Below are 88381 nucleotides of genomic sequence, written 5' to 3'. Positions count from 1 at the left end.
AGCGCCAGAAAAATAGCGTTTTGCGCCACACCCAAACGTTTTGCCCGCTCGTACTGATAAGCATCAGGATAATCGCGAATATCCTGCCGCAACACCTCAAGATCAATCTTGCGTTGGCGAAACCCTTGAGGTTTACGATGGATGTTCTTAACCCAACGCGTCACGCTCGCCACGCCAACTTCAAACCGGGCCGCCACCTCGGCTATCGTAAGTCCTTTTTTCTCTCTGACAGACAGAACTTTACGGCGGAAATCCAGTGAATATGCCATCTCTAAATTATCTGGTTGTGCTATATAAGGAAACATTTTTTGCGAACAACAACGTATTGTGATGAAATATAAATTTTTAGAGATGCCCTTATGTTAAAAATTAAAATTAGGCATCGTCAGAATTACTCGAATTTATTTTATTTAGTCAAAGGTACTACCTAAACAAGAAATGTCAACGTGATTCTGAGGAGCTTACTAAGGAGTGTATGATGCATACAGATTTAGAGCAACTAAAGTGAGACTGAAGTAATTCCATTTTCAAATCAAAAAATGACGCGAAGGTGAGCCGCAGATAGTACAAATAATACGGCAAGGTGAAGCCGACACAGTCAATTTTGATTTAGAAATGGAATAATTTGTTGGCAATCAACATATATGTCAAACCATCTATGTTGCTTTTAATCTTTTCTATGGATTTTTAGACTGGAAGCTATCATAAATGAGTAATACCGCTCCAACAAAAATTGCCGAGTCCGCAATATTAAATGCAGGCCAGTGATAGCTGCCAATGTAGAAATCAAGGAAATCAATGACGTGTCCCAATGTGATGCGATCCCATAAATTTCCAAGCGCACCGCCTAATACAAAACTTAAGCCAAGACAAAACAGCTTACTGGTTGCGTGTTTATGCAATAGAAAGATGATCACTATTGAAGTAATCAGTGCAATACTACTCAAGAGCCAGCGTTGCCAGCCGGAAGCATCGCTCAGAAAACTGAAGGCTGCGCCTGGGTTATAAGTGAGCGATAAATTAAAAAAAGAAGTCACCGGAATCGGTTGACCATAGAGCAACCTGGATTCCGCCCAGTACTTGGTGGCTAAATCCAGGGCTAACACGACAAATGCAATTGCCAGACTATAATAGAGTTTCATTGGATGAAAGTTATGATCAACGAGTAAGATTAAGGAAGTTATTCCAGCTCTAAATCAAACCTGCTTCGTCGTTTTCTCCTTGCGATATTATTGATAGTGTTGAGAGCTCGCCGTCGCGTCATGTATGAATGAGGAGAACTGGAATTAGGCATGACGTCGTTGCTCTCCTGACCCAAAAAGATTGGATAAGCACCGATCACACAAAGTAGGGTGATCCTTATTGTGACCGACATCTTGACGATAATGCCAACAGCGTTCACATTTCGCGTACGGGCTGGCTGTCACCGTAATATTTTCTTTCTCGTTGCTAGATGCTTGATTCAGTTGTACTTCAGAAGTGATCATGACGAAGCGTAAATCATTTCCAAGTGAGCTGAGTAGTGCAAAATCTTCTTCGGTTGCATGGATAATTACCATAGCGGCCAAGGATGAGCCGATCGTCCCTTGTGTCCGTGCTTCTTCCAGTTTTTTCTGCACTTGCGATCGTAGTAGCCGCAGCCGTTCCCAGCGCTGAAGGAGCCTGTCTGTTTCTGCTGGCGATTGCGAATATACGGGAAAGCTATGCCAACTCTGTAAAAACACGCTATCTCCCACTGAGGTTGCCAGCTGTTCCCAAACTTCTTCAGCAGTGAAACTTAAAATCGGAGCGAACAAGCGTACGAGGCTATGGGCAATATGATACAGCGTATTCTGCGCAGAGCGGCGTGGCACGCTCTTGACCGCGGTAGTATATAATCGGTCTTTTAGGATATCCAGATAAAATCCGCCTAAATCTTCTGAGCAGAAATTATGCAATGTATGTACGATCTGGTGAAACTCGTAACGCTGGTAGAGTGCGGCCAACTCGTTTTGTAAAGCCTCGGTATAGGCTAGCATATAATGATCAATTTCTAGCCAGTTTTCGATTGGTAAGCTATCTGTGGCCGAATCAAAATCAGCAAGATTAGCTAACAAAAAGCGCAAGGTGTTACGGATACGCCGATAGGTTTCAACGGTACGCTTAAGAATTTCATCGGAAATGAATAATTCCCCCGAGTAGTCGGCCGAAGCCACCCACAGGCGTAGAATATCCGCGCCTAGGGTATCTGCAATTTTTTGTGGCGCGATGACATTCCCCTTGGATTTGCTCATTTTGTGACCCTGACCATCCACGACGAAGCCGTGTGTCAGTAAAGCGTGATAAGGGGCACGGCCATCTATTGCACAGCCTGTCAGCAATGAGGACTGGAACCAACCGCGATGCTGATCTGAGCCCTCTAGATAAAGATCAGCCGGATGATTGAGCTGTGGATTATGTCTCAGTACCGTATCATGTGTGGTACCGGAATCAAACCATACATCCAGCGTATCACTCAATTTATGATAATCCTTGGCTTCATCACCTAATAACGTTGCGGCGTCAAGTTTAAACCATGCTCCAATGCCATGCTTTTCTACTTCCTGTGCGACGATTTCCAATAATTCAGGCGTGCGAGGATGCAAAGCATGCGTTTCTTTGTGTACGAAGAATGTCATGGGAACGCCCCAGTTCCGCTGACGTGAAATACACCAATCCGGGCGATTTCTGATCATTGCTTCCAGGCGTGCGCGACCCCACGCTGGAAAGAAAGTAGTTTCATCGACGGCTTTCTTGGCGAGTTCACGCAACGATGCTCCTGTTGAGGAAGAGCTCGTGCGTTGTGTTACATTCATGCCGATAAACCACTGCGGTGTTGAGCGAAAAATAATCGGTGTTTTGTGCCGCCAGCAATGTGGGTAGCTATGTTCTATTTTTTCACTATGCAGCAAATATTGGTTGGCTCTCAAAGCATCAATGATGACATCGTTGGCTTTCCAGACGAACAGACCGCCCACCAGTGGCGTCGTACTATTGAATTTGCCATCACCACCGACAGGGCTGTCGCTGGATAATCCATATTGCTGACCAATGAAGTAGTCATCCAGGCCATGCGCGGGCGCAGTATGAACTAAGCCCGTGCCAGCTTCCTGCGTGACATGTTTGCCACAAATGATGATTACAGTGCGCGCATCGAATGGATGGAGCAATGGTAGATGCTCCAGGTCACGTCCTTTGCAGGTAGCAAGCGTTTTACCTTCGAATTGATAGCGCGTTAAACATGTTTGCTTGAGCCCAGTCGCCAAAATCAAGAACCCGCGCGGTGTATCGATCAATTCATAATCAAAATCTGGATGCACGCAAATGGCTTGATTGGCAGGCAATGTCCAAGGAGTAGTGGTCCAAATGACAGCATAAGCTTTTTTATCGGGCGGTATCAATACGCCGAATGATTTAGCAAGCGGATGATTAGCCGCATCATTGCAAATGATTTCAAAGCCGACATCAATTGCAGGTGAAGTTTTATTTTCATAATCAACTTCTGCTTCGGCTAGCGCAGAGCCACAATCAATACACCAATTAACCGGCTTTTGTCCTTGATAGAGATAGCCATTTTCATAAATCTTACCGAGCGCTCGAATGATACCCGCCTCGGTATGGTAATTCATGGTGAGATAAGGATGCTCCCAATCTCCTAATACACCCAACCGAATGAAATCAACCTTTTGTCGTTCAACCTGCTCTTGAGCAAATGTACGGCAGAGTGCACGTATTTGATCAGGTAGAAGGTGTTTGCCATGCTTTTTTTCGATCTGGTGCTCAATGGGTAAGCCATGGCAATCCCAGCCAGGAACATAAGGTGCATCAAATCCTGCCAGTGTTTTGCTTTTAATAATGATGTCCTTGAGGACTTTGTTAACGGCATGGCCGATATGGATATCTCCATTGGCATAGGGTGGGCCATCGTGCAGAATAAATTTAGGGCGATCTTGACTAGCAGCGCGAATTTTCTGATAAAGCTGTTTCTCTTGCCAAGCTTTGAGTATATGTGGTTCCCGCTTGGCAAGATCACCACGCATCGGAAAAGGGGTATCGGGTAGATTGAGTGTTTTTTTGTAGTCAGTCATGGAGTGTTGATCTGGTTTTTTATTATGAAACGAGGTTTGCCTGCGTTAAAAAATAGTCTTTTGCATCCTCGACATCTCGTTCTATTTGTCTGGTGAGTGTATCTAAATCAGGATATTTTTCCTCATCTCTGAGTTTATGCAGGAAATGTACGCGTAAATGATAGCCATAAATCTCTTTATGAAAATCGAATAAATGAACTTCTAAAATGGGTTCACTCTTTGCGTGAGTAGTTGGTCGTATCCCCAGACTTGCTACACCACGCATCGTTGCGGAAAAAGGTGAGTTGGCTTCACTACTGATTTCAACGACGAAAATACCCATCAGAGGAGGGCGATTATGTTTTAACTGGATATTGGCTGTGGGAAATCCAATTTGCTTTCCCAATTTATCACCATTCACGACACGTCCGCTTATGCTGTAAGGACGTCCTAATAATTGTTTAGCAAGATCTAGATTGCCGCAAGACAATGCTTGCCGTATAGCGGTACTCGATACGTGTAAGCCATTCACACTAAAGTTGGGCATGATTTCCATTTCAAAACTGCCCGATCTTTGAGAAAATGTTTTTAGCATCTCAACATTTCCAGCACGTTGAGCACCGAAACGAAAATCTTCTCCGACCAGAAGCCAACGAACAGCGAGTTCCTGTTGAAGAATGCGTGTTATGAAAGCTTCTGCATCAATTTTTGCAAAATCATGGCTGAAACGGTAAATATGAACACGATCTATGCCTGATTCTGCTAAGAGTTCCAATTTTTCACGTAAGCTGGTAAGACGTGTCGGTGCTTGCTGCGGAGCAAGAAATTCACGCGGATGAGGCTCAAACGTCATAACACAAGCAACAGTGTTTAATTGATTAGCCACTTGTTTCAGACGTACAAGCATGGCTTGATGACCTAAATGCACCCCATCAAAATTACCTATGGTCAATGCTACCGGTGCTTCCGATCTAGGTGAAGCCCTTCGGCAAACTTGCATGATATGACGTTGATTAATGGAAAAGATGTCGTAGCGATTGCTTCAAACGAATAAGATTGTCTTATTTAATTAAATCAATGCGTTTCGGCAAAAAGCTCGGTAGGTTGTTGATCTGGAAAATTACTCATTTGATAACCGAGCCATAATCTGCCTGCAATAAAAGTAGCAACCGTATCTGCATGTTGCTTCAATAAGGGGTTGCCCAATTCAAGTGTAGTTTCTTTAAATAGCCGCAACCATTGTTTAAAGAGAGCTGCATTGAGTTCTGGAAGAGCAATATGTTTAGGCATAGGAGCGCCTCGGAAGCGGCTAGTACCGCGCAACTGCGCCGACCAGAAATTAGTCATTTGAACGAAATGCGCGTCCCAGTCAATCACGTGCTCTTCAAAAATTGGCCCAAGACCAGGATCTTTTCTCGCTTTCGCGTAAAAATTATGAACTAACCGTGAGACTTCTTCTTCAGTATAGAGATCCGGATGAGGTGTAGGTATGGAATGTGCTGTCATAATAATTATATTTTTGTAATTATATTTTTGATTAAAAATTATCTTGCAACAGTTCGAAACTAATTCTTTTAGTCTCGACGTATACTGTAATACATGTGATGATAAGTCTATAGTTTCTTTTTGAATTTTCCTGCTAGTTTATCGGTTACAGTATAGATTGTCTAATTAAGGGCTTAAGATTAGAACAACTAATCCAAAAGTATTTAAAGGAAAGTATCATGTGTTTTTCGCTGAAAATATCATTATGTGTAGAAAATGACTGTAACAGAATAATTATAACAAAATAGCATAAAGCAATTTCAAACGCTTTAACCCGAGAATTTTTTAATAAGGCAATCGAGATGAAGTTATTGCGAGGAAAGTCGTTATTGGATGATCCGGCTCAAAATAAATCAACCGCTTTTTCACGCGAAGAGCGGAATCAATTTGGCTTGCGAGGGTTACTACCTTATAAGGTAACGGATATCAAAACGCAACAGGAACGAGCGTTAGGTAATCTGCGACGGAAAAATAGCGATATTGAAAAATATATTTTTCTGAATAGCTTACTGGAGCGCAATCAACGATTATTTTACCGAACTATGATCGATCATCTCGATGAGATCATGCCTCTAGTTTACACTCCTACTGTAGGTGAGGCTTGTAAGCAATTTGCTCATATATACAGAAAGCCACAGGGTTTTTATATTACCCCGGAAGACCGCGGCGAGATTAGCTCGATACTTGATAACTGGTATGAAACGGATGTACGTATCATAGTAATCACTGATGGGGAGAGGGTATTGGGACTTGGCGATTTAGGCGCTAATGGTATGGGAATCTCGATAGGCAAGAGCGCTTTGTATGTCGCCTGCGGAGGTATTCATCCGACACAATGCTTGCCAGTGATGCTCGATGTTGGAACGAATAATCAAACATTACGGGAAGATTTGCTTTACTTGGGCTGCCCTCATCCACGATTGACAGAACATGCTTATTTGTCATTGATTGATGAGTTTGTCCAAGCCATTCAGACAAAATTTCCCAATGCTCTAATTCAATTCGAAGATTTTCAAAGTCAGAATGCTTTTGATCTTCTTGATCGTTATCGAAAACAGGTGCGCTGTTTTAATGATGATATTCAAGGTACCGCAGCCGTCACGCTTGCTGGTATTTATACTTCTTGCCAGATAACGCGCAAACGGTTTACTGATTTAAAAATTATGTTACTTGGGACAGGTTCAGCAGCGACCGGTATTGCTGAATTGATGATTCCAGCATTTTGTGCAGCCGGTCTTAGTGAAGAGTTTGCAAGATCAAGGATTTCGTTTGTGGACAGGCAAGGGTTAGTGGTATCAAGCCGTGAGCACTTTAAGCCACGCATCCGATCTTTTGCTCATGATCATGCTTCAGTAAATTTTCTGGAAGCGATCGAATGCATTCAGCCCGACGTTTTGATCGGAGCGACGGGTGTGGCTGGCGCATTTAATGAGGCGACTATCAGAAAGATGGCGCAATTCAATGAACGACCGGTCATCATTGCATTGTCTAATCCTACTTCTCACACAGAGTGCACGGCTGAAGAAGCCTATCGATGGACTGACGGGCGGGCTATCTTTGCCAGCGGTAGTCCATTCCCGGCTTTCAGATTGGGCGAGAAACTATTCAAACCAGCTCAGGGGAATAATGCTTATATCTTTCCAGGTGTTGGACTCGGTGTGATAGCTAGTAGAGCGCGGTTGATCACAGACAGTATGTTCTTGATTGCAGCCAGAGTGCTCGCAAATATGGTTTTACCAGAGGAGATTGAGGTGGGTGCGATTTATCCATCACTTAGCCGTATTCGTAGCGTTTCTCATGGTATTGCCGTAGCAATTTGCCAAGTAGCTCAGCAAGAAGGGCTTGCGGATGACGCTCTTCCTGAAGATCTAACGACATATGTTCGTGCTCTTATGTATGAACCTAATTATTGAATTTTTAGCTTATTCTGGAATTTTGAAGGCAGCAGTAGAACGAGCTGATCAGGCGTTTGATGATTAATCATTATGATTTAACGACTGTATAATAGTAGCACTACGCGATCTTAAAAGTATTCCAGTCCTGATCAAAAGTATTATGGAGTTGGGGATTTATTAATACAACCCATATTGTAAATCAGAGTAAGCTCATAACAAAAATTATTAGTTTGTTTTAATTGTTTGATTATCCTATATTTTATAGCGAATGTTAAATTTGGACTAAATTGCTTGAGTATTCCCCAAGTTTTCTCCAAATAAAAACCCCCATCGCTGGGGGTGCTAATAAATTAACGATCAGACTAATAAAGATGAGAGTATTATTTCAGATCGTCAATACTAGCGCCAAAGTTGATGTGGAACGCTGCGCCATCTATTACAAGCGCTGGAACTGATTTAACCCCGGCAGCTTCCGCTTCGCCGATTCGAGATTTATCAGTACCTAGATGCACAACTTCAACCTGATATTTTGAACGATCAATTGCATCGACCATAGCGTGTTCCGCTGCAACGCATACGGGGCAACCTGCATGATAAAAAATAGCTTTCGCTGCCATATATAGTAGACTCCTTTTATTATTAATCACTCCAATAGCTTTCGGATTCTAACATATAATTGATAATGCTCATTAAGATTGTTTTCCCATCTTAATTAGTTATACTATTTCTAAATCAAAACTCACTTTGTCGGCTTCACCTTGCCGTATTATTGATATTGTCTTCGGCTCGCCTTCACGCTAGTTTTGATTTGGAAATGGAATTAGAGGAGGATCGCCAATTAGTGGAATATTTTTTGCCGCAGGTGAAATAGCAGCATTAATAAGGCTGGTTGACGTAAGACTCATCCAAAAATTGGCCTGCTACTGGAATACGATGACCATTTGCATACATACACTGAATATAAGTAATATCATAACGCTCTTGACTGAGATTTCTAGAGGTTCGAGCTGCTTCGCTGCCAGTTAAACTCCCTGCCAGCAAGCCGCTGCCAGCACCTATTGCCGCCCCACGTCCACCTCCAATCGCTGCACCTGCAGCTGCACCAAGGGCGCTACCCACTGCTGCACTTTCCACTCCACTGGCAATAGAAGCTTGTCCGGTAGCCTGGCTGCCGTCTTGCTGGCTAGCATATTGTTTGCAAAGATGATCATCGCTACGGAATTGATCAAAACTTTTATCTGCACCTGGCAGAACCATAACGCTTGGACCATTAGGTATCTGCACGCATGCGATGCACAAAAGAGCTGGTAAAAGATAAATGAATCTTAAAATCTTTTGCATGGATAGCTCTTTAAATTATTCTTGAGGCTGAGGAGGAACTTTTATCCACCCGCCTGGGCATTTCTTGACATAAGGATAATAACCTGCTGGGTTTTCACAATAATGCCAGTAATTAGCTTCTGGAGATGGGGAAGGTTGCACAGTGCTTGGTTGTTGAATATAAACCGGGGGTGTTGTTGGAACAACGTAAATGGGAGGGTAATAAAATGGTGTATAACCTCCATAGTAAGAGCCGTAATAATAGGGTCTATAATAAGGTCTGTAATAATACGGAGAATAACCCCCATAACGTGGAGCTCCATAACCATAATAGTAAGGGTAGCCAAACGCTGGTGAACCGTAACCTAATCCTAATCCAAAACTATATCCATCAGAGTAGAAACCTTGTCCATAGTAATAACCATTGTATCCCCATGCCGCCTTATTCAATATCATTATCAAAAAAGCAGTCGTTAAGTATAGAAAGCCGGTTTTTCTCATGAAAATCTCCATTATTTCCCTATAAATAACTTAGCTCTACTCCAGTAAGCTATTTTTATTTTGATCAAAATTGGAGGGATTGGCTTCATTAAAGTTTCATGACATTGTAAAGACTAAAAAAAATGGCAAATATATTTGAAACTCAAAAGAATAGTATATTTCTGAGACTTTTGTTGATTTGAAAGTGATAATTAGAATGCGTAGTCAGAAGATTAATTTTTTTCAATGATCCGCCTGGGTTTGAAATACTAATCCCGCATGTTCGCGCATCTTGTGAAAGCTGATAGCAGGCCAATTCTCCTTCGCTACACTAATTTCCGCAGCGAATGAAGCAAGAAATGTTGGCGCATCGACCGCATCATAAGCAATTCGGTGTGCGTTTGAATCGATGAAGCGTTGCAGTTCCTGAGGATCATTAGCAGTAATCCAACGTGCTAATTGATATTTGGCAGTAGCAATGCGAGCATCTACCCCATATTCGTGCTGCAGCCTATGTGTCACGACCTCAAACTGCAAATTTCCCACCGCTCCTAGTAATAAGCTACTGCCTATGTGAGGGCGAAAAACCTGGATCGCGCCTTCTTCACCTAATTGTGTTAGGCCTAGTTTGAGCTGTTTGCTTCGCATTGGATCAGCAATTTCAACTGTCTGGAATATTTCGGGTGCAAAAAAAGGAAGGCCAGTGAAATGCAGTGTTTCTCCTTCAGTAAGGGTGTCGCCTAGTTGCAATGTGCCATGATTAGGAATACCGATAATATCACCAGCATACGCAACTTCAAGCAGTTCCCGTCGTTGCGATAAGAATGAAACGACTGTATTCGTACGTACTTCTTTGCCGCTCCGGACAATTTTGAGGTTCATGCCGCGTTTGAATTCTCCCGAGCAGATACGTACAAATGCAATGCGATCGCGATGCGCAGGATTCATGTTGGCCTGGATTTTGAAAACGACCCCAGAGAATTTAGGTTCCACGGGCGGAACTTCACGCTGAATGGATTTGCGTGATTTAGGGGGAGGGGCTAGTTCGATAAGTGCATCAAGAATTTCACGTACACCAAAATTATTGATTGCTGAACCGAAAAATACTGGTGTTTGCTTCCCGGCAAGGAAGGCATCACGATCGAATTCTGGAGATACACCACGAATCAAATCAATTTCCTGACGTGCTTCAATGAAGCTTTCACCAAAACGCTCAATCATCGCTTGATCATCTAGATTACTGATGATCATTTCATTTTCATTTTCAACGCGATCAGCGCCTGGGTGGAACACGCGCATGCAGTGATGTTGAAGGTCAAATACGCCATGAAATTGTTTACCCATTCCTATTGGCCAGGTAAAGGGGATCGTTGCCATATCGAGCGTGCGCTCGATTTCATCGATTAAATCAAGTGGATTACGAACTTCACGATCCATTTTATTAATGAAAGTGAGGATGGGTGTATTGCGCGCACGACATACCTCCAATAGGCGCAGGGTTTGTGCTTCCACACCATTAGCAGCATCAATGACCATTAAAGCAGCATCTACCGCGGTAAGCACACGATAGGTGTCTTCGGAGAAGTCTTGGTGCCCTGGGGTATCAAGCAAATTGATGACATGATCCCGATATTCCATTTGCATTACCGAGCTTGCGACCGAAATACCCCGTTGTTTTTCGATCTCCATCCAGTCAGAAGTTGCATAACGGCTTGCTTTACGAGCCTTGACACTACCCGCGATATGGATTGCTCCCGCAAACATAAGCAATTTCTCAGTTAATGTTGTCTTGCCTGCATCTGGGTGAGAAATAATAGCGAATGTGCGGCGTCGTTTTACTTCTTGATCGATCATTATTGAAAATCCTTAAATACTTTATTATTTGGTTAAGCTGAATTCTGATTCTGTGAATAAAGGTAGCAATGTGCACTATGGGTCTGGCTAAATGTACTTTTCTCCGGATAGATTTTCCGGCAAATTGGCATTACATAAGGACAACGAGGGTGAAAGTAGCAACCTGATGGTGTATTGGCAGGAGAAGGTAATTCTCCTTTCAGGTGAGTGCAATTAGGGCGCTTGGATGTTGCTTGGATCACTGGCACCGACGAGAGAAGCGCTTGTGTGTAAGGATGCTTAGGGGTATTCAGTACCTCATCCACATAACCTCTTTCTACAATTCTCCCCAGATACATGACGGCTACTTCATCAGCCAGGTATTCTACTACCGATATATTGTGCGTAATGAACAAATAAGCAAGACCTAAATTCTGCTGTAAAGTTCTGAGTAAATTTAGGATTTGTGCTTGTACGGAAACATCCAGAGCGCTCGTCGGTTCATCACAGATCAATAATTTAGGATTAACCGCCAAAGCACGAGCAATGGCTATCCGCTGTCGCTGACCGCCAGAAAATTCATGTGGATAACGCCATTTCGCTTCAGGTGGCAAACCCACGCGCTGGAGGAGTTCGTCTATCTTATTTTCTTTTTGATATGAGGATAGCTGTTGCTCAGGTTTTATTCTGTGAGGATGATCAGGAATCAATATATTCATCCCTTCTTCAAGAATATCAACAATGCGCATTTTGGGATTAAGAGATGAGTAGGGATCCTGAAAAATAATCTGAAATTCAGCTCGCTTCTTACGCAGCTGATTACGTGTTAATCTAGTAAGCTCAGATCCATTAAACTGCACACTTCCTTCTGTAATTGGAATGAGTAGGCAAATACCTTTGCCTACTGTAGTTTTGCCGCAGCCTGATTCGCCTACTAGCGCAAGCGTTTTCCCAGGAGTAATCGTAAGCGAAATACCATCGACAGCTTTAACATATCCAACAGTATGTTTTAATAGACCTTGGGAGATAGGGAAATGAATTTTGAGATTAGTGACGTTCAATAATGCTGAGTCCTGATGATGTGTTGGGTGATAAGCCTCAACGGATGAAGCTGTTTGTTTTTCCGTCAGATTAACTTGGTATTCAGATCTATTTTCTTTACTGAAGAGGTGACACTTAACCCGATGGCCAGGTATTATTTCGGTCCACTCGGGTACTGTCTGACGGCATAGTTCCCAAGCATGATCACAGCGTTCTGCAAAACGGCAGCCTTGAAATGCTTGTGACAGGAGAGGGACATTTCCGCTTATCACAGCGAGACCTTGATTGCGCTTGGTTCTTTTTGGTAAAGCGGCAAATAATTTCTGTGAATAAGGATGGGCAGGCTGCTGAAAAAAATCTTTACAGGTTGCAGTCTCGATAATTTCTCCCGCATACATAACGGCGATACGATGCGCTATTTCAGCAACAACGCCTAAGTCATGGGTTATCAGCAGGATCGCCATATGGGTGCGTTGCTGGAGATCGCGCATGAGATCAAGTACCTGGGCTTGAATCGTGACATCTAATGCAGTAGTAGGTTCATCTGCAATAAGTAGCTCAGGTTCACCAGCCAGTGCCATGGCGATCATCACGCGCTGTTTCATTCCACCAGAAAACTGAAATGGGAATTCAGTCATGCGGCGCGAGGCATCCGGGATGCCTACTTGTTGCAATAACTCCAGGATACGTTTTTGTGAGTTAGTGTGATGCAAATTAAAGTGTTGTTTCAATACTTCTTCAATCTGTGATGCAATGGTCATGACTGGATTCAGGCTGAGCATGGGTTCCTGGAAAATCATGCTGATGCGTTTACCCCGCACTTTCCGCATATCAGTTTCTGGTAAAAGCAGTAAATCGTTGCCGTCGAGCTTGATATGACCTTTCATAATTTCTGCTACTTCCGGTAACAGGCGCATGATGGAAAGAGCCGTCATGGATTTACCGCAACCGGATTCTCCCAGTAAGGCGAAAGTTTCGCCTTTAAAAATTTTTAATTCCAGCCCATCTACTGCATGTATGGGTGCTGAACCAGTATTTAGAATTGTTTTGAGTTTCGCAATTTCCAGCAGTGGCATCATGAGTGTACTTTGTTGTCTTTTGCTTCGGGAGGGATATCAGCAGAAGCTGGTCGGGATGGAGGCCGATTGGATTGCAACATTTTACCTAGTCGATGAGATGACCTGCTGGCTCTTTCTGATAATGTTTTAATGCGTGGATTAAATGCATTCTGAACTGCATCAGCAAAAAGGTTGATACTTAGCACGAGTACAAACATGAATCCAAATGCTGCGAGCAGTGTCCACCATACTATTGGTTCCCGCGCCATTTCTAGCCTGGCTGCATTGATCATGGTACCAAAGCTGATCATGGAAGGGTCAACGCCGACCCCTACATAGGAAAGTACAGCTTCTGCCAGCACTAGGCTACTGAAATCCATAACGATAGCGATCAAGACGATATGCATGACGTTGGGGAGAATATGCCGGCTGATAATCCGCCAATGTGAAACTGCAAATGCATGTGCGGCCTGAATGTATTCCATTTCACGCAATTTCAGGGTTTCTCCACGCAACAGCCGACACAAACCTGTCCAACTAGTGATCCCAAGTATGATGCAAAGAAATAATAAGCGTAGATCAGCGCGCGCTAAAATAGTATCAAACATTTCTGGGTGGGTTTCGACGTATACCTGCATCATCAAAACTGCGGCAGCAATGAGTAGAACACTGGGAATCGAGCTTAATGTCGTGTAGGTATACTGGATAATATCATCTACCCAACCACGGAAGTAACCGGCAGCAATCCCTAATAACAAAGCGAAAGGAAGCATGATGAGTGTGGTCAATGTGCCAATCACGAGCCCAGTGCGAATGCTCTTGAGCGATTGATACAGCACATCCTGTCCTACCTTGTCGGTACCCAGCACATGGTAATGGGTCGATAGGGCAACCACTATGCCTAGCAAAATGAGTACCAACCCAAGCGTAATCATGATGACATACCAGGGCGTTTCAGTAGCGCCACTCCAAATTTTGGAGTGCATTTGTAGAAAATTTATCTTATGCCACCTGGCCAATAGCATACCCAAGCTAATCACGATTAAACTCCAGGTCAATAATCCCCATGCCGCACCTCTGATTGATCGCTCAGTAATATCACTTATCCTCTGAACTTCCGGATCTTCTAGGTGCGCACCACCGAATGTCAGTCTGGTAAACTCCCGTGCTTGACTGCCATCAGGTAATTCCACGGTTTCTTTTGTATACAAATGGGCTGAAAGAGGCGCTGAATAAGTTTTTTCCACACGATTACGTAAGGGCGTCACAATGATATCAAAAAGACTCAATACTTCTACACTGTAGACCTTTTCACCCAAATTATCGCTGACTTTATCTAAAGCGGGGCGGAAATGGATCGTATCGAGCAGTCCGATCAGAATAAAAAAAAACAGAACAGTCAGGGCCGCCATACCACTTGCACTATGGGTTACCCGTCGCCATGGCGTTAGCAAGTGCGTGTGACGCTGCATGCGCCACCCAATAGCAATCACAGTAGCTGCGAGCGAATAAACTAGCGCATCAGTCCAAAGAATAACCGGGTCGAAGGGCATGATAATTTAAATTTGCTATGATTATCAAAAGTAATGGAATAAATATTGTAGTCCAATTTACTTGCAAGTTTTATATTACAGGCATAACTATTTCTACTAGAGGAAAGTTAGGTTAGAAGGCAGGAAATATTCGAGCTGATAAGATAGAGTCTTGTATAGATTTGCAAATTATTCAGAGAAGAGGAAATTGATTTTTAATTCAAACTTAATTTTAAAATATGAGCGATAGATTAATCATAGCGCAGTCGAGAAGCTCGACACTTGATCTTTTGCTTCCAATGGCTAATCGGCATGGTCTTATTGCTGGGGCGACTGGCACAGGTAAGACGGTGACTTTACAGGTTCTGGCAGAACAATTCTCCCGCGTAGGTATTCCTGTGTTCATGGCGGATATCAAAGGAGATCTATCAGGACTGAGTCAGCCTGGCGGAGGTAACATAAAAGTAGAAGCGCGAGCGAAGGAGCTCGGTTTAGCATCCATCGAATATGCTGACAATCCAGTGATTTATTGGGATGTTTTTGGTCAGAAAGGGCATCCCTTGCGCGCTACGATTTCAGATGTGGGACCTGTGCTACTTGCGCGCATACTTAACCTCAATGATACCCAAACTGGGGTATTAACAGCGGTCTTTAAAGTTGCGGATGATCAGGGTTGGTTATTACTCGATCTGAAGGATTTGCGTGCTATGTTGCAGTATGCTTCGCAGAATGCTCAAAAGCTTGTAGCTCAATATGGCAACATCTCAGCCGCATCTGTGGGTGCGATCCAGCGAGGATTATTGCAATTGGAGCATGAAGGAGGCGAGCATCTCTTTGGAGAGCCAATGCTGAATTTTGCAGACCTCTTGCAAACGAATGCAGATGGAAGAGGAGTGATCAATATTTTGTCAGCCGAGACTCTGCATAATACGCCACGTCTTTATGCCACTTTATTGCTCTGGCTGCTTTCAGAGTTATATGAGAATCTCCCTGAGGTGGGAGATTTGGATAAACCCAAGTTGGTATTTTTTTTCGATGAAGCCCATTTATTATTTAATGATGCGCCTAGAGTATTGTTAAACAAAATCGAGCAGGTGGTGCGATTAATTCGCTCGAAAGCAGTGGGTATTTATTTTGTTAGTCAGAATCCACTGGATATTCCTGATGTCATACTTGGGCAGCTTGGGAATCGTGTTCAGCATGCATTGCGGGCATTTACTCCTAAAGATCAAAAAGCGGTCAAATCGGCTGCACAAACATTCCGTCCGAACCCGCAAATCAATGTCGAAGCGGCAATTACAGAGCTGGCAGTAGGCGATGCCTTGATTTCTTTTTTGGATGAGAAAGGACGCCCTCAGCCAGTTGAAATAGGCAAAATTTTTCCACCCATGAGTCGTCTCGGCCCTGTAACGGATCAGGAGCGACAGAAAATAATTCGTACTTCAGGCATTTTTGGATACTATGAGGATGTTATTGATCGTGAGTCAGCCTATGAAATTCTGAAAGATCAAGCCGAAAAGAAAACTGGTAAAGAAATGCAGCCTGAAAGCGATCCTGGATTTGACTGGCGTGACATACTCGGCAAGAAAGAAGTTAGCAAACGTTCTGGACGCCAACCTCAGGGAATCATAGAATCGATAGCGAGAAGTGCTGCCCGAACCGTAGGTACTGAGATCGGTCGGCAGATCATGCGAGGAATACTTGGCTCTATACTGGGTAAGAACCGCCGCTGATTGCAAAATATGTCTTGTGTGATGGAGAACTTTTAAACGGATTAAGATCCCGGTAATATATTTTTCCGCTGTAATTGTTTTCTTAGAATAAAAAAGGGCATCTACCGATGCCCTTTTTGTTTTGCTATAGACTGGTTCAGAAGTCGTGGCGTAGACCTACTGAGTAAACATTACGGTCTGCATTTGTGGGAAGATTCTTGTCATCTACCCAGGCACGCTGATAACCACCAAACAGGCTGGAGCGTCTGCTCAGGCTATGAATGACACCTGCTGTAATGTTTTCCACATCTTTTGAGCCAGCTCCCCCACTAAGGCTGTAGGCATGAGCCATACCCCCTTGTGCGATAAGCATGGTATTGCCAATTGAATAATCGATACCTGCGAACCAGAGATAACCATCGCCATTGGCATTCATGGCGGAGTTACATTGCCCGCGGCCATCAAGGCTCAGTGAGCCGATAGCATTTCCGAAAGCAGCAGCGGTAGTACAGGTAGCAGCACCGCCTAACGGATTAGCATTGTTAACATATTCATATTGGCCTCGGATACGCAGATCGGCAAAAGAAATCAGTGCACCACCACGCCAGATTTCTTCGTCATTGAGTACGCCGCCTAAACTTTTCATTCGATTGCTGACATTGTCGCGTGAATAACCACCAAAGATGTCGAGACCGAGTGCATCGAACTGGTTACTATATTTACCTGCAACCTGGAAGTCCCATTCACCATCTTCACCACCGGAATTGGCACCGGCGAATGCTTGACCATTAGCGAGTGGATCAAGAGCGCCCGGAGTAAATCCTGGTGAGGTTGGATCCGATCTGGATGGATCCAATTTTCTGGCATCACCCGGCATCAACATGGCTGACATAGAGAAGCCTTCAACTACGGGCGAATCATAGCGTGCTGCACTGTTGACGAAGCTATTGTCACCTGATCCTAAACCATTTTGTGAGGCAACCATCAGACCACCGCTACCATTAGCATGGAGGCTGGTGTAGGCAAAAGGATCAATCGTATGACCGCCGGCAAAATCCTTGAAGGGTGATTGAACTCGACCAAATTTCACTTCACCCCACTGATTGCTGCCAAGACCGACCCATTGTTCACGAGCGCTATCAGATCTGCCGGAACCAGGGTTAAAAGAGAACTCTACGCGGCCCATTGCTCTGAAGCCCATTCCAAGATCTTCTGCTACTTGCAGACCCCAGCGTGATTGGGCTGCATCATCAAGTACGCCTGTTTGAGCGCCATTGCCCTTGGTATCAACTGTGGCATACTCAGCTTGCACTCGACCAAAAATGGTAACATGGGTGCCTTGTGCTGAGGCCATCAGTGGAGCTGCCAACGCACCAGCTACTCCCAGCGCAATTAGTTTCTTTTTCATGTGAGACTCTCCTTAAAAATTAAAAAGACGGGGATTGTCATGCTTAAAATCTATCAAACTTTGTTTTTATCTAACTTTTATTATCCAGACCTTCCGAACTGGAAAGGTTAGGTAAATTGTGCCCAACATAAATTAGGGGCGCAACAAAAAACAATTAAATTTTCGATTTTAAGCAACATTATGTTGCTTTTATGCAACATAGAAATTATTTTGTAAAATTGTTCTAAAAAATATTTAAAAACAACTTTATTTCCTCGTTTACTGCACCAAGTAGTACCATGATCCAATATAAAAATTAAACCATCAATCTAAGCAATAACAGTGAATTTTAAAAAACCTACAAGGGTTTCTTCATATTACAAGATGTATTTCTCTTCGATAAAATATATTCTTAACGTGAGTTCGACATAAGAATCATCACACTACAGCTGGGAGAGCTTGAGGCAGTCTGATATTAAGCGAGGGTTTCTTCTTACGGAACGTGTAAACCACCAGCCCGGCTATCAGATTAACAAAGAAGTTAAATGGGCTGCAATGGCGGGAATGTTCGATTTGCGAGATGTTTTTCAATGGGTCATTGACGGTTTCAATAATTGAGCGTTTACGTCACAGGAGTTTGTCAAACAGCGGCTGCGAGATATAGCCCCGATCACCAAAGAGTTTCCCAAACAAAGAGTGTGCCAAGTCCGATAGGAAATCACAATCGTGGACATTGCCCGAGGTGATTTTTTACTACCAGCCATCCTCCTTGGTTATTGATGACCAAATGCAGTTTGAACCCATAAAACCAACCCAAGTTGGTCTTTTCCGGGCAGCAAACTCTGCCATCACTTTATGCGACCCAATGCGGTGATTGTGGCATACGCTGATCTTGGTCGAATCAATGAAGTCGATTCCACTGCATTGCCCTAAGCGGCTAATCAGAAAGTAGCACAAGGGCGTCAGGCTATCTTGCAATAGCTCAACAAAGCGATGGTAGCTCACTCACCTTGGAAAATAAGACCGCTGATGTCTCAACACCTCACCCAAATAATAGTGCTAAAACGTCCGGTAACCGGACAGATGAAACCCCACCATGATTGCCATGACTTCACTTAGAAACAGCTCTCCTCGTCACCGGCGCCGTTTCAGCGATGACCCCGACAAGCGCTGATCCCAGCACGGCTCAAACTCTTTACAAAAGTCGTTAACCGTACAAAAAAACGCTATAGTATCTATCGGAACTTGCCTCCTATCATGATGAAATCCTTTTCCGAATAGCTTCATCATAAGGAATTCAGATTCCTTTTTACTGCTTTTCTTATCCCGAACTCACGTTACTCTTAGTAATCCCATATTCATGTATAGCCAATAAGTAGGTAGGGCTGGACTTTAGTTTCGATTATGCCATTTGTTTAAAGCTGAGAACCGTAGTTGAGCGCTTGAGTGAAGAGTTCATCTCATGACATATAGAGGTATTTTTTAAATTTTATTCATTCACCAGAAAGCAGAAAGTGAGGCCGTTACGAGGTGCATAAATGTTACTTTCTGAGTGCGAATACGACGTTGCTCTTCATTGCAAGGGGCGGCTCTGCAACTTTATCGAACCTTCTCTCGTATCTGGATCACCATACACTCCATCCCGGCCAATAGCAGTTTTTAGGATAATTTGTTTTTTTCCATGGTTTCATTAATCTTGCTTTTAGCAGCTTATTACGATCATTTCCAAAATTCTGAAAGTTTGGCAAAATAGAGTCGTGCGTAATGCAAGCTGAAGTGCTCGGTTTGTGTTTGAAAGAAAGGCGCAAATGAATAATTTGTTTTCCTTCTTATAGGGCGCGACAAGCAGTAGTTATTCTATTTTCAAATCAAAAATGACGCGAAGGTGAGCCACAGACAGTATAGATAATACGGTAAGGTGAAGCCGACAAAGTCGGTTTTGGTTTGGAAATGGAATAAGTAATCTTTTAAGTGCGAGGTATAGTAGATCATATGCACCTACCAGCAGATTACGCTCGGCGTTAGAGGTCTCCAATTGGAAGAGAGAAGAATTCAGATACGCTGCTCTCATCCTTCTTTTGCACAAAGTGACTACTTGAGTCTACATCAGTGCGATTAACGATGAAAAGATGACTGCGACCTCATTGCGCGTAAGTGCTGGAATCTGGTAGCACAACGACTTGCCTCTGCCTGTTGGCATTAATATCATACAATCATGTCCACTGGTAACATGGGTGATGATTTCAGCTTGTTGACCGCGGAAGTTACTATAGCTGAAAATTTCCTTAAGGATGGTAAGCGCACGAGACCTCACTTTGAAAAATTCCGCTAACTTAACCAAAATTGAATTAACCAAGTGATTTATGCGTAAATGCTATTGCCGGTTTTTGAAACGATCTATTTCACGCCGGTCACGTTTGGTGGGTCTGCCTTTGGTATAAAATTGTTGTGGCTGAATTTTAATTTGCTCAGCCAGCACTTCGCGTGCTTTACGGCTTGCATCTGTCTCCTGATAGAGTTGTTGCGCCTCTGATGCCGACCCTCGTTTATTGGATAATGCTAGTACTTTGATTTCGTATTGATAATGCGCAATCCGAATAGTGAGCATGTCACCTATTGCTACAGTCTTGGCTGGTTTGACCCGTGCACCATTAATGTGGACTTTCCCGCTTTCTATTGCCTCTGCCGCTAAAGAGCGCGTCTTAAAAAAGCGTGCAGCATACAGCCATTTATCAATGCGGAATTTTTCGACATCGCGTTGTGGCATCATTGTTTTGTTATATCAATCAATTGATTGATGATTATCTGAAAAGTACCTGCACAATAAGATCAGATTGAGCTTTAAGCCGGCATCTATCAAGTAGGAAATGGCTACAACCCAGGATATATACGATTGCGTTCGACGCTGTAGTTGCTATATATAGGTAGTCACTAGTACACCGCATCTAGGCAATAAAGTTCCAATAGTAGCAGTATTGTGAGTAAATTTTGTCAAAAAAAGCAAATGCAACCAATCCCGGCATGAAAATATCCACTCCAGATTGTTTGGATTTAATACACTGACACTTAACCATTTCACCATACCTGTTTTATTCAATTGCAGTTGCAAGGCTTAAGCCAGCACCAAACAACAAAAGCACCATAAGCATTTCTATTTGTACTTTCCCAATCCAGTAAAACTGCTGATTTTTCTTGCGCATGGCCTGATGGGATGATGAACATCAATACCGCTTTCCAACTGCAAATAATTAAGTTCTGGCCTTAGTTCTATGCTGATATGCCGTATAAATAGATACCCTAGTGAGCATAAATAAAGATAGGGTAGCAATCTTTGAATAGCAAGTGGTAAAGAAGGCAAAATTACAGGATTATTATATAATTAATAAATAATTTGAATTGCTGACCGAATGCTTGTGGCTTGCTGATTAAAAGTCTATGCTGGATTTTCCATTGCTAATATCCTGCATGATATAAATATTCCAGAATAATATTTATGAGTATGATTTTAAGCAGTAAACTTAATGACTATAGGGATCTGTTGTTTGTTACGTATCAAAAGTATAGTGTTTTTATTTCCAATTTCACGCTACATATACTTACACGATTTTTTTATAGCTTTACAAAACTATAATGCCTCTCTGGAGATTAAAATGGCGGTAGCTGATGTTTTAAAGAAAATTCAAGACCATGAAGTTAAATTTGTTGATCTACGTTTTACTGATACTAATGGCAAGGAACATCATGTAACCGTTCCTGCTCATGCTTTTACTGCAGACAAATTTGAGGATGGGCATGCATTTGATGGCTCTTCTATTGGGGGTTGGAAGGGAATTCATGCTTCGGATATGTTACTCATGCCTGATCCTGACACAGCTACGATGGATCCGTTTATGGATGAAGCGACTTTGTTCCTTGCCTGTGATGTGGTTGATCCTTCTGACGGGCAAGGTTATATCCGTGATCCCCGTTCATTAGCAAAGCGTGGTGAAGTCTACCTTAAATCTACAGGTATCGGTGATATTGCTTATTTTGGCCCAGAGCTCGAGTTTTTTATTTTTGATTCTGTACGTTGGCATACTAATATGGCAGGGTGTTTTCTGGAAATCGAATCAGAGGAAGCTGCCTGGAGTTCGAAGAAGAAATATGAAAATGGCAATATTGGACATCGACCTACCGTCAAAGGCGGATACTTTCCCGTTCCACCAGTTGATTCGCTCCATGATATTCGTTCTGCGATGTGTCTCGTTCTGGAAGAGATGGGCATCAGTGTTGAGGTTCATCATCATGAAGTTGCCAACGCTGGCCAATGTGAAATTGGTACCCGATTTAATAGTTTAGTCAAGCGTGCAGACTGGAATCAGATGCTCAAATACGTTGTGCACAATGTGGCCCATTCCTATGGTAAAACAGCTACATTTATGCCAAAACCTATCGTGGGTGATAATGGTTCTGGTATGCATGTTCATCAATCAATTTGGAAAGATGGAAAGAATTTGTTCTCTGGAAATGGTTATGCTGGAATGTCTGAAACAGCGCTATATTATATTGGTGGGGTTATCAAGCATGCAAAGGCACTGAATGCGATTACCAATCCAGGCACCAATTCGTACAAAAGACTCGTTGCTGGTTTTGAAGCGCCTGTTAATATTGCATATTCTGCTAGTAATCGTTCTGCTGCAGTGCGTATTCCTCATGCCAGCAATCCTAAGCAACGACGTATTGAAATCCGTTTTCCTGATCCAATCGCCAACCCCTATCTAGCATTTACCGCATTGTTGATGGCTGGGCTTGATGGTATTCAGAATAAAATTCATCCTGGCGATCCCATGGATAAAAATCTCTATGATCTTCCTCCCGAAGAAGCATCCAAAGTTCCGGGTACTTGTAATTCCTTAGAGGAGGCGCTGGACAATCTGGACAAGGACCGTGAATTTCTAACTCGAGGTGGTGTATTCTCCAATGATATGATTGATGCATACATTACATTAAAGATGGAAGAAGCGATGCTTTATCGGATTAATACGCATCCTGTTGAGTTCTCAATGTACTATAGTTTGTAATAAAAGTCGAATTTAAGGCGTTTATTAGTTTATTGCCTTAGCTTCTTTTGATTGAAAATTTAATTAATTTTATTTTTTTAGTCGGGAGATGGCTATGTGGCAAAAAAATTTTGCTATTGCTTCAGTGTTAGCAGCTTTATTCACTATTATGACTCATGCAGTAGCAGGTATTTATAAACTTGTAGATGAAAATGGTCATATAACCTATACCAATACACCAGTTAAAGGCGGACAGAAGCTCCAGACTAGCTCATCAGAGACCAGAGTAGTCGCCAAAGCTATGACAAAGGCGCCTTTGACTATAGGAGGTTTCCCAAAAGTAACGGATAGTCAGCAGAAAAAACGAGATATTAATCGTCGTCAAATTCTTGAGAGTGAATTGGCTTCAGAAACAAAACACTTGGTAGAGATACAGCAAGCTTTAAATGAAGCTATCAAAAATATGAGGTCAGCTGCGAATCATAATACCCAATTGTTGCCTGATACCGATGTTTCTGAAAATGAAAATATAAATAAGCTACGTAAACAAATTAGCTTACATGAAAGAAATATCATGGCACTACGAGCTGAGCTAGGAAATCGCTAACTATTGAGCGATCCTAGATGATTATTTCATGAAAATTGCAAACATATTATTAATGTTGCTTTCTACTTATAGCTTTCTGTGTATGGCTCAGTCAGGAATATACAAGCATGTAAATCAAGACGGTCATACCTTCTATTCTGATACTAAAATAAGGGATGCTAACGAGATTGATTTGCCCGAAATAATAGTATTACCAGCAGGTCGTCATGGACTAGCAAGTTTAGCTATAAAAAAAGGTGCGTCTTTGCCCGAGTCCAATAAAGCTATCGATAAAAAGAGCAATGAAGAGGTAAAACAAGCCTCTATGACTGAGACAGCTCATCGAAATTCTTCTGATAAAAATCTGAGCCAACTGAGTGATCAGGACCGGTTGTACCAAATCATTGAAGACATCGCTCTTTACGAAGAGAGTATCGAAGCGCTTGAAATTGAGCTTTATAATTTAAAACAAGAATTTTAAGAATCGTATAGATGGATAACGCTTAAAGATAGGGGCGACCTTTTTGGTATTGCTTCGTTTATTTTTGATTCGATAGTTTTCTATTTTGAAATGATACCAGATCAAAGTCTATGAAAGCGTTTGAACTCAAAATTCCACCCATCATCATAATGGCCCTTATAGCGCTCATTATGTGGTTCGTTGCAGTTCTTGTCCCTCAGTTAGGGCTAGTTATTCCTGGGTAAGTCATCCTTGGCCGCTGTTGCTGGTTTTACCGGCATTGCGTTAATTCTGGCAGGTGCTATAGCGTTCAGAGTAGCACAGGAACAACCGTTAATCCGTTGCAGCCGAGTAAAGCATCGTTGGTCATAACGAGGGGTGTCTACAAAATGGGCCGAAATCCAATGTATGTTGGTTTTTTTGCTGCTTACTTTTATTATGGGCGTTGTTACTGTCGAATATAGTTTCCTTTGCAGGCTTACCTATCTTTATTTATTAGCAGATGAATCGTTTTCAGACTATCCCGGAGGACAAGCGTTGATTGCTAAGTTTGAGACTGAATAGGTTGCTTTTGCGAAAAATGTGCACAGATGGCTATGAATTCTGCTCCTTATTATCTTCCTCCTTGTAATTTCATTTTCAAATCAAAATGAAAATGTGACCATTAAACGGTAATTTTTACTCATTACGGGAATTTGGCTGGCTCAATGGTTGTCAATATATTCTAGGTGTAATTGATAACATAAAGGGCATTCAGTACATTTTATTAAGATGCGGAAAGAATGGTGCAATCGGATGTTTGTTAATCCAGATTAGAACCACTCATTCATGGAGAAACCGATCATGGAGCAGTCAGCCGAATTAAAACTCGAATTACCTGATAATGTTATTGCGCTGATCCCCATGCGCAACGTGGTGTTATTTCCACATGTTCTCATGCCAATTGCTGTCGGGCGCGATAAGTCAATCGCCACAATCGAGTTTGCAATGCAGACAAATTCTCCGATCGGTATCGTATTACAACGAGATGCTTCAGTGGATAATCCTGGATTAAATGATCTATGTCTGGTTGGTACTATTGCTAAGATTGTACGACATATTTCTGCGGCAGATGGTACGCAGCATATTGTGTGTCAGGGAATAGAACGTTTCCAGATCGAGGAATTAATTGAGGACTATCCTTTTCTAGCTGCTCGAATTAGCCGTATCGAAGAAATTTCTCAACCATCTACTCAAACTGAAGCACTCGCTGTGCAACTGCGCGAGCGCGCAACTGAAATTTTGTCGTTTTTACCAGGAATCCCTGCAGAGCTTGGGCATGCTCTGCAGACGACTCGTGCGCCTGCACAACTTGCCGACATTATAGCCAGCTTGCTTGATACAGAAATCAGTGAAAAGCAAATGCTGCTCGAAACGATTGATATCGAAGAGCGATTACAAAAAGTGCTTAAACTTTTGTCACACCGGATTGAGGTATTAAGGTTATCGAGAGAAATTAGCGAGCGCACCAAGGAGCAAATGGAAGATCGCGAACGCAAGTTTTTATTGCGGGAGCAATTAAAAGCGATTCAGAAAGAATTGGGTGAAGATGGAGATCATGGCCAGGAAATTGCCCAACTCGATGAAGCTATCACAAAAGCGGGTATGCCTCCTGAGATCGAAGTGCAGACTCGCAAAGAGCTCAATCGGTTGCAGCGTATGCCAACTGCCTCAAGCGAATACTCAATGCTTCATACTTATCTGGAATGGATGACTGAGTTACCTTGGCGATTACCGGAAGGAGCCCCGATTGATCTCAATGTTGCTCGTGAAATTTTAGAAGCTGATCATTTTGGGTTGGATCGTGTCAAGCAACGTATAATCGAGTTTCTGGCAGTTCAAAAATTAAAACCGCACGGTCGAGCACCCATTCTTTGCTTTGTGGGCCCGCCTGGGGTGGGAAAAACTTCGCTCGGTCAAAGTATTGCCCGTGCTTTGCAGCGATCGTTCGTTCGAGTGTCGCTCGGAGGTATTCATGATGAAGCAGAAATGCGTGGTCATCGGCGTACTTATGTGGGAGCAATGCCAGGTAATATCGTGCAGGGCATACGTAAGGCAGGTACACGCAATTGTGTAATGATGCTCGATGAAATCGATAAGATGACAGTGAGCATACACGGAGATCCAGCGGCAGCACTGCTTGAAATCCTGGATCCAGAGCAAAACTCAACTTTCCGGGACAATTATCTTGGCGTTCCATTTGATTTAAGTCGCGTGATTTTTATTGCTACTGCCAATGTTATCGATCAGGTTTCTCCACCGGTACGTGACCGCATGGAGATTATTGATCTGCCCGGTTACACACGGGAGGAAAAGCTTCAAATCGCGTTACGCTATTTGTTACATCGCCAGCAAGAAGCCAATGGTTTGCACGCAGATCAATGTGAGCTGACAGTTGCAGCGCTGGATAGCCTCATTGCCAACTATACGCGCGAAGCAGGAGTACGCCAGCTCGAGCGTGAGATTGGCCGAATCATGCGTTATACTGCTTTGCGCATTGCAGAAGATGCGCAACTTCAAGTGCGGGTTGATGCATCTGATCTGGATACCATACTCGGGCCGGCTAAATATGAACATGAAACTGCTGCACGCACCAGTTTACCAGGCGTAGCTACTGGCTTGGCATGGACACCAGTAGGGGGGGATATCCTGTTTATTGAAGCTACGCGGGTGAGTGGGAGCGGGCGGCTAATTCTGACAGGGCAGCTTGGAGATGTCATGAAGGAAAGTGCCCAAGCAGCACTAACGCTGGTAAAAGCACGCGCTAATGAACTGAATATTCCTGTATCAATGTTTGAAGGGATTGATGTGCACTTACATGTCCCGGCAGGAGCTATTCCAAAGGATGGGCCGAGTGCGGGAGTAGCAATGTTTATTGCGCTTGCTTCATTGTTTACCAATCGACCGGTACATCATGAAGTTGCGATGACAGGTGAAATTAGCTTGCGTGGATTGGTGTTGCCCGTTGGGGGTATCAAGGAGAAGGTGCTTGCTGCACAAAGAGCAGGTTTGCAAACAGTACTCCTGCCGGTACGTAATCAGAAAGATTTGCGTGATGTGCCAGAAACAGCAAAATCAGCTATGCAGTATATTTATTTGGAAACAGTTGATGACGCGGTTCAGGCAGCATTATGTCAGCCGAACTATTCCACTGTGCCAGAATTTAAACTTGTTTGAACCTGAAGCTGATTCTAGTTTGAATGGAGGCAATTTATGCCTTGGACACATTACTCGTCAGTTATGTAAAATTTATCGTGGTCAGTTCGACTGAAAGCCATTGACATTGGCAATATTTAATGGCTTAAGCGAAGGAAGAGAGGCGTGCAATCCGTATTGCATTGCCAAAGCTAAGCAAAAATCGGATAAAACCTTAACTCAGAAAACACTTGATGAGTGGGTAAAAAATAGCTGCTTCTAATATTAATTCCATTTCTAAATCAAAAACTGATTTTGTCAGTTTCATCTTGCCATATTACTTATATTGTCTGAGGCTCGCCTTCGCGTCATTTTTGATTTAGAAATGGAATATGACCAATTGCTGCTCATTGGTCAGGTATCTTTGCCTATTTCGATTGCATCTTCTACTCTAACCGTCATTGACATCTCATTGCTTTAGCCGTTTATTTAGCTAACGGGAAAGGTATGCAAGAGTCTTTTGTTTTTAATGTTTGATTAAGATCAATGTTACGCATAATTATAAGGGGTACTATCTTAATCGTAGTTTAAAAAAACAATTTTAATTATTTGCTTACGTTAAAGGAATTTTACATGAGAGTTCAATTCATAGCTGCAATAATAACAGTATTGATGTTAGTTGGTTGTGGCAAGCCATCAGCACCAGAGACACCTGATCCTTCGACCTATGGGAAAACTATTCAGCCTTTCCATCAAATACCAGCAGATGCTCAGGAAGGTGGAGGTAAAGCCAGATCCACAGAAGAGAAATCAAATTACTAAAGATTCATGAGTGTTCTATAGTTTCAGGTTTTATGCAAGACTGAAGCTATAGAACACAGTTGCAGTCTTTCTTGACTATTGAAGCTAATTTCCTCGCATGAACATCTTATCAAGCTCTGCCAGACTAATTGCGAACCAAGTTGGTCTGCCATGATTGCATTGATCGGAGCGTTCGGTTGTTTCCATTTCGCGCAGCAGTGCATTCATTTCGGGGATTGTTAATTGTCGATTGGCACGGACAGAGCCATGGCAAGCCATGGTCGCTAAGAGTTGATTACGTCTACTGGTTAATATCTGACTGCCTCCAAACTCACGAATTTCAGCTAACACATCACGTGTGAGCTTGACTATGTCGGCATCTTTCAGCACTGCTGGTACTGCTCGTATAATTAACGAGGTGGGAGAAAGAATAGCTATTTCAAAACCTATCTCATTTAAAACAGCATAATTGTCTTCTACTGTGGCGACATCTAATTGATCAGCCTGAAAGGTAACTGGAATTAACAGTGGTTGCATGGATAATGAATGTTGATCAAGCGCTGATTTGAGTTTTTCATAAACCACGCGCTCGTGAGCAGCATGCATATCTACAATGATCAGACCGTGCTCATTTTGTGCCAGGATATAAACTCCGAGCAGTTGTCCTAATGCAAAGCCTAGCGGTGGAACTGGCTGCGTGGGCTGAATAGGTGGATTACCAAGATCCATTTTCAGCAAATCCGGTTTGTCACCGTATAAGGTTGGATAAAAAGCTAAGGGTTGTGCAACGCTTGTAAGGGGTAAATTTATTTGTCGTGAATAGCTTACTGGAAGACGTTCGGGGTTTTCGGTTACTTGGGTAACGATAGCAGAGGGTATTTGAGAATCCGCTTGACGGTGAGGTGAGGCCAATACTTTGTTGATACTGTGGAAAACAAATTGATGTATAGCGCGCGCATCACGGAAACGCACTTCTGCTTTGGTTGGATGCACATTAACGTCTACGTTTTGAGGATTGATTTGAAGATAAAGCACAAAAGCGGGATGCCGATCCAGATGGAGTACATCGCGATAGGCTTCACGTAAAGCATGAGAGATCAGCTTGTCTCTCACGTAGCGGCCGTTGACAAAAAAATATTGCAAGTCGCGAGCTGAACGCGAATAAGTTGGCAATGCAACCATGCCTTGCAAGCTGATATCATTTGCCTGCTCGGAAACCAGCACGGCACTTTGGCTAAATTCTTTTCCTAGAACAGCTGTAATACGCTGAAGGGTATCTACCGCATATAAGTGATTTCGTGTCTTATTATTGTGTTGTAAATTGAATGCAATATGGGCATGGGAAAGAGCGATACGCCGGAATACTTCTTCACAATGTGCAAATTCAGTGGTTTCAGTTTTCAGAAACTTACGACGTGCTGGCAAATTAAAAAAAAGATCACGCACTTCCAGAGTAGTGCCAACGCCACGCGCTGTTGGTTCCGGACAGGTAACTTGTCCTCCTTCAGCCTGGATATGCCAGGCATGTTTGTCGCCTGATTGATAACTCGTTAACAATAATCGAGAGACAGCTCCGATACTTGCGAGTGCTTCGCCACGAAAACCTAGGCTAGCTATTTTGTGTAAATCTTCCTGGGCGCTGATTTTACTTGTGGCATGGCGTGCTAACGCAAGAGGCATGTCAATTCCGGAAATTCCTTTTCCATTATCGGTGACGCGGATCAGGTTAAGGCCGCCTTGCATAATTTGGACAGTAATTTCTGTTGCACCAGCATCTATACTGTTTTCCAGTATTTCTTTTAATGCTGAGGCGGGCCGCTCGATTACTTCTCCTGCGGCGATCTGATTGATGAGCACATCCGGAAGCAACTTGATTACATTCATATAAAAATAAAATGAGTATTCATAACCATTATTTTGCCTTAAAGTTATGATACTCTTGCGAGGGAATTACATACTAATTTTACTGAAATCGATAAGGCAAGGAATTTCTAGGTTCTAGGTTGAAATCGTGGATTTTCTATTGAGAAATGGAAGTCATAGCCAGAACTGTTAAGTGTTACTCAGGAAACAACGTAGTTATTGTCTAAATATTCAGTTAATACTATTCTGATGGTTAACTATTACTTGATATCGACATAGGAGCACCATGACACAAGATGAGCAAAAGCGTGCGGCTGCACAGGCCGCCATTCAATATATCCCGATTGGGTCTGTAATTGGGGTTGGAACCGGTTCTACTGCAAATTATTTTATTGATGAGCTTGCTAAAATCAAACATAAAATTGAAGGTGCAGTTGCCAGCTCCGAGGCAACTGCACAACGTTTGCACAAGCATGGAATAGACGTATTAGATCTTAACACGATTACAGATTTGCCTGTTTATGTAGATGGTGCAGACGAGATTACCAAGCATTTGCATATGATCAAAGGTGGCGGCGGCGCTTTGACCAGAGAAAAAATTGTTGCAGCTGTAGCCAGAAAATTTATATGCATCACCGATCAGAGTAAATTAGTCAATATTTTGGGTACATTTCCACTTCCAGTAGAAGTTATTCCAATGGCGCGAAGTTACGTGGCTCGTGAAATTACCTTGCTGGGTGGTCATCCAGCGCTGCGTCAGGGAGTTACTACAGATAATGGTAACGTTATTTTGGATATACATGGTCTACAAATCCTGAACCCGGTTGAGTTGGAAACGACGCTTAACCAAATAACGGGAGTCGTTACTAACGGATTGTTCGCCAGAAAAGGTGCCGATGTTTTATTGCTAGGCACAGATACTGGTGTTGAAACAATCACTGTTTGATAGTTTAGACCTATAATAAAAATCTCATTGATTACATGAATAATAGTTTCATCTGACTTGGCTGAGGGTACGATATGGCTATTAAAGAACACATTTCAAAAAGATTTGATGCGGATCTTGAAGAAGTGCGCACCCGTGTGTTACAAATGGGGGGATTTGTTGAAGAACAAATTGAACGGGCAATAGATGCCTTAATAGAAGGTAATGAAACCATCATTGACCAGGTAATTGACAATGACCATCGTGTCAATGCCATGGAAGTATCCATTGATGAGATATGTAGTCAGATTATTGCACGTAGACAACCCACAGCGAGTGATTTACGTATGATCATGACTGTAATCAAGACCATCACTGACTTGGAACGAATCGGTGATGAGGCTGCAAAAATTGCTCGCATGGCGCGACTCATTTATACAGCTGATCGTTTACATGCGCCACGTTTTGTGGAAATTAAACACGTCGCTCAAATTGCTTCAAGCATGTTGCACCAAGCGCTAGATGCTTTTGCCCGCTTGGATCTGAATGCTGCTGCACATATAGTGCGCCAGGACGAGCTGGTTGATGAAGAATTTCGAGCTATTCTCCGGCAGCTCATAACGTTTATGATGGAAGATCCTCGTAAAATTTCTATTTCACTGGAAATTCTTTTTGTGGCAAAAGCAATCGAACGTATCGGTGATCACGCAAAAAACATGTCTGAATATGTGGTTTATATGGTCAAAGGCAAGGATGTTCGTCATGTCACTGTTGAGGAAATTGAACGCGAAGTAAGAGGATAAATCATCTGTGTAATTTAGCTATGCCTAACATTTAGGCAGAGGGTTATGCGCGAATATCCAACACTTGCTGCAGTTGATCTTGGTTCCAATAGTTTCCACCTTCAAGTGGCGCGTGTGGTGGGCAAACAGCTTTATCCATTAGATAGCTTAAAAGAAATGGTTCGGCTGGCTGCCGGACTAACACGTGACAGAAAACTGGACGAAGCATGCCAGGCGCGTGCCCTGGATTGTTTAAAACGCTTTAGTGAGCGTCTAAGAGGGTTCCCGACCCATGCTGTGCGTGTGGTAGGTACAAACTCACTTCGTGTTGCCAAAAATGCTGCAGAGTTTTTGGTAAGAGCAGAGGCTGTATTGGGAGTTCCAATCGAAATCATTGCCGGCCATGAAGAAGCGCGCCTTATTTATCTGGGAGTCGCACACAGCCTGCCAGCTTCCGATAATCATCGGCTGATCATCGATATCGGTGGTGGCTCCACCGAATTTATTATTGGCACTCGCCTGGAACCGAATAAACTGGAAAGCCTTTATATGGGTTGTGTCAGCCATAGTTTGCGCTTTTTCCCGGATGGGAAGATCAGCAAGGGTGCCATGAAAAGGGCTGAGCTTGCGGCGCAAACTGAGATACAGAGTATTACAACAGAATTTTCAGCTGATCAATGGCAAGAGGTGTATGGATCTTCTGGAACAGCGCGTGCATTAGACCGTATTCTTAAATTGAATAACTTTAGTGATGGTGGTAAAAAGGAAGGAATTACACTGGCAGGTTTGGAAGCATTTCGTGAATACCTTCTAAAAGTGGGTGACATCAGGAAAATTGTCATCGCCGGTTTACATCCCGATCGTGCACCTGTGATTGCAGGTGGCTTTGCAATCATGTTTGCTGCATTCAAGGAACTGGGCATTTCCCGTATGCTTCTTGCGACAGGCGCACTGCGTCAAGGCGTGCTCTACGATATGCTTGGCCGCGTTCATAATGAAGATATGCGAGAAGTATCGGTGCGGCAGTTTATGCAACGTTACCGTATTGACCTTGTCCAGGCAGCACGCATAGAATCGCTGTCCTTAGCACTGGGAAAGCAACTCCTGGCTAATTTTCCTGATGAGGAAACAGTAGAAGATGCCTTGCATTTATTATCCTGGGCGGCACGCCTGCATGAGGTCGGCATTTCGGTGGCCCATTCTGGCTATCATAAACATTCCGCCTATATACTTGGGAATGCAGATATTCCAGGTTTCTCCAAAATGGAGCAGATGCAGCTCAGTCAGCTTGTGCTCGCTCATCAGGGTTCTTTGACCAAAGTCAGTGAATTTCTGACTAATTTTATTAGCCTGGCTCAATCCATAGCGCTGCGCTTAGCGACCATTTTTTACCGCAGCCGCACAAATATTGAGTTACCGCCAATGAGAATACAAGCAGGCAATGGAAGCTGTAAGCTGCTTATTTCGCAAGCATGGTTAGAGCACAATCCATTAACTGAGACTTTACTAAATGCTGAAATTGATGCTTGGGCAGCGCTTAAAATTAATTTCTGTATTCAAGGTACTTCCTCCTCAAAGGAGGACTTTGTTTGAGTCTTTTTAGAGAGGAGGCTAAGCACAATTAGCGTTGCCAACAATCTGATGCGGTTAATGATGGATTGCCGCTGACTCCTTTGATGCCTGTATGCGTTAATGTCAGCGTAGCACATGCATCATTGGCCATTGAACCTGTTGGAACAGCTTCCAGTGTGTAGCTATTTCGTGTCAAGGTGCCCGGCGAAAACCGAATGGTATATTTTGCTGTACCAGTCTTGGGAGACTGGGTAACGGGTAAAGTAAAATTGGTTGCGTCGCTTTTCAAGTCATACCGATTCGCTTCAGTAAAATTACGTTCCAGTAATTGCGCTATCTCCAGCAGAATACCTTTGGCTTCTGCACGATTGGTACGACGCACATGCTCTTGATAGGAAGGCAGTGCAATTGCTGCCAGAATGCCAATCACTGCTATAGCGATCATTATTTCGATCAGGGTAAAACCTAATAATCTTTTTCTCAGCTGGATCGTGTCAGTTATTTGCCCCATTCCTGTATCCTAATCAGATGTTGAATAATAATATTAGATTCTAAGAATAAACAGGAGTGCTTTTTTAATTATTTAAATTTTTCTATTGTTATTGTAACTGTCTCCAGGAGCGGCGCGGATTATGTGAGCTACCTTTAATCGTATTGGTTTCAATTAAACCAGAGGTTGAGCCGGCAATCAGGTGGGTGAGATTACCTGCGCTGATGGTGACTGATTCGCTGCGTACTCCGTTGGAGCCAATAGCTGCGATTAGCCGATCTTCGTTATTGAGTATGCCATTATTATCAGTATCAAATTGGAAGGTTGTCAGCATTCCCCCTGTTTCCGAGTTTAACAGCATTAACCAATTCTGGCCTCCAGAAACGCAGGGATCAGTGGAAGGAACAAGTGTAGTAAAGACAATCCGTCCAAAACTGAGCTGGGGTATGATGACAGAGCGTTCCCCTTGGGGATTCCCGCCTGGCGGTTGCAGAAGATCGAGATACCATCCTTGTTTAATCGACCAGTTTACTGAATTGTTTGATACCGTGCGTTCAAAAGGAGGCAGCACTGTTTCAGTCAGGATAGTTTGCTGTTGGAGCGTGCTTCGATCTGTCACTGACATTCGGCTGCCATTATCCCAGATACCATAGAGAGATTGTATGTTGGTGTTAGCATTATCTCCTGATGCAATATACTGCCCCGTGCCAAAATAAACGAGATATCCACCACTGGGATGAAGTCCGATTTCCAGGGGAGAAGTGATGGGCTGTACCTGATTGCTGGCATTCCTGGCTGTAAAGAGGGGAACCATTGTATTGCCTGTTTTATAAGCAACATCCCATTGATTTATATTGCTGTTTGATAGGTCAAATTTCCAGATATTGCCTTGCAGATCTCCTGCATAAACGATATCGATGATTTTGTCGCCATTCGTATCCACCAAGGCTGGACTGGAAAGGCCATTGCTGGTACTGCTATTGGTTGCGATTTTTTTTATCAGCGTACCCGTTTGCAGATCAATGATGTAAAGATAGGCACGATCATTGGTGCTGTTGTACCCATTGCTGACAATGGCAGCCCAGACACTGTTATTCAATAGCGCAATTTTTGCCTGACCTGAAACAAAACCCAAATCAGCGTCAAAAAATTCCCATAGAACACTCGAGGCAGAAAAGTGGGTTGGGTCGGTGATATCGAGTGCAAAAATACCTTTTCCACCATTGCCCAACGAACCCAGCAAAATGGTTCTCCAACTGGGAGTAGCACCAATATAGGCATCACCGGCATAAGCATTACCATCTACAAAATAACGATGCGTATAATCAGGTGAAGTCAGCCAGCTTAGTTTTGGATAAGCTGCACCAGGTATATAGCCGAATAGTTCAATACCCGTTTCAGCATTAAGAGCATGAAGCATACCATCGTTTGCTCCGGTATAAATAACCGGGGTTCTGCTTGTATTGGATTGAGCGTAGCTAGAATAAGAGTTTTGTCCTGCTGTCCCGCTAGGCAATGCATCATAGCCAAAATCTAGCGCATGGACGAATAAAAGATCTGAATTGACAATATCACCTAGTAATCCATTGTTGCGATTACGGAATTTTCCGCCTTGCGCCAATTCAGTCGTTTTGTCCCCTCGCAGCCAGGAAATTCGGCTTGTACCCAGCCCATCGTTAATACCTCCAAAATTAGTGCTCAGGGCAGTTTTTTGTGCGTCCGATAAAAGTGAAAAATTTTCGGAAGTAAACGCAAGTCCGCTCGTTCCGTTATGGGTAAAGATGGCGCGACTGTCATGCGATGGTAATACGGAGGAGGCTTCCCATAGCATCGCACCTAACGATCCATCTGAGCTCAATTGATATGCAAACAACTGCCCACTCCAGTCATTGCTATTAAACTTTGCCTGGTAAATATGAGTGCCGTTACTCATACGGCTGGTATTCGTGGTCACTGACGCTGAGGAGCTCACCCTTGAGGTAATAGTACTGAAGAGGTTGCTCAAATTGCTGGCAATAGTGGTCGAGTCTTGTACACTAAAGAATTTGCCTCTGCTGTTCACGGCGGCATGCCATAGATCATCAATTTTTGCAGCATTACTGGATGTTGGATCTGGCCATGATTCTGATCCAGTCGGTAATGAGGATAGCGTGCCCTGCACACCTAGACCCACTGTGAAATTCACCATATGTTGCCAAAAGGCAGGATCTTCCAGGTTAGTGGGTACTTTGTTGTCAAGATCCGTGCGCAAATCATTCTTCCAATATTGCATCGCTACATCGGCAAGCGTGCTGCTGTAGTTGTCAGAATAAGGAAGTGTGGGCGTATATTTATAAGCTGCAGGAATGGCATAAGGTAGGTGGTTGCTAATGGTATTTCCAGCTGTATTATCTGAATTCCCTACTCCAGAGTAAGAATCACTCCAATAACCATCTGTTACCAGTATATGATAATTTTGTCGACATGCATATTGAGTACCCCCAGTTGAGCCCGGCGTTTGTCCCCAAGGGCCTTGATCATCGGTACGCATAAAATAGCGACCTACGTTGTCAATTGCAATGCGAAGTGGTGTACCTGCTGCCGGGATAGTATGATTATAAAGTTTATCAAAAAAAGCTGTTCTATTTGTCCCGCTAAATTGCCTCACCCCATTGATGATGGTGGCTGTTGAAACGCCATCGATAGTGTTATTTCCTTGGTTGATTGCGCCAAACCCGACTCGTACGCTACTTCCTGGAGCAGCAAACGCCCTACCTATGCCGGCACGTGATAACAAGATACGTGACCGATAATAGGTGTACCAGTTCGCAAAATTCTGAATTTCTTCATTATAAGTGCAAACAGGGACTGCAGCACAATCTGTCCGATCTGCTCCGCCAGTATAAGAAGAGGTAATTGGTTTGATCTCAATTCTGGTATAACTGTTCATAGACAGAATCTCGCCGCCGTTGTAAGTAAAATAAACAGCAGGGTAGAATGTTCTTGATTCAGCATTCGATAAACTATCATCGCTATTTAACCAGAAAGCTGTTTGGGTGGTATCGACAGTAAGATTGCGGCAGCCAGCACTTGTATTCATGGGATTATGGAGCGCACAGGTGGGTGAAGCATTGCTCATCAGAGAGCCATCCGCATTGCTCCAGGGCTGGTATCTTACAGTAGGGTTGTAATAAATTTTGTTAACGTAGCTGGAACGTAAAGCTGCGGTGTAAGAATTATTCGGATCGAAATCGACGACCCGGTTCTCGTAGTCGCCCCCACCATAAACATTGTTCGTCCGAGGAAACATGTAGTAAACCTCGTGAAAAATCCAGTCCTCCGGCAAGATTTCAAACTGCATGGAACCTGAGTCATCCAGCGTAAACATCACATTAGGATCAACGGCCGTAGTCAGATATAGAGGAACATCTGATAGTGCAAGCGTTGCTTGCGTGTGAGTGGGGATGCTAGTGATGAGAACAGCGGTTATCCATATCCTGGAGATACCGGGTTTTTTCAATTTTACCTCCATTCATCTTCGGTAATCACTCTGTAATATAATCACTGCTGACTCAGTGCCACCTACTCCTCTAGCAATGACCCTATACATGTTGGATGTTATCGTTGTGGCTGATTGTTGCACACTGCCTCCTTTTTCTGCAGGGACAGTAATGAGCTGTTCGATAATATAACGTGGTTGGCTTGCTACACCTGACATTGTTGCAGTCATTGTTCTGCCAGAGGTAGACCAACCTGACCAGGTAATAGGATCAGGGGCGGGAAACGACGCGTAGTGAAAAAGTCCATTTGAACCATCAAATTCGGGTAAAGTAATCTGCTGCAGAAATGTTTCTCCCTCTCTGAGGGCTGCTTCAGCCGCTTGGAAAGCCAGCATCTCGTCGCGCAGATTACCTGCCATTTTTTCTTCTAGTAGGGTTGTTTGCATGGCTGTTACCCCTAGCAGCGTCATCATGACTAGAAAGATTAATCCGGTAGCGAGAACGACCCCTTGTTGTCTTGATCCAAACTTAGCTTCCTGATAAATCATGTCTCATAGTCTTTACTGGAACTTATTAAGATACCCGGTTGCGCAATGTTACTACGCTGGAAAAAGCCTGGCGTAGCCGCCGATCTGTGGGGGTAATTGTCGTGCCGTTAAAAGTGTAGAGTTGGGGTTGGCTGGTGATATTATCTTCTATCGACTGCATCAATAAACTAATACGTACGCTGACGATTTTTTCCCAATTGGCCACCGCATCGGCAGTGCGATAGCTATCCGCTGTCCAGTTTTCATCGAGATCTTCGCCGTATTCAATCTGCATGTTTTCCACACCTCTTACCAGCTCTTCGGCGTCACTTGCTCCAACCTTGCGATAAAGTGCCGGCCATGTATTATCAGCCGTGCGAATAAAATAGGAGCGGGTAGAGATCTTGATGAGATCGCCACCAGTAAATTCCTTACCTAATTCCTTAGTAGAATTTCCCGGTGTGCCGATATTGCCCATGTTATGAACAATATTGTCCTGATTGGACGAAGTGCTGATATGGGTGATTTGAAAAATGGCGGCTGCCAGGCAATCTGTGACTAACACAATATCGCCTTCTTCAACACCGCTTCCCGCTGTTACTTTAAGGTCGGCAGAGCCAGGAGGAGTGCCGCCGGGGTGTTGGATGACCTTGGTACCATTGCCCTCGACTCCGCGCACTACGATAATATCTCGTCCTCCTAGCGGACTGGGAATAGCCCCTGAAGGAGGCAGAGCTGGTGTCCATCCCGTTGCGCTGGTCGCCTCGAACCCCTCCAAAGCTTGACCGATTCGCCATAAGAAATCTACGGAGTTATTCAGGGTATTCACTGTCGACACATCATTCCCTGCACAACCCGAATAGCCAGCCATACGGATATCTTTTGAAAGTATGTGGAAGGCATAGCGAGCATTTTCCTGTATTCTGGCCAGAGCATCGTTGACCCGATAGGTTTGGTGACTGGAAATTAGAATGGTGATAACGCCACCCATCAGCAAGAGCCCAATAGTCATGGCAACCATTATCTCAATTAATGTGAAACCATGCTGTGTTATAGCTATTCTCTTCATGCTATAGCTGGGTAGTCAAAATAAATTGCTGAGCAGCTAAAGTACCACGGCTGTCATCCCACTGAATGATGACGGTAACGACGTTATCGGCAACGTTAACGGCGCCTGTGCCAGCAGGTAAGCGCAAAGCCAATTCATTTAACCAATTGTTAAGATCCTGCTCTGGAATGGTGATACCGGAAGGGATGGAAGTCCCTATGGCGATGTTATAACTGCCGTTAATTGCTCCAGTTCGATTAGCACGCATGCTGTCGAGAATACTGTAAGTCATCATCGTAGCAGTAGAGCGAAAACTTGCACTCTGGTTATAAGTAAGCCCGGCAGACTGCAGACCTGCTAAGCCAAGCAAACCCATGGATAGCACAATGATTGCCACTAACACTTCAATCATGGTGACACCCTTTTGATGTGGCAATTGAGAATTTCTTTTGAGGATTAACATGATGACATCGTCTCAGTATATGGTCGACCTGTACCGTTTATAGTAATCTTGCGTCCTTTTGTGCTGTTGCACAGTGTGAAAGTGCCGGTGCCTACTAAGCCACCCGCACCTCGACTACTTCCATTAGGTAAGTAAGCAATCCAGTTGGCAAATTTTGTGCCACCATCCATTGTGCTGCCTTTCAATGCAGGAAAAACTCTTAAAATTTGATCGCTGCCATCGATTGTCCCCGCTGTTCCGCTATCGCTGTATACTATCCAGCCATCTTGCCAGCCACTACCGGTTGTACAGGTTGTGCCACTACTACTTTTACACATGGTTACCCACGCGCCCCGCTTCACTGCTTCAGAACGACTGAAATGAAGTGCCGTGAGAAACTCATTCGTCTGTGTAGAGAGACGTGATTGCACCATCATCGATTGATAGCTAGGTACTGCGATGGTAGCCAGAATAGCGCCAATGCTCAGCGCAATCATAAGCTCTAACATTGTAAAACCGCTATTAACACGCATACACAATTCTTTATCTTAAATTTTCAACTCTGTTAAAGTAACGGATAGTTTTTAATCAACTTTAGCCTGCAATTAGCGGTCATTAAGCGTGTAGTAACCCTAGTGGTTGATTTGAGAGCGATGCATACAAAGGCAGTAATGATAGGTATCAAATAGATAAGCAGGGAGCGAGTAATTCCTTGTAGCTATGGGAATGGTAGTAGTTCTTTTCGCATTCTTTCCAAGTAACTTATTCCATTTCTAAATCAAACCCGGCTTTGTCGGCTCTCCTTGCCATATTATTTATACTGTCTGCGGCTCGCTCTTGCGTCATGTTTGATTTGAAAAGGGAATTAATTACACGCGATACCGCGATTGAGATATGAATGAAGTGACTCAAGATTTTATTGTTGTTGGTGCTGGCGTGATGGGGCTTGCTACTGCAGTTCAGTTGCTGAAAGAAGGTGCAACTGTCACCATTTTGGAACGAGCTAAGGTCGGGCAAGAATCTTCTTGGGCAGGGGGCGGTATTTTGTCGGCGCTCTGTCCGTGGGACTATCCGGATAGCGTGACACGGCTAACGGAATATAGTGCGGCCATGTTTCCAGCATGGGTAGCAGAGCTGTACGCGTCAACAGGTATTGATGCTGAATATATGGTAAGCGGGATGCTTGTACTGCCACCTTATCATATTGAGGCTGCACAAAGATGGGGGATGTCATATCGGGTAAATGCGGAACCAGATGCGCTTACCCAATCTGTTCCATTGAACGAACAAATCGATTATCTTCATTTAAAAATGGAGCATTCACTGTTTCTGCCCCATATTGCACAAGTGCGTAATCCTCGCTTATTAAGAGCGTTATATCACCAAGTAGTACAACTAGGCGGACGTATTATTGAGCATTGTGAAGTACAAGAAACCATAACGCAGCATCATCGGATTCACTCGCTTACGACATCTTGTGGCAAATATTGTGCTGCTCACTTTGTCATCACTGCAGGTGCATGGAGCAAACAAGTATTAGGGAAGCATGCGCTCAGCCTCGACATAAAGCCGATTCGTGGACAAATGTTGTTATACAAGTTTGAAGCACCACCACTCGGGCCGATTTTGCTTCAGGGAGATGTGTATTTGATTCCTCGGCGCGATGGATATTTACTAGTCGGTAGCACCCTAGAAGATGTTGGCTTTAACAAGCAAACGACACTGGCCGCACTTGAGCATTTATCTGGACGTGCACAAAAATTGTTGCCCCAGTTACAGGAGAGACCCCTGATAAAGCATTGGGCGGGTCTCAGACCAGGTTCGCCGCATAATATTCCCGCAATCGGACGTCATCCATTATTGAATAATTTATTTATCAATAGCGGGCAGTTTCGCTATGGGGTAACTATGGCGCCAGGTAGCGCCAAAATTTTATTAAATGAAATTATGGGCAGAGCACAACCCTTTGATACAAGTCCTTATCAGAAAGGATGGGGAGTCGATTAGTTTGCTTCGCGCACATATTTATCCATGGAAATCGCTTCTGCTTTAGGAAGGGGAAATACTACAGACTCAACAACTCCACTTAATTCCTCAATGACGACATCGTGCCCGGTTTGTGCAGAGCCAATCTGCTTAAGTCTGTCTAAAACCTGCTGTACTAATATTTCTGGCGCTGAGGCACCGGCAGTGATCCCAATGCAGCTTTTTCCAATTAACCATCCTTCCTGTAATTGCTCAGCACGGTCAATCATATAAGCTTCAACGTTGGCATTACGTGCTACTTCACATAAGCGATTGGAATTTGAGCTATTGGGAGAACCCACCACTATGACCAAATCGCAGTGTTTAACCATTTTTTTGACTGCATCCTGACGGTTTTGCGTGGCGTAACAGATATCGTCCTTTTTTGGACCTATGATTTTGGGAAAACGCCGTTTTAATGCATCGATTACGCGTGCAGCATCATCGACAGATAAGGTCGTTTGGGTGACATAAGTCAGATTATGCTCATTCTTAACTTGTAAATTCGCAACATCTTCTTCTGTTTCTACCAAATACATTCCACTATCATGTCCTTCTACTTGACCCATCGTGCCTTCAACTTCAGGATGGCCCTGATGGCCAATCATGATAATCTCTTTCCCTTCTTTGCGCATTTTTGCTACTTCGACATGCACTTTCGTTACGAGTGGACAGGTTGCATCGAATATCTTGAGTTTGCGTGCTGCTGCTTCTCGTCGCACTGCATGCGAAACACCATGGGCGCTGAAAATCAGAATACTTTCTTGTGGAACCTCTTCCAGGTTCTCAACAAATACAGCCCCCTTTTTTTCCAGATCCTCCACTACAAAACGATTGTGTACGACTTCATGTCGCACATAAATAGGGGCGCCATGCATGGCTAATGCACGCTCAACAATTTCGATGGCACGATCGACACCCGCACAAAAACCTCTTGGGTTTGCAAGCAAAACTTTGATCATTGGTTATTCTCCATGAAGACGATATCTGGCATCACCGATAATATACATTTGTCTATCCATAATAATTCGGCCTAACATACTTTAGGGGGAGATTATAAGATATTTATGTAAAATAATTCTGCAATCATTGCGTACGCGCTTCAGTAATAATACAAGCAAGCTTAATAATGATGGCTCAAATGAGTTATTGATACGCGCAACCTATCCGGCTTCCTGATACCGCTTGGCTAGCTCTGCTCGCTTTTCATAGGCCTCGCGAGCGATACGAACATCTTCTAAAAAGAGGGGTAATTCTTTAAGTAATAATGCTTGCGGGCCATCAACCAGCGCCTTACTGGGTACCGGATGAAAATCAACCAGCACCATATTGGCACCTGCGATAATTCCTTGGGTAGTCGCATGCATAATATCAAGGATGCCATCCGGTGAGCCTGATCGAGTACCTACCGAGTGTGACGGATCAATACAAACCGGCATACGTGTCAGGCGTTTGACCACAGGCACATGTGAAAAATCCACAAAATTGCGATGAGGATCACCCATATTGGTTTTCATTCCACGCAAGCCAAAAATTACTTTCCGATTTCCTTCAGAGGCCAGATATTCTGCTGCATTAAGAGATTCATCCAATGTAATCCCAAAACCACGCTTAATGAGTACTGGGAAATCCTGCTGGCGGCCAACGATCTTCAATAACTCAAAATTCTGGGTATTACGAGTGCCAATCTGCAGCATCACACCGGTTGAAGTGCCAGTTTGGTAAAGCGCTTCCCGAATCTCTTCCACATGTGATTCGTGAGTTACTTCCATAGCAATCACTTTGATCTCATACTTACCAGCAAGATCGAATACATAAGGCAAACAGGCTTTACCATGTCCTTGGAATGAATAAGGGCTCGTGCGAGGTTTATAGGCACCCATGCGTGTACAAACCTGACCATGATCACGCAATGCTTTTAGCATTAACTCCACATGCTCTAGCGTATCGACAGCGCATAACCCAGCAAAGATGTTTAATGTATCTTGGCCAAAACGCACACCGTTGTAGTCGAAATAAGTCGGGCGATCATCATTTTCATGTCGACCGAGAACACGATATTCCTCTGAGATACGTACTACCCGCTCAACACACGACAAACTTTGCATATCTTCAACTGATAGTGCTTTGGTATTACCGATCAAATAAACTTCAGTTAACGTTTGCTCAATGCCGACTTCCGTGTGTACGCGAACGGTGATACCTGCAAGATTAGCGAGGTGTGCAAATAATTGCTTATATTCATGGCTCTCGGGAAGAGTGCCTGGTTTCAGAATAAGAATCATAAAAATGCCTGATATAGTTCTACAAGATGAAATAACAATGATTCGACACTGATTCTAACTGAAATCGGAATGGATTGTCATTGCCTATGCAACTATACGTCTAGCTAGTCAATCTAATGTTAAAGCTCTATCATCGAATTGTGTGGGATTTTTTATTCTTATTTACTTTTAATAATCTATCGATGCGGCTTGACGTACTTCAAAATATTGTATTTCATCAGCTAAGTAATTTTGGTTATATTCTTCCACACAATTCGGTTACATAGCCAATATTAAGATATTTCTTGTAAGACGCTATTTTTAATTTATGACGTATATTCTTCAGGATGCATTTTTAGATGAATAAACGCGTCTTGTCCAAAAACACAAAAATGATTTCACACTATTTTGAACATGATGCCGATATTGGCATTATTGGACGTGGATCAACGATCGAGCGCGCGTTTGAGTCAGCTGCTGAGGTAGTATTTGCTATTGTGACCAATCTTGAAACGGTCCAGCCTGATATTTCTGTAGCTTTTGAGTTTGAAGAAGAAAATCTCGAATTCGCACTGGTGACTTGGTTAAATTTGCTGCTGGGAAAAGCACGTGAGTTAGGCATGGTTTTTTGCCATTTTCGCATTCACCGGCAGGGCAATCTATGGCAGGCTGAAGCGCTAGGTGAAAAATGGCATGCGGATTTAGAACACGGTGTCGAGGTTAAAGGTGCGACTTTGACGATGCTTTCAGTTAAGCAAATCGGCGAAATATGGGAAGCGCGTTGTGTGGTGGATGTATAAGATGAAGGAGGTATAAGATGGATTTACAGCAATTACATCAGATTCAGCCTTATCTTTGGACACTCCCGCTCAAGCCAGGGGAGAGCCGGAAGGAAGTGTTACTGTACGGGAGTAAGCCTTTGCTGGAAAGCATGGACGATAAGGTACTTGAGCAGATCGCTAATGTCGCATCGCTTCCTGGCTTGGTGAGCGCTGCGATGACCATGCCAGATGCACATTGGGGTTATGGCTTTCCGATTGGTGGGGTTGCAGCATTCGATGCTGAACAAGGTGGCGTCATTTCTGCAGGAGGCGTAGGCTTCGATATTTCATGTGGCATCCGGTGTTTGCGTAGTAAATTGAATATCCAGGATGTAAGGCCGCATCTGTCGACCCTTGCTGATAGATTATTCCACACCATTCCGGCTGGGGTAGGTGAGGAAGGTCTCTTAAAGCTGGATACGAAACAGCTTGATCAGGTCCTGCTTGGTGGTGCACGCTGGGCAGTGCAACAGGGTTATGGCAGGGAAGCAGATTTAGAATTTATCGAAGAGCGAGGCTGTATGGCAGGCGCGGTACCCGCTAACGTTTCCGAATTAGCCAAGAAACGGCAACGCGGCGAAATGGGCACCCTTGGCTCTGGCAATCACTATCTAGAAGTCCAAGTAGTAGATCGTATTTTTGACACTACAGCCGCCCAAGCTTTTGGGTTGCAGGAAAATCAGATCATTATTTCGATACACTGCGGTTCACGTGGCTTGGGACATCAAATTGGCACAGAGTATCTTGTCTCAATGGCCAAGGCTGCTGGGCGCTGTGGCATTCATTTACCCGACCGTGAACTGGCCTGTGCCCCGATCAAATCTCCGGAAGGACAGCAATATATTGGTGCAATGAATGCGGGCATCAATTGCGCCCTGGCTAACCGGCAAATTTTGACTCATCTGACCCATGAAACATTTATGGAAGTTTTTCCAAATAGTGAACTAGAGACGCTGTTTGATGTTTCGCATAATACTTGCAAAATAGAAAAGCATAAAATTGGCGGTAAATCTCGAGTACTGCATGTGCATCGTAAAGGTGCTACACGTGCATTTGGTCCAGGGCATGACACATTGCCTGAGCGCTATCGTGCGGTAGGTCAGCCGGTGATCATAGGGGGGAGTATGGGTACTGGCTCTTACGTTCTTGCAGGTAGTAGCGATAATCCCGCTTTCGCCTCAGCCAGTCATGGAGCAGGTCGGGCATTGAGTCGCCACCAGGCGTTAGCCCGCTGGCACGGGAAACAGCTCATCGGCGAGCTTGCTCAGCAGGGTATCTTAATCCGTTCCCGCTCTATGCGTGGGGTAGCTGAGGAAGCACCGGGTGCCTATAAGGATGTTGACTTAGTCGCTGAGGCGACAGAGCAAGCCGGGCTTGCGCGTAGAGTTGCCTTTCTTAGACCCTTGGCATGTGTAAAAGGATGATTTTCCACGGGAGATATCATGTATCAAAAAATCCTGGTTCCGGTTGACGGTAGTATTACATCAAATTGTGCACTGCAGGAAGCCATCAAGTTTGCGCAGCAGTATCATGCCCAATTGGAACTCGTACATGTATTTGAGGATATTCTTTATTGGGTGGATGAAAGTTATATCAATTATGCCGAACTGCAAGAAACCATCAGAGGAAGTAGTGAAAAAATACTGATTGAGGCACAAGCGTTGGTGCAGCAAGCAGGATTGACAACTGAAACAAAATTGCTCGAGGCGAAAGGCCAGCGCATTGCGAATGTTATTGTGGCAGAAGCCGAGCGTTGGCAAGCTGATTTGATTGTCATCGGCACGCATGGTCGAACTGGTTTCAATCGCCTGCTATTGGGCAGTGTTGCTGAGGGCATAGTGCGTACAGCATCTATACCCGTTTTACTGATTCGAGGTAGCTAACATGGAAGTGAGACTAGGTAGCGGAGATGCGCTCATAATCATTCATATGCAGAATGATTTTCTGCCGGGTGGCAGCTTGCCTGTGCAGATGGGTGATACGATTATTCCCGTCATCAATCGCTATTTGATGCTTTTTCATGATCATGGACTTCCCATTTTTGCAACCCGCGACTGGCATCCATCTGGTCACTGTTCATTTCAACAGCAGGGCGGTCCGTGGCCCCCACACTGCATAGCAACCACAGCAGGGGCAGCGTTTCATCCAGATATCGAATTTCCTATTAATACTCAAGTTATTTCCACCGCTACGACACGAGAGAAAGATACTTACTCCAGTTTTACTGATACCCAGTTCCATGCGTTACTGCAAGCATCAAGTATTCGTCGGTTGTTTTTCGGGGGGGTTGCCACTGAATACTGTGTGTTCAATACTGTCAAGGATGCGCTGCTATTGCATTACACCACTTTTGTTCTCAAGGATGCGGTCCGTCCAATCAATGTGAAGCCTGATGACGGTTTGCATGCGCTGGAGGAAATGAAACATCTGGGTGCAATGCTTATCCGGTTTGAGGATCTTACTGTATGAATCCACTTTCCAGCCCGCTGCTCTCTGATCTTTATCAGTTTACGATGCTGCAAAGTTATCTTGAGCAAGACATGCAAGAAACAGCTGTCTTTGAGTTGTTTATCCGTAAGCTACCGCCTGGTCGAAATTTCATGGTGGCAGCCGGATTAGAAGAGCTGCTGGATTTTCTCGAAAACTTAGAATTTTCACTCGAAGAACTCGACTGGCTCGCTCCACGCTTTCACCCTTCGTTTATTGATTATTTGAAGCAGTTTCGTTTTAGCGGTGATGTGCATGCTATGCCTGAAGGTACTTTATTTTTTCCCCATGAGCCTTTCCTGCGAATAACCGCTCCTTTACCGCAAGCTCAACTGATCGAGTCACGTATCATCAATCTCCTTCATTTCGAAACGCTGATCGCCTCCAAAGCTGCCCGCTCGGTATTGATCGCACCGGATAAGTTATTGGTGGATTTTGGTATGCGTCGCGCGCACGGTGCCGAAGCAGCTTTACTGGCAGCGCGGGCAAGTTATCTGGCAGGGTTTTCTGGTACAGCGACTGTTCTGGCAGGCGCATTGTACGATATTCCTTTATTTGGAACCATGGCGCATTCCTACATTCAAGCGCATGTAGATGAGTCGACGGCTTTTGAGCGCTTTGCCTACTCCAATCCGGATAACGTTGTTTTGCTGATTGATACCTACGACACCGAAGCCGCAGCCAGAAAAGTGGTCACATTAGCACCGAAACTTGCTGCAGATCATATCAATATCAATGGCGTTCGCTTAGATAGTGGTGATTTAGCAGCCCATGCTCATAATGTGCGCCACATACTTGATCAAGGAGGTTTAAATAATACAACCATATTTGCCAGTGGCAACCTGGATGAATACAAACTACAAACCCTGCTGTCAGCGAAGGCGCCGATAGATGGTTTTGGCATTGGTACTGCACTAGATGTTTCCATGGATGCACCTGCATTTGACTGTGCCTATAAATTGCAGGAATATGCTGGCAAGCCACGCCGTAAGCGCTCAGAAGGCAAAGCGACCTGGCCCGGAAGAAAGCAAGTTTACCGTTATTACACACCCGATGGTGAGTTGAGCCATGATATTGTGGCGCTAGTAGAAAATGATCCTTATGATGGGCAGCAGCTACTTGAGCCCGTCATGTTGGCAGGACAACGCATTCATCCGAAAAGACCCTTACACGACATACGTCAGCTGACATTGGCAGGCTACACCCGCCTGCCGAAAGCCATGAGCGCCTTGGAAACGGCTACTGCCTACCCGGTTACGATTTCTCCCGCCTTGCAGGATTTAGCAAAACAGCTCGATGCGGAAATGATGAGCCGTTAGGCTTCATTTCAGCCTATAAAGTGATTCATTAGAGTGGTATGCAGCGTTATTTCATAGATTCGCAGGGCGACAGCATGAACAAACGCAGATTATGTGGATGCTTAAGGTTGTGGCTGTGATGTCATTCTGCACTATCGAATATCATGATAGTTCTGTCATTTGGATAACGCCATGCTACTTTATCCAGAAATATTTGCATGCAATTGCTATTAACCTGAGGCAGGATAAGTATATCGAATTCTCTATCAACGGTAGTACAGCAGCATAAGTATAAACATATAAAAAGGTATCAGTCATTGCATAATACATGGTGTATTCATGATGCGTAGCCATTAATGAATATGAAGGAGAATGGTTTTATGGCACGCTCGATCAGACTGGAATTTCCGAATGGTTTATACCAGGTTATGTCAAGACGAAACGGTGGAGAAGCTATTTTTGCTGAAGATGAGGATAGATAGCAGTTTCTTGATTTATTAGCAGAGCTGTTAACACGCTATGAAGCAATATGTTATGCCTGCTACCTGATGGATAATCACTATCATCTCTTGCTAGAGACGCCCAAAGCAAATCTATCGCAAATAATGCGAGGATTAAACGGGCGTTATGCCAGATTTCTGAACAAAACGCGTCACCGAATGGGTCATATATTTCATGGATCGGTATAAAACAGTTTTTCCGGGGATATTTACTCATCAATGATCAAGGAGAATTGCTGGGAATGAAAATAACAGCGGGCAATGTTGATAACCGTGATCCGGTACCGGAGCTGGCATGCTCCTTATTTGGGAAACGCTTTAGCGGCCGGGGTTACATCTCGCAGCCACTCTTTGAGCAACTCTGGGAGCAGGGTGTACAACTCGTCACCAAACAGCGCAAGAACATGAAAAGCAAGCTGTTGCCGTTATTTCACAAACTCTTGTTGCGCAAACGCTCGATCATTGAGACGGTCAATGAGCAATTGAAAAATATCTCGCAAATCGAGCATTCCCACCATCGCAGCCCCTTTAACTTCTTTGTTAACCTGATAGCCGGGCTTGGTGGCTTGCATGTTTTGCGAGAAGAAACCCTCACTTAATATTCCGCTCTCTCAGTCTCTTCCAGCAGTGGTGTGATCCTTATGTCAAACTCACGTGATCAATAAGCTAGTGGTCGTCTCTTGCAAGGCGCTTCATTATCATCCTTTTCTGACTCTGCTATATCCAAGAAAAGAAGCAACAAAACTGTACTATTCGTCTGATATGTTAACTGGATAATTGGCTGATAATTGCAGATTTAAAAATTATCTTTCAGGGGCGATTATTTATCTTCTGACGGGGGTAAACATCCAACTTTTTACCGAATCATGGCAATTCTTGGTAGTTAGCCACAGATACTTGACTGCAGCTACACCATAGATATCGAGCAAAGCTCCACAAATAATAATTCCATTAACAATAGGAGAGAGTTCTATGCAACGCGCCTTCATCCCGCTTGGGATAATTGCGTTTGGTTTGTCGCTCTGCGCAAACACGGTTATGGCTGGATATAATTCCGTTAATCCAGCATGTGCTTACCAAAATATTGATATTCAAAAATACGGCTACGCCCCCTTCCAGAATCCACCTGAGATACGTTCCAAAGATGGCGTGCTGGACACCAGCTTCACTGTTCAGTATACCGATCCTGCTATCATTTCCATCGCTGGTTGTCCGGTTACGCTGCGTACTTACAATGGCCAATTGGTCGGCCCCACTTTGCGCGTTCGTCAAGGGGATGTGATCAATCTGCTGCTCAACAATCAGCTGCCCAAAGAAACAGCAAATGAAGTTCAGGCGCAGTTTGAACAAGAGAATAAAAATGCCTATCTCGCCACGATACCTGCTTCATTCAACACAACTAACATGCACTACCACGGCTTGCATGTCTCTCCCACAGGCAATAGTGATAATGTTTTGCTGGATATCGCTCCGCAAAGCCAATTCCCGTATGAGGTGAAACTGCCAGCCAACCATCCGATTGGTTCTTACTGGTATCATGCGCATGCTCACGGCTCCACCTCTATTCAGGTAGGTAGCGGCATGGCGGGTGCTATTGTCATAGAAGATGACCCAAAGACAACACCGAAGACGCTGCTTGCCGCCAATGCCAATGAGAAAATATTTGTACTGCAAACTATTCTTTATGATCAGAAAGGGAAGCTCAACAACATAACCAGCCTTTTTCCCGGACCATCCAATCCTAACCCCAAGGAATGTCATTCAGCGAGTAATAAAGACACTTGGCCATGCTCGCACCGTCGTATCACTATCAACGGCCAGATCGTTCCCGTCATCACCATGAAACGTGGTGAAGTACAGCGCTGGCGTTTGATTGATACCGCCTTTCGTGAGTCGATTGCTTTCGTAGTAGAAGGGCATGATCTGCACGAAATTGCCTTGGACAGTAATTACTTGGGGCGCGTCGATACCTGGAAGGCAGGAACACCGATCGATCTCCAGCCGGGCTACCGTAGCGATATCTTGATTAAAGCAAGCATGAAAGCCGGCGATTATCGCATCATCGATCAGCCTACTTCATCAAGAAAATCCTTGCGGCAAGTAGAGGAGTCGGAGAACCTGCTGGCCATTCTTAGGGTTACGGATGAGATCGAGGACATGGCTTTACCGACCAACGAAGAAATGGCTCCGCTGGCACCATTTGGCAACATTGATTTGAGAAAAACTGCTTTGGGTGTGCAGGAGGTTGTCTTCAAGCTCGGTCAAGATATGAAGGGTGAGAAAAATTACTTCCAAGTCAACTACCGTGCCTTCAATCCTGATCATGTGCGCCAATTACCGTTGAACGCCACTGATATGTGGGCGCTGACCACAGTGGGCGATCCTAGCGGTGTACCGAATGGTATCGGTCAACCACCTTCCTCACCACCGCCACATGTATTCCATATCCACGTCAATCCATTCCAATGGGTACGTAAAGGACCGGACGGCGATGATCAATTGGTATGGAAAGACACCCTATTGGTCCAGGGACCGACTGTTACCAACATCTATACCCAGTATCGTGACTACATTGGTAAATTTGTTATGCATTGTCACATTCTGGACCATGAAGACCTTGGCATGATGGAGGTTGAAGAAGTTGTGAACACTCCCCGTGCACATGCTCATTGATTCTATTAGAGCAATTTTAATTCAACGTTGCTATGCATTGTGAATACTTACCTCAGACTGATCGTAAGTAACGCTGCCGATATTGATCGGATGAAATGTGAAAAATGAATCATTACCCAATAGAGCGCTAATCCTTTATTATCAAATAGGTTTTCTATGTCGATACAACAATCCAGAATTACACGTTACCAACGAATTAGGGAAATTCTGAATGAAGCAGCTCAGGGCAGTCATGCAGATTATGGCGGAATAGGACAATTCTGGGATTATGGCGTTCAACAACTGAAAGAGGCGAGCCTTTACGGCATTCGCCTGATCGCGCCGGAAGCTGCAAAGACCTGTTGCGGTCATGTGGCTGATCAAGCAGGCTACAGTCGAGGCGCTGCCTCTGCATTGATACGTGGACTAAAAGGTGAATCCCCATTCGATGGCACCCAATTTCCCCGTTTGCCCTGGGGTGGAAAAGCGGTGTCAGTCGAGGATATTGAGTATATCAGCGATTGGATAGATGACGGTTGCCCGGACGATGATCACGTCCAGACTATAGAGCTAGGGGTACAGCAAAGCGAGGCTCAAATGACGAGGGTATCAGTGCAGGAAATTGCAGAACTGGATCTGGCAGTCAAAGGGACACGTATCCCCAGTCGGCCTGGTGAGTTACGCCAACGAAGTAACCTCGACTGTATGAGCGAAACCGAGCTCAAGCGGCTAGGCGATGCGTTTCGCCATCTCTACAGTCTCAACCATTGGCCAGAAGATGCACGCAGTTATAACAATCAGGCATTAATTCACCAAAACCACTGCCAGCACGGCTGGGAGCGATTTCTCGCTTGGCACCGGGCTTATCTGTACGAGTTCGAGCAGGATTTGCAGGATTTCGACCCAGACATCATGTTGCCTTATTGGGATTGGGTGATGCCGCAATATCGGCCGGAATGTGCTCAGAAAGGCTGGATTATTCCGAAGTTCTTCCAGGCATTTTTGACCATGGAACAGGCACAGAAACTGGTTGGCGAACTCAACCCTAGACCTTCCGCAGAGCAGGAAAATGCGTTCCTGGAATTGGCCAGACAAAGGCAGCGTTTTACTTCACAAAGTTTATTTTTTCGCTACGTTTACAATGATATCGGCTACCAGCATGTCACACCTCAGCCGGACGATGCCAATCGCCAGCGCATGATCGATGCTTTGCTGGCGTCTAATCCGTTCTGGTATCCGCTGCGTTTTCCAGCCGAATACGGCGGCAAAACCATCAACGAAGCGATTCATTATCACTATCCATCAGCGGAAGATATACGGCAGATTCTCAGTCTCAACAATTTCCGCGATTTTGGCGGGGGCAGCATTTACGACGCGTCCTTTGGGTTTCTCGATCAAAATCCGCACAACACCATGCATATTTGGACGGGTGGAATGAATCCCTATTATGGCGACAACACTACCTATCAGGATGCCTGTATGGCTGCTTGTCACACTGCGCCTAATACTCTGGGTGAGCGGCGCAACGCCATGGTGCGGGCTGGGGGACGCCGCTTCCATTCTCGTTCCGACATGTACAGCCAGCCGCAATTCGGCGATATGTTCAGCAATTTGACCGCTTCCTACGATCCAGTATTCTGGCCGATCCACGTCAACGTGGATCGACTGTGGTGGGAATGGCAGCGACTCAATCCCAGTGCCACCCCAGTGGAACTGGACGCCATTTTGTCACCGTGGAACTACACCGTGCGTGATACCTTGGATGCGGCCCGTTTTGGTTATGAATATGTGCGCAGCTCCCATTTTATTCCAGTAGGACTGGATGGGCCGGTGGGCCGCATCATTTCTAAGCCGATACCAGTCAGTGAGCTTATCCAAGGTTTTCGCAAAGCGGAGATTCGTTTGCACTGGGTACCCCAGTTGTCGCGTTCCTGTTTCATCCGCGCTTTCATCAACCAGGCAGGTGCTGACGCAAAAACACCATTGCAGAATAATCCGCATTTTGCTGGATACATTTCCATCTTTGGCCACGGCGCCTGCTACGGCGGCCCCGGTCACTGCGCCACGCCCGCGCCGAGGACACGTGACTACGATCACAGAACGCGCAACCACAACACGCCGCGCAACCACCGCATAGACGTTACCGACTGCGCCAGGAAGCTGCTGGCAACAGGTTGTGATCAATTGCAAATCACACTAGTCGTGATCGGTGCCGACTATGAGGAGGATATTGACCTTCTCAAGCTGGAAGGTGTTTCGCTGAACTTTCTCGACTGATTACAGGAGATAATCTAGTGTCAATTTACAAAATCCATCCGGGGATGGGTATCGCTCGCTTGGGCAATAGCGAAACCGAATTTTATATCGCACCTGAAATACCTGCTGGACTGCCGCAAGCTTGTGATTCGGCCGGCAACCCGATTCTGTCCGATGATCTTACTGGCCCAGTATTAGTTAAAAATTTTAAGGATAAAAATGGTCGGGTGAAACGTCAAGCGGCCCGTTTTCAGGTATTTGTTTACGACGATGACACGCCGGCGGGGCGTCCACTTAAGTTGGGTGATCCGGTCGAGGGCGGCGGCAACCGCGGCAAGCTCATTGATATCCAATGGCGGGTTTATCTGGCTAATAAAAAAGCATCCTGGTACGAATTTAATGAACGTTCTGGCGAGCATGGCTATGCCGCCGATTATCCGCGCCGCAATGCATCCGTGCAAAATCGCGACCGTTTGATCATCGATCCCGGTCCGCGTAGTGTGAACAGTACCAATTTGCGTCGTGCCAGTTTCGACCGTTCCGGCAATGGCGTTTATGCCACCACTTTCCCACCGCAAGGTCTGCAACCCCATGACATTGATACCTTGGGTGAAATTCTTACTGATGATAGCGGTCGGCTATTAGTGCTGGGTGGATTGGGCCATTCCGGCAGTGAACAGTCTGGGCCAGGTGAGCCCCATATTTCCCATTACGCCAACAACGATGGCTGGTACGATGATGTTTCTGACGGTCCAGTGATGGCCAGGCTGGTAATGTATTCCGACCAGGTCGGCGCCATACGTTATATCGATGTGGAATACCCAGCGTGGGTGGTGGTAGGTTATCCACGCTTTGTTCCCCAGATTCTCGATATGATTACCATGGATGATGTGCTGTACGATTTATATCTGCGCGAATTCGCTTACGACACTAGTCTCTATGGCCAGCTAGGTAGTTTCGATTGTCCAGAAACCATTTCGATCCATGACCAGACTGCATTGAGTCAATGGCAAGCCAGCCGACTTACCTGGAATAAAGACTATAAACCCTGGTTTTACCGTGATATCTGGCCGATTCTGTTCAGGCCGAACGAGTTCCTGTATCTTAGCGACATCCTGGCACAATCCAATTTTCCCCATGATCAGGAGCAGCGTGGTACCTTTGATCCCTATAAGATAGGACAAACGCCCGGTTACACGCGGAAGCAAATGGCAAAAAAGGTTATTATCGATGATTCTACGGCGATTTGTCGCGATGCTTGTTTAGGTGAAGCCTACATAGCAACTCAACATAAGCCTGAGGATAAGGAAGACGATCCTTATGGTACAATGCGGCGGTTTTTGTTTGATTTGTTGCGTCGTAGCGGAGAAGACAATGAGTTCAAACTGGAAGACAAAGTCGGCAGCCGGGTGCACAATCTACCGCTGATGCCACTGTTGTGCGGCGATAATCCGTTGACGAACGAGGTGGTGACCAAGTTTTTACGCCTCACTGATTATCAGCTCTTCATATTGAAGCAATGGGCAGAAGGCAATTTTATCAACGAAATGGAGGAGGGCTGGATCGACCCGAAAACCTATCCGGTGTTTTTTCCTTATCCTACTACGCCACCTAAAACCGGTCGTGAATTAGATCGTGGCGTGCTCAGCAATGCCTTGGGCGGTGCGTTTTGTCCTGGTGCCGAACTGAACTGGATCATCCGCAATCCATCCATTTATTGGGAGCCTTACCGGATCAAGGTGGATCGAAGTTGGTCCGATTTTTTGCAGTCTGCAGCACAGGCTAACCAAAACCGACAGCCGACCAGCGTCATCGAAGAATTGAATTTCAACATAGAGAATCCACTAAGCCAAGACAACGATTTCGCTGTGGGTCTGCAGCCGGGCGATTTGACCAAATACATGGCAGTACCCTGGCAAGCGGATTTCAACGAGTGCACAACCAATCCCAACAACATTACCTATGCCGATTGGAACAATCTTTACCCCGGCAGCGAAAACGATCAGCGACTCAAACGTGAAGAAAAGGTATGGAATACGCTCTGGTGGCCAGCCCATAGACCGCTGCAGTCCAATGAATTAATCGGATTCAGCAATGGTGAGCCAGTGACTACCTGGACTACTTGGAGCCGTGGCATCCAGCAGACGCACGCTGGCGATCTGAAGATGGTCAGCGAATGGTGGAAATTGGGTTTCATCATCCGCAATCCTTATTTAACCGATAGCGACACCACGCCTTCCACGGGGCCGGATAATCGCTATTACAGCATTGAGCGGTGGGGCAGCGAGCACCTGGTCGCACCCAATCCGCAAATAAGTTCGATCATTAATCCCAGCAAGGAACCTTAAAGAAGGAGTATCTCCATGAATGACAATCCATTTGTTGGTAAATGGACTTATCGCAGTTTGTTGAATAACCCAGATGTAAATCAGGACTTTAATAACCTCGAATTCGGCCGTGGTGCCATCGAAATCAATGAAGATCCGATGCAAATCCTGAGTGGCGTTATCGGCGGCCCCGGCTGGTCTTTGGCACTAAAAGGTTCGCGAGAATACGGTACTCCTATGCGTGTGCGTTTGCAAGGGGTAGGCATTGTCAGTGGTGAGCAATGAATTTACGATTACGAAGGCTATCTGGTCTCTCATTGGCCCAATGGTGTTCAGCAGCGACCAGCAATTATTGGCTCGGTCATCCGTACCATTCCTCATTCCGGTAGCGAACCGGGTACCGTGGCCCCTGCAGGAGTCGTGGCCTCGTTCTATGCCGTCAAAAGCGAGTAGCGCTGCTTACGATGTCTTTATCGTCGGTGCTGGTCCCGCCGGGGCAGCCGTAGCGATTTCTCTTAGCCAGGTTATCCCCAGCTTACGCGTCTGCCTCGCCGATGCGGGAAAAAACATCCCTTTCCGCATCGGTGAGTCGGTCCCTCCCACTATCAAACCGTTCCTTGATCATTTAGGCGTAAGTTCATCTTTCGAGCAGACCGGTCATAGTCCCTCTTTTCGCACCTTGAGCGCATGGGGTGGCCCCGAATTAATCAGCAATGAATTTTTTCTACATGTCTACCATACCGGATGGCGACTAGACCGCCAATGCTTTGACCGCATGCTGATCACTGAAGCCGTGCACTGTGGCACAGAAATTCTATCGGCACGAGTGTGCTCGCTCAAGAAAGACGAAAATGGTTGGCTCATCGATTGTGGTACAGCTGGCAGATTTTCTGCGCGTTATGTGGTAGATGCCAGCGGGCGTGATGCAATATGTTCGCGATTGCTGAAACGGGTGCCGATCAAGTTTGATCGGTTAGTGGCTTGCTCGATTTTTTTTGAACAGCGTGCGCCGTCGGAAGCGTTTAGTACCGATGCTGCCGTGATCGAAGCATTTCGAAATGGCTGGTGGTATACCGCTGCGATTCCCGGTAACCGCAGAGTAGCCATGTTGATGACAGATATCGATATAGCGCGTCAATTACAGGTAGCACAATTATCGACCTGGCTGCAATATTTAGCTGAAACCCAGTATATCAGGCCGCTGGTTGCCACTGGCTGTCCCTTGTCGCCACCCCTGATTTGGCCAGCATCCTCACGTTATTTCGCTTGTGCTTATCCACCTAACATGCTGGCGGTAGGGGATGCGATTTCCAGTTTTGACCCTTTATCCTCCCAAGGAATTATCAAAGCACTGAGATCGTCATTGTTTGCTTCCTACGCTATCGCTGATCACTATCTACGCGATGACGAAAGCGGCAGTGCCAAATATCATGCGTTGATGAATCGAGAGTTTGATACTTATCTAGCAACCAGGCGTGAATATTATCAACAGGAACAACGTTGGCCTGATGCACCTTTTTGGCAGCGGCGCCATCAAATTTATAAATAATCCTAAAAACGGTTTTTAGGATTATAAACTTCAACAAAACTTCAGTAGCGTTGTCAAACTTATGGTTGAGGTTAGATAGGGCATTTTTGTGCGTGGGAATGCTTGTCGATGCTAACCGAATGATTTTATGCGCTACGCACTGCTTTTGATCGCACGGTTCATCTCTTTACCTATTTGATAAATCAAATTGATGTTAACCCAAAACCATGAACGATCTCTATTTCACCACACCCATTGCCCGGCATGTCTGGGAAGCTAAATACCGCTATCGTAAAGGTGGTGTAGCTTATGATGCCACGATTAGTGATAGCTGGAGGCGCATTGCCTCTACTTTGGCTGCGGGAGAAAGTAATCAGGAGCATTGGCAAGCGCGTTTTTACGACATTCTACAAAATTTTAAATTCTTGCCAGGAGGCCGTATCCAGGCGGGTGTAGGGACTGAACACAAGGTCACACTCTTTAACTGTTTTGTTATGGGTACCATTCCCGATGCAATGGAGGGAATCTTCAATGCGCTTAAAGAAGGCGCGTTGACGATGCAGCAAGGTGGCGGCGTCGGTTATGATTTTTCCACACTACGCCCACGTGGTACGCAGGCGTATGGCGTTGGTTCAGTTGCATCTGGCCCCGTTTCTTTCATGCATATCTGGGACAGTATGTGCGCAACCATTCTTTCAACCGGAGCTCGGCGCGGCGCCATGATGGGGACATTACGCTGTGACCATCCTGATATCGAGGAATTCATAGCTGCCAAGCAGGATCGAACTCAGTTACGGCGCTTTAATGTTTCAGTATTGGTCAGTGATGATTTTATGAGCGCGGTAAGCAAGGATGAAGACTGGTTGCTGGTCTTTCCGATCGGTGAGCATGTAATGGAGGGTGAAGTGCTGATGCAAGATTGGGCAGGTTACGGGCAACCTGTGCCGTGCAAGGTATACAAGCGTATTCGTGCATGTGAGCTATGGGAAAAGATCATGCGTGCTACCTTTGATTATGCTGAACCAGGGGTATTGTTTATTGATCGTATCAATCAACTTAATAATCTTTATTATTGTGAGAGGATTCATTCGACCAATCCTTGCGGTGAGGTCCCGTTGCCTCCCTATGGTGCTTGCAATCTTGGTTCTATTAATCTTACGCAATTCATGTGCGCTCCCTTTTCGGAGCAAGCGCATCTGGATATGAAAAGTATTAGCGCAGCTGCAAGAATTGCAGTGCGCTTGCTGGATAATGTCATAGACGTCTCGAATTTCCCGCTACCTAGTCAGGCTATGCAGGTGCATTCTTCGCGACGTATCGGGTTAGGGATCACTGGTCTGGCTGATGTACTAATGATGCTGAATATACCTTATGGCAGCAAAGCGTCCCTGCAGATTGCGCAATCAATTATGCAGACAATTTGTCATACGGCCTACCAGGCTTCTATCGATATAGCTCGGGAAAAAGGATCGTTTCCCTCCTTCGATCAGGAAAAATATCTTGCCGGTACTTTTGTACGCTCCTTACCCGAAGCTGTTCGCCAGGGCATTGCGCGATATGGCATACGTAACAGCCATCTGACAGCTATTGCGCCGACCGGCACTATCAGTCTTCTTGCCAATAATATTTCAAGTGGTCTGGAGCCAGTTTTTGATAGTGAGTACACGCGACGCGTATTGGGGTTGGATGGAAATTACTCGGAATATCAGGTAGTCGATTATGCAGTGGCTTTTTGGCGCAGAAGCGATGTAAGTAAATCTTTACCTCCGGCATTTATCAATGCTTACCAGCTTTCACCCACTGATCACCTGCAAATGCAGGCAGCTATTCAGCCATATATTGACCAGGCCATTTCCAAAACGATCAATGTGCCGACAGATTATGATTTCGTAGCGTTTCGTAATCTCTATCAACAAGCCTATGATCTTGGTCTGAAAGGCTGCACGACTTTTCGTCCTAATCCGGTGACGGGTGCTATCATGAGCAAGATAGAACAAGAACAAACAGCGCCGCATTGTTGCAATTTAGAGCGTGAAGCAGATTAAGTTAGAGAATAGCTGCTGTAAGTTTCTGTAGTGCTTGGACATAAGATGGATTCATTAGTAAACTTTTTCTTGCAATAATGGGAGATCCTCAGGTTTTGGGCATAAAGATACTAACTTAACCCGATAAGTCTGTGGCCTGATGATCGAACTACATCACAGGAGAGAGGCATGAAATTCGGCATCATGAGTTTAGGGCAGATGGGCGATAATATGGCGCACCGTTTTGCCCGGAAAGGCATGAAAATAGTGGTAATGAACCGCACATTTGACGTGGCCGAGGCCGCTAGTCAAGGAAACCGGACGCCTACAGCCATTCATACAAGCGCTCTCACTGGCACGATCCGTTTCGCCACGGAAGGTCATTCCATTTCTAAATCAAAATTGACTTTGTCGACTTCACCTTGCCGTATTATTCATACTATCTGCGACTCGCCTTCGCGTCATTTTTGATTTGGGAATGGAATAAGAACGACTATACTATAAAACTGCTTGCTAAAATGCGGCATGGCTTCGGCGGTCATGCGATCAAGGAGAATGGAGATGAATAGCTCGAAGATGCCTCAATTAGAGAATTTGCCGTGTTCATTCGTGATTTTCGGTGCAACAGGTGATCTCGCATCAAACAAGCTTTTGCCTGCACTGTTTCATCTGGAAGTAGCCTCACGGCTGGGGGAAAGGCTTACTATCGTTGCTTTTTCCCGTCGCGACTGGACACTTGACAGCTGGCGCGAATACCTGAGCAGCATATTGGCTAACAAAGTCAAAGCCAAGCTGGAAGGTCCGGTGTTCGAGCGCTTCCTCGCCCGCTTTCGCTACCATCGAGGTGATCTCAACGATGTGGAATCATATCGCGCGCTAGTAGCCAACTTGCCACCGGAACCGGCTTGTTCGCGTACAGTATTTTACCTCGCAATCAAACCCGCTGATTTCGCTGTGGTAATCAAGAATCTCCAAGCAGTTGGACTCAACCAGCCGCGCGGTATGAACCGAGTGGTGATCGAGAAACCCTTCGGCGAAGATCTTGAATCAGCGCAGGTGCTGAATCGTTTATTGCATCAGTATTTAGATGAGGAGCAGGTCTATCGCATCGACCATTTTCTCGGCAAAGAAACAGTGCAGAACCTGCTTGTGTTTCGCTTTGCCAACACACTGATTGAACCACTCTGGAATCGTAACTTCATCGATCATGTGCAGATCACGGTAGCTGAGTCGATTGGGATCGAAAAGCGCGCCGACTACTATGATCGTGCCGGTGCCTTGCGCGACATGCTGCAGAATCATCTCATGCAACTGATGACTGTGGTAGCGATGGAGCCTCCGGTCGCGCTTGAGGCAGATGCGCTGCGCGACGAAAAGGTCAAGGTATTGCGCTCGATCCGACCGATTGCCAAGCGCGCGATTCATGCGCACGCAGTGCGCGCGCAATATGCGCTTGGTAACATCGACGGACAGACAGTGGTAGGTTACCAGCAGGAGGAGAATGTCGAGATCAACTCCCTCACTGAGACTTTTGTTGCCGCAAAGTTTTACATCGACAACTGGCGTTGGCGTGGCGTTCCGTTCTATCTGCGTACAGGCAAAAGACTGGCGAAGCAGGCATCACTGATCGCAATCCGCTTCAAGCATCCCCCGCAACAGCTTTTCCGCGAGACCCCGCTGGAATTCATCGCGCCGAACTGGGTATTGCTGTCGATCCAGCCCGAACAATCGATGCGCTTAGAAATTCACGTCAAGCAACCAGGTCTTGACATGGACACGCGCGTGATGCAGATGAACGCGAGTTTCCTCAAAACTGACGAGCAGGCACTTGATGCTTATGAAACACTATTACTCGACGTCATCGAGGGTGATCGTTCGCTATTTATCCGCTTTGACGAGGTGGAATGGGCGTGGCGGATTGTCGATCCCATTTTAAAACATTGGCTGGTCGAGCGTGAATTTATTCCAATCTATCCGTCCGGAAGCTGGGGTCCGACAGAAGCCAACCGCCTGTTTGATAACGACGATCAGACCTGGCGCAACGAGCTGTAAATCTTCGGGGATAGTCTGATTCAATTGTCTTGGCGTCCAGATTATCGCTGATATCATTTATCTGCATCTGTCTCTTGGTTTTAGGAGGAAGAGCTTATGAAAAGAAATTCTTTTATCGAGAACCTGAAACGCCGGACTTTTATACAGCGCAGCGTGCTGCTGGGTACAGGATTGTTAGCAGGGCGCTATCTCAATCTGTTTCCAAAGATGGTTCATGCTATGGTAAATAATGAGCCTGATGTGATTTTCTACAACGGAAAAATTACCACACTGGATGAGCGTAATCCCGAGGTGGCGGCCATTGCACTGGCAGGTGGATTTGTATCAGCTATTGGCTCGGATAAGGAGATCCGTGCGCTGGCGAAGCCTGATACGAAAATGATCAACTTGGGCAGCAAGCGCGTTATTCCCGGTCTCAATGATTCCCACCTGCACCTGATCCGCGGCGGGCTGAATTACAATATGGAGTTGCGCTGGGATGGGGTACGCAGTCTGGCGGATGCCATGGCCATGCTGAAAATCCAGGCTGATCGCACGCCTGCGCCGCAATGGGTGCGCGTAGTCGGCGGGTGGAGCGAATTCCAGTTTAAAGAGCGCCGTATGCCGACCCTGGCAGAAATTAATGCGGTTGCACCAGAAACACCCGTTTTCATCCTGCATCTGTATGATCGTGCGCTACTCAACAGAGCGGCGCTGCGGGCAGTAGGGATTACAAAGGATACGCCTGACTTTACTGGTGGCCGGATCGAGCGCGACGCGAAAGGCAATCCGACTGGCATGTTGATCGCCGAGCCGAACGCACTGATTCTGTATGCGACATTGGCTAAAGGACCTAAGCTGCCGATGAGCGACCAGATCAATTCAACACGCCATTTCATGCGTGAGCTGAACCGCCTGGGTGTGACGAGCTGTATTGATGCAGGTGGTGGCTATCAGAACTACCCGGAGGATTACCAAGTCATTGAAAAACTGCACGAAAACAGGCAGATGACGGTACGCATTGCCTATAATTTGTTCACCCAGAATAAGGGCGGCGAACTGGCGGACTTCAAAAAATGGGTAGGCATGGTCAAGCCTTACAGCGGCGATGAGTATCTGCGTCATAATGGCGCGGGTGAAATGCTGGTGTTTTCAGCCGCTGATTTTGAAGATTTCCTGCAACCGCGCCCCGATATGGCAGCCAATATGGAAAAAGAACTGGGCGAGGTCGTGCGTTTCCTGGTGGAAAATCGCTGGCCGTTCCGTCTGCATGCGACCTATGACGAAACCATCGGCCGCGCTCTGGATGTTTTCGAAACGATCAACTACGATATCCCATTTGGCGATGTACGCTGGTTCTTCGATCATGCCGAAACCGTTAGTGAAAAAAATCTGGAACGCATTCAGCGCTTGAATGGCGGTGTTGCCGTGCAGCACCGCATGGCTTTTCAAGGTGAGTATTTTGTTGATCGTTACGGCAAGCTTGCCGCAGAGCACAGCCCGCCAATCCGCAAGATGCTCGATATGGGCATCCCGGTGGGTGGCGGCACCGATGCGACGCGCGTGGCCAGCTATAATCCCTGGGTATCGCTCTACTGGTTGGTGACCGGCAAGACGGTCGGCGGCTTGCCACTTTATGGCGATGCCAACCGGCTGGAGCGCGAAGAAGCCCTGCGCCTTTGGACACTGGGTAGCGCCTATAAATCTAATGAGGAAAAGGTTAAGGGCGCTCTGATGCCTGGCAGATACGCTGATCTTGCAGTGCTGTCACATGACTTTATGACGGTACCGGAGGAAGCCATCAAGGACATCGCTGCTGTCATGACCGTGGTGGGCGGTAAAATCGTCTATGCCGATGCGGAATTCAAGTCGCATGACATGCCTTTACCACCGGTCAGTCCCGACTGGTCGCCAGTGCGTCATTTTGGTGGCTATCAGCAGGTTAATGCCAAGTCTGTACCTGGCGTTGCCAGCGCCTCCATGGCGTTAGGATGCCGTCATGATCACGTGCATGAACATGATGGCAAGCTTTCCTACTGGTTGGGCCTTAGCGGGCAACAAGAGCAGAAGAGACCCGGCTTTAACCATCCGTGGACTATCGGCTGCGGCTGCTTTGCCTATTGATCATGTCAGGCGGAATGGTTGGATCGACATTTTCTCCATTCAAACATCGCGTTTTCACGGTGTTGTGGACAGCGACACTGATCTCGAATATCGGCACTTGGATGTTCAATGTCACTTCCGGCTGGGTAATGACAGAACTGTCGCCATCACCTTTGATGGTATCAATGGTACAGGCGGCGACAGCCTTGCCGATCTTCCTGTTTGCGCTCCCTGCAGGGGCGCTGGGCGATCTCTTTGATCGCCGCAAGCTATTGCTATGGCCACAGATTCTGCTGGCGGTGGCACTGTTTCTGTTTGCCGGCCTGCTATGGAAAGACGGTGTCAATGCCTGGATTTTGCTGCTATTCACTTTCATAACCGGTGTGGGAGCAGCTTTCGCTACGCCCGCTTGGCAGGCGATCATCCCGCGTCTTGTGCCACGGGATACGCTAGGCTCCGCCATCACCTTGAATGGGGTGAGCATCAATATCGCCCGAGCTATCGGTCCTGCATTGGGTGGTTTTATTCTGGCAGCGGCGGGGGCAGTAGCGACGGTATTGCTTGATGCCGTTTCCTATCTTGCCGTAGTGGCAGCGTTGGTATGGTGGCATGCCACCGCAACGCAAGCGGATACGCTGCCGCGAGAGCGCTTGGTCGGTGCCATGCGCGCAGGTGTTCGCTTTGCGCTGCATAGCACGCCACTGCGTCATACCCTGCTCCGTGCTCTGGCCTTTTTCATTTGCGCCTCTGCCTACTGGGCATTGTTACCCTTGGTGGCAAAGGAGATATTACAGGGCGATCCCAGCCTTTATGGCATTTTACTGACTGCGCTGGGGGTCGGTGCGGTGGCAGGCGCATTCCTGCTGCCAGTGGTGAAAAAACATGTAAGTGCGGATAAGATCCTAATGCTGGCAACGGCAGGAACAGCGCTGTGTTCGCTGACGTTTGCCCATGGTGAACGCACAGGCATTGGTATCGCCGCCGGATTGATAGGCGGCATGTCATGGATTATCGCGGTAGCATCGTTGAACGTTTCGGCACAGATGGCATTACCGGATTGGGTGCGTGCGCGCGGCCTGGCTATTTTTCAGATGGTGTTTTTTGGTGCGATGACAGCTGGATCGCTCGGATGGGGGCAAGTGGCAGGGATTATCGGCTTGCCGCTGGCCTTAACGGCGTCAGGATTACTGGCGCTTTTTCTGATTCCTGTCACAGTGCGATTTAAACTTAATCTGGGCGAGCATCATGACTACACACCGTCTAGTCATTGGGGCGAGCCCGCTGTGAGCGCGTTCGTTTCACATGATCATGGTCCTGTTCTGGTGACGCTGGAATACCGTATCGACGATGCGGATCGCGATGCGTTTTACTTGTTGATGCAGGAGTTGGGAATCATTCGCCGCCGCGACGGTGCTATTCAGTGGGGATTTTTTGAGGATGTCGAGGATCATGGACGATTTATTGAGATATTCACGGTTGAATCCTGGCTTGTGCATCTGCGCCAACATGCCCGTGTCTCTGCCGCCGACAAAATCCTGCAAGATAAAATTATTGCCTTGCACCGTGGCGCAACGCCACCGCGCGTGACGCATGCTGTTACGCCGTCTGCAGGCAATCATTTGCAAGCAATTCCTACAACCCATCATGATTGATGAAAGGAAAGCGAGTTATCTGATGGGGCTCAGGCATTGATGGCTTATTGCTCTCTAATTAGAACGATGATAGCTGATAATGCGGGCTATTCAGATGATGTACACTGGGTCTTATCCAATTATCAGATAAATCATGTAAGGAGATGATGATGAAAACAATTTTAGGTATTTACGATGCGCCTCCTCTCCATTGGGTAGGTGACGGTTTTCCCGTACGATCGCTTTTTTCTTATCGTAACCATGGAAAATTATTGAGTCCGTTTTTGCTGCTGGATTATGCAGGTCCAATCGATCTTGCGCCTGCCGAGCGGCCGCGTGGGGTAGGGCAACATCCGCACCGTGGTTTTGAAACGGTCACTATTGTTTACCATGGTGAAGTGGCGCATCGGGATTCAACCGGCCAAGGTGGGGTGATTGGCCCTGGTGATGTGCAATGGATGACTGCGGGCTCGGGCATTCTGCACGAAGAATTTCATTCCGAGTCATTTACACATGCGGGTGGCAGGCTGGAGATGGTGCAGCTCTGGGTCAATCTGCCTGCCAAGGACAAAATGACTGCACCGCACTACCAGACGCTCCTCAAAACAGACATTCCAGTGGTGATGCTCCCTGAGGAAGCAGGTATTGTGCGCGTGATTGCCGGAAACTACCAAGGTCATGCAGGACCTGCGCGCACGTTTACACCGATGAATGTTTGGGATTTGCGCTTGCACCATGGAAAGTCAGCCGAGTTATCGTTACCCGAAGGCTGGAATGCAGCGCTCATCGTTTTGCATGGGGCAGTATTGGTCAATGGTGAAGCGCAAGTAAAAGCAGCGCAAATGGTATCGCTCGATCGCAGTGGTGAAATGCTATCGATTTATGCCCAGGAGAATGTGGTGGCGCTTCTGCTTAGTGGCGAACCGATTGATGAACCGGTTGTTGGGCAAGGTCCTTTCGTCATGAATAGCCAGGCTGAAATCGATCAGGCGATTGCAGATTTTAATAGCGGACATTTCGGGCAATTGCCCCATTAGTTTTCCCTCTCAGTCAGTTAGCTGAGAGGGTTATCCGCCTGAGATATTTAGTTGAAAGGAGGTATGGCTATGGATACACCATTAAACTTCGATGGAAGGGTACCCACGATTGATTCAAGCGATGCAGCAATGTTACTGCTTGACCATCAAAGCGGTCTGTTTCAGATTGTCAAAGATATTCCGCTTCTTGAGCTACGAGCCAATGTAACTGCTCTGGCCAAGGCAGCAGCTGCGGAGAAAATTCCCGTCATTACCTCAGCATCGGTTCCGCAAGGTCCAAATGGACGGCTTATTCCAGAAGTTCATCAGTTTGCAGCACATGCCCAATACATCGCTCGCCGCGGAGAAGTTAATGTGTGGGACAACCCTGATTTTGTTGCTGCTGTAAAAGCAACCAAACGCAAAACACTGATCATAGCGGGCACTCTTACGAGTGTTTGCCTGACATTTCCCTGTATCAGCGCGGTTCATGAAGGGTATAGAGTTTTCGCGGTGATCGATGCTTCGGGTAGCGTGTCTCAAATAGCAACAGATGTAACGATCGCTCGTTTGGCTCAGGCAGGCGTGGTGCCGATCGATACCATGGCAGCGCTGGCAGAATTACAAAAATCATGGAGTCGACCAAATGCCATGGAATGGGCTCAAGTTTATTCAGGCGCGATGCTCCATTATCAGCTATTGATCCAGAGCTACCAGAAAGCGCAGCAAGTCGCCAGGAGGGCGAATTGATGGATTCTAAGCGTTGACGCTGTCTTCTTTTACACATTATAAGGAGAAATACAATGAGTAATACTTATTATCGCCTGGATAAAAATAATGCGCTCGTCGCACTGGTCGATCATCAGGCCGGATTGCTGTCATTAGTACGTGATTTCGAACCAGATAGATTCAAGAATAACGTATTGGCTTTAGCTGATTTAGCCAAGTATTTTAAATTACCGACTATTTTGACCACCAGTTTTGAGGATGGCCCGAATGGCCCGCTGGTGCCGGAATTAAAACAAACCTTTCCGGATGCGCCCTACATTGCCCGCCCAGGACAAATTAATGCATGGGATAACGAAGATTTTGTTGAAGCAATCAAACAAACGGGTAGAAAACAGTTGATTATCGCTGGTGTCGTTACCGAGGTTTGCGTGGCATTTCCTGTGCTTTCTGCTTTGGAAGAGGGATTTGAGGTATTTGTGGTGACGGATGCATCAGGCACTTTTAATGAAGTGACGCGCGAAGCGGCGTGGAGCCGCATGGCAGAAGCGGGTGCGCAGTTGATGAGCTGGTTTGCGGTGGCCTGTGAACTGCATCGTGACTGGCGAAATGATGTGGAGGGTCTTGGCACTCTGTTTTCCAATCATATTCCCGATTACCGTAATCTTTTCACTGCTTATACCGCAATCAAAGCGAGTAGGTAAGCAAGTAGTAAGCGAATAGGTGAGTGAACTAAGCACAGCTTCAAACCGTGGCTGAGCGCAGGATCAGCCACAAAAGTTATTTTCTCGGAAATTCAGTCGGGATAACGAAGGAAAATCATGGTGAAATCAAATGAAATAAATGTGCTGGGTATTTCTGGCAGTTTGCGGCAAGGTTCTTATAATACTGCAGCCCTGCGAGAGGCGGTTCATCTTGCGCCTGCAGAGATGCATATTGCCATAGCGGATATCACGGAAATCCCGCTGTATAACGAAGATGTCTACGCTAAGGGATTCCCCACACCAGTGGAGCACTTGCGTGAGCAAATTCGAACTGCTGATGCACTGCTTTTTGTGACACCAGAATATAACTACTCCATGTCCGGTGTGCTCAAGAATGTGATTGACTGGGTCTCGCGTCCACCCGAACAGCCTTTTTCTGGTAAGCCTGCTGCGGTAATGGGCGCTAGCCCTGGCCGTTTCGGCACGGCGCGGGCTCAATATCATTTGCGTCAAAGTGTAGTATTCCTGGATGTGCGATTGCTTAACCGACCCGAAGTGATGATTAGCAACGCGCAGACTGTTTTTGATCAGAATGGCAGATTGATTGATGAAGCAACGCGCGAGCATATCCGGAGCTTGCTCAAGGCACTTTACGTCTGGACGCTCATGCTGAAGCAGTAATTTTGCGCTTTAAGCAGGGAAATTTCGCCACATATTATTGCAAGGCAATTCAAATACATCAGTAGCTTGTTATTCTGAAGGTGAGTGCAATTTGGTTGCTCAATCTCAGAAAAATTTTAATTTTCTGCCGAACAAGATGCTTGCTATAATACTCCCATAATATTGAGGAAAAGCTAGCGCCCGTAGCTCAGTTGGATAGAGTACTTGGCTTCGAACCAAGTGGTCGTGGGTTCGAATCCTGCCGGGCGCGCCAATCTTTAGAAAAAAAATTATTACATCTATTTGTTAGTACCGAAAGACAATCAGGTTTCATCAAAGAAACCATTCCAATCCAGCTACTATCTAGAAAGAAAGCGTTAAATTGCTCAACCCTGTAATTTTGTGGCTAATCTTAATGGCGCCTAGTAGCTAGTCAGTTTAAAACAAAATAAAGCGATCGAGTCAGATATAGAAGATCCGGAAGCGGCACTGAAAGACCGCCTCTCGCCAAATGCGCTATTTTGAAAGCCCGCGTGAAAATATTCTGCCTCACCGTATATATAAGTGGCAAATGTCATTTCTACCCGGGGCGTAGACATGTGTTGAACGTGCATGAAGCACCGCGATCTGCGCCGGAAGTAAAACTGCTGTGTGGCGTACTGGAAGTCAAAGCGAGAGGAGTGTTCGACCGCAGACTGGATCAAGTGCTTTCACAAACACTATGGGTAAAAGAAAAACTACCGATAAGACTATTATCCTGCAAATCCAATGGGTAGCTGCTCGCCCAAAGGACAATTACCGCTCAATTCGCATTTGGTGAAAGCATCCAGGGAGCGTATATAACGTTTTGCTGCACGAACTTTGTCACACCGCGGAACATAATCATTCCGAATAATTTTACCGGTTAATGAAAAAAATAAAGGAACGTCTCGATGGTATGACTTATATTTTTATTTGAATGATGTTTGAGGTTGTTAATTTAAATGACAGCTTTCCACTCGAAGCAGACGGTGAAATAGTGCAAAATTCATTTTTAACAGAGATAATAATATTCAAAGTAACAGACGCTGCGCGGCTTCATTGCGCAGCGCCTGTTGACTGCCGGGTTGGGCCTCACTTGAAGTAGCAAGTTGGGCTAATGGATTTGTTGGCTCGGCGTATCGACGAACCGCCGCTACAAATCCTTGCGGATCGCGTAGCCAGATGGGAATGGTTACGGTCGACATTCGACCCTCAACGTCAAGAAAGATATAAGGAAGTCATTGAATATCGCGCATCGACGCTGACCTTATGTCACTCCAAGCCACGAATGCTGGTATGCCGATTGAGTTGGATGTTTTGATGCCTTCAGAGTCGAGCCGAACAGGGAAAAGCGAGCATCCCATATGCGTGAGGATGACAAGAATGAAATAGCAACCGAATGGAAATAGAAGAGAAATCGCAAGTCCCAATACGCGGGGAAGCGGCCTGCTCTTATTTGACCGAAGATAGTGGCGCCGATAATGATGGCGCCTAAGGCAGACACAAGCCCGCGGAACATGACGATGTACGCTTTAGGCTCCGAGTAGAACTTGTCAACAGGGTCGGCGTTTTGCTTCATGAGGCCCAGCGCCGCCCATCATCCGCGTCGCTTTTTGGCGTCGGCTGGATGGGTTGGTTATGCGATGTTTTGTAAGCTGTTGGCAAGGTCGTGACCGGAAGTGGCTGGTGGCAAGGGTTTGTTATCCTTGCGATAAAGTTCTATAGCTTCTTCGACGATTTGGCACAGTTCCTCAAAGACTTGTTTCTCATCATCACCGTGGCAACCGCCGAGAATCAGCCCGGGCGCGCTCCCTACATAGCACTGATCTTCTTCCGACCATTCGACAATCTTTGCGTATTTCGCGCTGTCTTTCATTTCTTCAACTCCTCTAGGGTCAAGCGCACTGCTCGGACCTGATAATGTTTTGCGTCATCCCCAAGTTTACCGGAAATCGTTATGGGTTTCTGTGCTCTCGGGTGAACAAAATTTCGATGGCTTCCTTTTCCACCACGATTCACGAATCCCACCTTCTCCAGCTCTGTGATTAAATCCCTAATTTTTGGTGGCATAAGCTTGTCCTTGTATTCTTCGCATAACAATGAAAATCAGGGGGCCGGGTTAGCTTCTCCACTGCATTATCAAGTTAGGGATACTTACACACTCTCACTTCAAGATCTGACCCCTGGCTTTCATCCCGCTGCAACTGCAACTCGAACTCTCGAGCAACATCCCTATGTGTCAGGATACCTTTCGCCTCAATTGAAACCTAGAAACTTAAAAGGCGAAGCGAGAGGAGAAGATGCAAAAGAGTTATTCGCACGTCATCGGGGTCAGACCTTTCATTTGACATTCCCGCTTTCTTTTTTCCTCCTGCTTCACAGCCCGGTTCAATGGTGGAGAAAGGCCTGCTGATTCGCCATAGCGGTGGTCGATCCACATGGTATAGTCAGCCATGACTAGAGCATAAGGGAACAATCCTAGGCTACCCGATTTCAAAGGACGTCACACTAAAAAGTCGATTTAGCGGAATTTTAGGTATTTCACCCGTATACATCCTTGCCGTTTCAAACGAAACTTTCATATTATGGCGCTCTGCCAATGATAAAGCGGCCTGATTGACTTTTGGCGTATCAAGATAAACTGGTTCCGACGGTTTCGCCGTGGATTTTAAAGCCAAAAAAAGAGATTCAGCTAATGCTAGATTGTCCGCAAAAAGAGGACCAATCTTGTAACCGGTGTGGCAAGCACGAATCACACCATACCCTGCTAGTTTTCCGCTCTGCATGATGCCCAAGGCATGGCTGTCAGGTTGGCTTGTCCAGCATTTTATAAAATGAGATCTGTTTGCAGGAAAAAATGGTTGATCGTATGAATCAATGGTTTCAAAAGGTAATGTGGACAGTTTCACAATTTCAGCATTTTCAGTGGGATTGCCACCACCGTGTCCTTCATATCGAATATTGCTATAGGCTAGTTTGAATCCAGACTTTTTGTAATTGTCTTGCTGGGCCACAACTCCATCAAGGCCAATATTCCGCCCTTCAAGATATTTAAGGCCAGCATTCCAGATTTGAATACCATACCCTTTGCCACGATATTCTGATTTAACAATGTAGAGCCCGAGAAATCCAAAAGATTCACCATATTTGATTGCAGAGATTGTGGCGATGGGTTCCTCGTCTAGTAAGCCAATGAGAAAACCAGTTGGGTCTGCTGTGTAATAACAGTCCGCATCATGAAGCCCTGGGTTCCAACCTTCCTTTGCTGCCCATTCAATAGCAATATCAATTTCCTCTCTATCCATTGTTTTAATTGTATAGTTTTTATTTCGCATTTTTATACCCTGGAAAAATATCGCCACTCGGCTTGCTAACTACATATCATCCTAAATAAAACGATATACAGATCTGAAGATCATGACAGTATAGACTGCCTTATTCCATTTCTAAATCAAAACTGACTTTGTCGGCTTCACCTTACCGTATTATTTCTACTGTCTGCGGCTCCCTTTCATATTATTTTTGATTTGGAAATGGAATTATATTATTTAGCATGATTATCGGAGATTTAATGAAAGAAATTGATTCGCTGGTTTTGGCCGAAAGCGGATCAAGAGCATTGTGCTCTCGAACCAATTTCTCTTTCAATCTTTTTTAGCGAAGCCAAAGTATTTTTGCACTAATGATTAGCGGGTTCACTTTTGATAAGTTCATTAAAAGCTTCTCGCAATAATGCATAAAGCTCGGTTTCGCTTTTTGCTGCCAGTTCAAATTGTGTAATCAGTTTGATTTTAACTTCCTGATATTAGAAGCCGCGCCAATCGCGCTTTTGATAAGGTTGTGTGTGTACAGGTGATAAAAAAACTGCACCTTCGGTCGGAATATATGGAGAAGAACGACAATTGCGCCCGCAGCTCTCAATTATCGTCTGTGAAATCAAAGTAGCGAACTTTGGCTAAAGTAAAGACTTTGCAGAAATAGGCCATGCCTTTTTCCCAGGCTTTATCGCCAACAATAGCCAAACGCTCGATATCATTGAAATGCCGTACACCAAACTTTGTATCTTCCCAGGCGGCTCCTGACGTCCAGCCGTGAAAATCGACCAACTCCACAAGCATATTGACCTTGCCATATAGCTTAATCTTCTGGTCAATTTCCGGTACAAACATGTCATAGTCTTCCTTTTCCAACTTGCCGGTAATGGTAAGGTGAATGAATTTTCCGTCTTCATCAAGCTCAATGCCTTTGAATGTAATCGTCATTGTTAGCCCTCCGGGTTATACCATTAAATTTATATGATTCTTTCAGTTTTGTGGAAAAAAGCAGGACATAACTCCATCTTGTTTAATTGGCGGTTGCAGGTCTGGAATCAGACCCATTAATGAAAAACAACATCATAAATGCTGTTCGATATCCATACATCCATGCAGGATGCGGACAATTTCGATCCGGCCTTTCCCTGTGCGACGGTAAAAAATCACGTGCTTGCCGACACCGTATTTGAAATATCCTTCCCGGATGTGATCGCACGCGCGGCCAAGATCGGGCTTGTCTGCCAGATCGTGGAATGCACTGTCAAGCTGCGTCAGATAGCGGATTTGCTGCGCTTTCCCCCATTGCCTGCGCGTGTAACGGCCAATGGCAAGCAGATCGTCCATAGCTTTCTGCGTGAGCATGAACGATCCCATCTAATCTTCACTTTCCAGCTCATCCAGAACATTTTGCAAGGAATAATCAGACGAGCCGCTTTGTTCGCCTTCGGTCAGAGCACGGCGCAGCGCTTCCAGCTTCGCCTCACGCTCTTCAAGCAAACGAAGCCCGGCGCGTATCGCTTCACTCACCGAGCCATAACGCCCGGTTTCTATCTGGTGCGCTAGGAACTTCTCAAAATGCTCGCCCAGTGTGACGCTGGTATTTTTTTGAATGGGCATAATCAACTTCATCGATTCAAATATTTATACCTAATTATAATATTTATTGGTATCAAGAACAATTTAAGCCTGACTCGTCACGGATATCCTGCCCATGAACGAGATCATTCGCCTTGATCTATTAAAGGATTTTTAAACATTTCAACCTATAGTATTTGTAACGCAATGCTTATGGATACTTCAGGATGCCTCAGTGTCAGTCATTGTACTCAGTGTCAGTCATTGTATAGTGCAAGAAGTGAATGAAGTGCATTTATGATACGTAGCCATAGGTGTCTTCATATTACCGAGTGGTCGAAGAAATCGCCCAAGAAACCAATGGACGAAATTGTCGCCGGCATTACTGATAGAGGAGAGGCAATGAATGCGATAGACAAAACGGGACATTACATAATGTTTGAAATTGCCGCGTATTTTAATGTTCATTACAGTACTGTTAGTCGGTCAATTCGTTTATTTTGCAAGAAACAATAACTGACACCTTTTTATATCATCCTAAAGAAAGCCGATCCACAAAATATTTTTTCCTGACTGATGACCTGCAATGGCCATTCAGTATTACGGGGCATATACTTCTAATCGTTGGATATTACGATTATCAATTCTAATGAAGTTAAACGCATGCGCATATTATTAGTTCTTTTCTTTTTCTTGTTAATCAGCTGCACAGGCATGCCGGAAGGTGTTGTTCCTGTTAAAAATTTTAATGTAAGCAGATATCTTGGCAAGTGGTATGAAATTGCCCGGCTGGATCATTCTTTTGAACGGGGGTTGAGTAACGTAACAGCTGAATATGAATTACGCAGTGACGACGGAATCAACGTTATCAACCGCGGATTTTTAGCTGAAGAAAACAAGTGGAAAGTAGCGGAAGGAAAAGCCTATTTTGTTGAAAGCCGTGATGAGGGGCATCTGAAAGTTTCATTCTTTGGTCCGTTTTATGGATCTTACATTATATTTGATCTGGATAAGGAAAATTATCAATACGCCTTTGTATCAGGCTATAACACGTCTTATCTGTGGCTTCTATCAAGAACGCCAACAGTCAGTGAAGACGTGAAAGAACGATTTGTCAAAAAATCAAAAGAACTCGGCTTTGATGCCAATGGATTCATATTTACTGAGCAAGATTTAGCAAAGTAAGGGCGTCTTTGTATGCGGCTTTGGTCAATCCATCCCAAATATCTGGATACAAAAGGCCTGGTAGCGCTTTGGAGAGAAGGTTTGCTGGCTCAAAATGTTTTGCTTGGAAAGAGCAAAGGCTATAAAAATCACCCGCAGTTGATGCGGTTTAAAATTACGGATAATCCATCTGCGGCAATTGCTTGCTATTTAAAAACAGTCGCCGAAGAGGCTGATCGAAGAAATTATCATTTCAACAAAACTAAGATCATCGACTTGGTCTTTAAAGATAAAATTCCTGTTACGAGCGGGCAAATCCAATACGAGTTCAAGCATTTACTGCATAAATTAAAAAACAGAGACCCAAATTTACACGAAAAATTCAAGAACATTATAGAGATTGAACTTCATCCCTTGTTTTATAGTGTTGCTGGCGATGTGGAAGACTGGGAAATAGTATGAATGCCAATTCAAAACCACAATGTCAGTCATTGCATAACGCATGAAGTGAATGAATGCATTCATGATACGTAGCCCTAGGTGTATTCATATTACCAAGTAATCGAAGAAATCGCCCAAGAAACCAATGGACGAAATTGTTGCCGGCATTATTGATAGAGGAGAGGCGATGAATGCAATAGACAAAACAAAACATTACACAATGTTTGAAATTGCAGCTTGTTTTAATGTTCATTGCAGTACTGTTAGTCAGTTAATTAATTTGTTCATTTTGCAAGGTACAATGATTGACACTTTTTCTTGTTTTGAGCCGAAACAGAGCTTTTTGATCATTCAACCGTAAGTTTGACTATGCGACTGGCTTTACGTATAGTGCACCTGATTGAAAATGGCTTACTTTTTATATCTCATTGAGATGCCCAATCTCGATTGCGCACTTATTCCAGATCCGATGCAATCGGATTCCAGCCAATGATTTCATGTATGCCGAAGCTTTCCCTGATTATGGCGATGGAATCCGAGGCTCAAGGCTTGATTGATGCTCTGGAATTGAAGAGATTGGTACCACGTCCCTTTTATGAACGTCTGCCGCTAAAGTTCTATCACGGAATTTATCAGGATTGCCCGACCGCCTCTCTGGAACTGACTATCACTATCCCGGGAAAGGATCGCCGCTATCAGGTTGATAGCATCGGTACTGAGCCGGCAGCGGTCGCTGCTTTCGCGACTGTGACGGAATTTCAGCCTGATATTTTGGTGAGTGCCGGTACTGCTGGCAGCTTTGCCAAACATGGCGCCGCCATAGGGAAGGTTTACTTAAGCGACTCAGCCTTTTATTTTCATGACCATCGCATTCCGCTTCCCGGTTGGGACAAGTTTGGTAAAGGCGCTTATCCATCGCTGGATGTTAGCCATTTGGCACGTGAGCTTACTCTTTCGCTCGGCAATATTTCCAGTGGCAACTCGCTTGATTTTGTTAACGAGGATCTGGCGGCGATCGCCTCTCATGGCGCAGTTCTGAAGGAAATGGAAGCTACTGCTGTCGCCTGGGTGGGATATATCACCGGTACGCCGATATTTGCCATCAAGTCAGTTACCGATTTAATTGACACTCACCCCGACTCACCGAGCGAGTTTCAAAAAAACTTTACTACAGCTGTCATCAGCCTGACTGAGAAGACCTTGGCGATTATCGATGCCTTGGCGCGTGACTGGCAAGGATTTACTCGGGCAACACTGTTACAAGATATCGATTCAAACAGTTAAAGGAATATTTTTTATGAATCGTCATTCGTTTCAGGCTGGTGACTACTCTAATAATGGAATTAGCGTCTAGAAAACAGCTATCAGTTATAGGCGCTACATTGATTTGGTGTCGTACAGTTCGAAAAATCTACTGCATCCTAGGTATCTTACTTGCATTTGCGGGTGCAGCAACCGCCCAGGTCGGCTTTGTCGATCATGAAGCGCAAGTTCGGCAGGTTTTTAGTCTGATCGACGAGCGTCTTGAGTTGATGCAACCAGTCGCCGCATGGAAATATCTGCACCACATTCCAGTTCTTGATGTTAGTCGGGAACACTTCTTACTCGAGGCTGCTGTAGCGCAGGCACAGACACTTGGCATTTCTGCTGAACCGGCGCGTGAGCTGTTTGTGTTGCAGATGCGTCTTGCGCGCGAAATGCAACAGCGGTTCATCGATCAATGGCGTGTTGCGAATATTGCGCCAACGGCTCCACGCGATCTGAGCACCGAACTGCGTCCGCAATTGGATGAGCTCGGCGTCCGACTGATGCAGGCCATTTATCTTGCGATACCCGAGTTTCAGCGCAAGGATTTCCATAGCTATTATGCGGGATCAGCGAACAGTATTGCAGGGCGAGGTGTGGTTGGGCGGGATATCAGCGCGCTGTTCGATGTGCTCTCGCGGCTGCGGTTGACACCGGTTCCAGCGCTGCAGCGAATTGCAGCGAGCAAGATACTGCGAATTGGCACGACAGGTGACTATGCGCCTTTCACAATGGAGTCGAGGGGGGTGCTCACCGGTGCTGATATCGCTGCGGTCATCTCGCTTGCGGCTTTCCTCGATGCCGAGCCTCAGTTCGTTCGAACGACCTGGCCTACGTTGATGGCTGACTATCAGGACAACCGCTTCGATCTGGCGATTGGCGGGATTAGCATCACCGATGCACGAACTGCAATCGGGGCATTCTCCATTCCGTATCATCGAGGCGGCAAGACGTCGATTGTACGGTGTGGAACTGAGGCGCGATTTGATTCACTGAAGGAGATCAATCAAGCGGGTATACGTGTGATCGTAAATCCCGGTGGGACAAATGAGCGCTTTGTTCGAGATTACTTACACAATGTGCAGCCCATTCTGCACACCGATAATCGGACAATATTTGAAGAAATCGCTACCGGCCGTGCAGATGTGATGGTGACCGACGATGTGGAGGTAGATTTGCAGACACAGCGCGATTCCAGGCTGTGCCGGGCGACCGCTGAGGTCTTTGCCCAGAACGATAAGGCGCTTTTACTCGCACGTGATCCAAAGTTGATCGCAAAGGTAGATGCTTGGCTGAGCGCAGAACTGGAAAGTGGTAAATTCAGCCAGCGACTGGGGGCCGCTTTTGCTTCCGAAAACTTATCAAATGTCAAGCGTTGAGCAGGTTGATGCTATCCGTGAGGATGTCGCTTGGCTTACTTTTGATCAATATTTTTGCAAGCAAATCCATTGCTTCAGCAACTTTATTTACATACATGAGTAGGGTAACAGTTGAAAAAAATGTCGATTGCTAGGGTTTTATGAATTCAGAGTAGAAACCGCGCAAGAAAACATATCCTCTTGGTGGTTTCTTCGTATTTAAATAAGTGATGGAATAATATGCTTATGGCTTTAAAAGCTCTTCTTCTTTCTTTGCTTCTTTTTCTTCTGATTCGCCATCAGCTAATTTGCTGCCGACATAACTTCCTACTGCACCACCAACTAAAGCTGGCATGACTGATTGAAGCATTGATGGATTTTGAGCTGGTGCGCTAGGTGATGGTGCAGCTGTGGACGCACTTGAGCTGGTTGCTGATGATGGATTTTGAGTTGCTGCATTAGGTGTTGATGCTTGGGTTGATGTCGAAGGAGTCGGTGTAGCAGTGTTCTTTTGCTGTGTGGTAGCAGATTGAGAGCTACTTTGCTTGGAACTAAATGATCCTTTTGATACACTCCCCTTGCTTTTTTTTGCATAAAGGTTATTTGCAAATATCATAGAAACCAAAATGGCAAAAACTAATTTTTTCATGGTAAATGCTCTTTTCATTAAAATAGCGTTCTGATATCAGACGCAAGTTAGTAGACGTTGGGGTTTTAAATTATAAAAAACGCTAAATATTATTTGTTGATATCTGAATTTTGATGTTAGCAAATTCTAATAAATACACCAACCGTTTGCTGGCAGATATTATTAGTTAATATATTATCACGGATATAAAATAACCAACTAATCCTTCAATATTATGGAATTATGAGAGATTCTGGGTTTCTTGGAATATTAGGCTGGTATCGGAACCATAACCGAAAAATATTATAAAAACATTCTAGCATAATGATTTTTATTTTTCGGATTTTAAATATATCATCAATTTTTCTTGCTAGGTATCAACAAGTAAATAAGTACTTTATTGCTTTGTCGAGGATATTAAGGAAAGAAAAGTTAAATAAGCGCCGATTAAATTTTTTAGGATTATTCTATAAATGAAACACTATCTTGTATCTATACGCGTAATCTTTATAAGAGGACAAATATAATTCTCCAAAAAGCGATAAAAGCCTCCTGTAAGTCAGATTACTCAGCTTATTTTTTAATAATTGGGGCAGCAATCATCCCACTCATCGCAATCCTCCCAATCGTCAACCCATTGGGGTAATTTTGCAAATGACAAACTTGATAATGTCAATAGGATGATTTTTGTTAAAATTCTCATAAATATTATGCTCCAGTTTGTTTTTGCTAATGATTATAAGATTCATGCTATTTACCTAATTGCAGATAAACAAAATTTCTCACTCTTACTTATCTCGAAAACCTTTATTTTACAAAGCTTCTAATATTAAAGTTGAAACTAGCTTTTAAAACCTAGTAAAGTATCTCTAACGATTCACACGTTCTTCATGTACACACCAGCCTGAAGAAAATTCCGACTTAATAGCCCGACAACACAAAGCCAACATTACCCGTATTAACACCCAGAAAATACCTGCCTGGTGTTACGCCATATACAGGTGCGGTTGGGTAATAAGGTTGATGGTAATAAATATTTTGTGTGTTGTAATGATGATGTTTATGGTGATGACGATGTTGGTTATGGTTATGGTGATGATGTTGGGTATGATGATTATGATGATGATGGCCTCGTCTGGCTTCAACTATCGTGGGAGCTACTAAAGCAGCACTCAATAACATTACAGATAAAAATCTTACTGGCGTGTTCGTTTTTGTTCTTGTTCTCATGCTACACCTCCTTGGATTTTTTGTTGATCAGAATTTTTTCTGTTAGTGTTAACTTTATCCTGGAGATCATGAATACAAGCTGAACAGCCTGAAGAGAATAAAAGCATAGAATTGAAAATACTTATATCTTACTTTGTTTGCATAAGTATAAGAAAGCTAGGCACCCGTTATTCTGAGTAAGAGTCATAGAGGCTTAGATCATCCCTCCCACTGACATGATATATAGATTAGTCACCAAAATTGTTTTTCTAGATTGCTTGTGCAAAATTATGACAAGGCGTGGTACTTAGTATGAAAGTTTCAAAGAACGAAATGATCTTTCTTATTTGTAAATACGAATAAGAAATTCCCACCGAATAAGGGGGTATCCCGTGGGAATTTCATTTTTTACATATCAAAGAGTTATAATTGTCGTTGTTAAACGACAATTATCTTAACGGTAATAATTAGTGGAACTTTAGTATTATTTAATAAAATTATTCCAAAAGCATTTTATGGGTTCAGATTCATAGTAGTGCTTAAACATATCTTTTTGCTTTGCACTGCTGTCGTTATTTTTTAAGTGGCTTGTATACATATCATGTTTTAGCGCATTCCACTTAGATTGAGTTTTGGCGTCTGTACAATATAAGTACGTTTGGTAAATACTGTATATTGACAACGTCATTATATATATGGGTAAACAAAAGGTTTTATGGCAATACTTTAACTTATTTTGATGGAACTTGTTATTGCCTAGACGCTTGTCATTAGCCTAGACACTTGTCATTATTGGGAAGGCGTTTAGTTTGATTTATGCTTAAATCATATTACCCGGCCGCATCCAAATGAACTTTGTTAATTAATCTAAATAAGTTAGCCTTGCTGCACATGGTTTAATTGTCCTATATCTTGTTATTTACTAAAGGCGCAACAAAGGCGGAATTGGTGCATGGTCATGACTTATCTTTTGATTGAGCATTACGGTACTACGGTATCTGTAGTATTTGACGGGATCTAACATAACGGTATATTCAGATACGTTGTGATACTATAAAAACTGTCAATCTTTATTAAATCTGGTTAATTCAGCGAAGTGGTTATGTGAAGTTGGTATATTTAAAAATTTACTGAAATGATTGTTTGGTACGGAGCTGTAACCGCAAAGTATCATTAATATTATTGATACATAAAAGTATCCTTATAGGTTTTAAAAAGCCGCAAAAAATAAAACTAAATTTTCTTATTAGGTATTAAATATGTATTTTTTAATCATTATTGATTGGAGAATACAAAATGAAAAGCCTCGCAGCTACACTTATACACAATCCTACTAAGGATCCATCATTCATACTTAAGGGAAGCGCCTCGATTCATGGGTTTAATTCCATTTTTAAATCAAAACTGACTTTGTTGTCTTCATCTTGCCGTATTATTTATACTGTCTGCGGCTCACCTTCGCGTGATTTTTGATTTAGAAATGGAATAATCTGTACACGTAGACAGGCAACGCCCTACTTATCTATTTAGCTATCTCTCACTTTTAACATCATGTTCTTTGATGTTAATCAAGTAGTGATGATGCTAGGTACTGTAGATTATCCTTTGGTGTAACAAAGGAGATGTAAAAATGACTATGGAAAAGAGTACAACAACAGAGCCGGTCAATATCTCAACCGAAGGTATAGCAAAGCAGCTTGAAACCCACATCGCTATGTTAGAACGGTTCACCGCGATATTGTCCGATCTAGTTCGTCGCACTAACGACGATGAGATAGGTCGGTTAACAGCGAATGGCAGAGACCTCTGCGATGAAATAAACTGCTCATTATTTCAATTATGGCAAAAATTGGATGAGCATAAAGCCGAAGAAGTAAAAAGGCATTATGCAATTTTATCTTGTCCTGATCGCTCATTATGTGATGTGTCCCCTGATCATTATGGACATATTTATGAATTTGATACGAAAAAAGACCGGGATACTTTTTTGTCAGTAACTATTAATCCACTTTTTCAGAAAGTGGTAGTAATAATAGTTTAATTTAATAAAAACCCGCCGGATTATGAATTATCTGGCGGGCTGCTCAGCAATTATTTCAATTACCACCATCATTTCACTTATCAACTCAATGAGGTGCTTATACAAATGACAAAATTGTTAATGTACCCGATATGTTTGTTAAGAAAGCTTTCATAAGTCTATACTCTTATCCCCACCTTATTAATAGCTATAACATATTCATTATTTATGAATGACATATGAAACTAATGTCACTCGCTTGGTATCCGGACGCAAACTGTAGTTTATAAAGCTTCACAATATAAAATAGAAATCCATAATACCAGCCAACATTTCAATCAAAACCTAAAAAGCTATTTGTAAAGACGCGCTATAGTCGTGATCTTGATTTATACACCAGCCTAGAGAAATATCCAAATTAATAGCCTGACAACACAAAACCGACATTACCCATATTAACGCCTAAAAAATACCTGCCTGCTGCTAAGCCATATACGGGTGCGGGCGGATAATATGGCTGGTTGTAATAAATATTCTGTGTGTTGTAATGATGAGGGTGATTATGACGGTGATGATGGCGCTGATGGCCATGATAATGGTGATGATGATGGGCATGATGACGATGATGATGGCCTTTTTTAGCCTCAGCCATCATGGGAGCCGCTAAAGCAACGCTCAATAACATTGCAGTTAAAAATTTTACTGGCGTGTTCATGTTAGTTCTTGTTTTCATATTGCACCTCTATGATCGTTATTTATTAGAATTACTTCTGTTGATAATAACTTTATAGTGAATATCATGAATACCAGCTGAATAATCTGAAAAAATAGAATTACAAATGCTTATAGCTTATTTGTGTAAGTATGAGAAAAGTTAGAGGGCACGATACTTCAATTAAGAGCTAAAGATAATAAGATCTCCCTATTTACTAGAAAGGGTAGCGAGGAAGAAAAGCAGTAGCTTATTTTATTCCCTTTATGAAGTAACCATTTTTAATAAAATTATCGTGTTTTGGAGGCATTACTTGATTTGAAGTGAGAAAATGAAATATCGGATTGCTTTTGGGCAAAAATATAATATCAATAACCTGTTTCGTGCGAGTTTTCTAATAACTTTTGAAAGGGAAATTAATAAAAAAGCGCTGCAGGAGGTATTGTTCCGAGTATCGGAAAGTTATATCAAGTGATCATAAAAAGTTGTACTTTGAATTTGAATCTACGAAAGAAGAACCCAAAAGGTAGGATTAAAAAGATAATATATAGCTTATGCCTGCTAAATGCGGGCTTTTTCAATCTATATGCATTTTGCATTTATAGAATCTGAAGCGGGGGCAAAGTACCCTCATTTTGAAATTGCTAAAACAATCTAAAACAATCTAAAACAATCTCACCTATTTAATAACTTTATTAAAATAATTTTTCTAAGTTAAATTTTGAACCAGTCGGAAATATACATGCATGAGAAACACCACTGACGCACGAAGTTATAGTTGCTGTTGACGGGCCATTGTCATTGAAATTAACAGTTATTTTTAGCTGAATATCAGAAGAACTTACGCCAAGAACATTTGTTAGAGAAACGCTGTTACCTCTCCGGGTACCAACCATTGGCTCCCATGGAGTATTAGGCACGGGGTCAACTATAATCACAACCATTTTATTATCTACTTCATGTACTGTGGCATAGCCTGAAGTAAAGCCACTAACGACTACTGAATAAATGCCATCATACGGTCCCGCTGCATATAACGTGTCCGCTAGAGAAAAAAGTAGAAATAACGCAATTATTTTTTTCATTCTAACAGTCAGTCCTTTTTAATTAGGACTTTCGATAATCAAAGAAATCATGAAAATTGCATAAAAGATAAAGTATAACAGTCCTCCTGTCAGGAAATATAGCATTATTCAATGGGAAGATTCTTAGAAATAATTGCAAGGCTTCACAGTAGCTTTTTCAATGTTTCTCTATGCTTTTGTATTGCCACTTTTCATCCCTTCATATGGCTGGTATGCATGCCATGTTGTAGTGCATTTTGGCTTGATCTGGTGTTACCTTCCAGTGTCTTCGCTTCTATTGGTCATTTCCACGGTTATCAATTTCGGATTAATTCCCCTTGCTTCAATCGATCCTTGCGTGTTCAGTGTCGCATGATTAGCCTCGCTTAATAGTTCTTTTGAAGAACTAATAGTTTTTCCTGCGTTCATATGAGTTGGATTGTTGTTTATTTGCTGGTATGCATGTGCAATATGGGCTTGTTTGATAAATACCACTGGCTGGTATGGTCAATATATATGACTAAATAAAAATTTTATGACAAATTCTGTAGTCAATTTTGATAAAAGCTGTTATTCAATAAACGCTCGGGCTTTGCCATTATTGGTCTAGTATATAACATATAAATTGATTATAATTTACGGATGACCTATGCGATATCATTTCGCCGTAAGGTATTATCCGTTCGAGAGAAGGAGACCTTGCCATTGCGCAAGTGGCGAAGCGTTTTTGCGTAGGTATAGCCAGTGTGACGCGTTGGATCAAAATTCCCGATCCCAAGACAACCCGCAACAAGCCCTCAACTAAGATTGACGTGGGAATGTTGACGCAGGATGTCAAGGATCATCCGAACGCGTATCAGTACGAGCGCGCCAAACGGCTTGACGTCAGCACTTAAGGCGGATCAGCCACGTTTTAAGGCGTCTGGGTGTGACTTATAAAAAAGCCTGCGTCACCCCAAGGCCAGCGAAGAAGATCGGCATATCTTCCAAGAAAAAATTGAAGGCTATAAGCGCGAAGGCCGCGTCATCGTTTACCTTGATGAAAGTGGCTTTGCGCACGACATGCCACGTACGCATGGCTATGCACCTATGGGTGAGCGTTGCCATAGTGTAAAGAATTGGCATGCAAGAGGCCGAACCAATGTCATTGGCGCTCTGATCGGAAAGGCGCTCCTGCCCGTGGCCCTGTTCACAGCTCATATCAACGTCGATATCTTCCATGCGTGGGTAACGCAGGACCTTTTGCGCAAACTCCTGTCCGCTTGCGTGATTGTCATGGGCAACGCGACGTTCCACAAACGGCAGGATATCCAAACTGCCTTTACCAATGCCGGGCATACGCTTGAATACTTGCTGTCTTATTCTCCAGACTTTAATGACATTGAGCCAATATGGGCCCAGGCCAAAGCAATCAGAAAAAGGGAAGGTTGCTCCATCGCGCAGCTCTTTGCCGCCTATGCATTTTGAATCATTATATATGGGATTAGCTATAAGACCTTCCATTTCTACTGAAACAATAATACCTGACAACATCCAGATATAGCTGGTTAATTAATCTAAATAAGTTAGCCTTCTTGCCCATGATTTAATTGCCCTGCATTTGGTATTTACCAAAGGCAGAATCAGTGCATGGTCATGACTTGTCTTTTAATTGATCATTACGTACCGCGGTTTCTGCAAGCATTGATGGGGTGAATGGAATAACTATCAATACTGCAGGAAGCTGGCAATTTCAAACTTGAACCTGCCTTACAATTTGAGAGTTTGTTGAAATAGCTACTCGGAGCCGCAACCTAAAAGTATGCTAAGACCACTGAAATTTAATGATATTTATTATTTGGTTTTTAAAGATACCGTCAAAAATACCGTCAAATTTTTTTATTGGGTATTAGAAGCTTTACCCAAACAAGCTTCAAGCATAACATACGAAAACCCTAACCGAATCAGCCCACAACTCAGTTGGGCTTCTAACACTTTAGTTGACAGAGGGGCTATTTTTACAAAGAGGTATTTTAATGAAAGAAGGCCAGAAAAACGAACTCTTGTATCAAGCTCTGGATTTACAAGGAGGAATTTCAATGAAAGAAGACCAGAAAAACGAACTCTTGTACCAAGCTCTTGAAACAGAAAAAGTTGGTACCGGAGTTTATCAAATGGCGCTTCGTTGCGTAGTGGAAGAAGACCTAAAGGGGGAGTGGGAGGAGTACTTGGAACAAACAAAGAGACACCATCAAATCCTGCTCGATGTTTTCCAGGAGCTGGGTCTTGATTCTGATAAGGAAACACTTGCGCGAAAAGTGGCTCGTCATTTTCTTGAAACCTTGATAAATTTGATGAAGATGGCTCTTGAAACAGGCGATCCGGGAGCTGCTGAGCTTGTGGCCTGTGAATGCGTAGTTATGCTGGAGACCAAAGACCACCAGAATTGGCAACTTATCGGGGAATTTGCAAAAAAAGCAGAAAGTACCGAGGCCAAAGTGCTTAAAAATGCATATGACCAGGTAGAAGATGAAAAAGATGAGCATCTCTATAACACTAAGGAGTGGTATCGCGAGCTTTGGATCAACTCTATGTGCATGAAAGCTATCCTGCCTCCGCATGATTGAAGAGAAAAAGGATATTCATGCCGCCATCGGTGCAGCACGGGCGCAGTTTTGAAAAGTTTTAGGTTTGATCAAGCTTTTACTTCACTCTCGACACATAAAAAAGTACTTCAGTTCTTTTACTTTTTTTGGAGACGTTTTGCTAAGAAAAGTTAGACGAGCGGTACCCACGGTAAAAGCTCCAAAGATTCTTGTGCCCCCTATGGTTTGCATATTTTAGGCTGATTAACTAATGCTCTTGCTAATGTAGTCTGCAATACATCTCAAGTAAACGGCTGTGTCCCGGTATATCAAAAACCTGTTTTTCTGAACTGACTGTGCAAAAATTTGAGTAGACAAGCGGTGTCAAAGGTAAAAACTGTAGAGATTGACATTGCCCCATACCTCAGAAACGGTACAGAAGAATAAAAGTGAATTAGCCTATCCTCTCCCTTTATAAAATAATCGCTCTAATAAAATTGTCGTGTTTTGGAGACATTACCTGATATGATGTGAAAAGATGCAAATGACATCGCATTTGGGCAGAAATATAGCTCTTGATAACCCGCTTAGTGCGGGTTTTTTAATAACTTTTGAAAGGGGAGTCAATGAGAAAAGCTGTATCGTTGTTAACTGTCATTACGTTGTTATCAGGCTGTGCTTCCATGTTCAATGGTGCATCGCAGCAAGTAGCAATCCGAAGCAATCAGCCAGACGTTGATCTCTATGTGAATGAAGCCTTTATTGGACGCGGTAATGGCATCACAACATTTAAGAAAAAAGATGAATACGTGATTACTGCACGCAAGGAAGGCTGTACACCAGTTTCTATTCCAGCTTCAAAATCATTTGATGCCACCACTTTGCTTGGTGTGTTTATCGATTTTGGCATCATCTCAATACTTGCGATTGATGGCGCTGGTACAGGTGCATGGCGCAAGTTTGATCAGACCAGCTTTGTTATTGATCCCCAGTGCGATAAAACGCCCGTAGCATCAAGAACCAGCACAACAACTGCTACGAAAGAAGAATCTAAAAATTAAGATTAAAAAGACAATATACAGATCAAGCCCGCTAAGTGCGGGCAATCTCAACCTGTACCAATTTAGAAAAAAGCCAACCAACATCATTTAACGTCTATATCTTAGAATTTAACTGTAATAGCTTAAACTGAATCTGACAGTTTTGAAAATTAGTTCCTATGCAATCTGACTTGATTGTCTAATTCTATTCACATTGCCCTTTTAAAGTTTAGTTCTGATTGACCGGCTTGAACTATTTAACCTCCAAAACTTACGAATTTTCCTACGTGTGATCATAACAAAGGCATACACATGAGAAAAAAAATTTCACAGAAAAAGCTGGATTACATTCTCGAAAAGGCAAGATTTTCTAATGTCGCTAAATCTTGCAGAAGATTTTTATTTAATTACTTGGCGGAAAGCATGGAGCAGAGGGGATATTTTCATGTTGATAGGATGTATGGGGCAGGAAGTGGTGTTTTGCTCAAATACAAAGATAAATTCTTTGTATTGACAGCAAAGCACGTGTTGAAAAATAACCTACATGGAGAGTTTCAGAATGAATCTCCATTTTGGATTCCTGTTAAGTTCAAACCAAAGTGGGAAACACTTTATGACTTTATGTTTCCTCATCTAATATGGAATATTGGCGAGCTTATGCCTATAGTTGATTGCGATATCGTTTTGTCTGACATTTGTCTTGTAGAGCTTTTTGAGCCGAAAAAATACCATTTTCCAGATCATTATATAGAAATTAAAAATATTAATAGCGTTTTATCCAAGAAAGAATTTTATGAGGGACAATTTCTTTTAATATCAGGCTATCCTTTTGAAAAAAATCATTTTGATTTTCCTCTCGTGAGTGAGAAATATACTCACTCTACAATTATACACAGACAAACGATACCGGGAATCCTAATAAAACCAGATGATATAGGGTATATCTCATTTCAGTTAACAGATGGAGATTTCCAGCATGAAAATCTCGATGGTATGAGTGGTGGGGTGGTTTACAACGTTATGCCCAAAGCAAATCAAATAAGACTCGCTGGTATAGCAATAACGGCCGGTAATAATATCTGCAGATTTATCCCTAGTTATTTATTTATAGATGCAATCTTAGATTATCAGAATGCGAGCTATAAAATCATTGACCCTATTATAAACAAACCACTCTCATTAGAGAGGCTATGGATGATTCAAGAAGATTATTTACGTGAGTTTGATCCAAAATTTAAATCTACAGCAAGCAAAAATTCAAACAATTAGCTGCTCAGGAAACATTACTTATTTGCGCCACTAATCTAAAAGTTAAAATCTGCATAATGGCTTTCATTAGCCTAACTGCCATTCAAGTAAATTCTCCAACAGGTAAGCTATAACCGGAAGCGGTCATCTAAATGGTGCTATTTATCAGAGCTTATCCAATTCTACTTTTTATACGTCAAATTAAATCTAAACTTTTACAATTTAACCCACTATCTCAATCATCCCCTTATATTGCTTCAATAGCTGCCTTACTTTTTTCTGCAGTTTGTTTAATCCATGCTTATAAGCATTCTGGCTTGATCTAACTTTACCTTCTGGTGTCTTGAATCGCCCCGGGTTTACAGGAGACTCTATTTCTTGAGAGGATAGAGTAATGAAAAAACAAATAAGATATTCACCGGAGGTTCGTGAACGAGCTGTCCGATTGCTGTATGAACACCAAGGGGAGTATGAGTCGCAATGGGCGGCACTGGGATAGCATCCAAGATAGGTTGTACTGCTGAGACGTTGCGTAAATGGGTGCGACAATCAGAGACTGATCAGGGCATCCGGGCAGGCATGTCAACCT

General features: G+C 44.4%; 79 protein-coding genes, 1 tRNA gene and 4 pseudogenes. 46 read left to right on the top strand and 38 right to left on the bottom strand.

The annotated features are described in order from the left end of the window. From BM122_RS05845 to BM122_RS05825, 5 genes are all read right to left on the bottom strand, one after another. Positions 1–269 (bottom strand): IS630 transposase-related protein (locus tag BM122_RS05845; protein WP_074906954.1); only part of this gene is annotated, 269 nt, incomplete at its 3' end. Positions 270–677: 408 nt separating this feature from the next. Next, a complete protein-coding gene (lspA, locus tag BM122_RS05840) occupies positions 678–1142 on the bottom strand; it encodes a signal peptidase II (RefSeq protein WP_074904436.1) in 465 nt (154 codons plus the stop codon). Between the two features lie 144 nt (positions 1143–1286). Then, a complete protein-coding gene (ileS, locus tag BM122_RS05835; protein WP_074904435.1) occupies positions 1287–4106 on the bottom strand; it encodes an isoleucine--tRNA ligase in 2820 nt (939 codons plus the stop codon). A 22-nt stretch (positions 4107–4128) separates the two neighbouring features. Next, complete coding sequence (locus tag BM122_RS05830) at positions 4129–5085, bottom strand: bifunctional riboflavin kinase/FAD synthetase (protein WP_074904434.1); 957 nt, start codon at positions 5083–5085, stop codon at positions 4129–4131. Between the two features lie 74 nt (positions 5086–5159). Further along, entirely contained in the window at positions 5160–5591 is a 432-nt protein-coding gene (locus tag BM122_RS05825; protein WP_074904433.1) for a group III truncated hemoglobin, read from the bottom strand. A gap of 341 nt (positions 5592–5932) precedes the next feature. Between BM122_RS05825 and BM122_RS05820 the strand changes: the two genes are divergently transcribed. Beyond that, the gene (locus tag BM122_RS05820; protein WP_074904431.1) at positions 5933–7543 is read left to right on the top strand and encodes an NAD-dependent malic enzyme; all 1611 of its coding nucleotides are present in this window, start codon (positions 5933–5935) and stop codon (positions 7541–7543) included. Between the two features lie 362 nt (positions 7544–7905). Here the strand turns inward: BM122_RS05820 and BM122_RS05815 are convergent, their stop codons facing one another. The 6 genes from BM122_RS05815 to BM122_RS05790 form a co-directional block, all read right to left on the bottom strand. Next, positions 7906–8142 (bottom strand): thioredoxin family protein, encoded by a 237-nt coding sequence (locus BM122_RS05815; RefSeq protein ID WP_074904430.1) that lies wholly within the window; start codon positions 8140–8142, stop codon positions 7906–7908. Positions 8143–8401: 259 nt separating this feature from the next. Beyond that, complete coding sequence (locus BM122_RS05810) at positions 8402–8809, bottom strand: glycine zipper family protein (protein WP_371264895.1); 408 nt, start codon at positions 8807–8809, stop codon at positions 8402–8404. A gap of 72 nt (positions 8810–8881) precedes the next feature. Continuing rightward, on the bottom strand, positions 8882–9346 hold the full coding sequence (locus BM122_RS05805) for a hypothetical protein (protein WP_074904426.1): 465 nt from the start codon (positions 9344–9346) through the stop codon (positions 8882–8884). Positions 9347–9568: 222 nt separating this feature from the next. After that, positions 9569–11182: a peptide chain release factor 3 gene (locus tag BM122_RS05800; protein ID WP_074904425.1), complete on the bottom strand. Its 1614-nt coding sequence runs from the start codon at positions 11180–11182 to the stop codon at positions 9569–9571. Between the two features lie 29 nt (positions 11183–11211). Continuing rightward, positions 11212–13278 carry an ABC transporter ATP-binding protein gene (locus BM122_RS05795; protein WP_074904423.1) on the bottom strand — a complete coding sequence of 689 codons (2067 nt, stop codon included), beginning with the start codon at positions 13276–13278 and terminating at the stop codon, positions 11212–11214. Next, a complete protein-coding gene (locus tag BM122_RS05790; RefSeq protein WP_074904421.1) occupies positions 13275–14810 on the bottom strand; it encodes an ABC transporter permease in 1536 nt (511 codons plus the stop codon). Before BM122_RS05790 ends, BM122_RS05795 begins: the two co-directional genes overlap by 4 nt. A gap of 218 nt (positions 14811–15028) precedes the next feature. Here BM122_RS05790 and BM122_RS05785 point away from each other — a divergent pair, with 218 nt between their 5' ends. Next, the gene (locus BM122_RS05785) at positions 15029–16522 is read left to right on the top strand and encodes a helicase HerA-like domain-containing protein (protein WP_074904420.1); all 1494 of its coding nucleotides are present in this window, start codon (positions 15029–15031) and stop codon (positions 16520–16522) included. Positions 16523–16658: 136 nt separating this feature from the next. On the opposite strand, the gene BM122_RS05780 is transcribed toward BM122_RS05785, so the two are convergent. The 4 genes and pseudogenes from BM122_RS05780 to BM122_RS05765 form a co-directional block, all read right to left on the bottom strand. Continuing rightward, positions 16659–17909 carry a porin gene (locus BM122_RS05780; RefSeq protein ID WP_074904418.1) on the bottom strand — a complete coding sequence of 417 codons (1251 nt, stop codon included), beginning with the start codon at positions 17907–17909 and terminating at the stop codon, positions 16659–16661. A gap of 417 nt (positions 17910–18326) precedes the next feature. Next, a pseudogene (locus BM122_RS05775) lies at positions 18327–19127 on the bottom strand (IS982 family transposase). A gap of 862 nt (positions 19128–19989) precedes the next feature. Beyond that, complete coding sequence (locus BM122_RS24860; RefSeq protein ID WP_256211908.1) at positions 19990–20202, bottom strand: DEAD/DEAH box helicase; 213 nt, start codon at positions 20200–20202, stop codon at positions 19990–19992. Between the two features lie 60 nt (positions 20203–20262). Continuing rightward, positions 20263–20658, bottom strand: coding sequence for an RNA-binding S4 domain-containing protein (locus tag BM122_RS05765; protein WP_083398354.1), 396 nt, complete (start codon positions 20656–20658; stop codon positions 20263–20265). A gap of 880 nt (positions 20659–21538) precedes the next feature. On the opposite strand from BM122_RS05765, the gene glnA reads away from it, so the two are divergent. The 5 genes from glnA to BM122_RS05735 all read left to right on the top strand — a co-directional run bounded on the left by glnA (position 21539) and on the right by BM122_RS05735 (position 27969). Continuing rightward, on the top strand, positions 21539–22948 hold the full coding sequence (glnA, locus tag BM122_RS05760; RefSeq protein WP_074904415.1) for a type I glutamate--ammonia ligase: 1410 nt from the start codon (positions 21539–21541) through the stop codon (positions 22946–22948). A gap of 94 nt (positions 22949–23042) precedes the next feature. Continuing rightward, a complete protein-coding gene (locus BM122_RS05755; protein ID WP_177198058.1) occupies positions 23043–23534 on the top strand; it encodes a DUF4124 domain-containing protein in 492 nt (163 codons plus the stop codon). A 28-nt stretch (positions 23535–23562) separates the two neighbouring features. Further along, complete coding sequence (locus BM122_RS05750; RefSeq protein ID WP_074904412.1) at positions 23563–23994, top strand: DUF4124 domain-containing protein; 432 nt, start codon at positions 23563–23565, stop codon at positions 23992–23994. 822 nt (positions 23995–24816) lie between these two features. Then, positions 24817–27189 (top strand): endopeptidase La, encoded by a 2373-nt coding sequence (lon, locus tag BM122_RS05740; protein WP_074904411.1) that lies wholly within the window; start codon positions 24817–24819, stop codon positions 27187–27189. A 591-nt stretch (positions 27190–27780) separates the two neighbouring features. Continuing rightward, a complete protein-coding gene (locus tag BM122_RS05735) occupies positions 27781–27969 on the top strand; it encodes a hypothetical protein (protein ID WP_074904409.1) in 189 nt (62 codons plus the stop codon). An 84-nt stretch (positions 27970–28053) separates the two neighbouring features. Here the strand turns inward: BM122_RS05735 and mutL are convergent, their stop codons facing one another. Further along, positions 28054–29832 (bottom strand): DNA mismatch repair endonuclease MutL, encoded by a 1779-nt coding sequence (mutL, locus tag BM122_RS05730; RefSeq protein WP_074904408.1) that lies wholly within the window; start codon positions 29830–29832, stop codon positions 28054–28056. 265 nt (positions 29833–30097) lie between these two features. Between mutL and rpiA the strand changes: the two genes are divergently transcribed. The 3 genes from rpiA (at position 30098) to ppx (ending at position 33111) form a co-directional block, all read left to right on the top strand. Continuing rightward, entirely contained in the window at positions 30098–30757 is a 660-nt protein-coding gene (gene rpiA, locus BM122_RS05725; RefSeq protein ID WP_074904406.1) for a ribose-5-phosphate isomerase RpiA, read from the top strand. A gap of 74 nt (positions 30758–30831) precedes the next feature. Continuing rightward, on the top strand, positions 30832–31539 hold the full coding sequence (gene phoU, locus BM122_RS05720; protein ID WP_074904405.1) for a phosphate signaling complex protein PhoU: 708 nt from the start codon (positions 30832–30834) through the stop codon (positions 31537–31539). Between the two features lie 45 nt (positions 31540–31584). Further along, positions 31585–33111, top strand: a complete 1527-nt coding sequence (gene ppx, locus BM122_RS05715; protein ID WP_074904403.1) for an exopolyphosphatase — start codon at positions 31585–31587, stop codon at positions 33109–33111. Positions 33112–33139: 28 nt separating this feature from the next. Here ppx and BM122_RS05710 read toward each other — a convergent pair whose 3' ends face one another. From BM122_RS05710 to BM122_RS05685, 6 genes are all read right to left on the bottom strand, one after another. After that, on the bottom strand, positions 33140–33601 hold the full coding sequence (locus BM122_RS05710) for a type IV pilin protein (RefSeq protein WP_074904402.1): 462 nt from the start codon (positions 33599–33601) through the stop codon (positions 33140–33142). A gap of 88 nt (positions 33602–33689) precedes the next feature. Further along, a complete protein-coding gene (locus tag BM122_RS05705) occupies positions 33690–37079 on the bottom strand; it encodes a pilus assembly protein (RefSeq protein ID WP_256211904.1) in 3390 nt (1129 codons plus the stop codon). A 12-nt stretch (positions 37080–37091) separates the two neighbouring features. Then, positions 37092–37607, bottom strand: coding sequence for a pilus assembly PilX family protein (locus BM122_RS05700; protein ID WP_074904401.1), 516 nt, complete (start codon positions 37605–37607; stop codon positions 37092–37094). A gap of 25 nt (positions 37608–37632) precedes the next feature. Continuing rightward, entirely contained in the window at positions 37633–38655 is a 1023-nt protein-coding gene (locus BM122_RS05695; protein ID WP_074904399.1) for a PilW family protein, read from the bottom strand. A 1-nt stretch (position 38656) separates the two neighbouring features. Beyond that, positions 38657–39070: a type IV pilus modification protein PilV gene (gene pilV, locus BM122_RS05690; RefSeq protein ID WP_256211903.1), complete on the bottom strand. Its 414-nt coding sequence runs from the start codon at positions 39068–39070 to the stop codon at positions 38657–38659. Between the two features lie 20 nt (positions 39071–39090). Further along, positions 39091–39609 (bottom strand): GspH/FimT family pseudopilin, encoded by a 519-nt coding sequence (locus tag BM122_RS05685; RefSeq protein WP_074904396.1) that lies wholly within the window; start codon positions 39607–39609, stop codon positions 39091–39093. A 361-nt stretch (positions 39610–39970) separates the two neighbouring features. On the opposite strand from BM122_RS05685, the gene thiO reads away from it, so the two are divergent. After that, a complete protein-coding gene (gene thiO / locus BM122_RS05680; protein ID WP_074904395.1) occupies positions 39971–41083 on the top strand; it encodes a glycine oxidase ThiO in 1113 nt (370 codons plus the stop codon). Here the strand turns inward: thiO and ispH are convergent. After that, positions 41080–42063 carry a 4-hydroxy-3-methylbut-2-enyl diphosphate reductase gene (ispH, locus tag BM122_RS05675; protein WP_074904393.1) on the bottom strand — a complete coding sequence of 328 codons (984 nt, stop codon included), beginning with the start codon at positions 42061–42063 and terminating at the stop codon, positions 41080–41082. The genes thiO and ispH overlap by 4 nt on opposite strands. A 201-nt stretch (positions 42064–42264) precedes the next feature. Beyond that, positions 42265–43386, bottom strand: coding sequence for a 3-deoxy-7-phosphoheptulonate synthase (locus BM122_RS05670; protein ID WP_074904392.1), 1122 nt, complete (start codon positions 43384–43386; stop codon positions 42265–42267). Positions 43387–43724: 338 nt separating this feature from the next. Here BM122_RS05670 and BM122_RS05665 point away from each other — a divergent pair, with 338 nt between their 5' ends. The 23 genes and pseudogenes from BM122_RS05665 (at position 43725) to BM122_RS23170 (ending at position 68905) form a co-directional block, all read left to right on the top strand. After that, positions 43725–44165: an archease gene (locus tag BM122_RS05665; protein WP_074904390.1), complete on the top strand. Its 441-nt coding sequence runs from the start codon at positions 43725–43727 to the stop codon at positions 44163–44165. Between the two features lie 17 nt (positions 44166–44182). After that, positions 44183–45610, top strand: a complete 1428-nt coding sequence (locus tag BM122_RS05660) for an RtcB family protein (protein WP_074904389.1) — start codon at positions 44183–44185, stop codon at positions 45608–45610. A gap of 18 nt (positions 45611–45628) precedes the next feature. Further along, a complete protein-coding gene (locus tag BM122_RS05655; RefSeq protein WP_074904387.1) occupies positions 45629–46069 on the top strand; it encodes a universal stress protein in 441 nt (146 codons plus the stop codon). Between the two features lies 1 nt (position 46070). Further along, positions 46071–46655, top strand: a complete 585-nt coding sequence (locus BM122_RS05650) for an isochorismatase family protein (RefSeq protein WP_074904386.1) — start codon at positions 46071–46073, stop codon at positions 46653–46655. After that, complete coding sequence (locus tag BM122_RS05645) at positions 46652–47992, top strand: nicotinate phosphoribosyltransferase (protein ID WP_074904384.1); 1341 nt, start codon at positions 46652–46654, stop codon at positions 47990–47992. The genes BM122_RS05650 and BM122_RS05645 overlap by 4 nt, the downstream gene beginning before the upstream one ends. A gap of 479 nt (positions 47993–48471) precedes the next feature. Beyond that, positions 48472–48660: pseudogene (locus BM122_RS25885) on the top strand (transposase); the annotation flags it as partial. Beyond that, positions 48585–49107, top strand: a pseudogene (locus tag BM122_RS05635) (transposase). The pseudogenes BM122_RS25885 and BM122_RS05635, both read left to right, overlap by 76 nt. 336 nt (positions 49108–49443) lie before the next feature. Continuing rightward, entirely contained in the window at positions 49444–51144 is a 1701-nt protein-coding gene (locus tag BM122_RS05630) for a multicopper oxidase family protein (protein ID WP_083398350.1), read from the top strand. 156 nt (positions 51145–51300) lie between these two features. Next, entirely contained in the window at positions 51301–53400 is a 2100-nt protein-coding gene (locus BM122_RS05625) for a tyrosinase family protein (protein WP_074904381.1), read from the top strand. A 17-nt stretch (positions 53401–53417) separates the two neighbouring features. After that, positions 53418–55727, top strand: a complete 2310-nt coding sequence (locus tag BM122_RS05620; RefSeq protein ID WP_177198056.1) for a LodA/GoxA family CTQ-dependent oxidase — start codon at positions 53418–53420, stop codon at positions 55725–55727. Between the two features lie 15 nt (positions 55728–55742). Beyond that, complete coding sequence (locus tag BM122_RS24045) at positions 55743–55991, top strand: hypothetical protein (RefSeq protein WP_218152009.1); 249 nt, start codon at positions 55743–55745, stop codon at positions 55989–55991. After that, positions 55981–57255, top strand: a complete 1275-nt coding sequence (locus tag BM122_RS05610) for a tryptophan 7-halogenase (RefSeq protein ID WP_218152008.1) — start codon at positions 55981–55983, stop codon at positions 57253–57255. The genes BM122_RS24045 and BM122_RS05610 overlap by 11 nt, the downstream gene beginning before the upstream one ends. A gap of 206 nt (positions 57256–57461) precedes the next feature. Continuing rightward, a complete protein-coding gene (locus BM122_RS05605; RefSeq protein WP_074904376.1) occupies positions 57462–59279 on the top strand; it encodes an adenosylcobalamin-dependent ribonucleoside-diphosphate reductase in 1818 nt (605 codons plus the stop codon). 168 nt (positions 59280–59447) lie between these two features. Then, entirely contained in the window at positions 59448–59729 is a 282-nt protein-coding gene (locus BM122_RS26525; RefSeq protein WP_074904375.1) for an NAD(P)-binding domain-containing protein, read from the top strand. 90 nt (positions 59730–59819) lie between these two features. Next, a complete protein-coding gene (gene zwf / locus BM122_RS05595; RefSeq protein WP_074904373.1) occupies positions 59820–61310 on the top strand; it encodes a glucose-6-phosphate dehydrogenase in 1491 nt (496 codons plus the stop codon). A 96-nt stretch (positions 61311–61406) separates the two neighbouring features. Further along, positions 61407–63413, top strand: a complete 2007-nt coding sequence (locus BM122_RS05590) for an amidohydrolase (RefSeq protein ID WP_256211902.1) — start codon at positions 61407–61409, stop codon at positions 63411–63413. A gap of 14 nt (positions 63414–63427) precedes the next feature. Then, the gene (locus BM122_RS05585) at positions 63428–65044 is read left to right on the top strand and encodes an MFS transporter (protein WP_256211901.1); all 1617 of its coding nucleotides are present in this window, start codon (positions 63428–63430) and stop codon (positions 65042–65044) included. A gap of 149 nt (positions 65045–65193) precedes the next feature. Continuing rightward, positions 65194–66060 (top strand): pirin family protein, encoded by an 867-nt coding sequence (locus BM122_RS05580; RefSeq protein ID WP_074904370.1) that lies wholly within the window; start codon positions 65194–65196, stop codon positions 66058–66060. Between the two features lie 69 nt (positions 66061–66129). Beyond that, complete coding sequence (locus BM122_RS05575) at positions 66130–66789, top strand: isochorismatase family protein (protein WP_143083333.1); 660 nt, start codon at positions 66130–66132, stop codon at positions 66787–66789. A 53-nt stretch (positions 66790–66842) separates the two neighbouring features. Further along, positions 66843–67469 (top strand): isochorismate family cysteine hydrolase YcaC, encoded by a 627-nt coding sequence (gene ycaC / locus BM122_RS05570; RefSeq protein ID WP_074904367.1) that lies wholly within the window; start codon positions 66843–66845, stop codon positions 67467–67469. 117 nt (positions 67470–67586) lie between these two features. After that, positions 67587–68150 (top strand): NADPH-dependent FMN reductase, encoded by a 564-nt coding sequence (locus BM122_RS05565; RefSeq protein ID WP_074904365.1) that lies wholly within the window; start codon positions 67587–67589, stop codon positions 68148–68150. A gap of 176 nt (positions 68151–68326) precedes the next feature. Next, positions 68327–68403, top strand: a tRNA-Arg gene (locus BM122_RS05560). 334 nt (positions 68404–68737) lie between these two features. Next, positions 68738–68905 (top strand): hypothetical protein, encoded by a 168-nt coding sequence (locus BM122_RS23170; protein ID WP_177198055.1) that lies wholly within the window; start codon positions 68738–68740, stop codon positions 68903–68905. Positions 68906–69181: 276 nt separating this feature from the next. On the opposite strand, the gene BM122_RS23165 is transcribed toward BM122_RS23170, so the two are convergent. From BM122_RS23165 to BM122_RS05530, 9 genes are all read right to left on the bottom strand, one after another. Continuing rightward, on the bottom strand, positions 69182–69355 hold the full coding sequence (locus BM122_RS23165) for a hypothetical protein (protein ID WP_177198054.1): 174 nt from the start codon (positions 69353–69355) through the stop codon (positions 69182–69184). Between the two features lie 62 nt (positions 69356–69417). After that, positions 69418–69729, bottom strand: a complete 312-nt coding sequence (locus BM122_RS22270; protein ID WP_143083332.1) for a hypothetical protein — start codon at positions 69727–69729, stop codon at positions 69418–69420. 57 nt (positions 69730–69786) lie between these two features. Next, positions 69787–70026, bottom strand: coding sequence for a hypothetical protein (locus BM122_RS05555; protein WP_074904363.1), 240 nt, complete (start codon positions 70024–70026; stop codon positions 69787–69789). Then, positions 70023–70220, bottom strand: a complete 198-nt coding sequence (locus tag BM122_RS05550) for a type II toxin-antitoxin system HicA family toxin (RefSeq protein WP_074904440.1) — start codon at positions 70218–70220, stop codon at positions 70023–70025. Before BM122_RS05550 ends, BM122_RS05555 begins: the two co-directional genes overlap by 4 nt. Positions 70221–70461: 241 nt before the next feature. Beyond that, entirely contained in the window at positions 70462–70647 is a 186-nt protein-coding gene (locus BM122_RS22265) for a hypothetical protein (protein WP_143083331.1), read from the bottom strand. Continuing rightward, the gene (locus BM122_RS05545) at positions 70634–71485 is read right to left on the bottom strand and encodes a GNAT family N-acetyltransferase (RefSeq protein WP_074904362.1); all 852 of its coding nucleotides are present in this window, start codon (positions 71483–71485) and stop codon (positions 70634–70636) included. The genes BM122_RS22265 and BM122_RS05545 overlap by 14 nt, the downstream gene beginning before the upstream one ends. A 582-nt stretch (positions 71486–72067) precedes the next feature. Further along, positions 72068–72412 (bottom strand): SpoIIAA family protein, encoded by a 345-nt coding sequence (locus BM122_RS05540; RefSeq protein ID WP_074904360.1) that lies wholly within the window; start codon positions 72410–72412, stop codon positions 72068–72070. Positions 72413–72544: 132 nt separating this feature from the next. Continuing rightward, entirely contained in the window at positions 72545–72826 is a 282-nt protein-coding gene (locus BM122_RS05535; protein WP_256211905.1) for a type II toxin-antitoxin system RelE/ParE family toxin, read from the bottom strand. 12 nt (positions 72827–72838) lie between these two features. Beyond that, a complete protein-coding gene (locus tag BM122_RS05530; protein ID WP_083398349.1) occupies positions 72839–73081 on the bottom strand; it encodes a type II toxin-antitoxin system ParD family antitoxin in 243 nt (80 codons plus the stop codon). Positions 73082–73663: 582 nt separating this feature from the next. Here BM122_RS05530 and BM122_RS05520 point away from each other — a divergent pair. From BM122_RS05520 to aroQ, 5 genes are all read left to right on the top strand, one after another. Further along, positions 73664–74224: a lipocalin family protein gene (locus tag BM122_RS05520; protein WP_442753669.1), complete on the top strand. Its 561-nt coding sequence runs from the start codon at positions 73664–73666 to the stop codon at positions 74222–74224. Positions 74225–74236: 12 nt separating this feature from the next. Then, positions 74237–74665, top strand: a complete 429-nt coding sequence (locus BM122_RS05515; protein ID WP_074904353.1) for a pyrimidine dimer DNA glycosylase/endonuclease V — start codon at positions 74237–74239, stop codon at positions 74663–74665. Between the two features lie 124 nt (positions 74666–74789). Next, positions 74790–75005 carry a hypothetical protein gene (locus BM122_RS05510; RefSeq protein ID WP_074904352.1) on the top strand — a complete coding sequence of 72 codons (216 nt, stop codon included), beginning with the start codon at positions 74790–74792 and terminating at the stop codon, positions 75003–75005. Positions 75006–75145: 140 nt separating this feature from the next. Continuing rightward, positions 75146–75928, top strand: coding sequence for a phosphorylase family protein (locus BM122_RS05505; RefSeq protein WP_074904350.1), 783 nt, complete (start codon positions 75146–75148; stop codon positions 75926–75928). Positions 75929–75981: 53 nt separating this feature from the next. Next, a complete protein-coding gene (gene aroQ, locus BM122_RS21510; RefSeq protein WP_083398347.1) occupies positions 75982–77328 on the top strand; it encodes a gamma subclass chorismate mutase AroQ in 1347 nt (448 codons plus the stop codon). Positions 77329–77551: 223 nt separating this feature from the next. On the opposite strand, the gene BM122_RS05490 is transcribed toward aroQ, so the two are convergent. Continuing rightward, positions 77552–77956: a hypothetical protein gene (locus BM122_RS05490; RefSeq protein WP_143083329.1), complete on the bottom strand. Its 405-nt coding sequence runs from the start codon at positions 77954–77956 to the stop codon at positions 77552–77554. A gap of 900 nt (positions 77957–78856) precedes the next feature. Beyond that, a complete protein-coding gene (locus tag BM122_RS22260) occupies positions 78857–79165 on the bottom strand; it encodes a hypothetical protein (protein ID WP_074904347.1) in 309 nt (102 codons plus the stop codon). A gap of 1609 nt (positions 79166–80774) precedes the next feature. Between BM122_RS22260 and BM122_RS05480 the strand changes: the two genes are divergently transcribed. Beyond that, entirely contained in the window at positions 80775–81185 is a 411-nt protein-coding gene (locus BM122_RS05480; RefSeq protein WP_074904346.1) for a hypothetical protein, read from the top strand. A gap of 397 nt (positions 81186–81582) precedes the next feature. Here BM122_RS05480 and BM122_RS23160 read toward each other — a convergent pair whose 3' ends face one another. Both BM122_RS23160 and BM122_RS22250 read right to left on the bottom strand, forming a co-directional pair. Then, complete coding sequence (locus BM122_RS23160; protein ID WP_074904344.1) at positions 81583–81897, bottom strand: hypothetical protein; 315 nt, start codon at positions 81895–81897, stop codon at positions 81583–81585. A 674-nt stretch (positions 81898–82571) separates the two neighbouring features. Beyond that, positions 82572–82961 carry a hypothetical protein gene (locus BM122_RS22250; RefSeq protein ID WP_143083328.1) on the bottom strand — a complete coding sequence of 130 codons (390 nt, stop codon included), beginning with the start codon at positions 82959–82961 and terminating at the stop codon, positions 82572–82574. 725 nt (positions 82962–83686) lie between these two features. Here BM122_RS22250 and BM122_RS24040 point away from each other — a divergent pair. Then, complete coding sequence (locus tag BM122_RS24040; protein WP_256211900.1) at positions 83687–83836, top strand: IS630 transposase-related protein; 150 nt, start codon at positions 83687–83689, stop codon at positions 83834–83836. Positions 83837–83873: 37 nt separating this feature from the next. Here the strand turns inward: BM122_RS24040 and BM122_RS23155 are convergent, their stop codons facing one another. Beyond that, positions 83874–84017, bottom strand: coding sequence for a hypothetical protein (locus BM122_RS23155; protein WP_177198053.1), 144 nt, complete (start codon positions 84015–84017; stop codon positions 83874–83876). Between BM122_RS23155 and BM122_RS05465 the strand changes: the two genes are divergently transcribed. The 5 genes and pseudogenes from BM122_RS05465 to BM122_RS24855 form a co-directional block, all read left to right on the top strand. Next, complete coding sequence (locus BM122_RS05465) at positions 84003–84407, top strand: transposase (protein ID WP_074904341.1); 405 nt, start codon at positions 84003–84005, stop codon at positions 84405–84407. The genes BM122_RS23155 and BM122_RS05465 overlap by 15 nt on opposite strands. A gap of 548 nt (positions 84408–84955) precedes the next feature. Continuing rightward, positions 84956–85546, top strand: coding sequence for a hypothetical protein (locus BM122_RS05460; RefSeq protein WP_218152007.1), 591 nt, complete (start codon positions 84956–84958; stop codon positions 85544–85546). A 584-nt stretch (positions 85547–86130) separates the two neighbouring features. Next, positions 86131–86565: a hypothetical protein gene (locus BM122_RS05455; RefSeq protein WP_074904339.1), complete on the top strand. Its 435-nt coding sequence runs from the start codon at positions 86131–86133 to the stop codon at positions 86563–86565. A 291-nt stretch (positions 86566–86856) separates the two neighbouring features. Further along, positions 86857–87813 (top strand): hypothetical protein, encoded by a 957-nt coding sequence (locus BM122_RS05450; RefSeq protein ID WP_074904338.1) that lies wholly within the window; start codon positions 86857–86859, stop codon positions 87811–87813. A 373-nt stretch (positions 87814–88186) separates the two neighbouring features. Continuing rightward, positions 88187–88381 (top strand): annotated as a pseudogene (locus BM122_RS24855) (transposase); the annotation flags it as partial.

Origin of the sequence: Nitrosomonas communis (assembly GCF_900114745.1) — a bacterium.
GTDB lineage: Bacteria > Pseudomonadota > Gammaproteobacteria > Burkholderiales > Nitrosomonadaceae > Nitrosomonas > Nitrosomonas communis_A.
This window is presented reverse-complemented; position numbering and strand designations above follow the sequence as displayed.

Excerpts from the sequence above, each read along its gene's own strand:
- BM122_RS05555 (WP_074904363.1), bottom strand. The coding sequence starts at position 70,026 with ATGAAAGACAGCGCGAAATACGCAAAGATTGTCGAATGGTCGGAAGAA.
- BM122_RS05580 (WP_074904370.1), top strand. The coding sequence starts at position 65,194 with ATGAAAACAATTTTAGGTATTTACGATGCGCCTCCTCTCCATTGGGTA.
- lon (WP_074904411.1), top strand. The coding sequence starts at position 24,817 with ATGGAGCAGTCAGCCGAATTAAAACTCGAATTACCTGATAATGTTATT.
- rpiA (WP_074904406.1), top strand. The coding sequence starts at position 30,098 with ATGACACAAGATGAGCAAAAGCGTGCGGCTGCACAGGCCGCCATTCAA.
- BM122_RS05490 (WP_143083329.1), bottom strand. The coding sequence starts at position 77,956 with ATGAAAAAATTAGTTTTTGCCATTTTGGTTTCTATGATATTTGCAAAT.
- BM122_RS23160 (WP_074904344.1), bottom strand. The coding sequence starts at position 81,897 with ATGAAAACAAGAACTAACATGAACACGCCAGTAAAATTTTTAACTGCA.
- BM122_RS22250 (WP_143083328.1), bottom strand. The coding sequence starts at position 82,961 with ATGAAAAAAATAATTGCGTTATTTCTACTTTTTTCTCTAGCGGACACG.
- BM122_RS05660 (WP_074904389.1), top strand. The coding sequence starts at position 44,183 with ATGGATTTACAGCAATTACATCAGATTCAGCCTTATCTTTGGACACTC.
- BM122_RS05460 (WP_218152007.1), top strand. The coding sequence starts at position 84,956 with ATGAAAGAAGGCCAGAAAAACGAACTCTTGTATCAAGCTCTGGATTTA.
- BM122_RS05735 (WP_074904409.1), top strand. The coding sequence starts at position 27,781 with ATGAGAGTTCAATTCATAGCTGCAATAATAACAGTATTGATGTTAGTT.
- BM122_RS23165 (WP_177198054.1), bottom strand. The coding sequence starts at position 69,355 with ATGTCGACCGTAACCATTCCCATCTGGCTACGCGATCCGCAAGGATTT.
- zwf (WP_074904373.1), top strand. The coding sequence starts at position 59,820 with ATGAATAGCTCGAAGATGCCTCAATTAGAGAATTTGCCGTGTTCATTC.
- BM122_RS05480 (WP_074904346.1), top strand. The coding sequence starts at position 80,775 with ATGACTATGGAAAAGAGTACAACAACAGAGCCGGTCAATATCTCAACC.
- BM122_RS05575 (WP_143083333.1), top strand. The coding sequence starts at position 66,130 with ATGGATACACCATTAAACTTCGATGGAAGGGTACCCACGATTGATTCA.
- BM122_RS05695 (WP_074904399.1), bottom strand. The coding sequence starts at position 38,655 with ATGAAGAGAATAGCTATAACACAGCATGGTTTCACATTAATTGAGATA.
- BM122_RS05820 (WP_074904431.1), top strand. The coding sequence starts at position 5,933 with ATGAAGTTATTGCGAGGAAAGTCGTTATTGGATGATCCGGCTCAAAAT.
- BM122_RS05505 (WP_074904350.1), top strand. The coding sequence starts at position 75,146 with ATGCCGAAGCTTTCCCTGATTATGGCGATGGAATCCGAGGCTCAAGGC.
- thiO (WP_074904395.1), top strand. The coding sequence starts at position 39,971 with ATGAATGAAGTGACTCAAGATTTTATTGTTGTTGGTGCTGGCGTGATG.
- ycaC (WP_074904367.1), top strand. The coding sequence starts at position 66,843 with ATGAGTAATACTTATTATCGCCTGGATAAAAATAATGCGCTCGTCGCA.
- BM122_RS05565 (WP_074904365.1), top strand. The coding sequence starts at position 67,587 with ATGGTGAAATCAAATGAAATAAATGTGCTGGGTATTTCTGGCAGTTTG.
- BM122_RS05645 (WP_074904384.1), top strand. The coding sequence starts at position 46,652 with ATGAATCCACTTTCCAGCCCGCTGCTCTCTGATCTTTATCAGTTTACG.
- BM122_RS05590 (WP_256211902.1), top strand. The coding sequence starts at position 61,407 with ATGAAAAGAAATTCTTTTATCGAGAACCTGAAACGCCGGACTTTTATA.
- BM122_RS05700 (WP_074904401.1), bottom strand. The coding sequence starts at position 37,607 with ATGATTTATCAGGAAGCTAAGTTTGGATCAAGACAACAAGGGGTCGTT.
- BM122_RS05510 (WP_074904352.1), top strand. The coding sequence starts at position 74,790 with ATGGACGAAATTGTTGCCGGCATTATTGATAGAGGAGAGGCGATGAAT.
- BM122_RS05755 (WP_177198058.1), top strand. The coding sequence starts at position 23,043 with ATGTGGCAAAAAAATTTTGCTATTGCTTCAGTGTTAGCAGCTTTATTC.
- lspA (WP_074904436.1), bottom strand. The coding sequence starts at position 1,142 with ATGAAACTCTATTATAGTCTGGCAATTGCATTTGTCGTGTTAGCCCTG.
- BM122_RS05805 (WP_074904426.1), bottom strand. The coding sequence starts at position 9,346 with ATGAGAAAAACCGGCTTTCTATACTTAACGACTGCTTTTTTGATAATG.
- BM122_RS05710 (WP_074904402.1), bottom strand. The coding sequence starts at position 33,601 with ATGGGGCAAATAACTGACACGATCCAGCTGAGAAAAAGATTATTAGGT.
- mutL (WP_074904408.1), bottom strand. The coding sequence starts at position 29,832 with ATGAATGTAATCAAGTTGCTTCCGGATGTGCTCATCAATCAGATCGCC.
- phoU (WP_074904405.1), top strand. The coding sequence starts at position 30,832 with ATGGCTATTAAAGAACACATTTCAAAAAGATTTGATGCGGATCTTGAA.
- BM122_RS05605 (WP_074904376.1), top strand. The coding sequence starts at position 57,462 with ATGAACGATCTCTATTTCACCACACCCATTGCCCGGCATGTCTGGGAA.
- BM122_RS05780 (WP_074904418.1), bottom strand. The coding sequence starts at position 17,909 with ATGAAAAAGAAACTAATTGCGCTGGGAGTAGCTGGTGCGTTGGCAGCT.
- ppx (WP_074904403.1), top strand. The coding sequence starts at position 31,585 with ATGCGCGAATATCCAACACTTGCTGCAGTTGATCTTGGTTCCAATAGT.
- BM122_RS05790 (WP_074904421.1), bottom strand. The coding sequence starts at position 14,810 with ATGCCCTTCGACCCGGTTATTCTTTGGACTGATGCGCTAGTTTATTCG.
- BM122_RS22260 (WP_074904347.1), bottom strand. The coding sequence starts at position 79,165 with ATGAGAACAAGAACAAAAACGAACACGCCAGTAAGATTTTTATCTGTA.
- BM122_RS05530 (WP_083398349.1), bottom strand. The coding sequence starts at position 73,081 with ATGCCCATTCAAAAAAATACCAGCGTCACACTGGGCGAGCATTTTGAG.
- BM122_RS05535 (WP_256211905.1), bottom strand. The coding sequence starts at position 72,826 with ATGCTCACGCAGAAAGCTATGGACGATCTGCTTGCCATTGGCCGTTAC.
- aroQ (WP_083398347.1), top strand. The coding sequence starts at position 75,982 with ATGGAATTAGCGTCTAGAAAACAGCTATCAGTTATAGGCGCTACATTG.
- BM122_RS05795 (WP_074904423.1), bottom strand. The coding sequence starts at position 13,278 with ATGATGCCACTGCTGGAAATTGCGAAACTCAAAACAATTCTAAATACT.
- BM122_RS05550 (WP_074904440.1), bottom strand. The coding sequence starts at position 70,220 with ATGCCACCAAAAATTAGGGATTTAATCACAGAGCTGGAGAAGGTGGGA.
- BM122_RS24045 (WP_218152009.1), top strand. The coding sequence starts at position 55,743 with ATGAATGACAATCCATTTGTTGGTAAATGGACTTATCGCAGTTTGTTG.
- BM122_RS05765 (WP_083398354.1), bottom strand. The coding sequence starts at position 20,658 with ATGATGCCACAACGCGATGTCGAAAAATTCCGCATTGATAAATGGCTG.
- BM122_RS05825 (WP_074904433.1), bottom strand. The coding sequence starts at position 5,591 with ATGACAGCACATTCCATACCTACACCTCATCCGGATCTCTATACTGAA.
- BM122_RS05540 (WP_074904360.1), bottom strand. The coding sequence starts at position 72,412 with ATGACGATTACATTCAAAGGCATTGAGCTTGATGAAGACGGAAAATTC.
- BM122_RS05670 (WP_074904392.1), bottom strand. The coding sequence starts at position 43,386 with ATGATTCTTATTCTGAAACCAGGCACTCTTCCCGAGAGCCATGAATAT.
- BM122_RS05545 (WP_074904362.1), bottom strand. The coding sequence starts at position 71,485 with ATGCGAAATAAAAACTATACAATTAAAACAATGGATAGAGAGGAAATT.
- BM122_RS05830 (WP_074904434.1), bottom strand. The coding sequence starts at position 5,085 with ATGCAAGTTTGCCGAAGGGCTTCACCTAGATCGGAAGCACCGGTAGCA.
- BM122_RS05465 (WP_074904341.1), top strand. The coding sequence starts at position 84,003 with ATGCCACGTACGCATGGCTATGCACCTATGGGTGAGCGTTGCCATAGT.
- BM122_RS05650 (WP_074904386.1), top strand. The coding sequence starts at position 46,071 with ATGGAAGTGAGACTAGGTAGCGGAGATGCGCTCATAATCATTCATATG.
- BM122_RS05515 (WP_074904353.1), top strand. The coding sequence starts at position 74,237 with ATGCGGCTTTGGTCAATCCATCCCAAATATCTGGATACAAAAGGCCTG.
- BM122_RS05585 (WP_256211901.1), top strand. The coding sequence starts at position 63,428 with ATGGTTGGATCGACATTTTCTCCATTCAAACATCGCGTTTTCACGGTG.
- BM122_RS05455 (WP_074904339.1), top strand. The coding sequence starts at position 86,131 with ATGAGAAAAGCTGTATCGTTGTTAACTGTCATTACGTTGTTATCAGGC.
- BM122_RS23155 (WP_177198053.1), bottom strand. The coding sequence starts at position 84,017 with ATGCGTACGTGGCATGTCGTGCGCAAAGCCACTTTCATCAAGGTAAAC.
- BM122_RS05630 (WP_083398350.1), top strand. The coding sequence starts at position 49,444 with ATGCAACGCGCCTTCATCCCGCTTGGGATAATTGCGTTTGGTTTGTCG.
- BM122_RS05450 (WP_074904338.1), top strand. The coding sequence starts at position 86,857 with ATGAGAAAAAAAATTTCACAGAAAAAGCTGGATTACATTCTCGAAAAG.
- BM122_RS22270 (WP_143083332.1), bottom strand. The coding sequence starts at position 69,729 with ATGAAGCAAAACGCCGACCCTGTTGACAAGTTCTACTCGGAGCCTAAA.
- BM122_RS05785 (WP_074904420.1), top strand. The coding sequence starts at position 15,029 with ATGAGCGATAGATTAATCATAGCGCAGTCGAGAAGCTCGACACTTGAT.
- BM122_RS05665 (WP_074904390.1), top strand. The coding sequence starts at position 43,725 with ATGAATAAACGCGTCTTGTCCAAAAACACAAAAATGATTTCACACTAT.
- ileS (WP_074904435.1), bottom strand. The coding sequence starts at position 4,106 with ATGACTGACTACAAAAAAACACTCAATCTACCCGATACCCCTTTTCCG.
- BM122_RS05750 (WP_074904412.1), top strand. The coding sequence starts at position 23,563 with ATGAAAATTGCAAACATATTATTAATGTTGCTTTCTACTTATAGCTTT.
- BM122_RS05625 (WP_074904381.1), top strand. The coding sequence starts at position 51,301 with ATGTCGATACAACAATCCAGAATTACACGTTACCAACGAATTAGGGAA.
- BM122_RS05815 (WP_074904430.1), bottom strand. The coding sequence starts at position 8,142 with ATGGCAGCGAAAGCTATTTTTTATCATGCAGGTTGCCCCGTATGCGTT.
- ispH (WP_074904393.1), bottom strand. The coding sequence starts at position 42,063 with ATGATCAAAGTTTTGCTTGCAAACCCAAGAGGTTTTTGTGCGGGTGTC.
- glnA (WP_074904415.1), top strand. The coding sequence starts at position 21,539 with ATGGCGGTAGCTGATGTTTTAAAGAAAATTCAAGACCATGAAGTTAAA.
- BM122_RS26525 (WP_074904375.1), top strand. The coding sequence starts at position 59,448 with ATGAAATTCGGCATCATGAGTTTAGGGCAGATGGGCGATAATATGGCG.
- BM122_RS05685 (WP_074904396.1), bottom strand. The coding sequence starts at position 39,609 with ATGCGTGTTAATAGCGGTTTTACAATGTTAGAGCTTATGATTGCGCTG.
- BM122_RS05655 (WP_074904387.1), top strand. The coding sequence starts at position 45,629 with ATGTATCAAAAAATCCTGGTTCCGGTTGACGGTAGTATTACATCAAAT.